This is a genomic window from Pseudomonas sp. NFACC51 (assembly GCF_900103575.1).
In the GTDB taxonomy this organism is placed as follows: domain Bacteria; phylum Pseudomonadota; class Gammaproteobacteria; order Pseudomonadales; family Pseudomonadaceae; genus Aquipseudomonas; species Aquipseudomonas fluorescens_Q.
The window spans coordinates 365,756-481,098 of the sequence record NZ_FMXH01000003.1; the positions used below are offsets into that span (position 1 = coordinate 365,756).

A 115,343-nucleotide genomic window follows, 5' to 3' on the forward strand; every position below is an offset into this window, starting at 1 on the left:
AACCCGGCGACACGGTGGATCAGGTTGATTGAGTGAGCTTGAGAGGGGGGCTGCTGCGCAGCCCAGCGGGAGCAAGCTCCCTCGCCACAAAAGCAGGCTCAACCCAGGTGGGGATCAGACGTACTGCGCGGCGGCATACCCCGAAGCCCACGCCCATTGGAAGTTGAACCCACCCAGGTGCCCGGTGACATCCAGCACTTCGCCGATGAAATACAGGCCGGGGCTTTTCAGCGACTCCATGGTCTTGGACGAGACTTCCCGGGTATCGACGCCGCCCAGGGTGACTTCTGCGGTGCGGTAGCCTTCGGTGCCAGCGGGGACGACGTTCCAGCTCGCCAGTTTTTCGGCGATGTCTGCCAGCTCCGCATGGGTGTATTGCTTCATGGGTTTGGAGACGAACCAGGTGTCCGCCAGCAGGTTGGCCATTTTCTTGGTGAACAACTCGCCCAGCAACGTCTTGAGCTCGCTATTGGGGCGTTCGCTCTGCTGCTGTTGCAGCCATTGCGGCACGTCGTGGTCCGGCAACAGGTTGATCTGCACCGTGTCCCCCGATTCCCAGAACGAGGAAATCTGCAGGATCGCCGGACCGCTCAGGCCGCGATGGGTGAACAGGATGTTCTCGCGAAAGCTCTGGTCGTTGCAGCTCACCAGGCAATCCACCGAGGTGCCTGACAACTCGGTGCACAGCGCCTTGAGCTGATCGGTGATGGTGAACGGCACCAGTCCGGCGCGGGTGGGCAGCAGTGCATGGCCAAACTGTTTTGCCACCTGATAACCGAAGCCGGTCGCCCCCAGGGTCGGGATCGACAGCCCGCCCGTGGCGATCACCAGGGACTGGCAGGCGATGGCGCCAAGGGTGGTTTGCAGCAGGTAGCCGCCGTCGGCTTTTTCGATCTGTGTAATCGAGGTGTCCAGATGCAGGCTGGCGCCGGCCTGGTCGCATTCATCCAAGAGCAGGCCGAGGATGTCGCTGGATTTGTTATCGCAGAACAACTGGCCGAGCTTTTTCTCGTGATAGGGCACGCCGTGCTTGGCCACCAGGGCAATGAAGTCCCATTGGGTGTAGCGGGCCAGGGCCGATTTGCAGAAGTGCGGGTTCTGCGAGAGGAAATTGCCTGGCTCGGTGTACATGTTGGTGAAATTGCAGCGTCCACCGCCCGACATGAGGATTTTCTTGCCGGCCTTGTTGGCGTGGTCCAGCAATAGCACCTGTCGCCCGCGCGCGGCGGCGGTCAGTGCGCACATCAACCCTGCGGCGCCAGCGCCAATGATCACGACTTCGGTAGAGCGCAAAACGGTGTCCTCTGCATATCTGGGGTCTGACAGGAGTTCGCTCTTGTGGCGAGGGAGCTTGCTCCCGCTCGAGCGCGAAGCGGTCGAAAAGCCAGCGAACTGTCTGAAGCATCGCGTTCATGGTTTTCAGGGCTGCTGCGCAGCCCAGCGGGAGCAAGCTCCCTCGCCACAGGGTGAATCAACAGCGGTCAGAGGATCCGCACCCGCAACGACCGGCCCTTGATCTTGCCATCGTTCAGGCGCTGCAGGGCCTGCTTGGCGATGCCGCGTTCCACGGCCACGTAGGCCTGGAAATCGAAGATCGCGATTTTGCCGACCTGGGCGCCAGGGATGCCGGCCTCGCCGGTCAGGGCACCGAGGATGTCGCCGGGGCGGACCTTGTCCTTGCGCCCGGCGCCGATGCACAGAGTGCTCATGGCCGGCAACAACGGGCCGCCGCCCTGGGGCTTGAGGTTGTCCAGTTGGTCCCAGCTCAGCGGTGACTTCTGCAACTGCTCGATGGCCTGGGCGCGGTGGGCTTCGGACGGCGCCACCAGGCTGATGGCGATGCCTTTCTCCCCGGCACGGCCAGTGCGGCCGACACGGTGGATATGGATTTCCGAGTCCCGGGCCAGTTCGACGTTGATCACCATGTCCAGTGCATCGATGTCCAGGCCGCGGGCCGCCACGTCGGTGGCTACCAGCACCGAGGTGCTGCGGTTGGCGAACATCGCCAGTACCTGGTCGCGGTCGCGCTGTTCCAGGTCGCCGTGCAGGCCGACGGCCGAGATGCCCTTGGACGTCAGGTGATCGACGGTTTCCTGGACCTGCTGCTTGGTGAAACAGAACGCCACGCAGGAGGCCGGGCGGAAATGCGCCAGGACCTTGACCACTGCGTCCATGCGCTCCTCGGGGGCGATCTCGTAGAAGCGCTGCTCGATCTGCGCGTCGGAGTGGAACGCCTCGGCCTTCACTTGCTGCGGGTTACGCATGAACTTGGACGACAGTTGCTTGATGCCCACCGGGTAGGTGGCGGAGAACAGCAGCGTCTGGCGGCGTTCCGGGGTCTGCTGGATGATGTCTTCGATGGCGTCGTAGAAGCCCATGTCGAGCATGCGGTCGGCTTCGTCGAGGATCAGCGTGTTGAGGCCGTCCAGGACCAGCGAACCCTTGCGCAGGTGCTGCTGGATGCGTCCTGGCGTGCCGACGATGATGTGGGCACCGTGTTCCAGGGAAGCGATCTGCGGGCCGAACGACACGCCACCGCACAGGGTCAGGACCTTGATGTTGTCTTCGGCTCGGGCCAGGCGACGGATTTCCTTGGCGACCTGGTCGGCCAGCTCACGGGTCGGGCACATCACCAGGGCCTGGCAGCCGAAGAAGCGCGGGTTGATCGGGTTCAGCAGGCCGATGCCAAAAGCCGCGGTCTTGCCGCTGCCGGTCTTGGCCTGGGCGATCAGGTCCATGCCCTTGAGAATCACCGGCAAGCTTTGCGCCTGGATCGGCGTCATCTGGGCATAACCGAGTGATTCGAGGTTAGCCAGCATGGCGGCGGACAGCGGCAAAGTATTAAAAGCGGTGGCAATGGTGGTCACGGGACTGGCCTGCAAAACAAAATGTCGCGCAGTGTAGCAGCCTCGTGCCACTTTCTTCGAAAGTTCTGGACGAGCTGTGGTGTGGCCCCTGTGACGAGGGAGCTTGCTCCCGCTCGGCTGCGCAGCAGTCGTAACCCAGGCGACGCGATATTTCAGGTACACCGTGTCGACCGATTTTGGGGGCGCTTCGCACCCCAGCGGGAGCAAGCTCCCTCGCCACAAGGGCCAGCATGTCCCCCGGTTCAGACAGCGCCCCAAGCGCCTGGCTTAGTGCTCGATATGCTCGTCGTGACGCTTCTGCCGCCGCCCATCCTGCTTGGACAACTGGGAAAAAATCGTCGCTGCCAGCATCGCCATGATCCCCACCGTTACGAAGGTCAGCTGGAACGCGCCCAGCACGGTATCGACCCCATCGTTGCCCACCTGGGCGGTAAAGCCGCCGAGCAGGGCGCCGGCGCAGGCCACGCCGAGGCTCAGGGACAGCTGCGCCACCACCGACAGCAGGCTGTTGCCGCTGCTGGCGCTGGCGTCGTCCAGGTCGATCAGGGTCACGGTGTTCATCGCGGTGAATTGCAGCGAGTTGATCGCGCCCAGCACTGCCAGTTGCGCCAGCAGCAGCCAGTATGGCGTCTGTTCGCTGACCAGGCCCATGCTCGCCAGCATCAGGCCCAGCGCCAGGGTGTTGCCGGTCAGGACGATGCGATAGCCCAGGCGTTCGATCAGCGGCCGGGCCACGGACTTGGCGACCATGGCCGCCGCCGCCAGGGGCAGCATGCTCATGCCGGCCTGGGACGGTGAATAGCCCAGGGCGACTTGCAGCAGCAACGGCACCAGGAACGGCAGGGCACCGCTGCCCAGGCGCGCGAACAGGTTGCCAAGAATGCCCACGGCGAAGGTCCGGGTCTTGAACAGCGACGGCGGGAACAGCGCATTCTCGACGTGCCCGGCCCGCAGCCAATAGGCCGCCAGGCAGGCCATGCCGCCGAACAGCAACAGCATCACCCGCAGGTGCGGCAGGTGCAGTTCACCCAGGCCTTCCATGGCGATGGTGATCAGCACCATCGCCGCACCGAACAGCAGGAACCCCAGGCCATCGAACCGGGTGCGCTCGCTGCCGCGCAGGTCGGGGATGAACTTCCACACCGCATAACAGCCGATCACGCCCACCGGCAGGTTGATGATGAAGATCCAGTGCCAGGTCAGGTACTCCACCATCCAACCGCCCATGGTCGGGCCGATCAGCGGGCCGAGCAGGCCGGGGATGGTGATGAAGCCCATGATCCGCACCAGTTCCGAGCGCGGATACGCCCGCAGCACCACCAGCCTGCCCACCGGCAGCATCAGCGCACCGCCAAGGCCCTGGATGACCCGGGCGCCGATCAGCATGCTCAACGAATTGGATAAGGCGCACAGCAACGAGCCGAAGCTGAACAGCAGGATCGCCCCGAAGAAAATCTTCTTGGTGCCGAAACGGTCGGCGATCCAGCCCGAGGCTGGGATCAGCAACGCCACGGTGAGCATGTAGGCGATGATCACGCCCTGCATGCGCAGCGGGTTTTCCGCCAGGTCGCTGGCCATGGCGGGCAGGGCGGTGTTGAGGATGGTCCCGTCCAGGGACTGCATGAAGAAGGCAATCGCCACCACCCACGGAAGCCAGCGGGCGGTGACGGCGTCGAGCGGTGCGCGGTTGGGCATGGGACCTCTTGTATGAAGTGTTGATCAGGAACAGGTATCGCTGTTGTGGCGAGGGAGCTTGCTCCCGCTGGGTTGCGAAGCAACCCTAAAACCAGGTACCGCGGTGTTTCAGATGCGTTGGGTCAGCAGGGTTTTGCGACTGCTGCGCAGTCGAGCGGGAGCAAGCTCCCTCGCCACAGGGGTACAACTCCGGTCATTACAACGTCAAGGTCAACCGCTTCACCAGCGCCCCCGGCAACAATATCGAGGCCGTGGCCCGCTGGCTGTAGGTGCTGGCCGAGAGCAGCAGTTCCCTCTCTCGGGTCAGGCCTTCGAGTTGCGAGCCGAGCAGGCTGTAGACGCTGTCGTCGAAACGCATGGTGCTGACCGGCGCTACGATCTGGCCGTTCTCGACCCAGAACGTGGCGAAGCGGGTCATGCCGGTCAGGCGGGCGGCCGGTTGGTCCGAGTAGTTCAGGTACCAGAGGTTGCTGATGTACAGCCCGGTGCCAAGTTGTTCGAGGATGTATTTGTGCTCCAGCTGTCCGCCCCGCATGTCCAGCGCCGTAGGGTATTCGTAGCTGCTGGCGCCGTTGGCGGCGAGGCCGTATTCAGCGGCGCTGCGGGAGTTGACCAACTGCGCATTGGCCGTGCCCTTGGCGATCAGCCCCAGGTCATCGCGGGGATAACCTTCGTCGGAAAACGCCGGGCTCAAGGAGCCGCTGACCTGCTCGCTCAGCCACACGTTGGGGCTCAAGCTTGCTTCGTTGGCGTAGAACTTCTGCAACGGGCTCTGCTTGCTGGCAATCGCCCGGGCCGAGAACCCACCCCAACTGAGCATGCCCATGATCTCTTCCAGGGCGGCCGGCGCCAGGTAGGCGCGGTATTCGCCGGGCGGCAACGTGCGCAACGGCAGGCCGAGAAACGCCAGTTGCTCGCGGGCCTGTTCGAAGCGCCGGGCAAATCCTTCGCTGCTCCATTCATGCCCGGCGTAACTGGCTTTCACGGCCTGGCCGTTTTCATGGAACAGGCTGAAATCGAAGTTGAAGCTGTTGGCCTGGTGCCAGCCGAACGCCCCCGCAGAACTGGCGAAACCTCGACTGATGGGCCCGGCGGCGTAGAACCCCACCAGGTCCAGGCCTTCGGCGGCGCGGCTGATTTCGGCCACGGCCTGCTCGGTGTCCGGCAACGGATGGTCCTGCACGTTATGGCTCTGCCAGTGGGCGTGGTTGAGCAGCAGGTATGGATCGCGGGGCAGCAGCGGCAAGGTTTCGCGCAGCTGTTGCAGGCCTTCGGCCAAACGTTGCAAATCCGTCTCGGCTTCGCCGGACAAGGTGATCTGCAAGTCGGCGTGGCGTCCGTCGTCGATCAGTTTGAAACTGACATTGGCTTGCTGCACCAGGCCGGCCTGGCGGACCTTGCCATGGTTGAAACGGACGAAGGCCGAGGACTCGGCGGCGTAGCCGAGGGTGAACTGTTCAGGCTCGTGCAAGGCATCGCGCAGCCACTCGACCAACGCCTTGAATGCCTCGGCCTGATTCGTGACAGTGCTCATCAGGCATCTCCCCCAAACACATCAACGTTGCTGAACACGCAGGCCGGCGAGGCATGGCCGACGCGGATGACCTGGTTTGGTTCGCCCTTGCCACAGTTCGGCGTGCCCAGGACCTGGAAGGTGCTGGCATCGCCCACGGCGCGCAGGCTCTTCCAGAATTGCGCGGAAATACCCCGGTAGTTGGGGTTCTTCACCACGCCCTTGAGCTCGCCGTTCTCGATCAACTGGCCCCATTCGCAGCCGAACTGGAATTTGTTGCGGGCGTCGTCGATGGACCAGGAACGGTTGGTGCGCATCAGCACGCCGTGCTCGGTGCCTTGGATCAGTTGTTCCAGGGATTGGTCGCCGGGTTCGATGTTCAGGTTTGCCATGCGGTCGATGGGCGGGCGATTCCAGCCGCAGGCGCGGCTGTTGGCGACACCGTCCAGGCCAGCACGGAACTGTGACAGTGCGCCGCCCAGTGGGCGCAGCAACAGGCCTTCACGAATCAGGAACTGTTTGCTGGCGGCGCTGCCATCGTCGTCATGGCTGTAGCTGGCCAATTCTTCGGGAATGTTCGGGTCGAAGGTCACGTTCAAGAGGTTGGAGCCGTATTGCAGGTGTCCGAAGTCGCTGGCCTTGACGAAGCTGGTGCCGGCGTAATTGCGCTCGTCCCCGAGGATGCGGTCCAGTTCCAGCGGATGGCCGATGGATTCGTGGATCTGCAACATCATCTGGTCAGGCATCAGCAGCAGGTCGCGGGGGCCTTGCGGGGTGTTCGGTGCCAGCAGCAGTTGCAGGGCCTGGTCGGCGATTTTCAGCCCGGCGCCGAGCAGGCCGCTGCGGCTGATCACATCGAAGCTGCCTTGCTGGCCGAAATTTTCCCGGCCCAGGGTGCGGGTCTGGCTGTCGTTGCCGTTGAAGGCGGTGACTTCCAGGGCCGGGTAGATGAAACGTTGGGCCTGGCGCAATTCAGCACCGGCACTGTTGAGGTAGATCTGCTCGACCTGGGTCAGGCCGATGCTGGCTTGCCAGTTCACCAGGCGCTCGTCCTGAGGCACTGCGGCTGACTCGTCGCCGAGCAATTGGTAGCAATCGCTCAGTGGTGGGAAGGCCTGGTCGAAATTCGGCGAGAAGTAATCGGCGCGGTCGCTGGACACCGCTTGCTCGCGCAGGTCCAGCAGGGCGTGGGGCTTGAGCCGGCGGGCCTGTTGCTCGGCTCGTTCCAGCGCCGCTTGCAGGCCGGTTTGGGACAGATCGTTGGTGGCGGCGTAGGCCTCGACACCATTGACCCGCACCGTGAGCATCGCCCCTTCATCACGGCCCAGGCTGGGCGGTTCGGCGACATTCTTGCGCACCGACAGGTGCTGGCCGGACTCGCGCACGTAACGCAGGGAAAAGAATTCAGCGCCCGTGCGCAAGGCAGCAAAACGCTGCTTGAGCTGGGGGTGGAAGTCGAACATGGAACCTCCTTGTCTGGAGCGAGGGTGCGGCGCAGTGCGGTGATTTGACGCGGCGGCTCTAGATTAGGCCTGGGGTGGGGGTGGGATCAAGGTAGAAGGGAATTTGAGGGCCTGGTCGAGCGCCATCGCGAGCAGGATGCTGCTGTAAAGATCGTTGGAGATCATTCCCACGCTCTGCGTGGGAGCGATCTTTATCCAAGCGAGCTTGAGTCTTACTGGGCCATAGGCCCGACTTCCCGCAGTGGCTTGCCGCGCACCGGCGCATCGCCGGCCACGTAGTACGGGGCAGTGCTGCGTGGCAATGGCTTGCGACCACGGATCTTGTCGGCGATTTTCTCGGCGATCATGATCGTCGGCGCGTTCAGGTTGCCGGTGGTGATGATCGGCATGATCGAGGCATCCACCACGCGCAGTCCTTGCATGCCATGCACGCGACCTTCGCCATCCACCACCGCCATGTCGTCGGTGCCCATCTTGCACGAGCAGGACGGGTGGAACGCGGTTTCGGCGTGCTCGCGGATGAACTGGTCCAGTTGCGCGTCCGTCTGCACCTCGATGCCCGGGCTGATCTCGCGGCCACGGAACGGATCGAGCGCCGGCTGTTGCATGATCTCGCGGGTCAGGCGGATGCCGTCGCGAAACTCCTGCCAGTCCTGCTCGGTCGCCATGTAGTTGAACAGGATGCTCGGGTGCTGGCGTGGGTCCTTGGACTTGGCCTGGATCCGGCCGCGGCTTGGCGAACGCATCGAGCCCATGTGCGCCTGGAAGCCGTGTTCCTTCACGCCGTTGCTGCCGTTGTAGTTAATCGCCACCGGCAGGAAGTGGTACTGGATGTTCGGCCAATCGAATTCCGGGCGGGTGCGGATGAAACCGCCGGCCTCGAACTGGTTGCTGGCGCCGATACCGGTGCCGTTGAACAGCCACTCGGCACCGATGGCCGGCTGGTTGTACCAGAGCAGCGACGGGTACAGCGAGACCGGTTGGGTGCAGGCGTATTGCAGGTACAGCTCCAAGTGGTCCTGGAGGTTTTCACCGACACCCGGCAGGTCGTGGACCACCGGAATGTCGAGGCTCTCCAGCAATTTGGCCGGACCGACCCCGGAGCGTTGCAGGATCTGTGGCGAGGCGATGGCGCCGGAGCACAGCAGCACTTCCTTGCGCGCCCGGGCTTCGACCCGCTCTTCGGCGGCGCCCACCAGGTAACGCACGCCGACCGCACGCTTGCCTTCGAACAGGATCTTGTCGGTCAGGGCGTGGGTGACGATGGTCAGGGTCGAACGCTTCTTGGCCACGTCCAGGTATCCGCGCGCGGTACTGGCACGACGGCCATTGGGGGTGACGGTACGGTCCATCGGGCCGAAGCCTTCCTGCTGGTAGCCGTTGAGGTCTTCGGTGCGCGGGTAACCGGCCTGTACGCCGGCCTCGACCATGGCGTGGAACAACGGGTTGTTGCCGGCCTTGGGGGTGGTCACGCTGACCGGACCGTCGCCGCCGTGGTAATCGTTCGGGCCGATGTCCCGGGTCTCCGCTTTCCTGAAGTAGGGCAGGCAGTCCAGGTACGTCCAGTCCTCGAGGCCAGGCAGTTTTGCCCAGTTGTCATAGTCCAGGGCGTTGCCGCGGATGTAGCACATGCCGTTGATCAGCGAAGAACCGCCCAGGCCCTTGCCTCGACCGCACTCCATGCGGCGGCCGTTCATGTGCGGCTCCGGGTCGGTCTCGTAGGCCCAGTTGTAGCGCCGGCCTTGCAGCGGGAACGCCAGGGCGGCGGGCATTTGCGTACGGAAGTCGAGGCGATAGTCCGGGCCGCCGGCTTCGAGCAGCAGGACGGTGACGCCTTCGTCTTCGGTCAGGCGGGTGGCCAGGGTGTTACCGGCCGAGCCGGCGCCGATGATGATGTAGTCGAATACGTGGGACATGAAATGCACCCTCTTTTGAATTGGGTTCAGGTCGTGGTCGCCGAGTGCCCTTGTGGCGAGGGAGCTTGCTCCCGCTCGGCTGCACAGCAGTCGCCTGTAGAGCGACCATGTTCTGTCTGGATGACCTCGGGGCCTGGTTTGGGGCCGCTTCGCAGCCCAGCGGGAGCAAGCTCCCTCGCCACAACAGCGTTCACTCAAGGCCTGGTGTCAGATCAGAACACCGACGCGTAATCGCCCAACTCGACCTGTACCGATTTGATGCGGGTGAAGTTGTTCAGCGAGCTGATGCCGTTTTCCCGGCCCACGCCCGATTGCTTGTAGCCACCCACCGGCATCTTGGCGTCGGACTCGCCCCAGGCGTTGATCCAGCAGATGCCGGCTTCGAGCTGGTGGATCACGCGGTGGGCGCGGTTCAGGTCGCGGGTGACGACGCCGGCGGCCAGGCCGAAGTCGGTGTCGTTGGCGCGGCGGATCACTTCTTCTTCGGTTTCATAAGTGAGGATGCTCATCACCGGGCCGAAGATTTCTTCACGCACGATGGTCATCTCGTCGGTGCAATCGGTGAACACGGTCGGGGCGACGAAAGCGCCCTTGGCCAATTCACCGTCGGTCAGGCGACTACCACCGCACAGCAGGCGCGCGCCTTCGGCTTTGCCTTTCTCGATGTAGCCCAGCACGCTTTCCATGTGGGCGAAGCTCACCAGCGGGCCGAAGTTGGTGTTTTCGTCCTCTGGATTACCGATGCGGATGCGCGCCACGCGCTCGGCGATCTTGGCTTCGAAGGCGGCCTTGAGGTGGCTCGGCACGAACACGCGGGTGCCGTTGGTGCAGACCTGGCCGGAGCTGTAGAAGTTGGCCATCATCGCGGTGTCGGCGGCGCGATCCAGGTCGGCGTCGTCGAAGATGATCAACGGCGACTTGCCGCCCAGTTCCATGGTCACGTCCTTGAGCGAAGAACTCGAGGCGCTGGCCATGACTTTCTTGCCAGTGTCGGTGCCGCCGGTGAAGGAGACTTTCTCGATGCGCGGGTGCTCGGTCAGCCAGGTGCCGACTTCACGGCCGCTGCCGGTCAGGACGTTGAAGACGCCTGGCGGAACGCCGGCTTCGGTATAGATCTCGGCCAGTTTCAAGGTGGTCAGCGAGGTGACTTCGCTCGGCTTGAAGATCATCGCGTTACCGGCTGCCAGGGCCGGTGCGGATTTCCACAGGGCGATCTGGATCGGGTAGTTCCACGCGCCGATACCGGCCACTACGCCCAGGGGTTCGCGACGGGTGTAGACGAAAGACGTGTCGCGCAACGGGATCTGCTCGCCTTCGATAGCGGGCACCAGGCCGGCGTAGTATTCCAGCACATCGGCACCGGTGACGATGTCGACATAGCGGGTCTCGGAGTAGGCCTTGCCGGTGTCCAGGGTTTCCAGGGCGGCCAGCTCATCGTTGCGCTCGCGCAGGATGTCCACCGCGCGACGCAGGATGCGCGAACGCTGCATGGCGGTCATGGCGGCCCAGACTTTCTGGCCCTTTTCGGCGCTGACCACGGCGCGCTCGACGTCCTCGAAAGTCGCACGCTGCACTTGGGCAAGGACCTCACCGTTGGCAGGGTTGATGGCTTCGAAAGTGGCGTCGCCGCTGGCATCGCTGTACGCGCCATCGATGTAGAGTTTTTGCAGTTCGAAACGGGCCATAAAGTCCTCGCAAGTGCATAAGTGGTTGGCTGGCCACCGGAGCGTGTCGTTTATAGCTGACTACGCGGTTCGGCGGCGGTTCAGGAGTCGAGCGGTTCTGTGTGCTCTGGTGCCCCTGCTTTGGTCAGTTGGAAATCCATGTATTCGTAAGCGATCCGGTGCGCCTGGGCGGTATCGAAAGCGTCTCCCGACAGCGCTCCGCGCAGCCACAAACCGTCAATCAACGCGGCCAGGCCCCTTGCTGCGCTGCGCGCCTGATCGACGGGCAACACGCGGCGGAACTGGCTACACAGGTTGGAATACAGGCGGTGATCGTTGATCCGCTGCAACCTGTGCAAAGACGGGTGGTGCATGCTGGTGGCCCAGAAGGCCAGCCAGGTTTTCATTGCCGGGCCGTTGACCTGGCTGGCGTCGAAGTTGCCTTCGATGATCACCTTCAGGTGAGCCCGGGGGCTTGTGTCCTCCAGCGCCTGGCGGCGCGCGGTGACGTTCTCGCTCAGGACAGTCATCAGGTACTGGGCCGTGGCCGCGATCAGGCCATTCTTGTCCTGAAAGTAGTGACTGATGATGCCGTTGGAGACACCGGCCAAACGAGCGATCAACGCAATGCTGGCGTCCCCCATGCCGACTTGATCGACCGCTTGCAGCGTGGCTTCGATCAGTTGTTGGCGGCGGATGGGTTGCATACCGACCTTGGGCATCTAGCACATCTCCTTAGGCCATCCGGCGGGCGAGAGTCGTCTGCCGGAATGAAAGCCAGTCTATTTTGTTTTGATTGAACGTTCAATCAACAAAAAACAGGTTCTATGACAAGTCGTCGCTGTCTGTCGGGATTTCCATGTGTAAAGGGCGCTTGAAGGCACATGGGAAACCCGTCGTGCGGGGCGAGGACTTTTTCGGGATGTCTTTATAACACTCGTCGGCTGGTGTGGAGGCCTAACGCCCATTGATAGCTGGAATACTGTTGTGGCGAGGGGATTTATCCCCGTTGGGCTGCACAGCAGCCCAAAAAGCGGCGACCTCATGTTGTCTGACACACCGAGACACCTGGCTTTTGGGGCTGCTTCGCAGCCCAGCGGGGATAAATCCCCTCAGTAGTCAGTAGTCAGTAGTCAGTAGTCAGTAGTCAGTAGTCAGTAGTCAGCAAATGCACAAACAAAAACGCCGCGATCATCTCGCGGCGTTTTCGTGTGCAGGCTTAGCCCAGGTTCTTGCCCAGCAGTGCGTGGTACAGCTCGCTGTCGCCCAGGATGCCGACGACTTGCTGGTTATCGTGGAGCACCAGTTTGTTGCCGGTCTGGTAGCGGATCTGCAGCGCGTCGCGCATGCCGATGTTGGAATCAACCAGGGTCGGACGCCGGCCCAGGTCTTCGACGGCTTGGCCCGGTACCCAGTTCTGCAGGTCCAGCGCCGCGCCATTCTGACGGGCGCCCTTGATGGTGTTGCCTTCGGCCAGGTCGAGCCAGGAGTCGCCGCCCGGATCCAGGCACACCGAACCGTTGATGCGCTTGCAGTTGTCCAGGGTGCGCATCAGGCTGCGACCGCACAGGACGTTGAGTGGGTTGGTGTGGGCGACGAAGGTGCGCACATAGTCGTCCGCCGGGTTGAGCACGATCTCTTCCGGCTTGCTGTACTGGATGATCTTGCCGTCTTTCATGATGGCGATCCGCGTACCCAGCTTCAGGGCTTCGTCCAGGTCATGGCTGACGAACACGATGGTCTTTTGCAGTTTGCGTTGCAGTTCCAACAGTTCGTCCTGCAAACCCTGGCGGATCAGCGGGTCGAGGGCCGAAAATGGTTCGTCCATCAGCAGGATGTCGGCGTCCATCGCCAGGGCGCGGGCCAGGCCGACCCGTTGCTGCATACCGCCGGACAGCTCGTCGGGTTTCTTGTTGCGCCACTGGGTCAGGCCCACCAGCTCCAGCTTCTCATCCACCAGCTTGCGCCGTTCCTTCTCGGGACGGCCCTGCATTTCCAGCCCGAAGCTGATGTTCTCGCGCACGGTCAGCCAAGGCATCAGGGCGAACTTCTGGAACACCATGGCGATGCGCTTGGTGCGCATCATCTTCAGTTCGGCAGGGGAGCAGGAAGCGATGTCGATCTGCCGCCCTTCATGCTCGACGAACAACTTGCCACGACTGACCGTGTTCAAGCCGTTGATGCAGCGCAGCAGGCTGGATTTACCGGAGCCGGAAAGGCCCATCAGGACGCAGATCTCACCCTTCTCGATGGACAGGCTGGCTTTTTCCACACCGACGATCAGGCCGGTCTGCTGCAGGATCTCGGGTCGCGATAGGCCCTTGTCCAGCAGGTCCAGCGCGGCCTTGGGGCGGTTGGAGAAAATAACATCGACGTCTTCGAAACGAATGATGCTCATGCGTCACCCCCTACTTTAGCGTCGGGTTGTTTGCAGATTCGGTCGAGCATGATCGCCAGCAATACGATCGCCAGGCCGGCTTCGAAGCCCAGGGCGATATCGGCGGTGTTCAGTGCGTTGACCACGGGTTTGCCCAGGCCATCGGCGCCCACCAGTGCGGCGATCACCACCATCGACAACGACAGCATGATGCACTGGGTGATACCGGCCGCGATGCTGGGCATCGCATGGGGCAGTTCAATGCGCGACAGGAGCTGGCGACGGGAGCAGCCGAAGGCTTTGCCGGCGTCCATCAGTTCGTCCGGTACGTCGCGGATGCCCAGGTAGGTCAGGCGGATGGGCGCGGCAATCGCGAACACCACCGTGGAGATCAAGCCTGGGACCACACCCAGCCCGAAGAGGGTCAGGGTAGGAATGAGGTAAACGAAGGTCGGTACGGTCTGCATCAGATCGAGTACCGGACGCATCATTGTGTAGAACATCGGCTTGTGCGCGGCAACAATGCCCAGCGGCACGCCGATCAGTACGCAAACCAGGGTCGCGAACAACACCTGGGCGAGGGTTTCCATGGTTTCTTGCCAGTAACCCAGGTTGAGGATCAGCAGGAAGGACGCGATGACGAATACGGTCAGGCCCCATTTGCGCTGGATGAAGTGCGCCAATAGCGCAATGAGGCCGATCAGGGCCAGGGGGTTGAACCAGGTCAGCGCGAACGTCACGCCGTGAATCATCGTTTCCAGGAACAGCGCGATTGCGTCGAATGTGTTGGCGCCGTTTTGCGTCAACCATTCGACAAAGCCCGCGATGTACTGGCCCAAAGGTATTTTCTGATCAATAAGCATGGTAGTGAACGTCCGCATGCAAGGGAATAAACAGCCCGGGCGAGCGAACTCGCCCGGCATAACATCAGCAGTTATTGCGCAAGTTTGGCTTTCACGGCTTCCAGGCCAGGTTTACCGTCAATGGTGGTCACGCCAGCGAGCCAGGTATCGAGTACCTGTGGGTTTTTCTTCAACCAAGCCTTGGCGGCGGCCTCAGGTTTCATCTTGTCATCGAGCACGTTGCCCATCAGCTGGCTTTCCATGTCGACGGTGAACTCCAGGTTTTTCAACAGTTGGCCAACGTTGCTGCATTCCTGGCTGTAGCCCTTGCGGGTGTTGGTCGCCACGGTAGCGGCACCGAAGTCGGGGCCGAAGAAGTCGTCGCCGCCGGTCAGGTACTGGATCTTGAAACGGGTGTTCATCGGATGTGGTGCCCAGCCGAGGAACACCACATCGGTGCCGCGCTTGGCGGCACGGTCGACCTGCGAGAGCATGCCCGCTTCACTCGACTCGACGACTTTGAAACCGGCGTCCTTCAGGCCGAAGGCGTTCTTTTCGATCATGCTCTGGATCAGGCGGTTGCCGTCGTTGCCGGGTTCGATGCCGTAGATCTTGCCGTCCAGCTCTTTCTTGAATTTGGGGATATCGGCGAAGTCGTGCAGGCCTTTGTCATACAAAGCCTGAGGCACGGCGAGGGTGTACTTGGCGCCCTTGAGGTTGGTGCGCACGGTTTCCACGGTGCCGGCTTCGCGGTAGGCCTTGATGTCGTTTTCCATGGTCGGCATCCAGTTGCCGAGGAATACATCCATGTTCTTGCCATCGGCCAGGGACTTGTAGGTCACCGGCACGGAAATCATGGTGGTCTTGGTCTTGTAGCCGAGGGCGTCGAGCACCACGCTGGTGGTAGCGGTGGTCACGGTGATGTCGGTCCAGCCGACATCGGAGAAATTGACGGTGCTGCACTGTTCGGGTTCAGCAGCGTTGGCCAGCATCGGAAGACTCAGCATGGCGGCCAACAACAACGATGTGGAACCTTTCATGGGTGGACTCCTGGTGTTTTATCGGCGGTGTCCGGTCAGGACAACCGCGCTTATTGGATGTTGCGGTTGGTGGCGCGTGGGCACTCTCTGACACGCGGCCTTGCAAACGAGCCGTAACCGATCATGTACCAGTGCAAATCTGACGCCTACAGGGTGGGTCGTATCCAGTACAGGGAGGGTCGCATCCAGTGTCGGTGACGTCGTTTACAGATTTTTTCCGCCCCTGGCGGGCCTCTGATACGCAGAAAAACGGCGCAAAACCGGGGCCAGGACGGGACGGCGTTGCTGGGCATGATTGCGTCGGTGTCAGACGTCGGACCCCAAGGCAAAAACCGGATGATGCGGCCATCCCGGCGTTGAGCGTAGCAGCTCCGTCACCGGACGCTTCTGCGCCCGGATGTGCCTGTTCTGGAGGTTTTCGGCAATGGCAATCAGCGTTTTCGACTTGTTCAAAATCGGTATCGGCCCGTCCAGTTCCCACACCGTGGGCCCCATGCGTGCCGCGGCGCTGTTCGTTGAAGCGCTGAAGGCAAAGGCCCTGCTCAATGATGTGCGCCGGGTCGAGGTGCAATTGTTCGGTTCGCTGTCGGCCACCGGCATTGGCCACGGCAGCGACAACGCCGTGATCATGGGCCTGATGGGGGAGTGGCCGGACGCAATCGACCCGTCGCAGATCGGCCCGCGTATCGAGCTGCTGCGTGAAACCCAGACCCTGCTGCTCGACGGTCGCCTGCCGGTGCCGTTCGTATGGTCCCGGGACATGCGCCTGATCGACGAGAACCTGCCGTTCCATCCCAATGCGATGACGCTGGTGGCCGAGGGCGCCGACGGCGAGCTGCACCGTGACACTTATTACTCGGTCGGCGGTGGCTTTGTCGTCGATCAGGCCCAGGCCTCCAGTGGCGTGGTGGATCTGGACAGCACTGAGCTGCCTTACGATTTCTCCAGCGCCGAAGAATTGCTTGAGCTGTGCCGTACCCACAACTTGCGAGTAGCCGAGTTGATGCTGGCCAACGAAAAGGTCTGGCGGTCCGAAGAAGAGATCCGCAGTGGCCTGATGAAACTGTGGCGGGCCATGCAGGATTGCGTCGAGCAGGGCCTCAAGCACGAAGGCATCCTGCCGGGCGGTTTGAATGTGCGTCGGCGGGCGGCCAAGTTGCATCGCAGCCTGCAAGAGCTGAACAAACCCAATGTCATCGGCTCGACCCTCAGCGCCATGGAGTGGGTTAACCTGTTCGCCCTGGCGGTCAATGAAGAGAATGCCGCCGGCGGACGCATGGTCACGGCGCCGACAAATGGCGCGGCGGGGATCATTCCGGCGGTGCTGCATTACTTCATGAAGTTCAGCGAAGCGGTCACCGACGCCAACGTCGTGGATTATTTCCTCGGTGCGGCGGCGGTCGGGATCCTGTGCAAGAAGAACGCATCGATTTCTGGCGCCGAAGTCGGTTGCCAAGGTGAAGTGGGATCGGCCTGCGCCATGGCGGCGGCGGGCCTGGCGGAAATCCTCGGTGCCACGCCGGAGCAATTGTGCAACGCGGCGGAAATCGGCCTGGAACACAACCTCGGCCTGACGTGCGACCCAGTGGGCGGCCTGGTGCAGGTGCCGTGCATCGAGCGCAATGCGATTGCCGCGGTGAAAGCCATCAATGCCGCGCAAATGGCGCTGCGGGGTGACGGCCAGCACTTCATCTCCCTGGACCGGGTGATCCGCACCATGCGTGATACCGGTGCCGACATGCATGACAAATATAAAGAGACCTCGCGCGGCGGCTTGGCGGTCAGTGCGGTGGAGTGCTGATCCACTGTGGCGAGGGAGCTTGCTCCCGCTGGGTTGCGAAGCAACCCCAAGGCCTGATCTCGCAGTGCTTCAGAAAGACCGCGTAGACAGGATTTGCGACCGCTTCGCGGTCGAGCGGGAGCAAGCTCCCTCGCCACAGGTGAATTTAAAACCGCTCGTAAAATGCACACCCACCTCGAAACACGCCACCTTTTAGCGCGTCGCAAACAGACAAGAGACGAACGGTCGGCCCCACCGTCGGGTGCCACGCGACCGTCCGTCGCCGCACTTGTGGTGATACCTGTTGCGCAAGCCCCGCAGCCCAGTTCCCACAAGTGCTACCGATCTGCTCACGGTGCCGCGTGACGGGGGCCAGACACCCGCCAAAGTCCTGATAACCGTCCCTCGAAATACGCCTTGAATAGACAGGCCGCGATGTCGTTTTCAGGATTTATTGAACGCGCATTCAATTTAGGCATGACAATTGCTGTAACACTGTAAAGCCCGTCTCCCTTGTGGAGAGCAATGGCAAATAACCCAATAAAAAGAGCCTCCGCCTGAGGCCATCACCCGCTTTGTGTGAGGAGATACCGCGATGACGACGTCCAACTCCGGGGCCCAACCCCAGAACCGTGCGCCTCAATCCATCGGCTTTTTGCTGCTGGACAATTTCACGCTGATTTCCCTGGCGTCCGCGGTAGAACCGCTACGCATGGCCAACCAACTGTCCGGTCGCGAGCTATATCGCTGGACGACCCTTACAGTCGATGGCGGCCAGGTCTGGGCCAGCGACGGCTTGCAGATCACCCCCGATGCCTCGATGCACAAGGCGCCGGCCCTGGATACTGTCATCGTCTGTGGCGGCATCGGTATCCAGCGCACCGTGACCCGCGAACACGTGTCGTGGCTGCAGAGCCAGGCCCGTCAATCCCGTCGCCTCGGCGCGGTTTGTACCGGCAGTTGGGCCCTGGCCTGCGCCGGTCTGCTGGACGGCTTCGATTGCAGCGTGCACTGGGAATGCCTGGCGGCAATGCAGGAAGCTTTCCCACGGGTATCGATGAGTACCCGCTTGTTCACCCTCGACCGTAACCGCTTCACCAGCTCCGGCGGCACCGCGCCGTTGGACATGATGCTGCACCTGATCAGCCGTGATCATGGCCGTGAACTGTCGGCAGCGATCTCGGAAATGTTCGTCTACGAGCGTATCCGCAACGAACAGGATCACCAGCGTGTGCCGCTCAAGCACATGCTCGGCACCAACCAGCCGAAGTTGCAGGAAATCGTTGCGCTGATGGAAGCCAACCTCGAAGAGCCGATCGACCTGGACGAACTGGCGGTGTACGTCGCCGTGTCCCGGCGTCAGCTGGAGCGGTTGTTCCAGAAATACCTGCACTGCTCGCCGTCGCGCTATTACCTCAAGCTGCGGTTGATTCGTGCACGGCAACTGCTCAAGCAGACGCCGATGTCGATCATCGAAGTGGCCTCGGTGTGCGGCTTCGTCTCCACCCCGCACTTCTCCAAGTGCTACCGCGAATACTTCGGCATTCCGCCGCGTGACGAACGCGTCGGTTCCAACACCACGCAGCAGGTGGCGATGATGCCGTTGCCGCAGGCGTTGGTGCTGTCGCCATTGTCCGGCCCGCTGTCGGCGCTGAGCCAGGCGCGTAATGAGTCGACGTTTGCCAGTGTGAGGCTCTAGCAGCTTTCTGTGGTGAGGGAGCTTGCTCCCGCTGGCCTGCGAAGCAGTCCCAAAACCGGCCTATGCGGTGTATCAGTCAAATGGCATTCGCTGGTTTTACGACCGCTTTGCGGCCGAGCGGGAGCAAGCGCCCTCGCCACAGGGTCAGGCGCTATGGTTCTGCTGGTATTGCATCAACGCCGGCAACAGCTGCTTATCAATCGCCTGGCGCACGGCCGGCAGGATAGTGGCGCTGCTGGTGTACATCTCCTTGACCATCCGCCGCAAATCATTGGCCCGGACGGTGTCCAGCCCCCGCACGGCGCACTCGCACGCCTGCTCGGCGGTGGAGCCGCTGGGTATTTGCAGGCCCAGGGCCTTGAGATGGCCCAGCAGGTCTTCCTGGTCGATCAAATCGGCGTACATCATGACGCTTTTCCTTGTTCAGGGATTGGGGTCGTGTCTCGATTCTGGTAGCCACCCGAAGCGGCGGCAAGGGCAAATGGTCGCAATGTCATGAATGACTATGGAGGCGTCGTTTTCGGCTAACTTGCACGGAGCTGGACTGGGCACACTGACCTCAAGCTGAATCACGATGGTCTGGTCACCCTCGCGCGACAGCTCCTCCAGTAACGCAACCTGCCCCGATCCTGTCACGGCTTGATCGGGGATTTTTTTGCCTGTGAATCAGGGAAAGCTTGGGTGTCCGGCGATGAACGATGACGCGGCCTAGCGCTGCAACACCAGAATCCGCGACAACAACTCATCCCGATCCACATAGCATCCCTGGAAATGCCGGGCCCCGGAGGCCGGGTCGAAGGCATTGCGGGCGTGGAGGGTGCGGCGGTTGTCGAAGCACCAGAGCTGGCCGGGTTCGAGACGCTGTACCAGGCGAAATTGTGGCTCGCGGGTCAGGGCAATGAAGCGGCGGTAGGCGCGGTAAAGCTTGGGCATCTGCTCGACCGTGGTGTCGAACGGCCCACGCAGGAAGTTCGCCATGCGGATTTCCGAAACCTGGCCGAGGGCGTCCAGCGCGATGATTGGCGCCAGGCAGCGGTAGTCGCTGCGACGGTCCTTGTTGCGAAACTCCACGGGGATCCGGCACAGCGCGTCGAAGGCCTCGGGGTCTTCCTGGCGCAGTGCTTCAGCAATGGCAAACCCGTCGACAAAAATGCTCTCGCCACCGTCGGCGTCATTCACCAGGCAATGCAAGAATTGCAGCCCCGGCTGTAATTCCCGGGTCGGCAAATCACTGTGCAATGGCAGGTTGAAAGCGGTGTAGGCGTTGCTGTCGGCATCGGCTTTGGACTGCACATTGAACAGCACACCGAAGTTGCTCTCGCGAATAAAGGAAATGCGCTGGGCAATCCGTGTCAGCGAGCCGGGTTCGGTGGGTACGCCGCGCACCTGGGTCAGGCCGATGTCGCGCACCGCCAGCAACCATTGCAACAACGCATGGGCATCGTCCATCAGTGCCGGGTAGTCGAACACTGGCAATTGCAGGTCGTGCCGCCACAGTTGGCGCCGAGGCTTGTTCGCCAGGCGCTCGGCCCGGGACTGATCATCGTAGGCGTGGGCGCGCAACCAGCCCGGGTCGAAACGGCTCTGGTGACCGTCCTGCCAGTTCACGCACAGGCAGCCTTCGTCGTCGAGGTAGGTTGCGCCGGGGGCAATGTCTTCAGGGACGTCGATGATTTCCAGCACCTGCTCGCGGGTGACGCTGTAGACGCATTGAGGGCAAGGGCAGTTGTCCCGCAGCCACGGGTGATGAAAAGGGCTTGCCCGGCCATCGGCCCACATCACTTGGATCCGGTCGGCCAAGGGTGTGACGGCGGTCAATGGGAAGATCAAGGGGTAATGGCGAAAGTCGGCAAAGGCGGCGGCGGTGTTCATGGCGATCTCCTGTTCGCGGCTTATCGGGGGAGAGGCAGGGCGATGATCCGGCCGATGTACAGCGGCGGCGGCAGGTCGGATTGTTCGTCGAGCAGGGCGCCGAGCCGGTCCAGGGTCTGTTCGGTGAAAGGCGCCGAGCGCGGGCCGGCCAGGTCGACGTGCAGTAGCATCTGTTCATTGCCGGCCAGCTCTTTATCACCGCCGACCAGATGCAGGCTGTGGTAGAGGTGCAGGCGTTTGGCGTCGTGGCCGATGATGTGCGTGTGCACCTCGACCTGGGCGTCGAGCTTCACTTCGTGCAGGTAGTTCAGGTGCAGTTCGAGGGTGAACAACGAGTGGCCGCTGGCTTCGCGGTTCTGGCTGTCCATGCCGAGCCGGTCCATCAGCGCGTCGGTGGCGTAGCTGAAGATCAGCAGGTAGAAGGCATCACGCAGGTGGCCGTTGTAATCGACCCATTCGGGGAGGATGCGGGTTTGATAGGTGGTTAGGGTGGGCATGCTGGAACTCCACAAATAGTCGCTGGTGTACACCCTTGTGGCGAGGGAACTTGCTCCCGCTCGGCCGCGAAGCGGTCGTAAAACCAGCGAATACGATTTGACTGATACACCGCATTTGCCGGTTTTGGGACTGCTTCGCAGTCCAGCGGGAGCAAGCTCCCTCGCCACAAGGGGGGTGTTTATTCGCTGAACGCCATGCCATGCTTGGCCTTGGTGGCCTTCACCGCCTCCAGCACAGCCAGCAGACAATCGTCACGATAGCGCTCCAGGGCCGAGATGCTATGGCTGCCCAATTGCGCGCTCGTGCCGTCCACCACATCGTCGATCAGCTTTTCGGTCAGCTCTGGCGCTGGCAGGTAGGTCCACGGCAGTTGCAGCGCCGGGCCGAACTGGGCCATGAAGTGCCGCATCCCGGCATCGCCGCCGGCCAGGGTGTAGGTCAGGAACGTGCCCATGAACGACCAGCGCAAGCCGGCGCCAAAGCGGATCGCATCGTCGATTTCCCCGGTGGTCGCCACCCCGTCGTTGACCAGGTGCAGGGCTTCGCGCCACAGCGCTTCGAGCAGGCGGTCGGCAATGAAACCGGGCACTTCCTTGCGCACGTGCAGCGGCCGCATGCCAAGGGATTCGTACACCTGCATCGCCGCCTGTACGGCTTCGGGCGCGGTGTTTTTGCCGCCGACCACTTCCACCAGCGGCAACAGATAGACCGGGTTGAACGGGTGCCCGACCACGCAGCGCTCCGGATGGGTGGCGCCTTCGTAGAATTCGCTCGGCAGCAGCCCCGAGGTACTGGAACCGATCAGCGCGTTCGGCTTGGCAGCGGCACTGATCTGGCCGTGCAATTCGAGCTTCAATTCCAGGCGCTCGGGGGCGCTTTCCTGGATGAAATCGGCGTCGCGCACACATTCTTCGATGGTCGCGACAAAGCGCAGCCGATCCTGCGAGGCGCCAGGGGCCAGGCCCTGTTTTTCCAGCGCGCCCCAAGCGTTGGCGACGCGTTTGCGCAATGCCGCCTCGGCACCCGGCGCCGGGTCCCAGGCGACGACGTCCAGGCCATGGGCCAGGGCCCTGCTGACCCAGCCGCTGCCGATTACACCACTGCCCAGGGCGGCGAAGGTCTTGATGTCGGTGATAAAGCTCATGGTGTTTTCCTAATGATTCGCCGATTCCCTGTGGGAGCGAGCTTGCTCGCGATGACGGATTCCAGGTGCAGCAGATGCCCTGGATGTACCGCCGCTATCGCGAGCAAGCTCGCTCCCACATTTGATCTTGGTGGTCTTGAGACCTGCAGTCACTGCAGATCCAATGTGTACGTTCGGCTCAGCCGCGCTGGGTCAGCCCCATTTTCTTGCGACCTTCAGCCGGGGTGAGCACGCGGGCGCCGAGGCGGCTGAGGATTTCGCCGGCCCGCTCCACCAACTGACCGTTGGTCGCGAGTACGCCTTTGTCCAGCCAGAGGTTGTCTTCCAGCCCGACCCGCACGTTGCCTCCCAGCAGCACGGCCTGGGCGGCCATCGGCATTTGCATGCGGCCGATGCCGAAACCCGCCCACACCGCGTCCGCCGGCAGGTTGTCGACCATGGCTTTCATGGTGGTGGTGTCGGCCGGTGCGCCCCACGGGATACCCAGGCAGAGTTGGAACAGTGGGTTGTCCAGCAGGCCTTCCTTGATCAGTTGCTTGGCGAACCACAGGTGACCGGTGTCGAAGATCTCCAGCTCGGCCTTGACCCCCAGTTCGGTGATGCGCTTGGCGCCGGCCCGCAGTTGCGCCGGAGTGGAGACGTAAATGGTGTTGCCGTCGCCGAAGTTCAGGGTGCCGCAATCCAGCGTGCAGATTTCCGGCAACAGCTCTTCGACATGAGCCAGGCGGGTCAGCGGGCCCACCAGGTCGGTGTTGGGGCCGAATTCCATTGGCTGTTCGCCCGCACCGATCTCCAGGTCGCCGCCCATGCCGGCGGTGAGGTTGACGATGATGTCCACGTCCGCTTCACGGATGCGCTCCATCACTTCGCGGTACAGCGCCACGTCGCGGCTGAACTTGCCGGTCTGCGGGTCGCGGACGTGGCAATGGACCACCGTGGCCCCGGCCTTCGCCGCCTCGATGGCGGCTGCGGCGATCTGTTTCGGGGTGACCGGTACGTGAGGGCTCTTGGCGGTCGTGTCGCCAGCACCGGTGAGTGCGCAGGTGATGATGACGTCGTGGTTCATGGTGCGGATTCCTTCAGGCGTGGTAAGTCACTGCGCAGCCCTTTGGTGCTGCGCAGATGGATAGCGGTTGTTCAGTTACTGGTCAGTTTCAGGTTGTCGGCGGCGGGCTTGCCGTCGAAGGTGGTGACGCCTTCGAGCCAACGCTGCTTGTCTTGCGGATGATCCTTGAGCCATTGCCGGGCCGATTCGAGCGGGTCCTTGTGATCGAGCAACGGCTGCATCATCCGGCTTTCATCTTCGGCGCTGAACGTCAGGTTGCTCAGCAGGCGACCGACGTTCGGGCATTGTTGGGTGTAGTCCGGCGCGGTGACGGTCCACACGGTGGCCATGCCTTCGTTCGGGCCGAGGGCGTCGTCGCTGCCGGTGAGGTAGGTCATTTGCACGTTGACGTTCATCGGGTGCGGCGCCCAGCCAAAGAACACCACGGCTTCCTTGCGCCGCACGGCGCGGTCCACGGCGGCGAGCATGCCGGCCTCGCTGGACTCGACCAGTTGGAATTTGCCCAGGCCGAACTGGTTCTTGGCGATCATCGCCTTGATCTGGGTATTGGCGCCGGAGCCCGGCTCGATGCCGTAGATCTTGCCGCCCAGCTCTTTTTCGAATTTGGCGATGTCGGCGAAGGTTTTCAGGCCCTTGTCGGCCAGGTAGGTCGGTACCGCCAGGGTGGCGCGGGCGTCCTTGAGGCTGGGCTGCTCTAGCACTTTGACCTGCTTGGCCTCGACGAACGGGGTGATGGTCTGGGTCATCAGCGGGTTCCAGTAACCCAGGAACAAGTCCAGGCGCTGGTCGCGGATGCCGGCGAAGATGATTTGCTGGGAGGCGCTGGTTTGCTTGGTCTTGTAGCCGAGGCCGTCGAGCATCACTTGGGTCAGGGCGCTGGTGGCGATGACGTCGGTCCAGTTGACCACGCCCAGGCGCACGTTCTGGCACGCGGCGGGCTCGGCAGCCATGGCGGCGCCATTGAGGAAAGTGGTGCCGCAAAGTGTAAGTACACAGGAGCTGATCAGTCGTTTCATGTCGGGTTCCTCGGCAGCTTATTGTTATGGGGTCCGGTGTCTGTGCGCCGGTGATGCCAAGTTACGCAGCCCGGCACTTGGCGAAACGCACAGCGGCGACGTGCTCTTGCACTGCAGCGACTCTTGAATGGGCCTTGCAACTGGCGTATCAAGGTCCGCACGCTACCCGCCAACCGAGTGCGCTCCATGTCCCAGGATTTCTACTTTTTGTTGATGCCGGGTTTTTCGGCCATCGGTTTCATTTCGGCCATCGAGCCGTTGCGGGTCGCCAATCGGTTTCGTGGCGAGCTGTACCGCTGGCATGTGCTGAGTATCGATGGCGGGCCGGTGCTGGCGAGCAATGGCATGTCGGTCAACGCCGATGCCGCGCTGGAGCCGCTGAAGAAGGGCGCGACCCTCTGGGTGGTGGCCGGGTTCGAACCGCTCAAATTCGCCACCCCGACGCTGGAGCGCTGGCTGCATCGGCTGGACAACGAAGGTGTGACCCTGGGCGGCATCGACACCGGCAGCGTGGTGTTGGCCGAGGCGGGGCTATTGGAAGGGCACCGCGTGACCTTGCACTGGGAAGCGATCGAGGCGTTCAAGGAGTCTTATCCGCAACTCAGCGTGACCCAGGAACTGTTCGAGATCGACCGTCGCCGCATCACTTGCGCCGGTGGCACCGCGTCCATCGACCTGATGCTCGACCTGATCGGCCAGGCCCACGGTTCGGAACTGGCGATCCAGGTCAGCGAGCAGTTCGTGCTCGGCCGCATCCGTCCGCGCAAAGATCACCAGCGCATGGAAATCGCCAACCGCTATGGCATTCGCAACAAGAAGCTGGTGCACGTCATCGGCGAGATGGAAACCCACAGCGAACCGCCCCTGAGCACCTTGGCACTGGCCGAATCCATTGGCGTCACCCGGCGCCAACTCGAACGCCTGTTCCGCCTGCACCTGAACGACACCCCGAGCAACTTCTACCTGAGGCTGCGCCTGGAGAAGGCCCGGCAGTTGCTGCGCCAGACCGACATGAGTGTGCTGGAAGTGAGCATCGCCTGCGGCTTTGAGTCGCCGTCGTACTTCACCCGCAGCTATCGGGCACGGTTCGAGCGATGCCCGCGGGAGGATCGGCGACGGCAGTTGGTTTGAAAACAAACTTCAAGAGCTCGCTCGCCGACAATAAATCTTTAAATTTTTTGATTTAAATTACTTCTGGCGATTCCCTTGGCTTTTTTAAAGACTGTTCGCTGTTAGTCCTGACGAACGGATAGGGATGTCTGTCCATTCAAAAATATATTTTAACTCGGGCTGAACAGGTGCCAAGGGAGGTACTGTGCATGAAGGGAAAGGGTTGGCTTTTTTTTGTATTGCTGTTGGTCAGTCGGTTGGCACAAGCAGATTTTTCCCATCCCGGAATTCTGGTGGACTTCAAGCAATTACGATACGTGAAGGAAAATATATACCGAGAACCCTGGAAGAGCGCCTATGAAAAGACTTTGCAAGACTCCTTGGCCGATAGAGATTACGAGCCTAGGCCTTGGGCGACTGTAGAGTGTGGTTCGTATTCCAATCCAAATAATGGCTGTTCGGACGAGACCCGGGACGCCCGGGCAGCCTACACCCAGGCTTTATTATGGCGGTTGAGTGGTGATCCGCGTTATGCGGAAAACGTACGAAAAATTCTTAATGCATGGGCCGATACGCTGACCGGTGGTCACACCAATAGTAATGGTCCCTTGCAAGCCGCATGGACGGCAGGGCTGTTTACGCGGGCCGCTGAAATTGTCAAATATTCCTACGATGGTTGGCCCCAGTCGGAAAAAGACAAGGTGAGCAGGTTATTTGCAAGGCAATACTATCCTGATGTGCTGCGTGCTTTTTCCGGAAGCTATACTTGCTATAACAAGAACTGGCATGCGAGTGCCATCGAGGCGATGTTTAATATTGCCGTGTTCAATAAGAATCAGGCATGGTTGGATGATGCTGTTTCGAAGTGGCGTGGCCTTGTTCCGTCGTATATTTATCTTGCCTCTGATGGCGCACGTCCGAAGGATGCTCCGTGGTGTCGGCGTAGCAATGCGCAAATCAATGTGCATTGGGGCAGCCCGGAAGCCTACTTGGAAGGCTTGTCGCAAGAAAGTTGTCGGGACTTCGAACACGCAGCTTATGGTTTGGCGGCAATCATCAATGTGGCGGAGAGCGCTCGTTTACAGAAGATTGATTTATATGAGGATCAAGCCAGCCAGGCAGCGTTGCGCATTGCGGCGGCGATGGAGTTGCACAGTGCCTATCAAAATGGTGATCAAGCAAAATTATGCAAGGCCTATGATGGGCTCAAGAACGATACGGTCGGTACGTTCGAGATAGGATTCAATCACTACGCGCTGCGTCAAGGCGTCTCCCTGCCGCAGACGTCGCTTTTTCTGCAAAAGCATCGCCCCGTCAAAGGAAAGTTTCATTACCTTTGGGAAACGCTGACCCACGGAGCCACGGGGACCATTCCATAGAACCAGTCGTATCTGGTTTGAGAGGACCCGGCAGCGATTGGAGGGTGGGCGGGAGCTGGTTTGACAGGCTTTTATACTCAATTATGCCCGGGACTATAAATTATACCTGTCGCCATAATTGGGTATAAAAGCTTGATACCGCCAGTCATCGGTCATTCATCTGTGGCGAGGGAGCTTGCTCCCGCTGGACTGCGTAGCAGGCCCCAAAAGCAGGGCCGCTGCGCGCCCCAGCGGGAGCAAGCTCCCTCGCCACGGGGGTGTTTCGTCTGAGAGATTGGCTTACTTCTTCACCAACGCCGAACACGCCGCCTTGTACGCCTCATGCTGATATTTGTTCAGCGTCGCCGGCAAGACGAAGTCATGTTTCTTGCTCTGCGCATTGATGGTCTGCGGCGACAGCAGCGTCACCTCGCAACCGTCCAGCAACTGGAAAACCCCTTCGATCTTGAACGTCGTCGGCCCACCGGCGAACTCGCCTTTCTTGCTGCGCTTCTTTATGGCGATGCGTTCGATGCCATGCTCAGCCACGAAAGTCCGTACCTGGGCGGCAAACGCCTTGACGTTGGCGGCTTCGTCATCGTCGTCCAGGGTGATTTTCTTGGTGTTCAGGGCGACGTGGGCCAGTGTCTGCTGTTCCAGCGAGACAACGGCGATGATCGCTTCGCTGCCTTTGATTTCGATGCCGCAGGTTTTCATGGGAATCTCTTTGCTCGGTGGTGACGTGCAGCTTACAGCTCTAACTGATCAGCATGGATACCAAAGGCAGCGGCAATTTTCTCTCGGGTAGCCCGGCGAGGCTTTGCGACCGATTCTTGCTGGGCAAATGCCGGTTGAGAAATCCCTAGGCGCCTGGCAACTTCATCCTGAGTCAGGTTCAGGTGTTCGCGCCAGGCGCGGATAGGCGTGGGGCCAACACATGAAAGGTGTCTGGATATTGCTCCGTGGATAACCTTCAATCCTGCCCAATCGACTCCAAAAACTCCGACCGATCATCGCTCACCTGGGCCATGCAGTCGTTCTCGGCGATCTTGTAGGCTTCGCTGCCGGGTTTGGCCGGGAAGGCGGCGATGGCGCAGTCGGCGTCGCGCTGCTTTTGCCACAGTTGTTGGGCGATCTTGACCTTGGCGGTGATGTCGTTGAGTTGCGCCTTGTCGCTGGCGTAGCGGGTTTGCAGGCGCTCAAAGAGGCTTTGCAGGTTTTCATTGAGCAACTGTTCAGCGGCGGTCTTGCCGTAGGCCGAGCAGGCCAGGGTCTGGACGTCGTTTTCAACTTCGTCGCAGGGGTTGGGTTCGGTGTCTTCGGTCGCATGTGCGACGGTGCTGATCAGTGCCAAAGCCAGGAAGAGTGATTTCATTGCGTTGCCGCTCGAGTCCAGTGAAAACCAGTGATGCGGCGGATTCTGGCGCAAGCGTCGGGTAAAGAACAGACGGGTAGGATGGGCCTGTTGTAGTCCATTGTCGTGGATTGACGCTTTCGGCAATTCCCCTGTCGTTTTTGCACCGGGTCGCCACGGCCCTCAGGCATATGCTGGCCCCAAAGCGCCGGCAGACGATTCGGCGCATGAAATCCGATAAAAGGGGACTGCCTGATGAGCCCAGCCGAATTGCACGCCGACAGCATCGTTATCGACGGGCTGATCATTGCCAAATGGAACCGCGAACTGTTCGAAGACATGCGCAAGGGCGGCCTGACCGCAGCCAACTGCACCGTGTCGGTATGGGAAGGCTTCCAGGCCACCATCAACAACATCGCAGCCAGCCAGAAACTGATCCGCGAAAACAGCGACCTGGTGATCCCGGTGAAAACCACCGCCGACATCCGTCTCGCCAAGGAGCAGGGCAAGACCGGCATCATCTTCGGTTTCCAGAACGCCCATGCCTTCGAAGACCAGCTCGGCTACGTCGAGATCTTCAAGCAGCTCGGCGTCGGTGTGGTGCAGATGTGCTACAACACCCAGAACCTGGTGGGCACCGGTTGCTACGAGCGCGACGGCGGCCTGTCGGGCTTCGGTCGTGAGATCGTCGCCGAGATGAACCGGGTCGGCATCATGTGCGACCTGTCCCACGTTGGTTCCAAGACCTCCGAAGAGGTCATCCTCGAGTCGAAGAAGCCGGTGTGCTATTCCCACTGCCTGCCGTCCGGCCTGAAAGAGCACCCGCGCAACAAGTCCGATGAAGAACTGAAGTTCATTGCCGATCACGGTGGCTTTGTCGGCGTGACCATGTTCGCGCCGTTCCTGGCCAAAGGTATCGATTCGACCATCGACGACTACGCCGAGGCCATCGAATACACCATGAACCTCGTCGGTGAAGACGCCATCGGTATCGGCACCGACTTCACCCAGGGCCACGACCAGGCGTTCTTCGAGATGCTGACCCACGACAAGGGCTACGCCCGTCGTCTGACCAGCTTCGGCAAGATCATCAACCCCCTGGGCATCCGTACCGTGGGCGAGTTCCCGAACCTCACCGAGACGCTGCTCAAGCGCGGTCACCCTGAGCGGGTGGTGCGCAAGATCATGGGTGAGAACTGGGTCAACGTCCTCAAAGACGTCTGGGGCGAATAACCGCCGCCGCACCGCTGAATCCTTTACCTGCGGCCTTGTGCGCCGCAGGCAATACCACGCATTTCCGGAGTCAAGTTTTCATGGCCAAAATCGCCCCCCAACTGCCTATCGAAGTCGACAGCGAAACCGGTATCTGGACCTCCGATGCCCTGCCGATGCTCTACGTGCCGCGTCACTTCTTCGTCAATAACCACATGGGCATTGAAGAGGTGCTGGGCGCCGACGCCTACGCCGAGATTCTCTACAAGGCCGGCTACAAATCCGCCTGGCACTGGTGTGAAAAAGAAGCCGAATGCCACGGCCTGGAAGGCGTCGCGGTGTTCGAACACTACATGAAGCGCCTGTCGCAGCGTGGCTGGGGCCTGTTCAAGATCCAGGACATCGACCTGGACAAAGGCACCGCCAGCGTCAAGCTCGAACACTCGGCGTTCGTCTACGTGTACGGCAAGGTCGGGCGCAAGGTCGACTACATGTTCACCGGCTGGTTCGCCGGCGCCATGGACCAGATCCTCGCCGCTCGCGGCAGCAAGATCCGCACCGTGGCCGAGCAGGTCTACGGCGGTTCCGAAGAAGGCCACGACGACGGCCTGTTCATCGTCAAGCCGTTGTAAGTCGAGGATCGCACCATGGCTTTTGAAGCAATGTTCCAGCCGATCCAGATCGGCAAGCTGACCATCCGCAACCGCGTGCTCAGCACCGCGCACGCCGAGGTCTATGCCACCGACGGCGGCATGACCACCGACCGGTACGTGAAATATTACGAAGAGAAGGCCAAGGGCGGCATCGGCCTGGCGATCTGCGGTGGCTCCTCGGTGGTCGCCATCGACAGCCCGCAGGAGTGGTGGAGTTCGGTGAACCTGTCCACCGACCGCATCATCCCGCACTTCCAGAACCTGGCCGACGCCATGCACAAGCATGGCGCCAAGATCATGATCCAGATTACCCACATGGGCCGTCGCTCGCGTTGGGACGGTTTCAACTGGCCGACCCTGATGTCGCCGTCCGGTGTGCGTGAGCCGGTGCACCGCGCCACCTGCAAGACCATCGAGCCGGAAGAAATCTGGCGGGTGATCGGCAACTACGCCCAGGCGGCGCGCCGGGCCAAGGCCGGTGGCCTGGACGGTGTCGAACTGTCCGCCGTGCACCAGCACATGATCGACCAGTTCTGGAGCCCGCGGGTCAACAAGCGTACCGACGAATGGGGCGGCAGCTTCGAAGGCCGCATGAAGTTCGGCCTGGAAGTGCTGAAAGCCGTACGCGCCGAGGTGGGTGACGACTTCTGCGTGGGCATGCGCATCTGCGGTGACGAATTCCACCCGGACGGCTTGTCCCACGAGGACATGAAGCAGATCGCCAAGTACTACGACGATACCGGCATGCTGGATTTCATCGGCGTGGTGGGTTCGGGTTGCGATACCCACAACACCCTGGCCAACGTCATCCCGAACATGAGTTATCCACCGGAGCCGTTCCTGCACTTGGCTGCCGGTATCAAGGAAGTGGTCAAGGTCCCGGTGCTGCACGCGCAGAACATCAAGGACCCGAACCAGGCTACGCGGATCCTGGAGGGCGGTTACGTCGACATGGTCGGCATGACCCGCGCGCACATCGCCGACCCGCACCTGATCGCCAAGATCAAGATGGGTCAGATCGACCAGATCAAGCAGTGCGTCGGCGCCAACTACTGCATCGACCGTCAGTATCAAGGCCTGGACGTGTTGTGCATCCAGAACGCCGCGACGTCCCGTGAATACATGGGCGTGCCGCACATCATCGAGAAGTCCACCGGGCCCAAGCGCAAAGTGGTGGTCGTGGGTGCCGGCCCGGCCGGGATGGAAGCGGCGCGTGTCGCTGCCGAACGTGGGCACGACGTGACCCTGTTCGAGAAAAAAGAATTCATCGGCGGGCAGATCACCACGGCTTCGAAAGCCCCGCAACGGGACCAGATCGCCGGTATCACCCGCTGGTTCCAACTGGAGCTGGCGCGGTTGAAAGTCGACCTGCGCCTGGGCGTGGCGGCGGATGCGGCAACCATCATGGACTTGCGTCCGGACGTGGTGGTGCTGGCCGTCGGCGGCCATCCGTTCCTGGAGCAGAACGAGCACTGGGGCGCCGCCGAAGGGCTGGTGGTCAGCAGCTGGGACGTGCTGGACGGTAAGGTCGCGCCAGGCAAGAACGTGCTGGTCTACGACACCATTTGCGAGTTCACCGGCATGTCGGTGGCCGACTTCCTCGCCGACAAGGGCAGCCAGGTGGAGATCGTCACCGACGACATCAAGCCAGGCGTGGCCATTGGCGGGACGTCGTTCCCCACCTACTACCGCAGCATGTACCCCAAGGAAGTGATCATGACCGGGGACATGATGCTGGAGAAGGTCTACCGCGAAGGCGACAAGCTGGTGGCGGTGTTGGAGAACGAATACACCGGGGCCAAGGAAGAACGCGTGGTGGACCAGGTGGTGGTGGAAAACGGCGTGCGGCCGGACGAAGAAATCTACTACGCGCTCAAGGAAGGTTCGCGTAACAAGGGCCAGATCGACGTCGAAGCCCTGTTCGCGATCAAGCCCCAGCCGTGCCTGGAGCAAAGTGGCGATGGCTACCTGCTGTTCCGCATCGGCGACTGCGTGGCCCAGCGTAACACCCATGCCGCCATCTACGACGCCCTGCGGTTGTGCAAGGATTTCTAACGGATTACCACCATTACCTGTGGCGAGGGAGCTTGCTCCCGCTGGGCTGCGAAGCAGCCCCAATCATCAGTCGAGAAGCATCAGGTTTACGCCTGGGGCTGTTTTGGGAGCGCTTCGCGCTCCAGCGGGAGCAAGCTCCCTCGCCACAAGTAGGTGCGTCGCTCTCACTGGCGCGCACATGATCCTGCGTCTTTGGGAGCAACACCTATGCTGAACACCCTTCTTCCTATCCTGCTGTTCGCAGCCCTGGGCCTCGCGGTCCTCGGCGCCTTGCGGCGGGTGAATATGTGGCGCCGGGGGCGACCGTCCAAGGTCGACCTGATCGGCGGTCTCTTCGCCATGCCCAAGCGCTACATGGTGGACTTGCACCATGTGGTGGCGCGGGACAAATACATTGCCAACACCCACGTGGCCACGGCCGGCGGTGCGGTGGCGTCCGTGGTGCTGGCGATACTGGTGCATGGTTTCGGCCTGCATAACCGCTTCCTCGGCTACGCCTTGCTGTTGATGACGGCCGTCATGTTTGTCGGTGCGATCTTCGTCTATCTGCGTCGGCGCAATCCGCCGGCCCGTTTGTCCAAGGGCCCATGGATGCGCCTGCCGAAAAGCCTGTTGGCCTTCTCGGCATCGTTCTTCCTGGTGACCCTGCCGGTGGCGGAGATCCTGCCGGAGAACTTCGGCGGTTGGCTGGTGGCGGCGGTCCTGGGTGTCGGTGTGCTGTGGGGCGTGTCGGAACTGTTCTTCGGCATGACCTGGGGCGGGCCGATGAAGCACGCCTTCGCCGGTGCCTTGCACCTGGCCTGGCACCGCCGCGCCGAGCGTTTTGGCGGCGGTCGTTCCACCGGGCTCAAGCCGTTGGACCTGAACGACCCAGCGGCACCGCTGGGCGTGGAGAAACCCAAGGATTTCACCTGGAACCAACTGCTGGGTTTCGACGCCTGCGTGCAGTGCGGCAAGTGTGAAGCGGCCTGCCCGGCGTTTGCCGCGGGCCAGCCGCTGAACCCGAAAAAGCTCATCCAGGACATGGTCGTCGGCCTGGCCGGTGGCACCGATGCGAAATTCGCTGGCAGCCCATACCCGGGCAAACCCGTGGGCGAACACGGCGGCAATCCTCATCAGCCGATCGTCAATGGCCTGGTGGACGCCGAGACGCTGTGGTCCTGCACCACCTGCCGGGCCTGCGTCGAGGAATGCCCGATGATGATCGAGCACGTCGATGCCATCGTCGACATGCGTCGTCACCTGACCCTGGAAAAAGGCGCCACGCCAAACAAAGGTGCCGAGGTCCTGGAAAACCTCATCGCTACCGACAACCCAGGTGGCTTTGCCCCGGGCGGGCGGATGAACTGGGCGGCGGACCTGAACCTGAACCTGCTCAGCGAGAAGAAATCCACCGACGTGCTGTTCTGGGTCGGCGACGGTGCCTTTGACATGCGCAACCAGCGCACCCTGCGGGCGTTCGTCAAAGTGCTCAAGGCGGCGAAAGTCGACTTCGCCGTGCTCGGCCTCGAAGAACGCGACAGCGGCGACGTGGCCCGGCGCCTGGGTGATGAGGCGACGTTCCAGCTGTTGGCCAAGCGCAACATCCAGACCCTGGCCAAATACAGCTTCAACCGCATCGTTACCTGTGACCCTCACAGTTTCCACGTACTGAAAAACGAATACGGCGCCTTCGATGGCAACTACCTGGTGCAGCACCACAGCACCTATATGGCGGAAATCATCGACGCCGGCGCCCTGAACCTCGGCCAGCACAAGGGCGACAGCGTGACGTATCACGACCCGTGCTACCTGGGCCGCTACAACGGCGAATACGAGGCGCCGCGCCAGGTGCTGCGCGCGCTGGGTATCGAGGTCAAGGAGATGCAGCGTTCCGGTTTCCGTTCGCGTTGCTGCGGCGGTGGCGGCGGTGCGCCGATCACCGACATCCCGGGCAAGCAGCGGATCCCTGACATGCGCATGGAAGACATCCGCGAAACCGGCGCCGAACTGGTGGCCGTGGGTTGTCCACAGTGCACTGCGATGCTCGAAGGTGTGGTCGAGCCGCGGCCGTTGATCAAGGACATCGCCGAACTGGTGGCCGACGCGCTGCTGGAAGACGCGGCCCCGAGCAAACCGGTGATCCCGGTCAAACGTGAACCCGCGGAGGTGCATTAATGAGCGACATCATCCGCCGCGACCCTCGCGCCGAGTGGATCGCCCGCAACCGCCTGCACCCGCTGCACGCGGCCATGCAACCGGTCCAGCACAGCTGGATGGGCCCCAACGGCGTCATTCGCAAGAATGTCCATGGCATCGGTTTCATCGGTCCCAACGGCATCAAGCGCATCGACCGCAGCGGCGCCCAGCAGGGAGGCGCGAGCAAGCGTACTGCCGCTGTTGAAGTGCAACTGCCGTTGCATCAGGTGCCGCAACCGGCGTTCTACATCAGCGTGGTGCCGGACATGGTCGGGGGCCGCTTGAGCAGCCACGACCGCGATCTGTTGGGCCTGGCCCATCAGCTTGCAGGTACGGACGGTGCAGTGCTGGCGGTGGTCTTCGGCGAGCACAAGGAAAACGCCTTCGCCACGGCCGGTGTCGACCGCTTGCTGGTGCTCGATGGCGAGGAATTCAGCGGTTATGCACCGGAACAACGGGTGCAAGGCCTGCGGGCTGTGGATAACCAGTTCAGCCCACGCCATTGGCTGTTGCCTGACAGCCGCACCGGTGGCGGCGAACTCGGCCGGCGCTTGGCGGCGGCCCTGGGCGAACGCCCGGCCACGCGGGTCTGGCAGGTCAAGGGCAAAGAGTGCATCGGCCGCGCCGGTGCCGGCCTGCAAGACCTGGCCCGGCCATTGGCGCGCTTGATCCTGGCAGCGGCCGAATGCGCTGAACCGGTCAGCGAAACCCGCCACGAAGCCTTGCCGGTGGAGTTATCCACAAGCGTGGCCCGCAGCTTGTCGCGTATCGAAGACCTCGGCGCGGTGGCGGTGGACCCGGGGGCGATCCCGATGGCCGAGGCCGAATTCATTTTCTCCGGCGGCAACGGCGTCAAGGACTGGGCACTGTTCCACCAGACCGCAGCGGCCCTGGGCGCCACCGAGGGTGCTTCGCGGGTGGCGGTGGACGACGGCTTCATGGCCCGCGATCGCCAGGTCGGTGCGTCCGGCACTTGGGTTACGGCGCGGGTCTACGTGGCCGTGGGGATTTCCGGGGCAATCCAGCACCTGCAGGGCATTGGCGCCTGCGACAAGGTGGTGGCGATCAACCTCGACCCGGGCTGCGACATGATCAAACGGGCAGACCTGTCGGTGATCGGTGACAGCGCGGCGATTCTCCAGGCCTTGATCGCGGCGGTAGAGGCTTACCGCAACGAAGCCAAGCGCGATGCGGCTTAAGAAGGATAAGTTGATGAGTACCCAAGTGATCAGCCTCGTGTCCATCGGCGCCCACCCTACTTCCGGGCGCCCCCGGCGCGCTGAACAGGACGCCCGGGCCGTGGAGCTGGGCCTGCAACTGGCCGGCAGCGACCTGCAAGTGCTGCACGCCGGCGACGTGGCCGAACCGGCCCTGCGCGCCTACCTGGGCATGGGCCTGGATGAATTGCACGTACTGGAAAACCCCGTCGGCGCCGACGCCCTGCCGGCCCTGACCGATTACCTGCGTGATGCCGGCGCCCAAGTGGTGCTCACCGGTAGCCAGGCGGAAACCGGTGAAGGTTCGGGCATGCTGCCGTTCCTGCTGGCCGAGAATCTCGGTTGGCCGCTGGTGGTGGGGTTGGCCCAGGTCGAATCCATCGACGGCGGTGTGGCCCTGGTGCTGCAAGCCTTGCCTCGCGGCCAACGGCGTCGCCTGAAAGTGCGCCTGCCATTCCTGGCCACTGTGGATAACGCCGCGCCAAAACCTCGGCAAAGCGCCTACGGCCCGGCCCGGCGCGGGGCGTTGCACGCTGAAGAGGTGGAGGTGATCGACGACACCTTGCTGGCGGTGGCGACCCTGCAACCGGCCAAGCCACGCCCCAAACGCTTGAAAGTGATCAAGGCCAAGAGCGGCGCCGACCGCATGAAAGCCGCCACGGCCAAGGCCAGCGGCGGAGGCGGGCAAGTGCTCAAGGGCGTGAGCCCTGAGGCCGGGGCCGAGGCGATTCTCAAGCTGTTGATTGAGGAAGGGGTTGTTCGCTAAACCCAGGAACACCTGAGTCCCCCTGTGGGAGCAAGCTCGCTCCCACAGGGGGTCATGTGTTTGCCCGCCGTTGCTGTGCGCCTCTGTGGATAACCTGTCCGGCTCCGCCGCAAAGGCCATCCAGGCCTGCGCTCAAAACACCCGCCTGACCTGCTGCAACATCCGGCCATAAAACCACTGGCCTGGCGGGTTGCCGCGTCTCACGCCTGTGGGTAAAAAAGGTCGTTTCATCGCCAATGGAGTCCCCTCAATGGAAGTAGCAATTCGTCCGGCCTTGCCCACGGATACACGCGAGATCGCTCGTTTGTTCCGGATCTCCTCGGAGGGTGCATCGGATTACATCTGGAGCCAGCTGGCGGAGCCAGGCCAGGATCTCCTTGACGTGGGCGCCGCGCGTTATGCCCGGGAAGATGTCGATTTTTCCTACCAGAACTGTCTTGTCGCCGAGGCCAACGGCCAGGTCATTGGCATGATGCACGCTTATGTGACGCGTCATGATCCACAGGCGGCCCCCGTGACAGACCCGGTCCTGGCGCCCTACGCCGACATGGAAATCCCCGACACCCTCTATATCTCCAGCCTGGCCCTCCATGAAGGTTGGCGCAACAAGGGGTTGGGCGTGCGCTTTCTCGAGCGGGCGCAGCAGCGTGCCGATCAGTTGGAGCTCAAGGGCCTGAGCTTGATCGACTATGCCGCGAACACCGGCGCCCGGCGCTTTTACGAGCGCCATGGCTTCAGCATCGTCAAGACCTGTCAGGTTGTCCCGCACCCGATGATTCAGGTGACGGGCGCCGCCTACCTCATGCATCGGCCTTGACCGGCACGGCGCAAACCCTGGCGCGGGGCACAGGTTGGCCCGGTCCCACAGGTAAGTATGGGGTTACCCACAATCCCTGTGCGCGCCTCTGTGGATAACCTGTTCGCCCCTCGCGGTACACCACGCCAATCGGGCCCTCCAGGGCAGTGCTCAAAAAACAGACAGGCTAACCTACGGTTTTTCATGGGTTTTGTGTGTGAATAAGCTCGGGTGCATAACAACACTTGCCCCCAATCTCTGTTGGCGCTTCTGTGGATAAGATGTTCGCTCTACGCTGCAAGCCATACGAACCGGGGGCTTCCGTGGGCTGGTCATAAAATGATCAAACAGCCCTTTTTATCAGGAAAACCTCCGTGAAACCGCGATTTACAAGCCGTCAGAAGGGTTTTCCACAGAATCGTCAAAACTACCCCCAAACACTGTTGGCGCTTCTGTGGATAAGGTGTTCGCTTACCGCCACACGCCTTGCCAGGCATGGCTTACAGGTATTTGATCAAAAAACAACCGATGGGCCGGTAAAACCGTCATTGTTCATAAGTCACGGTTTTTATTCACTTTGTCGGTGGAAAAATGCCGGACATACACGTACTTGTCCCCATTTGCTGTGGGTGGTCATGTGGATAACTTGTTCGCCAAACGCTGCAAGCCACGGCGGGCATAGCGCAAATCGTGATAGATCAAATTTCATACAGTTCTAAGTCATACCCTTGACGAGGGTCTGTGGGCTGTCTTCACTCCATGGCACAAGGACATCGCTCATTTATCCACATCAGGTTCAGGGAGAACACATGATGGATAGCCAAACCCCTCGCTCGTATTCATTTTCTCCTGCGACGTGCGTCCCGACGCGTCCCACCTCGTTGCCCAAACGGCCCGCTCGCCGCGCCGTCAATCTGCGTGCGCGGCTATAGCGCCCCAGCAGGTTCCCGCGTTTCCCCGTAACACCGCTGACTGCCGCTCGAACCCGTACGGGATAGTGGCCAGGCGTTCGTGCGCCTGTCGATTTGCAGGCAACCGCAGAGTTGCCCCTTCTGCCTTGAGGACTTGAACATGACACGGATCTCGACCCCCATCAGTGATATCCAGGAGCACTACGACGTCATCGTCATCGGTTCCGGCTACGGTGGCGGCATTGCTGCCTCGCGCCTGTCCCGGGCCGGGCGCAAGGTGTGCCTGCTGGAGCGTGGCCGGGAGATCCAGCCCGGCGAATACCCCAACACCTTGCTCGCGGCCACCGAGGAACTGCAGGTCCATGACCCGGACGGGCATATCGGCTCGCGCACCGGGCTGTTCGACCTCCACGTCAACGCCCAGCAGAACGTGGTGGTCGGTTGCGGCCTGGGTGGCACGTCGTTGATCAATGCCAACGTTGCGCTGGAGCCGGAGCCTGGCGTGTTCGACGATCCGCGTTGGCCGCTGGCGATCCGTGAGCACCGCGACACGCTGCTCAAGGACGGCTACGCACGGGCCCGGGAGATGCTCAAACCCAACGCCTATCCGGCGTCGGAGCCAAACCTGCCCAAGCTCGATGCCCACAAGAAGTCCGCCGATTACCTCAAGCAAGGCGCGCATTTCTACAAGCCGCCGATCAACGTGACTTTCGACAAGTTGCCCAACAACCTCAATCACGTCGGCGTCGAACAACTGCCGTGCAATGGTTGTGGCGATTGCGTTTCGGGCTGTAACAACAAGGCCAAGAACACCACGCTGATGAACTACCTGCCGGATGCCTGGAACCACGGCGCGGAGATTTTCTGCCAGGCCGAGGTGCGGCACCTGGAGCGCGACGGCGATGGCTGGATCGTGCACTTCCAATACCTGGACAGCGGTCGCGAGATGTTCTCGGCGCCGACCCTGTTCGTGCGTGCCGACATCGTGGTGGTGTCCGCCGGCACCCTGGGTTCCACCGAAATCATGTTGCGCTCGCGGGACAAGGGCCTGTCCATGTCCGACCAACTGGGCGAGCACATGAGCGGCAACGGCGACATCCTCGGCTTCGGCCACAACTGCGACCAGACCATCAACGGTATTGGTTTCGGCGCCCATTCGGCCAAGGAACTGGAGCCGGTGGGGCCGTGCATCACCTCGGTCATCGACATGCGCACCGAGGGTGACTGGCGCAGCCGCATGGTCATCGAGGAAGGTTCGATTCCCGGCGCCCTCGGTCGGGCCATGGTGCCGAGCATGGCGGCGTTTGCCGGGATGATAGGCGTGCCCACCGACACCGGCTTCGGCGCCAGCCTCAAGTACAAGGGGCGCGAAGCCGAGAGCTTTTTGCGCGGTCCCTACTACGGTGCGCTGCATAACATGCAGACCTACTTGATCATGAGCCATGACAACGCCAAGGGCCGTATGCTGCTCGACAACAAGGACCAGTTACGCATCGACTGGCCCGGCGTCGGTGAACAGGAGAACGTCACCCTCGGCAACGAGCGGCTGCACCAGAGCACCAAGGCCCTGGGCGGGATCTGGGTCGAGAACCCGATCTGGACCAAGCTGCTCAAGCACAGCATCGTCTCGGTCCATCCTCTGGGCGGTTGCGTGATGGGCGAGGATGCGACCCAAGGCGTGGTCAACCACAAGGGCCAGGTGTTCAGTGGCGCCAGTGGCACGGATGTCTACCCGGGCCTGTACGTGACCGACGGTGCGGTGATCCCGACGTCCCTGGCGGTCAACCCGCTGCTGACCATCTCGGCCGTGAGCGAGCGCAACATGGGGTTGCTGGCGGCCGACCGTGGCTGGATCATTGACTACACGCTGCCCTCGGCCCCGCGCAAGCCGGTGGCCGCGCCGACCCTCGGCGTGCAGTTCACCGAAACCATGAAGGGCTACTTTTCCACAGCCTTCATCCAACCCCAGGGCACCGATCTGAGCCTGTACGAAGCAGCGGCCAAGCGGGGTAGGGCCGACAACTCGTCCATCGAATTCACCCTGACCATCACCGCCGCCGACCTCAACCGCCTGATCAAGGAGCCGGAACACGCCGCGACCCTGGTGGGCACTCTCGATGCACCGCTGCTCTCACCGCAACCGCTGGTGGCCAGCAATGGGGTGTTCAACCTGTTCGAGCAGTACCAGGAACAGGTTGGCGTACGGCACATGAACTACGACATGAAGCTGACCGCCGAGGACGGCAACGATTACTACTTCAGCGCCTTCAAGACCGTGCCCGAGGACAACGGCGTGCTGAACATCTGGCACGACACCAGCACCTTGTACGTCACGCTCTATCGCGGACCGGACAAGACCGGTGCGGTGATCGGCTCCGGGGTGATGCACATTCTGCCGGCCGACTTCGCCAAGCAAATGACCACCATGAAAGTGCTCAACGCCCGCAATGAACGTGAGCGCGTGGAGGCATTGGCGCGATTCGGCAAGTTCTTTGCCGGCATCTTGTGGGAGAGCTACGGCGGTGTCTTCGCCGGCGACGTCTACTTCAACCCGGACGCGCCGCCCCGGTTGAAACGGCCGTTGGATGCGCCGCCACCGATGGTGCATTTCTTCCAGACCGAAGACAACGTCGAGCTGCGCCTGACCCGTTACCAAGCCGGCACCAAAGGCCCGGTGATGTTGGTTCATGGCCTTGGCGTGGGCTCGAATATTTTCTCCACTGACACCATTCACACCAACCTGCTGGAATACCTCTGCAAGCACGAATACGACGTCTGGCTGTTGGATTTGCGGGTGAGCATCCTGCTGCCGGCCAGCAAGCACGAATGGAACGGCGACCAGGTAGCCCAGTACGATTTCAAGGCCGCCATCGAGCAGATCCAGCAAGCGACCCTGGCCCGTGACGTGCAGTGCGTGGTGCATTGCTACGGCGCGACGACGTTCTTCATGTCGATGCTGGCGGGTTTGCAGGGCGTGCGTTCGGTGGTCTGTTCGCAGATCGCCGCCGACACGGTGGTGGCCACCGCCACCGGTCTGAAAGCCGGTTTGCATTTGCCGGGGATGCTCGATGCCATCGGCATCAAGTCCCTCACGGCCTACGCCGACACCAAGGAAAGCTGGTTCAACAAACTCTACGACAAGGCCCTTAACGGCTATGCCCGGATCGAGGCCCAGGGCTATTGCACCAACCCCGTCTGCCATCGCATCACGTTCATGTATGCGTCGCTGTACCGCCACGACACCCTCAACGAAACCCTGCACGACAACCTGCACGAGTTGTTCGGCGAGTCGAACATCCAGACCTTCGAGCACCTGGCGTTGATCGTGCGCAAGGGGCACCTGGTGGACTTCAAGGGCAACGACGTCTACATGCCGCATTTCGATCGGTTGAAATTGCCGATCTGCTTCATCAGCGGCGCCGACAACCAGTGCTACCTGCCGCAGAGCACCCTCAAGACCTATGAGCGATTGTGCGAGATGCACGGCCCGCAGTTGTTCAGTCGTCACGAGGTGCCGGGCTACGGCCACATCGATTGCATGTTCGGCAAGGATGCGGTGGTGGATGTGTATCCGATCATTCTTGAGCACCTGGAGAAGACCGCCCTCGGCTAGGAGAACAACTAACCCGTGGCGAGGGAGCTTGCTCCCGCTCGGCTGCGAAGCAGTCGTCGCTTCTGAAATCTGGGGGCCGCTGCGCGACCCAGCGGGAGCAAGCTCCCTCGCCACAAAAGCTTTGCTCTGGGCCAAGAATAAGGAAAAAGGATGCCATGAACGCTTACATCCGCTGGTTCCAACGCGTCATCTGGGTGGGCATTGTGATGAACATGGTCTTCGCGATCCCGGCGCTGTTCGCGCCGGCGTTGCTGACGTCCATGCTCGGCTTGCCGCCCGTGTTGTCCGATCCTTGGCTGGAAAACACCGGCATGTTGCTGGTGGGGATCAGCTTGTTCTACATGCCCTCGGGGTTCAACGCGCCGCGTTTCGTCGTGCATTCGTGGTTGTGCGTGCTGTCGCGGTTGGTGGCGGTGGTGTTCTGGATCTACTTGATCAACACCAACAACCAGGGCCAGTTGTTCGTGCCGATGTTGATGGGCGACCTGGGCATGTTCCTGGTCCTGGGTGTGCTGCTGTACCTGGGCAGCCCGCTGGTCAATCGACCACTGGCCTTGCTCTGTGCTGGTTGGCGAGAGTGGCGCGCCGGTTGGGCGCGGCGCTGGCAGAGCCACGCTTTCAAGGTTGGCACGTTGGTGGTGGTATTGCTGCTGGGCTTCATCGGCTACCAGACCTGGTACCAGATGATCCGCGAAGTGCCGCAGCCAGACTTCGCCTCCGATGAAGACCATTACAAATACGCCGCCATCGGCCTGGGCATCGAGGCGCGGATTCCCTACTACCTGTTCGCCGTGCTGCCGCAGATGTGCCCGGAGAAACTGCCCAAGCCGGGCGGTTACGAGGTGTTCGGCTTCCTCTACGAAAACGGCAACGACCTGCCCATCGGCATGGCCAAGCGGCAGCTCGGCTACCCCACGGTGGAGCCGAACTGCGCCCTGTGTCACACCGGTTCCTACCGGGCCAACGCCAGCGACGTCGCCGTTCCGGTCGCCAGCGCACCGGCCAATACCCTGCAACTGCAAGCCTTCCAGTGGTTTGCCTACGATTGCGCCAGCGATCCGAAATTCACCCCGGATGCGGTCATGGCGGCGATCAACGGCAAGTTCCAACTGGGCTTTTTCGAGAGGCTGTACAACCGTTACCTGATCATCCCGATGGCCAAGAGTGCGCTGCTCAAGCAGAAGCAGGCCTACGCCTGGCAGAAGCTGCGTCCGGCCCAGGGGCCAGGGCGGACCGACACCTTCAACCCGACCAAAATGGTGGTGTTCGGCTTCCCGGATGACTCCACCATCGGCACCGTGGACCTGCCGCAGGTCTGGAACCAGAAACCCCGCGAATCCCTGTATCTGCACTGGGATGGCAATAACAACAACATCCATGAGCGCAATTACGCCGCGGCCATGGCCGTGGGCGCGACACCGCAATCGGTGCTGCCGCCGAGTTTCAACCGGGTGACCAATTGGTTGCTGGGGCACAAGGCGCCCACCTGGCCGTTCGCCCTGGACCAGGCGAAAGTCGCCCAGGGCAAACCGATCTGGGAGAAAAACTGCGCCGGTTGCCACGACTTCGGCCGCACCGACACGGGCCAGGTTACTACCAACATCGACCAGTTGGGCACTGATCCCCACCGACTCAATTCTTTCACCGAAGGGTTGGTGACGGCGTTCCACGGCTTCAAGAAACCGCCGTTCGACTTCAACGCCTACCGCAAGACCCAGAGCTACAGCAACACCCCCACCGACGGCATCTGGCTGCGCGCGCCGTACCTGCACAATGGTTCGGTGCCGACCCTGTGGGATTTGCTGCAACCGCCGCAGCAGCGTCCGCAGGTGTTCTACACCGGCTCCGACATCTACGACCAAGAGAAGGTCGGTTTCATCACCAGCGGCGCGCAGATGAAGGCGTCGGCGGATTTCAAATACGACACCCGTCTGGAAGGCAACCACAACGGCGGCCATCTGTATGGCACGCAGCTGTCGGATGTCGATAAACGGGCCCTGATCGAATTCATGAAGACCCTGTAGCCCAGGGCATTGCGAAGGAGCGTTCACATGTCATTACTGCACCATTGGGAGCATGAGTTCGACAAGGTCAAGGTCCGCCTGCACGGGTTGGTCACGCGGTTGGAAATGTCTTGGAAAAAACTCGTCAACGACCTGGAACCCGAGGAGTTCCAGGCCATCGTCAAGCTGCTGCAGCGAGGTCACGACCAGGCCCGGCATGTCATCGAGCATGGCGACCTGCCGGACGACGAACCGGCCGTGCCATGGGAGTTGTCCCACGGCTTGTCGATCCTCAAGATCGGCAACCCCACGCCGTTGCCGCAAAGCGAGGACGAGCTACCGACTCGGGTACTCAAGGACGGCACCTTGCTCGGCTGCCGCAAATGGGAACTGCTGGACCTGTTGTGGAGCGAGGCGCTGCTCAAGTGGATCGAGAACCTGCGCCACCACGCGCCGTTCGCCACCAACCCGGCGCTGGTGAAAATGGACAGCGATGTGGTGCTGGCCATCGCCGGCGACTGGGGCACCGGGCCGTTCGACAGTCACGCCCCGGCGGTGGCGGTGGCTAACCAGATGCAACTGGCCCTGGCCGATTTCACCATCCACCTGGGTGACGTGTATTACGCCGGCACCCATTCCCAGGAAGACGTCGACATGGTCGGCTGGCCCCAGGGCAAGCATGGCGCGTTCACCCTCAATTCCAACCATGAGATGTACAGCGGTGCCCACGGCTATTTCAAGGAATTGTCCAAGCGTTTCCCGGTGCAGCAAGGCACCAGTTACTTTGCCTTGTACAACGATGACTGGCTGGTGGTTGGCCTCGACAGCGCCTACGCCTCGGACGCCATGAACCTGTACATGGACGGTACCCTCAACACCCAGCAGATCGAATGGATGAAGACCCTGCCCAAGCGCAAGAAACTCATGGTGCTCAGTCATCACCAGGGTTTTGATATTTCCGGGCACCACAAGACGGCGCTTTACCAACCGGTATGCGATGCCTTGGGGCGCGAGCCGGATTATTGGTATTGGGGGCATTTGCACAACGGTATCTGCTACGCGCCCCAAGGCGGATTGCATGCGCGCTGCGTCGGGCACGGAGCGATCCCCTATGGCACCACCAGCGAATTGAACGGGCATGCCGGGGTGTTGTGGTCGGAGACTCAATTGGCGGGTGACGAGGCGTATCCGCAGCGGGTGTTGAACGGGTATGTGAAGGTGCGGCTGAAGGGGGAGGAGATTGTCGAGACGTTTTATGGGGAGGATGGCAGTGTGCGGTGGTCTTCTCACTGATGATCATTCCCACGCTCTGCGTGGGAATGCAGCCCAGGACGCTCTGCGTCCCGAAAGCCGAACGCGGAGCGTCCGTTGAGGCATTCCCACGCGGAGCGTGGGAACGATCTCCAACCGAAGCGCCTGGTTTTAGCCCTGGACCGGAACGCCCTTGAGGTATGGCGCTGGCTCGGCCCCGAGGTTGTTGAGCATGCGCTCGCTGTACCAATCCACGAAGTTCACCACGCCGAACTCATAAGTCTTGGAGTACGGGCCTGGTTGGTAGGCGGTGGAGTTGATGCCGCGCTGGTTTTCTTCGGCCAGGCGACGGTCCTGGTCGTTGGTGGCGTCCCAGACCTGGCGCATGCGCGCCACGTCGTAGTCCACGCCTTCGACCGCGTCCTTGTGCACCAGCCACTTGGTGGTGACCATGGTTTCCTGGGCGCTGATCGGCCACACGGTGAACACGATGATGTGGTCGCCCATGCAGTGGTTCCACGAATGCGGCAGGTGCAGGATGCGCATCGAGCCCAGGTCCGGGTTCTTGATGCGGCCCATCAGCTTGGCGCAGCCTTGCTTGCCGTCCATGGTCATCGACACGGTGCCCTTGAGCAGCGGCATGCGCACGATGCGATTGCGCAGGCCGAAACTGGCGTGGGCGTAAGGGATCTTCTCGGCTTCCCACGCGGCGGCGGAGGCGGCCACGTGGTCCTTGAACGCCTGGTCGGCGCGCGGGTCGGTGACGTCGTCCCATTCCAGCAGGGTCTTGAGCAGTTCCGGGTGCGCGCCGCCGCAGTGGTAGCACTCGCGGTTGTTTTCCAGTACCAGCTTCCAGTTGGCTTTTTCCATCAAGGTGGTTTGCACCGCCACCTTGGTGTTTTCCATGTCGTAGGGTTCCATGTAATGGGCCAGGGTCGCCAGGAAGTCATCGATGGCCGGCGGGTTCTCCGCCAGGCTGATGAAGATGTAGCCACCGGCGGTCTTCACGTTCACGGGTTTCAAGCCGTACTGCTTCATGTCGAAGTCGGCGCCCATTTCGGTGCCGGCGAACAGCAGGCGACCGTCGAGTTCGTAGGTCCACTGGTGATAATGGCAAACCAGTTTGGCGACCTTGCCCTTGTCACTGGTGCACAACCGCGAACCACGGTGACGGCAGACGTTATGGAACGCGTGCACCACACCGTCGGCGCCGCGGATCACGATGATCGGGTTCTTGCCGACTTGCAGGGTCAGGTAGTTACCCTTGGTCGGGATTTCGCAGGTCATGCCGGCGATCAACCATTCCTTCTGGAAGATTTCCTGCATGTCGATATCGAACAGGCGCTCATCGCTGTAGAACGGCTGAGGCAGCGAGAACGTGCGCTCGCGTTCCTGTAGCATCTGTGCGGTGGCCTTGCGTGCGGGTTCCAGCGGATCGCCCAGGCTCAGGGTAGTGGTGACGTCCATCGTTTTATCCTCATGGCCCTCTACGTGACCATCAAAAAGTGGCTGATCGGTTGTGCTACGCAAGGCAGAAAATTGTGTTTGTCTGTTGGAGCGAGTGTGGGGCCGCGCAGGGGCCGAACCTTATCCATGGGCGACATGGCCCAATCTGTTCCCGACGCGCAAGCCCCGGTAGTTAAGGGCTGGTCGCGATAAGTATGTGAATGTCGCAGATAGGTAAATGGCCGTTCAGGCGCCTGCGCACAATCGCCAACATGAAGGCCGGCAGTCGGCCGTGGAGATCAGCATGTCCAATAACTTCCTGAACCCGGTCACGACCCAGACCTGGGCCAATGGCCGACATATCGTACGTTGCGTCAAAGTCATCCAGGAAACCTGGGATGTGCGCACGTTCTGCTTCATGGCCGACCAGCCAATCATGTTCTTTTTCAAGCCGGGGCAGTTTGTCACCCTGGAGCTGGAAATCGAAGGCCAGCCGATCATGCGCTCCTACACCATCTCCAGTTCGCCGTCGGTGCCCTACAGTTTTTCGGTGACCATCAAGCGCGTGCCGGGGGGCAAGGTTTCCAACTGGCTGCACGACACCCTGCATGAAGGCCAGGAGCTGGCGGTGCACGGGCCGGTGGGGTTGTTCAACGCCATCGATTTCCCGAGCCCGAAAGTCCTGTACCTGAGCGGTGGCGTGGGGATCACACCGTGCATGTCCATGGCGCGCTGGTTCTACGACACCAACGCCAATGTCGACATGACCTTTATCCACAGCGCCCGCTCGCCCAAGGACATCATCTACCACCGCGAGCTGGAACACATGGCGTCGCGGATCGACAACTTCAGCTTGCACCTGATCTGCGAAAAACATGGCCTGGGCGAGCCTTGGGCCGGGTATCGCGGTTATCTGAACCACAAGATGCTGGAATTGATGGTGCCCGACTTCCTCGAGCGCGAAGTGTTCTGTTGCGGCCCGACCCCGTACATGACCGCGGTCAAGCGCCTGCTGGAAGCGGCTGGCTACGACATGAAGCGTTATCACGAGGAATCCTTCGGCGCTACACCACCGGAAGCCCGCGCCGACGCCGTGGAGCAGGCCGAACAGGCTGCCGACGCGCCGGAAGTCGATGCGGCGGACCTGCACCTGGTGGAGTTCACCTCCTCTGGCAAGAGCATTCGCGTGGGCCCGGGCGAAACCGTGCACGCTGCGGCTGCCAAGCTCGGCATGATGATCCCCAAGGCCTGCGGCATGGGCATCTGCGGCACCTGCAAGGTGTTGAAGCTGGGCGGGGAAGTGGAGATGGATCACAACGGCGGGATCACCGAGGACGACGAGGCCGAGGGCTACATCCTGTCGTGCTGCAGCGTGCCGAAGGGGGATGTGCGGATCGAGTTCTGATCCTGCAGTGAGCCCCCTGTGGCGAGGGAGCTTGCTCCCGCTCGGCTGCGTAGCAGTCGTCGCTTTTGAAATCTTGGGGCCGCTGCGCGACCCAGCGGGAGCAAGCTCCCTCGCCACCAAAAGCGTCCCAAAGCCACCCGGGCTTTGGGAGTCGCCTTAAAGGCTCATCACTTCCCGAATATCCGCCGCCAATTCCCTTACCCGCGCTTCTTCGGTATCCCACGAGCACATGAACCGCGCGCCGCCCTTGCCGATGAAGGTGTAGAAGCGCCAGCCGCGAGCGGTCAGCGCGGCGATGGCCGGTTCCGAGAGTTGCAGGAACACGCCATTGGCCTGGACCGGGAACATCAGTTCCACGCCGGGAATGTCGCTGACCAGCTCTGCCAGCAATTGGGCGCAGTGGTTGGCGTGGCGGGCGTGCTTGAGCCAGGCCTGGTTTTGCAGCAAACCGACCCAGGGCGCGGAGAGGAAACGCATCTTCGAAGCCAGTTGCCCAGCCTGTTTGCAGCGGTAGTCGAAGTCCACGGCCAGGTCGTGATTGAAGAACAGGATCGCTTCACCCACCGCCATGCCGTTTTTCGTACCGCCAAAGCACAACACGTCCACACCGGCCTTCCAGGTCAGGTCGGCCGGGGAGCAGCCGAGGAAGGCGCAGGCGTTGGAAAAGCGCGCGCCGTCCATGTGCAGGTTCAGCCCCAGTTCCTTGCAGGTGATGCTGATGGCGCGGATTTCTTCCGGGGTGTAGACACTGCCGACTTCCGTGGCCTGGGTCAGGGTCACGACCCGGGGCTTGGGGTAGTGGATGTCCTGGCGCTTGAGGGCGATCTCGCGGATCGACTCGGGGGTCAGCTTGCCGTTTTCAGTGCGCGCGACCAACAGTTTGGAACCGTTGGAGAAGAACTCTGGCGCGCCACATTCGTCGGTTTCGACGTGGGCGGTTTCCGAGCAGATCACGCTGTGGTAACTCTGGCACAGCGACGACAGCGCCAGGGAGTTGGCCGCCGTGCCGTTGAACGCGAAGAACACTTCGCAGTCGGTTTCGAACAAGGCCCGGAAATCATCCGCCGCGCGATGGGTCCACTCGTCGTCACCGTAGGCGCGCTGGTGGCCCTGGTTGGCTTCTTCCATGGCGGCCCAGGCTTCGGGGCAAATGCCGGAATAGTTGTCGCTGGCAAACTGTTGACTCTTGTCGGTCATGGCCTTGCTCCTTGAATAGAGAGTCCTGGGTAAAGAGATCCCTGGCGGAATGCCTGGATGGGGCGTTCCATGGTTCGGCGTGTTTGGGTCCACAGCGCCGTGGTCGATACTGGTGCGCACTTTACCCAAGATTAGCGGGGGAACACACCGGATGTTGCTGTCAGAAAGTCACAAGGTCTTCGGGCCGCTATACACATGAGCCGACGTGACGGCGCCCTGGACCTGCTCAAGTGGCTGGCTCTTTTGTCGATGGTCCTCGATCATCTGCGATATGTCGGTTTTTCCGTCGATTGGTTGTATGTGCCAGGACGGTTGGCGTTCCCGTGGTTCTGCCTGGCGATGGCGGCGAACCTGGGGCGCGGTGGAACCCACGTCGCTCCATGGCGTTACCTGGGCTGGTTGCTGCTATTCAGTGCCGTCAGTGAAATCCCTTACCGCTTGTTCATTCCCGACCCCACCACCCTGAATGTGATGCCAACCCTGGTGTTGGGGTTGTTGGTGGCGCGCTGCTGGCAGACGCCCACCCTGGAGGCGCGGTGCCTGGCCGCGATGGCGTTGCTATTGGCGGCGCTGTTTTCGTCGCGGCTGATGTTCGGGTTCTTCGGTGTGCTGCTGCCGCTGGCCGCGCTACTGGTGTTGCGCCGGCCCTGGTATTTCGCGGCTTTGCCAGGGGTAGTCTGCGTGGCGGCCAATCAATGGCGAGTGTTGTATGGCGCGGCGTGGCTGGGGGATGCGGTGGCGCTCTGGGGGTTGTTGGCTTGCCTGATCGCGCCAGGGCTTGGGTGGGTGGTTTTGCGACAGGCCGGTCGTTTTCATCCTCCAGCGATGCGGCGTTGGGCGTATGGCCTTTATCCGGCGCATTTTCTGGTGTTGCTCGTGGTTCGCCAGATCGCCGCGTAACCCCTTGTGGCGAGGGAGCTTGCTCCCGCTGGGCTGCGAAGCAGCCCCAAGGCCTGAGAATACGATTTGTCAGGTCCACCGCGTTTGCCGGTTTTGCGACTGCTTCGCAGTCGAGCGGGAGCAAGCTCCCTCGCCACAGGGGCGGTGTTCCATTCCATTTGAGTGCATGTCGTAAACGCACCTTTGCGTGGCGTCCATAGGCATTTGACATGCCTGCGCCAGCCATACCATCGCATCCAAAGGGCACGACCGAACGGTCCGTGCCTCACCGAGACGAAAGGCGCACCGCCGCCGCTGGGAGAGACGCGATGTTCAGCAAGCAAGACCAAATCCAAGGCTACGATGATGCACTGCTGGCGGCGATGAACGCCGAAGAGCAACGCCAGGAAGATCACATCGAACTGATCGCGTCAGAAAACTACACCAGCAAGCGCGTGATGGAGGCCCAGGGCAGCGGCCTGACCAACAAGTACGCCGAAGGCTATCCAGGCAAGCGCTACTACGGTGGCTGCGAGCACGTCGACAAAGTCGAGGCCTTGGCCATCGAGCGCGCCAAGCAGTTGTTCGGTGCCGATTACGCCAACGTCCAGCCGCACTCCGGTTCTTCGGCCAACAGCGCCGTGTACCTGGCCCTGCTGCAGGCCGGCGACACCATCCTGGGCATGAGCCTGGCCCACGGCGGTCACCTGACCCACGGTGCCAAGGTGTCGTCCTCGGGCAAGCTCTACAACGCGGTGCAATACGGCATCGACACCACCACCGGCCTGATCGACTACGACGAAGTCGAGCGCCTGGCGGTCGAGCACAAGCCGAAAATGATCGTGGCCGGTTTCTCCGCTTACTCCAAGACCCTGGACTTCCCACGTTTCCGCCAGATCGCCGATAAGGTCGGTGCTCTGTTGTTCGTCGACATGGCCCACGTGGCCGGTCTGGTTGCCGCCGGTCTGTACCCTAATCCACTGCCTTACGCCGACGTGGTCACCACCACCACCCACAAGACCCTGCGCGGTCCACGTGGCGGCCTGATCCTGGCCAAGGCCAACGAAGAGATCGAGAAGAAGCTCAACGCCGCGGTATTCCCCGGTGCCCAGGGCGGCCCGTTGATGCACGTGATCGCCGGCAAGGCGGTGTGCTTCAAGGAAGCGGCGGAGCCTGGCTTCAAGGCTTATCAGCAGCAAGTGATCGATAACGCCCAGGCCATGGCTGGCGTGTTCATCAAGCGCGGCTACGATGTAGTGTCCGGTGGTACCGATAACCACCTGTTCCTGGTCAGCCTGATCCGTCAGGGCCTGACTGGCAAGGACGCCGATGCTGCCCTGGGCCGCGCCCACATCACCGTCAACAAGAACGCCGTGCCGAACGACCCGCAATCGCCGTTCGTGACCTCGGGCCTGCGCATCGGCACCCCGGCGGTGACCACCCGTGGTTTCAAGGTGACCCAGTGCGTCACGCTGGCCGGCTGGATCTGCGACATTCTCGACAACCTCGGCGACGCCGATGTCGAGGCCAATGTCGCGCAGCAAGTAGCGGCCCTGTGCGCGGACTTCCCGGTTTATCGCTGAGTCGGTTTTGGAGTAATGACTATGCAACGCTATTCGGGCTTCGGCCTCTTCAAACACTCTCTCAGCCATCACGAAAACTGGCAGCGGATGTGGCGTACGCCGACACCGAAAAAAGTCTACGACGTGGTCATCGTCGGCGGTGGCGGGCATGGCCTGGCGACCGCCTATTACCTGGCCAAGGAACACGGCATCACCAACGTGGCCGTGGTCGAGAAGGGCTGGTTGGGCGGCGGTAACACCGCGCGCAACACCACCATCGTGCGCTCCAACTACCTGTGGGACGAATCGGCCCACCTGTACGAACACGCGATGAAATTGTGGGAAGGCCTGTCCCAGGACCTGAACTACAACGTGATGTTCTCCCAGCGTGGCGTCTACAACCTGTGCCACACCCTGCAGGACATCCGTGATTCCGAGCGCCGGGTCAGCGCCAACCGCCTCAACGGCGTAGACGGCGAGCTGCTCAACGCCAAGCAAGTGGCCGACGAGATCCCCTACCTGGATTGCTCGAAAAACACCCGCTACCCGGTGATGGGCGCCACCGTCCAGCGTCGCGGCGGCGTGGCCCGTCACGATGCCGTGGCCTGGGGCTTTGCCCGGGCGGCGGACGCGTTGGGCGTGGACCTGATCCAGCAGACCGAAGTGATCGGTTTCCGCAAGGAAAATGGCGTGTGCATCGGCGTGGAAACCAACAAGGGCTTCATCGGCGCCAAGCGCGTCGGCGTGGTGACCGCTGGTAACTCCGGGCACATGGCCAAGCTCGCCGGCTTCCGCCTGCCGATCGAGTCCCACCCGCTGCAAGCGCTGGTGTCGGAACCGATCAAGCCAATCATCGACAGCGTGATCATGTCCAACGCCGTGCACGGCTACATCAGCCAGTCCGACAAGGGCGACCTGGTGATCGGCGCCGGTATCGACGGCTACAACGGCTACGGCCAGCGTGGTTCGTACCCGGTGATCGAACACACCATCCAGGCCATCGTCGAAATGTTCCCGGTGCTCTCGCGGGTGCGCATGAACCGTCAGTGGGGTGGCATCGTCGACACCACGCCGGACGCCTGCCCGATCATTTCCAAGACCCCGGTGCCGAACATGTTCTTCAACTGCGGTTGGGGCACCGGCGGCTTCAAGGCCACCCCGGGCTCGGGCAACGTCTTCGCTGCAAGCCTGGCCAAGGGTGAAATGCACCCACTTGCCGCGCCGTTTTCCATCGACCGTTTCCACAACGGCGCACTGATCGACGAACACGGCGCTGCTGCCGTCGCCCACTAACAGGAGAAATCCCTATGTTGCACATCTTCTGTCCTCACTGCGGCGAACTGCGCTCCGAAGAGGAATTCCATGCATCCGGCCAGGCGCACATCCCGCGTCCGCTGGATCCGAACGCCTGCACCGACGAGGAGTGGGGTGACTACATGTTCTTCCGTGACAACCCACGCGGCTTGCACCATGAACTGTGGGACCACGTCGCCGGTTGCCGCCAGTACTTCAACGTGACCCGTGACACCGTGACCTACGAGATTCTCGAAACCTACAAGATCGGCCAAAAGCCGCAGTTCACCGACAAGGCTGACAGTCCGAAAGCGGCTGCACAGGCTCTGGGAGAGAAGGTATGAGCCAGATCAATCGCCTGTCCAACGGCGGACGGATCGACCGCAACAAAGTGCTGAGCTTCACCTTCAACGGCCAGACCTACAAAGGCTTCGAGGGCGATTCCCTGGCCGCTGCACTGCTGGCCAACGGCGTCGACATCATTGGCCGCAGCTTCAAGTACTCCCGCCCGCGCGGCATCTTCGCCGCCGGCGCAGAAGAGCCGAACGCGGTGCTGCAGCTCGGGGCCACCGAAGCCACGCAGATCCCGAACGTGCGCGCCACGCAACAGGCGCTGTACCAAGGTTTGGTCGCCACCAGCACCAACGGCTGGCCGAACGTGAACAACGACATGATGGGCATTCTCGGCAAGGTCGGCGGCAAGCTGATGCCACCGGGTTTCTACTACAAAACCTTCATGTACCCGCAATCGTTCTGGATGACCTACGAGAAGTACATCCGCAAGGCCGCAGGCCTGGGTCGCTCGCCGACCGAGAACGATCCGGACACCTACGACTACATGAACCGCCACTGCGACGTGCTGGTCGTCGGCGCTGGCCCTGCTGGTTTGGCCGCCGCACTGGCCGCGGCCCGCAGCGGTGCGCGCGTCATCCTGGCCGATGAGCAGGAAGAGTTCGGCGGCAGCCTGCTCGACTCCCGCGAGAGCCTGGACGGCAAGCCCGCGACCGAATGGGTAGCTTCTGTTGTCGCGGAACTCAAGTCGATGCCCGACGTGGTGTTGCTGCCTCGTGCCACGGTGAACGGTTACCACGACCATAACTTCCTGACCATCCACGAGCGCCTCACCGATCACCTCGGTGACCGCGCACCGATCGGCCAGGTTCGCCAGCGCATCAACCGCGTCCGCGCCAAGCGCGTGGTCCTGGCGACCGGTGCCTGCGAGCGTCCGCTGGTCTACGGCAACAACGACGTGCCGGGCAACATGCTGGCCGGCGCGGTGTCCACCTACGTGCGTCGCTACGGCGTGGCACCGGGCAAGAAACTGGTGCTGAGCACCAACAACGACCATGCCTATCGCGTGGCCCTGGACTGGTTCGACGCCGGCCTGCAAGTGGTGGCCGTGGCCGACGCGCGCAGCAACCCGCGTGGCGCGCTGGTGGAAGAAGCCCGCGCCAAGGGCATCCGCATCCTCACCGGCAGCGCCGTGATCGAAGCCCGTGGCAGCAAGCGCGTCACCGGCGCACGTGTTGCCGCGATCGACGTCCGCGCCCATAAAGTCACCAGCCCTGGCGAATGGCTGGACTGCGACCTGGTGGCCAGCTCCGGCGGCTACAGCCCGGTGGTCCACCTGGCTTCGCACCTGGGCGGCAAGCCGATCTGGCGTGAAGACATCCTCGGTTTCGTACCGGGCGAAGCACCGCAAAAGCGCGTATGCGTCGGCGGCGTGAACGGTGTCTACAGCCTCGGCGATACCTTGGCCGATGGCTTTGAGGGCGGCGTGCGCGCGGCCAGCGAAGCCGGCTTCAAGGCAGTGGAAGGCGTGTTGCCCAAAGCCCTGAGCCGTCATGAAGAGCCAACCCTGGCGCTGTTCCAGGTGCCTCATGAAAAATCCACCGCACGGGCGCCGAAGCAATTCGTCGACCTGCAGAACGACGTCACTGCCGCCGCCATCGAACTCGCCACCCGCGAAGGCTTCGAGTCGGTGGAACACGTCAAGCGCTACACCGCACTGGGCTTCGGTACTGACCAGGGCAAGCTGGGCAACGTCAACGGCCTGGCCATCGCGGCTCGTTCGCTGAACGTGAGCATCCCGCAGATGGGCACCACCATGTTCCGTCCGAACTACACGCCGGTGACTTTCGGCGCGGTGGCTGGCCGGCACTGTGGGCACATCTTCGAGCCGGTGCGTTTCACCGCGCTGCACGCCTGGCATGTGAAAAACGGTGCCGAATTCGAAGACGTCGGCCAGTGGAAGCGCCCTTGGTACTTCCCGAAAAACGGTGAAGACCTGCATGCCGCGGTCAAGCGCGAATGCAAGGCCGTGCGTGACAGCGTTGGCCTGCTGGACGCCTCGACCCTGGGCAAGATCGACATCCAGGGCCCGGACGCCCGTGAGTTCCTCAACCGCGTCTACACCAACGCCTGGACCAAGCTCGACGTGGGCAAGGCCCGCTACGGCCTGATGTGCAAGGAAGACGGCATGGTCTTCGACGACGGCGTAACGGCCTGTCTGGCGGACAACCACTTCCTGATGACCACCACCACGGGTGGCGCGGCGCGCGTGTTGCAATGGCTGGAGATCTATCACCAGACTGAATGGCCGGACCTGAAGGTGTACTTCACTTCCGTCACCGACCACTGGGCGACCATGACCCTGTCGGGCCCCAACAGCCGCAAGCTGCTGAGCGAAGTCACCGACATCGACCTGGACAAGGACGCGTTCCCGTTCATGACCTGGAAGGAAGGCCTGGTGGGTGGCGTGCCGGCGCGGGTGTTCCGGATCTCGTTCACCGGTGAGCTGTCGTACGAAATCAACGTGCAGGCCGACTACGCCATGGGCGTGCTCGAGCAGATCGTCGAGGCGGGCAAGAAATACAACCTGACCCCGTACGGCACCGAGACCATGCACGTACTGCGGGCCGAGAAGGGCTTCATCATCGTCGGCCAGGACACTGACAGCTCGATGACCCCGGACGACTTGAACATGGGCTGGTGTGTAGGCCGCACCAAACCGTTCTCGTGGATCGGCTGGCGCGGCATGAATCGCGAAGATTGCGTGCGTGAAGACCGCAAGCAACTGGTGGGCCTCAAGCCGATCGACCCGAATGTCTGGCTGCCGGAAGGCGCGCAACTGGTGTTCAACACCAAGCAGGCGATCCCGATGACCATGGTTGGCCACGTGACCTCCAGCTATGCCCACAACTCCCTGGGTTATTCATTTGCCATGGGTGTGGTCAGGGGCGGCCTCAAGCGGATGGGCGAGCGCGTGTTCGCGCCATTGGCCGACGGCAGCGTGATCGAGGCAGAGATTGTTTCTTCGGTGTTCTTCGATCCGAAGGGGGATCGGCAGAATATTTGATACCTGATCGTTCCCACGCCCTGCGTGGGAATGCATCCCGGGACGCTCCGCGTCCCAAAAGCGGACGCAGAGCGTCCATGGCGGCATTCCCACGCAGAGCGTGGGAACGATCAATCTACGAGACAGGTGCTCCACATGACCGCAGTCAACGTGTACCAACAACGCCCAACCACCGGGGCCAAGGCCGAGTCGTCGCTGCACCATGCCGACCTCGCCAGCCTGGTAGGCAAGGGCCGCAAGAACGCCGGTGTGACCGTGCGCGAGAAAAAACTCCTGGGCCACCTGACCCTTCGTGGCGACGGCCACGACCCGGCGTTCGCCGCCGGCGTGCACAAGGCCCTGGGCCTGGAATTGCCAGGCGCCCTGACCGTTATCGTCAAGGGTGAAACCAGCCTGCAATGGCTCGGCCCGGACGAGTGGCTGCTGGTAGTACCCACTGGTGAAGAGTTCGCCGCCGAGCAGAAACTGCGTGAAGCTTTGGGCGACCTGCACATCCAGATCGTCAACGTCAGCGGCGGCCAGCAGATCCTTGAACTGTCCGGCCCGAACGTGCGCGACGTGCTGATGAAATCCACCAGCTACGATGTTCACCCAAGCAACTTCCCGGTGGGCAAGGCTGTGGGCACGGTGTTCGCCAAGTCGCAACTGGTGATCCGCCACACCGCCGAAGACACCTGGGAACTGGTGATTCGCCGCAGCTTCTCCGATTACTGGTGGCTGTGGTTGCAGGATGCCGCGGCTGAGTATGGGTTGAGCGTGCAGGCCTGATTTAAGTCCCTGGACTGCTTTTGTGGCGAGGGAGCTTGCTCCCGCTGGGCTGCGAAGCGGCCCTCGCTTTTGGCGGTTGCTACGCAACCGAGCGGGAGCAAGCTCCCTCGCCACAGTTAATTTGAACAGGAGTCACCGCAATGAGTCGCGCCCCAGACACATGGATTCTCACCGCCGACTGCCCCAGCGTGCTCGGTACGGTGGACGCGGTGACCCGCTTTCTGTTCGAGCAGGGCTGCTACGTCACCGAGCACCACTCCTTCGACGATCGGCTCTCGGGGCGTTTTTTCATTCGCGTGGAATTTCGCCAGCCCGATGGCTTTGATGAGCAAAACTTCCGCGCCGGCCTGGCCGAGCGGGCCGAAGCCTTTGGCATGGTCTTCGAACTGACGCCGCCCAACTACCGGCCCAAAGTCGTGATCATGGTGTCCAAGGCCGATCACTGCCTCAACGATTTGCTCTACCGCCAGCGCATCGGCCAGTTGTCCATGGACGTGGTGGCCGTGGTGTCCAACCACCCCGACCTCAAGCCGTTGGCCGACTGGCACCAGATTCCCTACTACCATTTCCCCCTGGACCCGAACGACAAGCCTTCCCAGGAGCGGCAGGTGTGGCAGGTGATCGAAGACACCGGTGCCGAGCTGGTGATCCTTGCCCGCTACATGCAAGTGCTATCGCCGGAGTTGTGCCGCAAGCTCGACGGCAAGGCGATCAACATCCATCACTCGCTGCTGCCGGGCTTCAAGGGCGCCAAGCCGTATCACCAGGCCTACAACAAGGGCGTGAAACTGGTCGGCGCGACGGCGCACTACATCAACAACGACCTGGACGAAGGCCCGATCATCGCCCAGGGCGTGGAAGTGGTGGACCACAGCCACTATCCCGAGGATTTGATCGCCAAGGGCCGGGACATCGAAGGGCTGACCCTGGCCCGGGCCGTGGGGTATCACATCGAAAGAAGGGTGTTCTTGAACGCCAATCGCACTGTCGTTCTTTAGATTTTTGGGGCCGCTTCGCAGCCCATTCGCGAGCTTGCTCGCGATGAGGCCCTTACAGACAACAAAGAAACAAAGACACAAGCACTAACCCGAGCAATCAACGCGCTGCCTGCCTGGGCAACGCAGTTCCACAAAAACAACAGCGAGGTGAAAGCATGTCTGGTAATCGTGGTGTCGTGTATCTCGGCCAAGGTAAGGTTGAAGTACAGAAAATCGACTATCCAAAAATGCAGGACCCGCGCGGCAGGAAGATTGAGCACGGTGTCATCCTGCGCGTGGTCTCCACCAACATCTGCGGCTCCGACCAGCACATGGTGCGCGGCCGTACCACGGCTCAGACCGGTCTGGTCCTGGGTCACGAAATCACTGGTGAAGTGATCGAAAAAGGCAGCGATGTCGAGAACCTGAAAATCGGTGATCTGGTGTCGGTGCCGTTCAACGTGGCTTGCGGGCGCTGCCGTTCCTGCAAAGAGCAACACACGGGCGTCTGCCTGACCGTCAACCCGGCCCGTGCCGGCGGTGCCTACGGTTACGTGGACATGGGCGATTGGACCGGCGGCCAGGCCGAATACGTGCTGGTGCCGTACGCCGACTTCAACCTGCTGAAGCTGCCGGACCGTGACAAGGCCATGGAGAAAATCCGCGACCTGACCTGCCTGTCCGACATCCTGCCGACCGGCTACCACGGCGCCGTCACTGCTGGTGTTGGCCCTGGCAGCACCGTCTACATCGCCGGTGCCGGCCCGGTTGGCCTGGCGGCCGCCGCTTCCGCACGCCTGCTGGGCGCTGCGGTGGTGATCATCGGTGACGTCAACTCAGTCCGCCTGGCTCATGCCAAGGCCCAGGGCTTTGAAATCGTCGACCTGTCCACCGACACCCCGCTGCACGAGCAAATCGCCGCACTGCTGGGCGAGCCAGAAGTGGATTGCGCCGTCGACTGCGTTGGTTTCGAAGCCCGTGGTCACGGCCATGACGGCGTCAAGCACGAAGCCCCGGCCACCGTGCTCAACTCGTTGATGCAGGTGACCCGTGTCGCCGGCAAGATCGGTATTCCCGGCCTCTACGTCACCGAAGACCCAGGCGCGATCGATGCCGCCGCCAAGATCGGTGCCCTGAGCATCCGTTTTGGCCTCGGCTGGGCCAAATCCCACAGCTTCCACACCGGCCAGACCCCGGTCATGAAGTACAACCGCCAGTTGATGCAGGCGATCATGTGGGACCGCATCAACATTGCTGAAATCGTCGGTGTGCAGGTGATCAGCCTGGATGATGCGCCGAAGGGCTATGGCGAGTTCGATGCGGGTGTGCCGAAGAAGTTTGTGATTGATCCGCATAAGTTGTTTAGTGCGGCGTAAGGTTGGAAGCAAGACGGAAAAAAGGGCGACAGTTATGTCGCCCTTTTTTGTTAGTCGTTATTTTCATTGCTCGCCGCATGCATGCACCAAGGTCCGAAGCCTATTCATTGGCGGACCTGATTGACTTGAACAGTCATAGGGTTGCGCCTGAAAGAACCATGGTATTTAAATGAAATATCCTCATAGATATGAGGGCGCAAAGACTTTATCCCCTCGCTCATCCCCTCGCCTCGGTAATAGTCAATGTCGAGTGCTTTTGAAGGCATATCGGTTACGTATACTTTTAGTACGACTGTTCGTTCGCTTTTTGAGAGCAATGAACGAGCGTATTCCTCTGCAACTCCGGGATCTGTGGCTATGTAGAATCCTTCACCCAGTACCAAGTCTTCCGGTTTGCTGTTGGCCCCTGCATATCCATCCAGAACTCCGCGGTTGAGCAAATTTTGTGCGCTGCTATCCGTAGTGCCATGGTAACCCACAGCATATTGTTTGGTCGGCGAGGGGGCTTCAGCTTTATGGGGGGATTTTTTTTGGCCCAACAAGTTTCTGAGCCCTTTGATAGGGTTAAACCCTTTAGGAAAAAAGAAGTGTCCTGTTGGATCCCGCCTATTAAGCGGATCCCCGTCGCAATAGGTATATGCATTCAGCCCACCCTTACCAAACGGACTCAAACTGTCCGGACTGTTAAAGCGCATTAATACTGGGTTGAACGCCCTGTAGCCATTACCCAACAAATAATGCCCAGTCACCGGGTCCGGCCGTTCGCCGTTGAAGCCGAGCAGGCTGAGTAGACCGTTTTCTGGGACGCGGTGGCCGTAAGGTGTGTAGGCGAGGGGGGAAAGGCCCGTTGCATCGAGCGCGTGTAATACCGAGCGTTGCAGATCGGTGGTTAATAGCGCTATGTCTAAGACGCCGTTGTGTATTTTTTGTAGCGCCAGCAGATGGTCGTCGAGCTGGAAAATCGAGCGCTGTTTCGCGCCCTGAATTTCACTGGTCAACCGATCTTTCAAGTAGAAACGTTGGATGTCGGTTTGCGCCGTTTGCCTACACTCAACCAAGCGGTCCAATGGATCATATCGATAGTAGCAGAGGGAATTTCGCTGGCTTGTCGACATGAGCTAACCTCCTAAAAGCTTCGGTGAATTGTATTACTGCTTTTCCAAAGTTCGACGATTATTGCGCCTCGCGTCGTGAAGATCAGGTCGAAGGGGTTGTTTTTATTGTGGTTGTCGAATGCGCGATGCCTTTTTTTCGTTATTGATAGCCCAATCATAAGACGGCGGGGCTAGGAAAAGAACTGAGGTATCTTCAAAGGCATTTTTCGTAACCCAGTCGGCGTCTCTATTGTAGTCTTTGACGTTTGCTTCGTGGGTAGTTTTCTCGGTCCAGGCGTTACGCATTCTCTTCTGAAAGCTTCGTGAATTAAGTTTTGGGCTGCGTTTTAATTCATAAGCTAAATCTTTTTCGAGTTGGATTACTCTGTGGCTTTCTCGTGTGAGTATTGTTTCGCGTACGGGAAAAGAGTCGACGCGGGGGGTGGCAGGTAGTTCATGTTCCGGACCGATAATTTTTGTATTTTTAAATACTTCTGTGGGTTTTTCAAAAAAACCTATGTCTGGCCTGCTAGAAGATAATTTCAAAGGTACGCCGTGAAAAACGGTTTCAAATTTAGGCTTAGGTTTTCTAAGTCCTAGCATAATCAAAGGTTTTTTAAAGGGGTTGTAATGACCAGTAGGATCTACGGTATTAACAGGGTCCCCTTGACCATATGCATAAGCGTTCAAACCACCTTTTCCGAATGGGCTCGTCGAGTCCGGGCTGTTAAACCGCATCAATACCGGATTGAACGCTCGATAACCATTACCCAATAAGTAGTGCCCGGTCATTGGGTCCGACCGCTCGCCGTTGAAACCAAGCAAGCTGAGTAAGCCAGTTTCGGGGAGCTGATGGCCGTAAGGTGTGTAGACGAGGGGCCAAGGCTGCGTTGCATTGAGCGCTTGTAATACTGAGCGGTGGTGATCGGTGGCGAGAAAAGTGGTTTGGACAGTGTCTTCCTGGCGTTGTTGCTGCGCCATGAGCTGGTCCTCCAGTTGAAAAATGGAGCACTGCGCCGTCCCCCGAACTTCTGTGGTTAGACGATCCTTGAGGTAGAAACGTTGGGAGCTGACTTGGGCTGTTGGCGTGCAATCGGCCAAGCGATCCAATGGATCGTAATGATAGCGGCAGAGCAGCGTTTCACGGTTCGCTGACATGGGCTAGATCCCTAAATGGACCGGTCTCTATACCGGCGTAACTCTTGTGGCCTGCATTCCTTTTCTTGTAAGGTTGGAAACAAGACGGAAAAACGGGCGTCAGTGATGTCGCTATTTTCTAACAGACAACGATAAAGGACGACCTTGACAGCGCGTGTGAAAATGCAGTTCGCTTGAGGCCATGTTTTTTTGAATAAGGTGTCTTGAATTATCCACGAATGTTTTTAGGCTCTAAAGTATATCTGTTGATGTAATAGGTGCGTAATGCCTCCAAATCAAAAGGAATTGGTCCTAGGCCATACATTGGTAAGTTGGTTATTATATTTGAATTGACCTTTCTACCGGCGAGCGTTACTGCTCGTCGCTCCCTGTATTTTAGTCGATGCACTTCGTCGCTGAATTTAAGTGGAGCAGAGTTTTCTAACTCTTTGTCTGGGAGGTTGGCGCCGCTTTCAATCCAGTTCGGGATGTCTTCGGGATTTGTTCTGTGTGGCGTTTCGGATTTTTCGGCAATCCAGTGTTGAGTGCTTCTTTCACTGTGTTTTTTTTGAGTCTTTGGATTTTTTACATAAGAAATGCGCTCAGGTAAATCCATGTTTTTTTGTTTTATTGGGATGTTTTGGCCAGGTTCTTCAGAGCCTCCTATTATATCTGCCGGGCGACGAGTCGATGGGGTCCTGAACCTGTATTGCTTCATGAGTGGGCGCCAAACATGGCCCGTCGGGTCGTTCCGATTCACCGGATCTGCTGCGCAGTACACATACGTATTCAACCCTCCCTCTCCAAAAGGACTCAAAGTGTCGGGGCTGTTGAACCGCATCAACACCGGGTTGAATGCCCGGTAACCATTACCCAGCAAATAATGACCCGTCACCGGGTCCGACCGTTCGCCATTGAAGCCGAGCAAGTTAAGCAAACCGTTTTCCGGCGGGCGGTGGCCGTAAGGCGTGTAGGCAAGGGCATAAGGCTGCGTTGCATTGAGCGCGTGTAATACCGAGCGTTGTTGATCGGTGGTAAGCAAAGTGGTTTCGACGGCGCCGTTCTGGCGCTGTTGTTGCGCGAGGAGTTGATCGGCCTGCTGGAAAATCGAGCGCCCTATAGAACCTTGTATCTCGCAGGTCAGGCGCTTTTGCAGATAAAAGCACTGGGTACTGGCCTGGGTCGATGGTGAACAGTCGGCCAGACGATCCAATGGGTCGTAATGGTAGCGACAGAGCGGTGTTTCACGGTTAGCAGACATGGGTTGGCTCCCTGAATGGACCGATTATTCCGGCGTAACTTTAGTGGCCTGCATTCCCTTGCTTCCCTGCTCGATTTCAAAGGAGACGGTTTGCCTCTCCTTCAAGGTTTTATAGCCTTCGCCGGATATCGCCGAGTAGTGAACGAACAATTCCTCGCCACCTTTGCCACAGGAAATGAAGCCATAGCCCTTTGCATCGTTGAACCATTTAACGGTTCCCTTGATTCGGTCGTTCATTTTTATTGTCCTGCTTGCCCGAATGGATAAAGGCGTGGTTGCCCATGGCCTTGTTTTCGTTGACACGACGGGAGCTTAGGATCGGGGCAAATCGTTGCCTACTGTCAGAGTTGACAGTAGGCAATACCGAGAGGGAATAACCGATTGCAAGTGATATTCAGATGACTGTCATGAGGCGATCATGCCAGGGCTTGCGCCTGCAATCGTCGGCCGATCACGTCCAGCACGTCGCAGCCATCGCGCAACGGAATCGCCAGGAGCAGGGCGAAGTCGTGGAGGACGACGGCGTCGGAACTGATCTCCTCGCGGAAGGCGATGTTTTCCAGTAGTTGGGTGGCGGCACGGATGCGGTAGGCGGCGGTTTCGTAGAGGACGTCGAGGGGGGCTTGGGTGTCGATGAGCAGGGTGGCGGGGGTGCAGTCGACGCCGGTGATGGGGATGTATCGGTTCATTGGGTAGATCTCCCGTAGCTTGGTGGATGCCGCCACTCACTCGTCGCCAAACGAATGGGTGGCAGCTGTACGCGGGTTGGCGAACCGGATAGCTACGGACTCCGGCAGACCTCAGGTCTCCCGCGCACAACTACCATTAAGTAGTTTTTCGAGTGCAAAAGCCCGTGCCAAAAAGCAGGGCTTCTGACCGTAGTTTATCGAGTCGCCAAACCCGAGTCGCCATGTGGACGACGGGAAGAACTATAGGCATCGCCTATTGGGCTGGGCAAGGCTCGCTGTTGCGGGGGATTTCCCAAGTATTTGTGGGATTTTTGGTCGTGAGTATTCAGGCAGGAACACCGCTTCCATTGTGGTGAGGGGATTTATCCCCCCTGGGCTGCGAAGCGGCCCCCAAACCAGACAACTCGGTGCGTCAGGAAGATCGAGTTCGCGGCTTTAGGGCTGCTGCGCAGCCCAGCGGGGATAAATCCCCTCGCCACAAAGGGAGAGCAGTCCCCTGCTTTTCAGATACCAGCGGCGAGCGCTTCGCACTCGAGCGGGAGCAAGCTCCCTCGCCACCCGGTTATTGGTGTGCAGTCGCGGCCTCGACCCGGTCGCAGAATTCAGGGTAGAAACCCCGGGCGCTGGGGCCTTGGCAATAGTCTTGCGCCTGGGTCAGGGCATCGGCGCTGAAGTCCAGGCTACGGGGCATGCTGGCGAAGGTGACGTAGCCATCCTGTTGCGTCTTGATGGCGTCGAAGCCTTGCATGTCGTAGACCAGCTCCACGTCATCATCGGCCAGCAGGCGCGCCTTGACCGTCACTTGCGTGTACTGCTTACCCCCCGGTGCGCCGTTGAGCGCCGCCAGGCCATGGCCGACAACCCGCAGCAGGTCCGCAACCCAGGCGTTGCTGTCATCCGCGGCGGTGTTTGGACGGTAGCGCAACGTCAGCGTTTGCTGGTCGCGGGTCACATCGGTAAGCGTCGGGGCGGAGCGCTTGATGCGGTGTTCGATGGTCAGCCAGGTCTTTTGTTCTTCGCTGGTGCCGTCGGCCAGTTCCGGATTCAGCGGGCCACGCTGGTACTCGTTGACGCCCAGGACAATGAGCATGCCCGTCAGGATGACGGCGAGGGCCGCGCCGCCGATTTTTACGTTCATAGGCAAACTCTGCAGGAGAAAGCCGCACTGTACGGTAACGGTGCAGGCGATGGCAGGGCGCCTTGAAATGCTGTGCAGGAACAGTGACGCGTTTGCCATTCCCGATCAAAGCAACAGGTTGAAGTAGTCTGCGTCCATTAACTTGCACATTTTGGTGTCCGGGCTTTCGCAGCGATTATTCACCCACCCTGAAAAGGCCGGTTCCAATATCTGCTGATACTCCATATTCAGATTTATGTCCCCGTACCGGCACGTGACGGTCGCCGTTGTGGCTGCCTGTCTGTCCTCGTCGGCTTCATGGATAACGTACTCGGCGCCTTCGAATTGCAGCCTTGCCGGGTCGACCACGTCCACCAGGCTTTCGCTCTCCCATTCGTGGTTGTCTTGTGCCTCGACGAAAAAAACATCTTCCACCGATTCAATGTTTTTATGGATGTCAGTGACGGCAGGGCAGGTTATTTCACCGGCATGGGCGTGGCCGATGATCAGCAAAAGCAACGCCGCGCCTCCAGCCAGTATTTTTCTCATGTGCCAGGCTCCAGGGCTCAGATCAACGATTCACGGCTTTGGTCGGGCGGGCTACTGTCAATGTTGTCAGTTATTTATGTCAATTCAGAACTGTATATGGATGTTTGGTAACTTATAGCTATAAGAAAAAGCGCAGTTTTCATTGAATCAGACACTTCTGACGGGCTTGGAAGATTTTTCTGTAGTGGCTATCGGCCACTCCTGTAATACGTTTAGGAACAATCTGCATCCGCTCCAGTCCAACGCTCGCTTTACGCCGCTCTTGATGAGCGGCTTTTTCATGGTCTAGAGGATGTCCCGGATGAAGGTTTCACGTGGTTTTGCTCTGTCTTGCCTGTTGACGCTGGCTGCCAGCCCAGCCTTCGCGCAGTTCAGTCTCAGTGATGCAGCCAATGTGGTGTCGGCGATGCAGGGCAACCAAGGCGAACAGGGCGAGGGCGCCGTGGCCGCCGCGCCGAAAGCCGCCGGGTTGCTCAACACCTTGGGATCGGAACTCAAGATCACGCCGGAACAGGCCATCGGCGGTGCCGGTGCGATGCTGGGGCTGGCGAAGAACCAACTCAGCGAGCCGCAGTTTTCCGAGTTGAGCAAAAGTGTTCCGGGCCTGGATCAGATCGCTGGGAACAGCGCCATCGGCGGGCTCAATGGCCTGGGCGGTTTGCTCGGGGGCGGATCGGAGAAGCATGCACTGCTCGACGGCTTGCTGGGCAACGTCAAGGACACCGGCGACCTGAACAATGCCTTCAGTGCGCTGGGCATGGACAGCGGCATGATCGGCCAGTTTGCCCCGATTATCTTGCAGTACCTCGGCCAACAGGGCGTGGCAGGTTCGTTGCTGCAGAATCTGGGGGGGATCTGGGGTACGGGGGCGGGTGTTTGATGAAGGTGGCGACATCGAAAATCCGCCACGGAACCATCAAAACCTCAAGCTGAAATAGTCGGCGTTCACCGGCTTGCAGGAGTAGGTGTCCCGACTGGCGCAATGGTTGGCCGACCAGGGCAAGGACGCCGGCTCCTGGACGTCAAGATAATCCAGCGTGAGGTTGTTCTCGCCGTAATTGCAGCTAATGATCACTCTCCTCGGCACCTGTTCATCTTCGTCGGGTTCATGGACCGCGAACTCAGCACCGTTGAATTGCTGCACCGCCGGATTGGCCTCCTGTCCAAGGTCTTGGCTCTGCCATTCGCGATCATCCTGAATTTCTACTGTTTCAGTGGTGCCATGGATGAGTGTTGTAGCCGGACAGGTGACTTCTGCGGCATGAACATGGCCGATTATCAGTAAGCAAATTCCTGCGCCGCCATCAGTCATTAAGTTTCTCATGGGCTTGCCTCCACAATGTGTCCCGGCGACATGTTTGCGGCTGTGCTTGGTGAGGGCTACTGTCAATGCTGACAGTTGTTTATGTTGATTTGGAATTAGTTGGTTCTTGACTGTTAACCTTTGGCGATAATTAACTCAAACTTCATGAAAAGCGGAAACGTCTGAAGGATTAACAGATGGGGCGGTTTTTTCAGGGTTCCGATGACGTTCGGGATGAAGGTTTCACGCGGTTTTGCTCTGTCTTGCCTGCTGACGCTGGCCGTCAGCCCGGCCTTCGCGCTGTTCAGTCTCAGTGATGTGGCCAATGTGTGTCGGCGATGCAGGGCAATCAAGGCGGGCAGGGCGAAGGCGCCATTGCCGCCGCGCCGAAAGCCGCCGGGCTGCTCAACACCCTGGGCTCGGAACTCAAGATCACGCCGGAACAGGCCGTGGGCGGGGCCGGTGCGATGCTCGGTCTGGCGAAAAACCAGCTCAGCGCGCCGCAGTTTTCCGAGTTGGGCAAAAGCGTGCCGGGTCTTGATCAGATTGCTGGTAACAGTGCCATCGGCGGGCTCAATGGCCTGGGCGGTTTGCTCGGTGGCGGGTCGGACAAAAACGCGTTACTCGACGGGTTGCTGGTAACGTCAAGGACACCAATGATTTGAACAACGCCTTCAGCGCGCTGGGCATGGACAGCGACATGATCGGGCAGTTTGCTCCGATTATTCTGCAGTACCTTGGTCAGCAGGGTGTTGCCGGTTCGCTGTTGCAGAACTTGGGGGTATTTGCGGGAGCGGTGCGGGGGGGTGATGAGGGTAGCGACTTCGAAAACCCGCCACAGGGGGTACCAGAATCTGTCAGGGATGACAGTTTTTATGTTGATTTGGAATTAGATGTACGAAAGGTAATGTCAAACACCGCATGGCACAAGCCAGTGAAACCAGATTGTTTGGTCCCGGAAAGTCAAGTGCCATGCTTGCGGGATGCAGTCTTCAAGCCTTGTATATTATTTCGTGACATAGCTTGGCTTATGATCGCCTTAATACTTGTCCTCGCATCCGCAGCTCTTCAGTTCTCTCTCTTGTTCTTGGAGCTCTTGCCTGCTGTGCGGCATCCAGTGCTTCCTCATAGTTTGGTAAACCAGTAGTTGCTAACCCGAAAGAAGGAGGATCGCGTTGGAGGCCTGCGTCAGGGTTGTGGCTGGAGGTCGAAGATGCAGCATCCATTTGGTTCCCATGCGCCACCGCTTCCGGTCTATTTCGCAGCTCAACTACTGCAGTGTCATTTGGGTCATAGATAACGCCGAAACGGCGTCGACGCCCACTGCCACTATTCTCGCGCGTGGACGAGATTGCGGAGGCGCGGCGTGGAGAGATAGGTGAAGAAGTTGGTGATATGGCCTCTCTCGTATCTATTGAACTTATTGAGGATGATGAACTATGCCGTGATATGGAGTCCGTTACATATCTTTCTTCGGTGTTCCAACCGAACGTAGGGTTCCCTGGGCTCTTTGTGGCTCGAAGTGCTACACGTGCTCGGGCGTTGCGCATCCAAATCAGCGTTTTATTAATGATCGATTGCGCTAAATGCCCATTAGGGTCGCTTTTGTTTACCGGATCCCCTGCGCAATACGCATACGCATTCACCCCACCCTCCCCAAACGGACTCAAACTGTCCGGGCTATTAAACCGCATCAACACCGGATTGAACGCCCGATACCCATGCCCCAACAAATAATGCCCCGTCACCGGATCCGGCCGTTCGCCGTTAAACCCAAGCAAACTGAGCAAGCCGTTTTCCGCCGGGCGGTGGCCGTAAGGCGTATAGGCGAGAGGATGCGGTCGGGTCGCATCGAGGGCGTTCAATACCGAACGCTGTTGATCGGTCGCCAGCAGCGTGGTGTCGCCCCTTGCATCCTCGCGCCGTAGTTGCGCCAACAGTTGGTCGTCGTGTTGAAAGACGCTGTGTTGCACCGCTCCCTGTATTTCGGTCGCCAATCGGCTCTTGCAATAAAAACGCTGGGTGCGGGCCTCGGCGGAGGGCGCACAATCGGTCAGGCGATCGAGCGGGTCGTAGTGGTACCGGCACAATACGATTTCGCGAGGGGCAGTAGGCATGCACCGGGCTCCATGCAAGGGTCCAAAAATCCGGACCTCCAGCATCGAAGGTTTTCCCGCCGCTGCCTACTATCAGAACTGTTAGGAATCCATTGTTTCGCTACGCAACGCCGCAATCCGCCGATCCTTTTCAGTCCACAGCTGGTTAACCCAATCCTGCACATGCTGGCGAAACACCGGGTCGTTCTCGTAATCCCCCTGCCACAGCGCTGGGTCCAGCTCGCGGGTCTGGATGTCGATGATGACCCGGGGCACCGCGCCGCTGATCAAATCCCAGAACCCGGGAATCCGTTCCTGCGGGTACACCACTGTCACGTCCAGTACGGCATCGAGTTGTTCACCCATGGCCGCCAACACGAATGCCACGCCCCCGGCCTTGGGTTTGAGCAGGTGGGTGAAGGGTGACTGTTGCTGTTGGCTTTTGGCGGCGGTGAAGCGCGTGCCTTCGAGGTAGTTGACCACGGTGACCGGCTGGCGCTTGAACAGCTCGCAGGCGGCCTTGGTGATTTCCAGGTCCTTGCCGGCCAGTTCCGGGTTCTTGGCCAGGAAGGCCTTGGTGTAGCGTTTCATGAAGGGGTAGTCCAACGCCCACCAGGCCAGCCCCAGGAACGGCACCCAGATCAGTTCCTTCTTGAGGAAGAACTTGAAGAATGGCGTGCGCCGGTTGAGGGTCTGGACCAGGGCGGGGATGTCGACCCAGGATTGGTGATTGCTGATCACCAGGTAAGAGGTGTCGCGACGCAAGTTACCGCCGCCGCGGATGTCCCAGCGGGTGGGGATGCACAGGGCGAAGATCAGTTTGTCGATTTCGGCCCAGGTCTCGGCGATCCACATCACCGCCCACGAGGCGTAGTCGCGAAAGCGCCCGGGCAGGATCAGTTTGAGCAGGGCGAACACCATCAGCGGCCCGAACAGCACCAGGGTGTTGAGCAATAACAGCAGCGTGACGAAACAGCCGGTGAGCAGGCGGCGCATACATGACTCTTGCAAGCGGGTGGGCGGGCCATGATAAGCAGCTTCCGGCGGCAGGCCAAATCGGCGTGGACAAATGTTTCACTTGGGCTTGGCTAAACTGGATGGGCTTTTGTGGCGAGGGAGCTTGCTCTCGCTGGGCTGCGAAGCGGCCCCCAATTGGCGGCGATGGCCAGACCGATTTGCGACTGCTGCGCAGCCGAGCGGGAGCAAGCTCCCTCGCCACAGGGATGTTTAACCGAACGAATTCATCAGCAACGGTCTAAAACCCCACTCCCACAATGGAAGCCCTGACTACATGAAATCAGTTCTAGCCCTGCTTACCCTGGTGGCCCTTCCAGTGCTGGCCGCCGAGCCGACCCTGTACGGGCGCTACGAATACATCGCGCTGCCGGAAATCGGTGGTGAAGTGCTCAAGGCCAAGATGGACACTGGCGCGTTGACCGCCTCGCTGTCGGCCAAGGACATCGAAACGTTCACCCGCGACGGTGATGACTGGGTGCGCTTCCGCCTGGCGACCAAAGGTGCGAGCAATAAACTCTACGAGCACAAGATCGCGCGCATCAGCAAGATCAAGACCCGCTCTGAAGAAGACGAGGACGACGACGAAAAAATTGCGCCGACCAAGCGCCCGGTGGTGGATCTGGAGCTGTGCCTGGGTAACGTCAAGCGCACCGTGGAGGTCAACCTGACCGACCGCAGCAGTTTCAACTACCCGTTGTTGATTGGTGCCAAGGCATTGCGCGAGTTTGGCGCGGCGGTGAATCCGGCGCGGCGGTTTACGGCGGATAAGCCGGACTGCTGATTTCCCTGATTGACGTGCCCCAAGCCTTGGGGCACCGTTCCGGCAACTTTATTGCCGGGCTCGCAAGCCATGCCTCATATCCTGATTGTCGAAGACGAAGCCGCCATCGCCGATACGCTGGTGTTTGCCCTGCAAGGGGAGGGGTTCGACACCACGTGGCTGAGCCTTGGCGCCGCCGCCCTCGATCACCAGAAGAACACCCCGGCCGACCTGATCATCCTCGATGTGGGCCTGCCGGATATCAGCGGATTCGAGACGTGTAAAAATCTCAGACGTTTCAGCGACGTTCCGGTCATCTTTCTGACAGCCCGGGATGGCGAGATCGACCGGGTCGTGGGCCTGGAGATCGGTGCCGACGATTATGTGGTCAAGCCCTTCAGCCCCCGCGAAGTGGCGGCCCGGGTTCGGGCGATTCTCAAGCGCGTGGCGCCGCGACCGGCGGCGGACTCAAGCACAGCGTTGTTCCAGGTGGACAGCGACCGGGTGCAGATCAACTATCGCGGCAAACCGCTGAACCTCACGCGTCACGAATTTCGCCTGCTGAACTGTCTGTTGGAACAGCCCGAACGGGTCTTCAGCCGCGAACAATTGCTCGACGCCCTGGGCGTGGCCAGTGATGCCGGCTATGAGCGCAGCATCGACAGCCATATCAAGAGCGTGCGCGCCAAGTTGCGCCTGGTGAGGGCCGAAGCCGAACCGATCCAGACCCACCGAGGCCTGGGCTACAGCTACAGTCCGGGGCACAGCTGATGTCGCTGGGGATCCGGATTTTCCTGGTCTATGTGCTGTTTATCGGTTTGACCGGGTATTTCGTGCTCAATACGGTCATGGAAGAAATCCGCCCCGGCGTGCGCCAGTCCACCGAAGAAACCTTGGTGGACACGGCCAACCTGATGGCCGAGATCCTGCGGGACGATTTCAAGGCCGGCACCCTCAACCAGAATCGCTGGCCGCAGTTGCTCAAGGCCTACGGCGAGCGCCAGCCGGCGGCGACGATCTGGGGCTTGCCGAAAAACCAGGTCAGCCATCGCATCTACGTCACGGATGCCAAGGGTATCGTGGTGCTCGATTCCAGTGGCGTGGCGGTGGGCCAGGATTATTCGCGCTGGAACGACGTTTACCTGACCCTGCGCGGCCACTACGGCGCCCGTTCGACCCGCAGCGTTGCCGATGATCCAACGTCTTCGGTGATGCACGTCGGTGCGCCGATCCGCGACAGCGGCCGGATCATCGGTGTCGTCACCGTGGCCAAGCCCAACAGTTCGCTGCAGCCCTATGTCGACCGCACGGAGCGGCGCCTGCTGGCCTACGGCGCCGGGCTGATCGTGCTCGGTCTGCTGCTGGGGGCTTTGTTGTCATGGTGGCTCAGCGCAGCATTGCGGCGTTTGACGAGCTACGCCCAGGCGGTCAGCCAGGGACGCCGGGTGGAAGTGCCGCATTATCGCGGCGGCGAGTTCGAGCAACTGGCGGGGGCGGTGGAGCACATGCGCACCCAACTCGAAGGCAAGGCCTACGTCGAGCGTTACGTGCACACCCTGACCCACGAGCTCAAGAGCCCGCTGGCGGCGATCCGCGGCGCTGCCGAACTGCTGCAAAGTGATATGCCGGCGGCCCAGCACCAGCGTTTCGTCAGCAACATCGAGAGTGAAAGCGTGCGCATGCAGCAGTTGATCGAACGCTTGCTCAACCTGGCCCAGATCGAGCAACGACAGGGGTTGGAGGACGTGGTCGCTGTGCCGCTGGTGGCTTTGCTGGATGAGTTGCTGGAAGCGCGCGGTGGTTGGATCGAAAGTCGTCAGCTAAAGGTCGAGCAACGTATTGCCGCCGACCTGACCCTAACGGGTGAGACATTTCTGTTGCGCCAGGCCCTGGGTAATCTGCTGGAAAACGCCCTGGACTTTACTCCCGCCCATGGATTGCTGCGCATCAGCGCCGAACGAATCGACAACCACGTCGAGATCCGCTTGTTCAATCAGGCCGAACCGATTCCCGACTACGCCCTGCCACGCCTGAGCGAGCGTTTCTACTCCTTGCCGCGCCCGGACAGCGGTCGCAAGAGCACTGGCCTGGGGCTCAACTTCGTGGAGGAAGTGGTGCAGTTGCATGGCGGTGAATTCAGGATTGGCAACGTCGAGGGTGGGGTGGAGGTGGTGCTGCGCTTGCCTTGAGAAAAATTTGGTTAATTTTGTTATTGGTTAATTTACATAATCATTTTTTAGGTTTAGTTTTCGCTTAGCACTGACGAACAATAACTAGACCTGTCAGCACGCCCTGCCTTACGGCGAGATGGCTTTCGGTTCGTTGGTCCTATTCGTGGCTACACAACCGGGAGCATGAGCATGGTAAGCCTCTGGCAAAAATTGCAGGCCAAGTTGCTGCGCGCCTTCGCCAAGCGAATGAAGGCGAAGTTCACCTATGACCCCGCGCGGTTTCCGTTGCGCGCCGTGGCCGAACAAACCATTGCAACCCCATGGGGACCCGCGCGGGCGTTGTTCTACTGGCCCCATTCCCAGGTATCGACGACGCTGCCGGTGTATCTGAATTTCCACGGGGGTGGTTTTGTCGCCGGAACGCCCGAACATGACGATAGCTATTGCCGTCGACTGGCCCACAACCTGAATTGCCTGGTGGTCAACCTGGACTATGCGCTGGCGCCAGAGCAGGTCTTTCCCGCAGCGCCGCGGCAATGCTTTGCGGTACTGGAGTGGTTGGCGGGCCAGGCCGAAGCGTTGGGTATCGATCCCCAGCGGATCGCCGTCGGTGGTCATAGCGCCGGCGGTAATCTGGCCGCGGTGGTGGCGGGCCTGGCGCGGGGGCATCGAAGACTGAAGGTGGTGCATCAATTGATCGATTATGCGGCGCTGGACCTGGCCCAAGACCCAGCGCTGAAGACCTCCACCGTTGCCCGTCCCTTGCTCGGTGTCGGCCTGATGCGCTTCTTCATGCGCTGTTACCTGAGCGATCCGGCGCAGGCGCTCGATCCGTTGGCGTCGCCCTTGCTGTCGCCGGTCGATTCGCTGGTGGGGATGCCGGCGGCCACGGTGATCACCGCGCAGTACGATATCTTGCGTGGCGAGGGCGAGGCCTACGCCGAAAAGTTGCGTCAGGCCGGCGTGCCAGTGCGGTTGCGAATGTTTGAAGGCTGCGACCACATGTTCACCCACCTGGGGCCGGACGAGTCGGCCGAGGAGGCCTGGCAACTGATGGAGGATTCCCTGCGCGAAGCTTTCCAGGTCGTGGATGTGGCGGAGGCCGGCGTTCGCGCCCAGCACGACGATGGCAGTCTCCACACAATCTCCACAATCGCTCCATAAGCCCAGCACACAGCCACTCCAGACTCTCCCTCATTCGAACAGGGAGAGCCCCACATGAACCGCAGTCTCGCCATAAAACTGGGCATGATCGCCCTATTGATTCTCTTGTTGATGGTCCCGTTGTTGATGATCAACGGGCTCATTGATGAGCGCCAGGAACTGCGTGACGGTGTGCTGCAGGACATCGCCCGCAGCTCCAGCTACAACCAGCAACTGATCGGGCCGATGATCGTGGTGCCGTTTCGCAAGAGCGTGAAGGTCTGGAATACCAACGAGAAGACCGGCGTGCGTTTCCTGGAAACCGTCGAGCGAGCAGGTGAGTTGTATTTTTTACCGGAGCAGTTTGAACTCGACGGCCAGGTCCGCACCGAAACCCGTGCCCGGGGCATCTACGAAGCGCGTTTATTCCATGCCGATAACCGGATCGATGGCCGCTTCAAGGTGCCTGAGCGCTACGGTGTCGCTGCCAAGGACTTTGCCGACTACCGCTTCGACGAGCCATACCTGAGCGTCGGCATCAGCGATATTCGCGGCATCGAGAATGCGCTGACGCTGACGCTGAACCAACAGACCGTCGACTTCCTGCCTGGCTCGCGGCTCGGCTGGCTGGGGCAGGGTGTGCATGTGCCGCTGCCAATGATCACCGCCCAGGGCGGCCCTGAGCTGACCTTCGGTTTTGACCTGCGCCTGCAAGGCACCGGCGAGTTCCAGATTCTGCCAGTGGGCAAATCCACCAAGGTGCACCTGTCGGCCGACTGGCCACATCCCAGCTTCATTGGCAACTACCTGCCCACCAATCGCGAGATCAATGAGCAGGGTTTCAGTGCCGACTGGCAGACGTCGTTTTTCTCCACCAACCTTCTGGAAACACTGCAAGCCTGCGAACCAAGCGACAGTTGTGAAGCGTTCCGCAGCCGGGCCTTCGGTGTGAGTTTCATCGACCCGGTGGACCAGTACCTCAAGAGCGACCGGGCGATCAAATATGCGTTGCTGTTCGTCGCCCTGACCTTCGCCGGCTTCTTCCTTTTCGAAGTGCTCAAGAGCCTGGCGGTGCATCCGGTGCAGTACGCCTTGGTGGGTGTGGCGCTGGCGTTCTTTTACCTGTTGCTGCTGTCATTGTCGGAGCACATTGGCTTCGCCTTGGCCTACCTGGCGTCGGCCAGTGCCTGTGTATTGCTGATCGGCTTCTATGTCTGCCATGTGCTGCGCAGCGTCAGCCATGGCCTGGGATTTTCGGCGGGGCTGGCGGGCTTGTACGGTTTGCTCTACGGCTTGTTGAGCGCAGAGGACTACGCGTTGTTGATGGGTTCGCTGTTGCTGTTCGGCCTGCTGGGGGTGTTCATGGTGCTGACCCGCAAGCTGGACTGGTACGGGGTTGGCGCGAAGCCGGCGGCGGCGATGAGCTTTGATCTGGGAGAGGTGAAATGAGCCGGTCGCTCGGGTTGCGTGAGGATCAGCGAGTGCGCGAAGTGTTGGTGATGCGCATTGCCGGGTTGTTCCCGCTGGATCCGGTGCGCTGCCATCGCGAGCAGGCTCGTTCCCACAAGGTGCAACACGATTCTATGTGGGAGCGAGCCTGCTCGCGATGAGGCCGGCACAGCTTGTGCAGCGTTAGACCCGGGGCACTGTTTCAAGCATTGATGGCCGCAAACTGACCTCGGCAAACCACGCCGCCAGTTGTGGATGGGCCCTACGCCATTCAAGGTCGGGATGGCGCAGGTCCAGGTAGCCCAAGGCACACGCCACGCTGATGGAGGCCACGTCGAAGTGGCAGGCCAGTTCGGCAATCGCCTCGGCTTCGAGCATGCCCAAGGCGCGGCGAATCTTGTCCCGCTGCGCCTCGAGCCAGTCGTCCCAGTGCTTTTCCGCCGGGCGTAGCGCGGTTTCGTAACGGATCATCACCGCCGCATCCATGATCCCGTCGGCCAGGGAGGCCAGGGTCAGGCGCCGCCAGCGGGCCGCGCCATCGCGGGGGATCAGCGGGTTGCCGACGTGCTGGTGGTCGAGGTAATCGAGAATGACCCGGCTGTCGTGGATGACACTGCCGTTGGCCAGGCGCAGGGCCGGGATCTTGCTCAACGGGTTGTCATCGATGAGCGCCCGATCCGGCTTGACCGGCGTGAGCTGGCTGAGCTGCAATGCCACGCGATCCTGCTGACCGGTTTCGTGCAGCAGCACCAGGACCTTGCGAACGAAAGGCGAAGCGGGGTTGTGGAACAGCGTCATGCTGGGGGTGGACATGCAAAGTCTCCTCGATTGGCGGGCAGGACTTAGCCTAGACAGTTCCGGTGCGGCTGGCGAGTGGCCGCGTCCGGCTGAGCTTATCCGCGCTTGAGCAATCCCCAGGTCCCCAGCACCGTCGGAACCCCCAGGCCCACCCAGGCCACTGCATCCCACATCCCATCGCCCAGCAGCGCCGAAAACAACCCTGCTGCGCTCAGTACGCCAATCACCACGGGAATACCAAACACCTTCCAGAAACTCGACTGCCGAGGCCTCACGAGACGACCTCCGTGCCGACGGCTGCGCGCTTGGCCGCTTTACGCCGCACCAGCCACAGGTAGACGCCGCTGCCGAGGACGATGATGGTGAGCACGTCGAGGGTGGCCCAGAAGATCTGCATCGGCCGGCCACCGTAGTCGCCGAAGTGCAGTGGCAGGGACAGGCTCATGACATCCATGTACCACGGCCGCTCGGCCACGGCGGTGACCTCCAGGGTGCTGGCGTCGATCAATACCGGCGTCAGCAAATGCGAGGTCAGGTGGGTGCCGCCTTTCATGAACACGCCGTAGTGGTGTTGGCTGGAAAACAATGTGCCGGGGAAGGCAATGAAGCTCGGTTCCATGCCCGGCGCGACGTCCTTGGCGATGTCGAGCAAGCGGGTAGCCGGAGCCAATTGCGTCAGTGGCGGGGCGTTGCGATAGGGTTCGACCATGGCGCTGAGGCTGTCGTTGCGCCAGGCGGCGATGATCAGGTCGGCGCACGCGGCAATCACGCCGGTGACGCCAACGGTGAGCGCCCAGACCAGCGTGACCACGCCGATCAGGTTGTGCAGGTCGAGCCAGCGCAGGCGCGTGGATTTGTCCTGGCGCACCGTGGCGAACTTCAACCGGCGCATGAACGGCAGGTACAGGACCACCCCGGAAACGATGGCGATCACGAACAACAGCCCCATGAACGCCAGCAGCAACTTGCCCGGCAAACCCGCGAACATATCCACGTGCAGGCGCAACATGACCATCATGAAACCGCCGTTGGCCGAGGGCATTTCCAGGGCCTCGCCGGTGCGCGCATCGAGCATGAAGGTATGGGAGGAGTTGGGCTCGGTGTCCGGTGTCGGCGCCATGATGGTGAAGATGCCGTTGGGCTCGTCTTCGTCCCAGCCAAAATACTGGACCACTTCACCCGGACGATGGGCCTTGGCCTTTTCCACCAATTGCTGGAGGTCCAGGTGTGGCGTGTCGGCAGGCATCTCCCGGAACTCGGGGGCGTCGCCCAGCAGATGTTCGATTTCATGATGGAAAATCAGCGGCAGCCCGGTGATCGCCAGCATCAGCAGGAACACCGTGCAGATCAGGCTGGTCCAGGTGTGGACGAAGGACCAGCGGCGGATGGTTTTGCTTTTCATGATGGTTCCAAATGCAAAAAGGCCGTTTGCGGCGAGCACACTATTGACTCAAGGCGCCAATCCATTGTGGCGAGGGAGCTTGCTCCCGCTGGGCTGCGCAGCAGCCCCTCTTGTATGAGCGCTGCGCACTCAAGCGGGAGCAAGCTCCCTCGCCACGGATCCATTCACTTCGACGAGTAACATTGCACTCAGCGGCGTGCCCTCAAAAGGTTTTGCAAATGCTAACCGTTTACCATTTGTAATTCACGCTGGCGACGACGTTGCGTTGGTCGCCGTAGTAGCAGTAGGAACCGTCACAAGTGGACAGGTAGTCCTTGTTGAAGACGTTTTTTGCGTCCACCGCCACCGATACCCCTTTGAGCGAGTTGTTCAGGCGCCCCAGGTCGTAATGGGCCGACGCGTCATACACGGTATAGGAGCCGACGTGGCCCCAATCGGTGTTGGTGGTGTTGCCATAGGTGTCGCCGACATAACGCACACCCGCGCCGACACCGAAACCGTCCAGCGGGCCGTTGTGCCAGGTGTAATCGGCCCAGGCTGTGGCCTGGTGACGCGGCACCTGGGTCATGCGCTTGCCTTCTTCAGCCACGGTGCCTTTGGTGATTTCGCTGTCGTTGTAGGTGTATGAGCCGATCAGCTTGAGGCTGTCGGTCACGTCACCGGACGCCTCCAGTTCCAGGCCGCGTACTCGTACTTCACCCACTTGGCGGGTGATGTTGTTTTCAGTGACGGAGTTGTTCTGCTGGGTCAGGTCGAACACCGCCGCCGTCAGCAAGGTTTTGGTGCCGGGCGGCTGGTACTTGATGCCCACCTCGTACTGTTCGCCTTCGGTCGGCTTGAACGCGTCGGTGCTGTTGACGGTTGAACCCGCCGCCGCCTGGAACGACTGGGCAAAGGAAATGTACGGCGTCACCCCATTATCGAAGACGTAACTCAGCGCCGCGTTGCCGCTGAATTTCTTGTCGCGCTGGGTGTTGGTCGCACCGGCCTGGTTGTGGAACTCGGTGCCGGTGTGGATCCAGTCCTCACGACCACCGAGGGTCAGGCGCCAGTTGTCCAGGGCGATCTGGTCCTGGACGTAGAGACCGGTTTGCTGGGTCTTCTGGTTGTAGTCGTACATGGTGAAATACTGAACGTTGGAAAAGTCCTGTCCGTAGATCGGGTTATGGATATTGCTGTCGGGAACACCAGTGGAACCCCACAGCCAACGCGAATTGCTGTTGGAGCGCTGGTGATCCAGGCCTAGCAGCAAGGTGTGGCTCAGGCTTGCCGTTTGGAAGTCGGCCTGGAAGTTGTTGTCGACGGCGAACTGGCTGATGTCTTCGTCAACAATCCCGGCGCTGCGCTTGACTGTACCGTCGGGGCTTACTGCTTGATCAGGAGGAAATGTTCCCGCGGTGATGCCTTGGGACTCCAGATCACTCTTGGTATAACGCAAATTCTGGCGGAACTGCCAGGTGTCGTTCAGGCGATGTTCGAAGTTGTAGCCCAGGGCGTAGTAGGTACGGTCGTAGAATTCCCAATCCGGATCGCCGAGGTTCTTGTGGTGGGAAATCTTGCCCGCCGGCGAAGACAGCTTGGTGCCTTGCAGCGGCAAGAACTGCCCGGTGATGCCGGTGTCGTCGCGGGTGTACTGGGACAGGAAGGTCAGGCGGGTGTCGTCGTTGATGTTCCAGGTCAGGCTCGGCGCGAGGTTGTAGCGCTTGTCCGGGATGTGATCGACCTGGGAATTGCTGTCACGTACGGTGCCGCTGAGCCGATAGAGGAACTGACCTTCGTCATCGACCTTGCCGGTGCTGTCGAAATTGATCTGCTTGTGTTCGTAGCTGCCGGCCTGCAATTCGACTTCATGGCTGCTCTCGGCTTGCGGGCGACGGCTGACCATGTCCAGCATGCCGCCAGGTGGCGTCTGGCCGTAGACCGAAGACGCCGGGCCGCGCAGCACGGCGATGCGCTCCAGGTTCCAGGGCTCGATTTTCGGCGTGATGTAGTTGCCCTTGGGCAGCGGCAGGCCATCGAGGAATTGGGTCGGGATGAAGCCACGGACCAACAGCCAGTCGTTGCGCGAATCCGAGCCGTAGCCGCTGCTCTGCACACCGGCGGTGTAGCGCAGGGCGTCATTGAGGTTGAGGACCGAACGGTCTTCCATCTGCTGGCGCGTGACCACGGAAACTGAGCGCGGCAGTTCGACAATCGGCGTATCCGTCTTGGTGCCGGCGGCAGTGCGGGTGGCGACGTAGCCCTCGGTCGGGCCCCACGCGGTTTCGCTGACGCCGGCGCCGATCACGCTGGTTTCCGGCAGGGCCATGACGCCTTCAGGTACAGCCACCAGGCTGTAGGTGCCGGCGCCGCTTTGTTCCAGTTGCAGGCCGGTGCCGCGCAAGGCCTGGCGCAATGCGCCGGTGGCGTCGAACTGGCCCTGGACCGGGGCCGAGGTCTTGCCCGAGGCCAAAGACGGATTCAGGCTCAGGGCGAGGCCAGCCTGGCTGGCGATCTGGTTCAAGGTGCTGGCCAGTGGCGCGGCAGGCAGGTTGTAGGTGCGCACGCTCGAGGCCTGTTCGGCGGCCAGTAGCGGGCCGCTGGCGAAGGGAGTGGCGAAGGCAATGGCGATTGCCAACAGGCTGGGGCGCAACAGGGTGTCTAGCGGGCGGGACATACGGCGGCTCCTGAATGGAAATATTTCTCAATTGCCTGGGTGCCGGATGAAAATTGAAAAGTGATAGGGCTGGATGAAAATAATTTAGATTCAGTTTTTAGATCGGCCTGGGTTTTGTGGTGTGTGGGGTGGCCGCTTCGCGAGCAGGCTCGCTCCCACATTTTTGACCGGGTCGCCCGCAATATTGTGTGCGCCGCCATCCCCTTGTGGGAGCGGGCTTGCCCGCGAAGGCGGCCTGCCTGACACAACATCCCTCAGGGCTTGGCCCCGTTCCTCGGTTCCACGACCACCCACCACTTCGTGTGATATCCGACCTGCACCGGCAAGGTCGGCAGCAGGGCGGTCAAGGCCAGGTCGGTGTCGTGCAGCGGGAAACTGCCGGTGATGCGCAAATCCGCCACTTGCGGCTCCACACCCAGGTAGCCGCGACGATAGCGCCCCAGCTCATGGACCAAATCTTCAAGACGGGCGTTATCCACCACCAGCATGCCGCGGGTCCAGGCATCGGCGCCGGGGTTCAAGGCGAGGGTCGGCCCGAGGCCGTCGCGGCGCATCAGCACTTGTTGGCCTTCGCGCAGGATCTGTTCCTGGTCCGTGGCCTGGGGATGCGCCGCCACAGCGGATTTCAACACGCTCAGGCGCGTGCCTTCGTCTTCACGCTTGACCAGGAATCGTGTGCCCAAGGCGCGCAGGCGGCCTTCACGGGTCTCGACGATGAACGGACGCGGGTCGTCGTGACCGGTTTCAACCAGGATCTCGCCTTCCTGCAGGACGATGCGGCGCTGCTTGTCATCGAAACGCACGTCCAGGGCACTGTGGGTGTTGAGGTTGATCAGCGTGCCGTCGTCCAGGCGCAGGGTGCGCTGTTCGCCTGTCGCGGTGCGCTGATCGGCCAGCCAGTAATCCAGCGGCAGGTAACGATCGCCGGCAAACAGCGCCAGGCCGATGGCCGCGATAACGCTGGCCAGGCCGCTGCCGACCTTGCGTATCCGGCGACGAATGCTCACCCGCGATTGCAGCAACGCGGCGCGCGCCGGCCCGTTGGCCACACTGAAGCGTTGCTCAAGCATGCCCAGCTGTCGCCAGGCCCGGGCGTGTTCTTCGTCGGCGGCATGCCATTGGGCGAAGGCTTCACGTTCCTGGGCGCTGCTCGAGTCCAGGGACAGCTGCCAGGCAATGGCGGCATCCAGCACGCTGGCCGAGACCGGTTTGGCATGGGCCTGACTCATGTCGGCTCACCATAAAGTGCGATGTAGCACTGGCGGATGCCTTGGGCGAGATACTGCCGTACGCGCGGCACCGAAACCCCCAGGCGCTCGGCGATTTCGGCGTGGCCGAGGCCGTCGAGGCGGTTATAGAGGAAGGCTGCGCGGGCCTTGCTCGACAGTTTGCCAAGCAGGCGATCGATGGCCTTGAGGTCTTCGAGAATGATTTGCTGTTCTTCCACCGAGGGCTGCTCGGCCTCGGGAATCAGCATCAGTTCGGTGAGGTAGGCCTGCTCCAGTGCCGCTCGACGGAAATAATCGAACAACAGGCCCTTGGCGATGGCCACCAGAAACGCCCGCGGTTCGCGGGGCGCCTTCAGCTCTTCGCGACCCAGCAAGCGCACAAAGGTGTCCTGGCTCAGGTCCTCGGCCCGTTGCGAACACGCCACGTTGCGTCGCAGCCAGGCCAATAGCCAACCACGATGGTCACGGTATAACGCACCAACCAGATCACTGTGGGGGCTAGGGACTGACGACACGGAGCATCACCGATGTTTTAAGTAACGAGAATTGTTCGCGATTGTGTCAGAGGCGGGGGCGGGAAAGCAATTGGCGCCGGTCGGGCGGCGTGGGATAAGGAAATTGAGGCCGGGTTCTGCGTGGGAGCGAGCTTGCTCCCACAGGGTAGTGTGTTCATCTTCAAGGTGAGTCAAAGCGAAGGCGCTTGCTGCCGCCGTTTCCATTGGCTCAGCCGTTGTTGCAGGTCAAGCGGGCTCAGGATCTGTTGCTGGCGGGCGCGGCTGAACAGGATCAGCGCCAGTTCTGCCGTGGCCAGGGCGTCGGCACTGGCGTTATGGCGGTCGAAGACTTGCAGCTTGAACCAGTCGATCCACTCGTCCAGGCCCGATTTGCGCAGGTTGGCCTGGGGACAAAGCATCGGGGCCAGGTCCGCCACGTCGAGGAATGAATGCTGCAGGCGATAGCCCAAGTAGTCTTTCAAGGCGCGCCCGAGCATGTGGGAATCGAACGGCGCGTGAAAGGCCAGCAGCGGACTGTCGCCGACGAACTCCATGAACGCCAGCAGCGCCTCGGCCGGGTCGCTGCCGGCGGCAATGGCGCTGGGCGCCAGGCCATGGATCAGCACACTGGGTCCGAGTTTCTGTTTATCGCATTGCAAGGTGCGTTCGAACTGCTGGCTGAAGTCGATGGCGCCGTCTTCGATGACCACCGCGCCGATGGACAGCACCTGGTCCTTGTTCAGGTTCAATCCGGTGGTTTCCAGGTCCAGCACGACCCAGCGTTGTTCCCGCAGATCGCATTCACCCAAGGCTGAAGCCGCCGGCAGGCGTTCCAGGCGCCTCTGCATTTCTTCGGACAACATTGGTTGGGCTGGGCGCAACCAGGAAAAAATGCTCACAACTGATACCTCAGCGTCAGGCTGCTTTGCAGGCGTTGGGCCTGGCGCAGGGATTCGCGCAGGATACGTCGGTCCAGATGGTTGAGGCTGTCGGGGTCGACGCGGTTGGAGTAGGGCAGGTTCTCGCGGGTTTGCAATTGATGTTGCTGCATGCGGGTCTGTTGAATGAAGTGATAGGCCTCTTCGTAGGCTGCGCCATCGAGCGGTTCGATCACTTGCTTGTCGACCAATTGCCGCAAGCGCTCCAGGGTATTGTTGGCTTCGATGCCGTTGGCCAGCGCCAGCAGACGGGCGCCGTCGACGAAGGGCGTCAGGCCTTGCACTTTCAAATCGAGGGTGGCTTTTTCGCCGTTCTTGCGACTCAGCACGAAATCCCGGAAGCGGCCCACGGGCGGGCGGTGGCGCAGGGCGTTTTCGGCCATCATGCGTTGGAACAAACGGTTATCGGCCACTTGATCGAGGATCTGCCGGCGCAACTGCTCGCAGCCTTGCTCATCGCCCCAGACCACCCGCAGGTCGAAATAGATGCTCGAGCCCAGCAGGTTTTCCGGGGTTGCTTCGCGAATGAATGCCGAAAAACGCCGGGCCCATTCAGCTCGGGACAGGCACAGCTCGGGGTTGCCGGCCATGATGTTGCCCTTGCACAAGGTGAAGCCGCACAAGGCCAGGCTCTGGTTGATCTGCTGGGCGATGGGCAGTAGCAGGCCGCGAATCTGCGCGGCATGGGCGGCGTCCCGGGCCTCGAACAAAATGCCGTTGTCCTGGTCGGTGTGCAGGGTTTGTTCGCGCCGGCCTTCACTGCCGAAGCACAGCCAACTGAACGGCACGCCTGGGTCACCTTTGTCGATCAGGGTCAGCTCGATGACCCGGCATACGGTGTGATCGTTGAGCAGGGTGATGATGTGGGTGATCTGGGTCGATGACGCGCCGTGGGCTAGCATGCGTTCCACCAGTTGGCCGATCTCGCCGCGCAGGGCCACGAGGTTTTCCACCTTGGGCGCGTTGCGAATGGTCCGGGCCAGGTGCACCAGGTCGACGCGCTGCAAGGAAAACAGATCGCGCTCCGACACCACGCCACACAGGCGTTGGTCCTTGACCAGGCAGACGTGGGCGATGTGCCGTTCGGTCATGGCGATGGCCGCATCGAAGGCGCTGTGGTCCGGCGAGAGGAAAAACGGTGCCTGAGTCATGTGTCCTACGATGGCTTGGGAAAAATCCCCGGCCCCATCGGCCACCACCTGCCGCAGGTCGCGCAAGGTGAAGATTCCCACCGGAGCTTTCTGTTCATTAACCACCACGATGCTGCCGACCTGCTGGTCGTGCATCAGCTTCACGGCTTCGCGCAGCGGCGTGTCCGGGCTGCAACTGACTGGATGGCGCATCGCCAGTTCGCCCAGTCGCGTGTTGAGGGAATACTGGGTGCCCAGGGTTTGCGCAGACTTTTGCTGGACCTGTTGATTGACCTGGTCGAGCAGGCTGCTGACCCCGCGCAGGGCGAAGTCGCGAAACGGGCCGGACAGGGCGAACAGCTTGATGAAGGCCAGTTTGTTCAACTGCAGGCAGAACGTGTCTTCGCCGGCCCGGTGTTCGGTGCGCGTGGCCCGTTCGCCCAGCAGCGCGGCGAGGGGGAAACATTCGCCGGTGGTGATTTCGAAGGTCGTCTCGGTTCCACCCTTGGCCGTATGCGGACGTTCACCTACCACCCGGCCTTGCTTGACGATGTAAAAGTGCTCCACCGGGCCGTCGGCTGGTTTGATGATGGTTTCGCCCGGGGCATAAAAACGCAGCAGGCATTGCTCCACCAGATAGGCCAGGTGAGCGTTTTCCATCTGGTTGAACGGTGGGAAACGCTGGAGAAACTGCAGTGTTCCCTGGATGTTTTGCAACACCGCGGTTTTCCCTGCCTGGGTGAAGGCGTCCGCTTTTTTCATAACCATTACGCAGTCTTTTTTGAATTGTTGTGGTCGATCTGTTCTCCCATGGTCGGCCCCTCAGAGCGGGGTGCCCATTGGACGTAAGTCTAGGTCGCGGCCTAGGGGTGAACTTACGGAAAAAACCTACGCCAAGCGTCAGAAAAATCTTCATTAAATGTTCTTGGAAAAAAATCCGACGAAGTGCACATTGAAGCGCCGCAGAACGATGTCTGACCACTGTGCCAGGGGATCGATTTAAAGAACGTAGAGAGCACCATGTCCGACCACGATATTTTGAGTGACGCCGAGCGCGAGGCGCTGAGTGCCGTCATGCTGGAACCCGACCTGCCGCCGCAGCGCGTCTTGATCGTCGATGACGACAAGGACGCTCGTGAGCTGCTGTCGGAGATCCTGGCGTTGGACGGGATTCACTGCATGACCGCCGCCAGTGGTGAAACGGCACTCAAGATGCTGGAAACCAAGCCATCGATCGGCCTGTTGATCACCGACCTGCGGATGGGCAATGTTGATGGGCTGGAACTTATTCGCCTGGTGCGCGAGTCTCCGCGGGCGGCGCTGCCGATCATCATCGTATCGGGCGATGCCGACGTGAAGGACGCCATCGAAGCCATGCACCTGAGCGTGGTGGACTTTCTGCTCAAGCCGATCGATACCGACAAGTTGCTGGGGTTGGTCAAGCATGAGTTGGGGATGGATCTCTAGCCTGTCGTGAGAATGGCGCTATCGGGTGCTTTTGTGGCGAGGGAGCTTGCTCCCGCTCGGTTGCGCAGCGACCGCAGTGCAGGTCAATAAGATTCCGAACGCTGGAAAAGGGTCTGCTTCGCAGCCCAGCGGGAGCAAGCTCCCTCGCCACAAAAGCGCTCATGTATTTGCAAATGAAAAAGCCCTGATCTTTCGATCAGGGCTTTTTTCGTTGTCACGGCTGCTCAATCACAACCCATTGGCTGCCTTGAACTCACGACGACGACGGTGCAACACCGGCTCGGTGTAGCCGTTAGGCTGCTTCGTGCCTTCGATCACCAGCTCGACCGCCGCCTGGAAGGCGATGTTGCGGTCGAAGTCTGGTGCCAGCGGACGGTACAGCGGGTCGCTGGCGTTCTGGCGGTCGACCACCGGCGCCATGCGCTTGAGGCTTTCCATCACCTGGTCTTGGGTAACGATGCCGTGGCGCAGCCAGTTGGCGATGTGCTGGCTGGAGATACGCAGCGTCGCACGGTCTTCCATCAGGCCGATGTCGTTGATGTCCGGCACTTTGGAGCAGCCCACGCCCTGGTCGATCCAGCGCACCACGTAGCCAAGGATGCCCTGGGCATTGTTGTCCAGTTCGTTCTTGATCTGCTCCGGCGTCCAGTTCGGGTTGACGGCCAGCGGGATGGTCAGGATGTCGTCCACCGATGCTCGCGCGCGCTTGGCCAGCTCGGCCTGGCGGGCGAACACGTCGACCTTGTGGTAATGCAGCGCGTGCAGGGCCGCGGCGGTCGGCGAGGGAACCCATGCGGTGTTGGCGCCGGCCAGCGGATGAGCGATTTTCTGTTCGAGCATCGCCGCCATCAGGTCCGGCATCGCCCACATGCCCTTGCCGATTTGCGCACGGCCTTGCAGGCCGGTGCTCAAGCCGATGTCGACGTTCCAGTTCTCATACGCGCCGATCCACTTCTCGGCTTTCATGTCGGCCTTGCGCACCATCGGGCCGGCTTCCATGGAGGTGTGGATCTCGTCGCCGGTACGGTCGAGGAAGCCGGTGTTGATGAACACCACGCGCTCGCTGGCGGCCTTGATGCAGGCCTTGAGGTTGACCGTGGTACGGCGTTCCTCGTCCATGATCCCGACCTTGAGGGTATTGCGCGGCAGGTTCAGTACGTCTTCGACACGGCCGAACAGCTCGTTGGTGAACGCAGCTTCTTCCGGACCGTGCATCTTCGGCTTGACGATGTACACCGAGCCGGTGCGGCTGTTGCGACGGCTGGTGTTGCCGTTGAGGCTGTGGATCGCTGCCAGGCTGGTGATCAGGCCGTCGAGAATACCTTCCGGCACTTCGTTGCCGTGCTGGTCCAGGATCGCGTCGATGGTCATCAGGTGGCCGACGTTACGCACGAACAACAGCGAGCGGCCGTGCAGGGTCACGCTCGAACCGTCGACGGCGGTGTAGACACGGTCGGGGTTCATGGTGCGGGTGAACGTCTGGCCGCCTTTGGCGACTTCTTCAGCCAGGTCGCCTTTCATCAGGCCGAGCCAGTTGCGGTAGATCACCACTTTGTCATCGGCATCGACGGCGGCGACCGAGTCTTCGCAGTCCATGATGGTGGTCAGCGCGGCTTCCATCAGGATGTCTTTGACGCCAGCGGCGTCAGTCTGGCCGACCGGGGTGCTGGCATCGATCTGGATTTCGAAGTGCAGGCCGTTGTGTTTCAACAGCACGGTGGTCGGTGCCGAGGCATCGCCCTGGAAGCCGATCAACTGGGCATCGTCACGCAGGCCGCTGTTGCTGCCGCCCTTGAGGGTGACCACCAGTTTGCCGTCGACGATTTTGTAAGCAATGGAGTCGACATGGGAGCCGGCCGCCAGGGGCGCGGCTTCGTCGAGGAAGGCACGGGCGAAGGCGATGACCTTGTCGCCGCGGACCTTGTTGTAGCCTTTGCCTTTTTCCGCGCCATCGGCTTCGCTGATGGCATCGGTGCCGTACAGCGCGTCATACAGCGAACCCCAGCGGGCGTTCGATGCGTTGAGGGCGAAGCGGGCGTTCATCACCGGCACCACCAGCTGCGGGCCGGCCATGCGGGCGATTTCGTCATCGACGTTTTGGGTCGTAGCCTGGAAATCCGCCGCTTCTGGCAGCAGGTATCCAATGTCTTGCAGGAAGGCTTTGTAAGCCACGGCGTCGTGGGCCTGGTCAGCACGGGCCTGGTGCCAGGCATCGATCCGCGCCTGGAAATCATCGCGTTTGGCGAGTAGGGCTTTGTTCTTCGGCGCCAGGTCGTGGATGACCTTGTCGGCACCGGCCCAGAACGCGTCGGCGGTGAGGCCGGTTCCGGGAATGGCTTCGTTATTCACGAAGTCGAACAGGACTTTGGCGACCTGCAGGCCACCGACTTGAACGTGTTCAGTCATTGCTTGCCTCACTCTGCTCAGCTATTTCGCTTTTCAGCTCTTCGATTTTGACAATGAAGCCTCGGGACATTTAAAGCACAAACCCCGGAACCAGTACATGCCATCGCTGGCGGCTGGGTGGTAAGCCTTGCTGACGGGGCTTTTCAGGGATGCGACTGCGCCTTAAGCAGACATCGGTACAACGTTATGTAGTGCTCGCTGCGGCATACTACATGATCAATTGCGGTTGTGAAAATTAGACTAATTGCGTCGTTCCGCGACCGACTAAAGCAGTACAGTCACGGCGCGGTATAGGATGTTCTCAAAAAAGCGGATCATTGTTCCAGATAAATCTAATTAATGTACACATTGTCCCGTGGCGAGGGAGCTTGCTCCCGCTGGAGTGCGAAGCGCTCCCCTGTTTAGGGGGGGCTACTGCGTAGCCCAGCGGGAGCAAGCTCCCTCGCCACGAAAGCAGGGCGGTGCCGATTCATGGCTTGCCTATACTGTCCCTTCCCCAACAAGAGGACTGCGCCATGGACCACCTCGTCATCACTGTTTTCGCCCCGGACAAGCCCGGGCAGGTCGAGCGCATTGCCGATTGCATCGCCGACCACGGCGGTAACTGGCTGGAAAGCCGCATGTCGCGCCTGGCTGGGCAGTTTGCCGGGATCTTGCGAATCGGCGCTCCCGCCGAGGCCCATGAGGAACTGATCGAAGCCTTGCAGGGGCTATCGACTTACGACATCCGCGTGTTGATCGCTGAAAGCGCCCTTGAGGAGTCCTGCACCTGGAAACCCATCACCATGGAGCTGGTGGGCAACGACCGTCCCGGCATAGTGAGGGACATCACCCGGCTGTTGAGCGAGCAGGGCGTCAATGTCGAGCGTCTGGTGACTTACGTCCGGCCGGCGCCGATGAGCAGCGAGCTGCTGTTCCACGCCGAAGCGATCCTGGGGGTGCCCTTGACCCTGTCGCTGGAGACGTTGCAGGAACGCCTGGAGACCCTGGCCGATGAGTTGATGGTGGAGCTCAAGCTCAGCGACGAAGCGTGACGAAGGTTATCCAAGGAAAAACTGCGTCTGCCTGTGGATAACCTGTAGAGACCCGGCTCCAGCCCAAGCCCGCCGGGCCTCGGCGAGGAATGCTCAAAAAATCATCAGTTTTCAAGGGCTTGTGCACAAACGGCGGGGATCACGTTGTGGATAACCTTGGGAAGGATGAGCGCAGGCCACGCCAGACGTGGCCTGTAGAGGTTTGTGCGTTTTTTGATCAGCTGCGCCGACGCATGCTGATCACCGCATCGACGCTGTACACCGCCAGCCCGGCCCAGATAAACAGGAACGCCACCAGTGTGCTGGACGACAGGTGCTCACCAAACAGCATCACGGCGAGCAGCAGCACCAGCGTCGGCGCGATGTACTGGAGAAAACCGATGGTAGTGTAGGGCAAATGCCGTGTTGCGGCGTTGAAGCACACCAACGGCACCAGCGTCACGGGGCCTGCCGCCACCAGCCACCAGGCTTCGGAGGTGGTCCAGAATGCCGCCTGGGCACTGGTGGCCGTGGGATTGAACAGTAACCAGGCGATGGCGATCGGCACCAGCATCCAGGTTTCTACCACCAGCCCCGGCAATGCCTTGACCGGTGCCTGCTTGCGGATCAACCCGTAGAAGCCGAAGGTCAGCGCCAGCACCAGTGACACCCAGGGCAGGCTGCCCACTTGCCAGACCTGCTGCGCCACACCGACCGCCGCCAAACCCACCGCCAACCACTGCATGCGGCGCAGGCGCTCGCCGAGGATCAACATGCCCAGCAATACGTTCACCAGCGGGTTGATGTAGTAACCCAGGCTGGCTTCGAGCATGCGCTCGTTGTTCACCGCCCAGACGTAGGTCAGCCAGTTGGCTGCGATCAGCGTCCCGCTCAGGGCGAGGATAGCCAGGCGCTGTGGGTTGTCCCGCAGTTCGCGCCACCAGCCCGGGTGTTTCCAGACCAGCAGCAACGCCGCGCCGAACAGGGCCGACCACAGCACCCGATGGATGATGATCTCCACCGACGGCACGCTGGCGATGGCCTTGAAGTAGATCGGGAACAGACCCCAGATGATGTAGGCACTCAGGCCCAGGATATACCCGCGACGCGGGTTGGCGGCTTGCATGCAGAATCCTTGCTTAGGCAGCTAACAAAGGCGTGATTGTAAGGAGATTTGTCGGGTCGTGCTGTGAACCTTTGTGAGCGTTTCACTGCAATTCCTTGCGGGAGCGAGCTTGCTCGCGATAGCGGTGGATCAGTCGACAAGGGCGTCGAATGTTCGATCGCAATCGCGAGCAAGCTCGCTCCCAGAGGGGATCCGCAGTGGTCGTCAGAACAGCTTCAACGGCTCTTCATTGAGCGCCGCCAGTTGCTCGCGCAACGCCAATACCTGGTCGCCCCAGTAACGTTCGCTGCCGAACCACGGGAAGCTGCGGGGGAAGGCCGGGTCGTCCCAGCGCCGCGCCAGCCAGGCGCTGTAGTGCATCAGGCGCAGTGCCCGCAGTGGCTCGATCAGTGCCAGTTCTCGCGGGTCGAAGTCGTGGAACTCTCGGTAGCCGTCCATCAGTTCCGACAGTTGGCCCAGGCATTCCTGGCGATCGCCGGCGAGCATCATCCACAAATCCTGCACCGCCGGGCCCATGCGGCAGTCGTCCAGGTCGACGATGTGGAACACCTCGTCGCGGCACATCATGTTGCCGGGGTGGCAATCGCCGTGCATGCGGATGCTCTTGTGGGGCGTGGCGGCGTAGACCTCTTCGACACGCTTGAGCAGATCCCTGGCCACCGACTCGTAGGCCGGCAGCAGGCTACGAGGGACGAAGCCGCTTGCCAGCACAGTGGCCAGTGAATCGTGGCCGAAGTTTTTCACGGCCAAGGCTTCACGATGCTCGAACGGACGGGTCGCCCCGACTGCGTGCAGGCGCCCGAGCAATTGCCCCAGGCGATAGAGCTGGTCGAGGTTGCCCGGCTCCGGTGCACGACCGCCGCGACGGGGAAACAGGGTGAAACGAAACCCGGCGTGTTCGTGCAGGCTGGTGCCGTTGTGGATCAGTGGCGCGACCACGGGCACTTCGTATTCGGCCAGCTCGAAGGTGAAGCTGTGCTCTTCCAGGATCGCTTCGTTGGTCCAGCGCTGAGGGCGATAGAACTTGGCGATCAGCGGCTCGGAATCTTCGATGCCGACCTGATAGACGCGGTTCTCGTAGCTGTTGAGGGCCAACACGCGGGCGTCGCTGAGGAAACCGATGCTTTCAACGGCATCGAGTACCAGGTCGGGCGTGAGGGTTTCAAACGGATGGGACATGCTGACTCCTGCGCAGCGGCAGGGCTGCCGCGTCCGGCCCAGCATGGTAGCGCAAAGCAGCCTGGATTGATCGGTGAGACTTGCACCGTTGTGGCGAGGGAGCTTGCTCCCGCTTGGGTGCGAAGCGCCCAAAGAAGAAGGGCGCGCTGCGCAACCCAGCGGGAGCAAGCTCCCTCGCCACGAAGTGTTATGTCCCCGGTCCAGACAAGGGTCAGGCGCCGATGACCCCGCCGTCTTCGCGGGTAATCACCATCACCGACGATCGCGGCTTACCGTTGGGCAGGTGCTCGGGGAAGGTTGAGCCGCCGCTGGGATGCTGGATACCGACAAACATAGCCTTGTAGTCCGGCGAGAAGCTGATCCCGGTCACTTCGCAGCCCACCGGCCCGACCATGAAACGACGGATTTCACCGCTGTTGGGATCGGCGCAGAGCATCTGGTTATTGCCCATGCCGGCGAAGTCCCCGGCGTTGCTCGAGTCGCCGTCGGTCTGGATCCACAGGCGTCCGCCTTTGTCGAAGCCCAGGCCATCGGGGCTGTTGAACATGTTCTGGGGGGTGATGTTGGAGGAACCGCCCTTTGGCGTGCCGGCATGTACCGCCGGGTTGCCGGCGACCACGAACAGGTCCCAGGCGAAGGTCTTGGCGGCGTGATCGTCGCGGTCGGTGCGCCAGCGCAGGATCTGCCCGTAGACGTTCTTGGCTCGAGGGTTAGGCCCGTCCACCGGTTGGCCGGCGTCGCCGCGTTTGGAGTTGTTGGTCAGGGTGCAATAGACCTGGCCGTCTTTCGGGCTGACCACGATCCACTCCGGGCGGTCCATGCGGGTGGCGCCAACGGCGCTGGCGGCCAGGCGTGCATGGATGAGAACTTCGGCCTGGTCGGCGAAACCGCTGCTGGCGTCGAGGCCGTTCTTGCCATGGGTCAGCTCGATCCACTGGCCTTGGCCTTTGGGATGGTCCGGGTTGCCGTCGCCGGCATCGAAGCGCGCGACATACAAGGTGCCATGGTCCAGCAGGTTGCGATTGGCCTTGGCGTTCTTGTGATTGATGCGCTCGCGGCTGACGAACTTGTAGATGAATTCGCCACGCTCATCATCGCCCATGTACACCACGGCGCGACCGTCATTGGTTTGCGCCAGGGCGGCGTTTTCGTGTTTGAAGCGGCCCAGGGCGGTGCGTTTTACCGGGGTGGATTGCGGATCGAACGGGTCGATTTCCACTACCCAGCCGTGGCGATTGAGTTCGTTGGGGTTCTTCGCCAGGTCAAAGCGCGGGTCGTGCAAGTGCCAGTTGATTTCACTGCTGGTGACTGTGGCGCCATAGCGTTTCTGGGCCGCGTCGAACTGCAGGTCCGACTTGCTGCTGCCGAAGCAGTCAGTGAAGTTCTCTTCACAGGTCAGGTAGGTGCCCCAAGGCGTCATGCCGTTGGCGCAGTTCTGAAAGGTGCCCAGCACTTTCTTGCCGCTCTTGTCTGCGCTGGTTTTCAGCAGGTCGTGCCCGGCGGCTGGGCCACGCAGGCGAATCGGTGTGTTGCCGTGGATCCTGCGGTTGTAGCGCGATTCCTGGACGAATTGCCATTGGCCGCGCCGACGCTGGATTTCGATCACCGAGACGCCTTCGCTGGCCTGGGCCTTGCGCACGTCTTCGGCCGACTGTGGCTGGCCGCCGTGAGGGAACAGGTATTGGTAGTTGGTGTATTCGTTGTTGATCGCCATCAGCGCCCGGTTGTTGTCGCCGGGGAACGGGAACAGGCTCATGCCGTCGTTGTTGTCGCCGAACTGCACTTCTTGTGCGCGGGCGGTGCCGTTGCCACTGGGGTCGAACGCCGGTGCATTTTTCTGCAGGGGTTGGCCCCAACTGATCAGCACCGAGGCTTTGTAGCCCTGCGGCAAGGTGATGGTGTCAGTCGTGGCGGCGGCGATGCTGTTGAAGCCCAGCAGCCGGCTGTTGCCTTCGCTCACGGCGGCGGCCAGCACGCTGCGGCTCAGCAGGTTGCCGCCCAGGAACATCGCCGCGCCGCATAGGGCGCCGGCGCTGATGAAACTGCGCCGGCTCAGGCCGACGATCTTTTCCAGGTCGGTGGATTGGTTTTCTTCTAATAGGCTCATCTCAGGCTCCCTGCTGGTTTTGGCAGTCACCTTAAAGCGGGTCGATGAAACTATTGTTGCAACACGCTACAGCGGTGTGCCGAGCAGCACATTTGTCGCTGAAAACGTCACTTGCACCGGTGAGCCGCCTTCCAAATGCTGCTTTTGTAGCTCAAGCGGGTCGGCCAGGGCGCACAGCGTCTGGCCGTTGGGCAGGCTGATGCGCACTTCGCTGGGGCCGTCTTCGGCGGCGTCGACCTGTTCGATCATGCCGCGCAGCGTATTGATCCGCGTTTTTTCCACTTGCTCGACAGGGTGTAATTCCAGCCAGCCGGCCTTGATCAGCGCCACCACGTTGGTGCCGACATCCAGCTCCAGGCGCAGCGTGCTGTCGTGGGTAATCTGGGCTTCGATGACCAGGCCCCGGGCCAGCTCCAGGCGTACCCGGTCGTTGTGCCCCTGGGCCTCGATGCCCAGGACCTTGCCATACAATTGATTACGGGCGCTGGTGCGCAGCATCAGGCGACTGAGCAGGCCCAGGTCGTCGGCATCCTCGCTCGCTTCCAATAGTTGTGTTTGCAGCGCTTGCAGGCGCAGATACAGGCGCAGCACGCGTTGGCCTTCCTCCGACAGCCTGGCGCCGCCACCGCCCTTGCCGCCAACACTGCGCTCCACCAACGGTTGGTCGGCGAGGTTGTTCAACTCATCGATGGCATCCCACGCCGCCTTGTAGCTCAGGCCCGCGCTCTTGGCGGCGCGGGTGATCGAACCTTGTTCGGCGATGTGCTGCAACAGGGCGATGCGTTGTGGTCGCCGAGCGATGTGCTGGGTCAGAAGCGTGGGCAAGGACATGACGGAAAACTGCGTGCAAAGGTCGATGAGCGGACGTTGGCGCCTTGGGCGTGGCGCGTCAAGCCGACTCTCCGGGTTTCGGCGTGCGAGCGAGGCAGTACACATCGACCCGCGCAGCGCCGGCATCGAGCAGCAGGGCGGCCAGCGCCTGGGCGGTGGCGCCCGTGGTGAGCACGTCGTCGACCAACGCCAAGTGACGGTTGTGCAACGCAGCCTGGGGTGCCAGGGCAAAGGCCTGACGCAGGTTTCGCCGCCGAGCCCTGGCATCGAGTGCCTGTTGGGCGGGGGTGTCCTGGGTGCGTCGCAGCAGGTGTTCTTCGCAAGGGATCGCCAACGGCCCACTGAGCCAGCGGGCCAGCAGCGCTGCCTGGTTGAAACCGCGCTGGCGCAAACGCCGGGTCGCCAGTGGCACCGGGACCAGTGCGTCGGGTCGTTCCAGCCCTTCGTCGAAATGATGTTGCAACGACTGCGCGAGCAGGTCGCCCAGCAGTCGGCCCAGGGGCCATTTCGCCTGATGCTTGAAACGGGTGATCAGGCTGTCCACCGGGAAGTCGTAGGCCCAAGGCGCCAGGACCCGTTCGAAGGCCGGCGGCTGCGCGGCGCATTGTCCGCAACGCAGCCCGGCCATGGGCAGCGGCAAGGCACAGACGCAGCATTGATCGCCGAGCCAGGGCAGCTCGCTTTCACAAGGGGTGCAGATAGGCTGCGGCGTATCGGTGCTTTCGCCGCACAGCAGGCAAGATTGTTTGTTTTTTAACCAGATGTAAACCTGTCCTTTGTATCGTGGTTGACAGCGCATGACTCTTCCTTAAATATGCCGAACATCCGTGTCGCGCCTGTGGGTATTCCATGTCCCCAGGCGCCAGCCAAGCATAATCAAGGAAATGCCCATGAGCGCCAGCACCACTGCCAACCTGCGTCATGACTGGTCTTTGGCCGAAGTCAAAGCACTCTTCGTCCAGCCATTCAATGACCTGCTGTTCCAGGCGCAGACCGTGCACCGCGCGCACTTCGACGCCAATCGCGTCCAGGTTTCCACGCTGCTGTCGATCAAGACCGGCGCCTGCCCTGAAGATTGCAAATATTGTCCGCAGTCCGGTCACTACAACACCGGCCTGGATAAAGAGAAATTGCTCGAAGTGCAGAAGGTCCTCGAAGAGGCTGCACGGGCCAAGGCCATCGGTTCGACCCGTTTCTGCATGGGCGCGGCCTGGAAACATCCGTCGGCCAAGGACATGCCGTATGTGCTGGAAATGGTCAAAGGCGTGAAGGCCATGGGCCTGGAAACCTGCATGACCCTGGGCCGTCTCGACCAGGAACAGACCGAAGCGCTGGCCCAGGCCGGCCTGGACTATTACAACCATAACCTCGACACCTCGCCGGAGTTCTACGGCAGCATCATCACCACCCGCACCTACAGCGAGCGCCTGCAAACCCTGGCCTATGTGCGTGATTCGGGGATGAAGATCTGCTCGGGCGGCATCCTCGGCATGGGCGAGTCCCTGGACGACCGCGCCAACCTGCTGATCCAACTGGCGAACCTGCCGGAGCACCCGGAATCGGTGCCGATCAACATGTTGGTCAAAGTCGCCGGCACGCCGCTGGAGAATGCCGAGGACGTCGATCCGTTCGATTTCATCCGCATGCTCGCCGTGGCGCGGATCATGATGCCCCAGTCCCATGTGCGGCTGTCCGCCGGCCGTGAAGCGATGAACGAGCAGATGCAGTCCCTGGCGTTCCTGGCCGGTGCCAACTCGATTTTTTACGGCGACAAGCTGTTGACCACCGCCAACCCGCAAGCCGACAAGGACATGCAGTTGTTCGCACGCCTGGGCATCCAGCCCGAAGCCCGCGAAGAACATGCCGACGAAGTGCACCAGGCAGCGATTGAACAGGCGCTGGTGGAGCAGAAGAGCAGCGAGCAGTTTTATAACGCCGCTGTCTGACCACTCACCGATACCCGGATTGGAATGCAAGACCCTGTGGGGGCGAGCCTGCTCGCGATGGCGATGGAACATTCGCATTGATGTCGACTGACACACCGCTATCGCGAGCAAGCTCGCTCCCACAAGGGGCTTTGGCCAGTCTTTAAACAGTTGAGGCCTGCATGCCCTTCGATCTCGCCGCACGCCTGGCTGCCCGTCGTGCCGACAACCTCTATCGCCAGCGCCCGCTGCTCGAAAGCCCGCAGGGCCCGGAAGTGGTGGTGGACGGCCAGCCGTTGCTGGCGTTCTGCAACAACGATTACCTGGGCCTGGCCAATCACCCGCAAGTGATCGAAGCCTGGCGCGCCGGGGCGCTCCGTTGGGGTGTCGGGGGGGGCGCCTCCCATTTGGTGATCGGCCACAGCGGCCCTCACCACGCCTTGGAAGAAGCCTTGGCCGACCTGACCGGCCGCCCGCGGGCGTTGCTGTTCACCACCGGTTACATGGCCAACCTCGGTGCGGTCACCGCGCTGGTGGGGCAGGGCGACACGGTACTGGAAGACCGCCTCAATCATGCCTCGCTGCTCGACGCCGGCCTGTTGTCCGGTGCGCGTTTCAACCGTTACCTGCACAACGATGCCCAGAGTTTGGCCAGCCGCCTGGAAAAAGCCACCGGCAATACCCTGGTGGTTACCGATGGCGTGTTCAGCATGGACGGCGACATCGCCGACCTGCCGGCCCTGGCCCGTGAAGCCAAGGCCAAGGGCGCCTGGCTGATGGTCGACGATGCACACGGTTTCGGCCCGTTGGGAGCCAATGGTGGCGGTATCGTCGAGCATTTTGGCTTGAGCCAGGATGACGTACCGGTATTGGTGGGCACCCTGGGCAAGGCCTTTGGCACCGCCGGGGCTTTTGTCGCCGGCAGTGAAGAACTGATCGAAAGCCTGATCCAGTTCGCTCGCCCCTACATCTACACCACCAGCCAACCGCCGGCCCTGGCTTGCGCCACGCTCAAGAGCCTTGAGCTGCTGCGCAGCGAGCATTGGCGGCGCGAGCACTTGCAGGTGCTGATTCGTCAGTTCCGCCAGGGTGCCGAGCAGATCGGCCTGCAATTGATGGACAGCTTCACGCCGATCCAGCCGATCCTGATTGGCGATGCGGGACGGGCCATGCGTTTGTCGCAAATGCTGCGTGAGCGCGGGCTGATGGTTACGGCGATCCGCCCACCCACCGTACCGGCTGGCAGCGCCCGTTTGCGCGTGACCCTGACCGCCGCCCACAGCGAGGCCCAGGTGCAGCTATTGTTGAATGCACTGGCCGAGTGTTTTGCCCTGTTGGGACCGGAGCCAAGCGATGCGTGACCGACTGATATTGCTGCCGGGCTGGGGCTTGGGCGTTTCACCGCTGGAGCCGCTGGCGGCAGCGTTGCACGGGCTCGACGAACACTTGCGAGTGGAAATCGAACCGTTGCCGGCGTTGCTATCGAACGATCCGGATGAATGGCTCGAAGAATTGGACGCCACCGTGCCCCAGGATGCCTGGCTGGGCGGTTGGTCCCTGGGCGGTATGCTGGCCTCGGCGCTGGCGGCGCGTCGGGGGGAGCGCTGCTGCGGCCTGCTGACCCTGGCGAGCAATCCGTCCTTTGTTGCCCATGAGCAATGGCCGAGTGCGATGGATGGAGCAACCTTCGATGGTTTTCTCGCCGGCTGTGCGGCCGATCCACGCCAGACCCTCAAGCGTTTCAGTCTGCTGTGTGCCCAGGGCTGCAGCGACCCACGCGGGTTGTCGCGGTTGTTATTGGCTGGGGCGCCGGGCACATCGCCCGAGGTCTTGATGGCCGGGCTCGAACTGTTGGCGCAATTGGACACTCGCGCCGCATTGCAGCGCTTTCGTGGCCCGCAACTGCATCTGTTTGCCGGGCTCGATGCCCTGGTGCCGGCCGAAGCCGCGGGTGAGTTGCTGGTCTTGCTGCCGGATGTCGAAATCGGCCTGATCGAACAGGCCGGCCACGGATTCCTTCTGGAGGACCCGCACGGTGTCGCGGGGGCGATCCAGGCTTTTTTGCATGAGTCCGGCGATGACTGATCTGTCTCTTCCCAAATTGCCCGGTGCCTTGCCCGACAAGCGCCAGGTGGCGGCGTCGTTTTCCCGGGCGGCAACCAGCTATGACAGCGTGGCCGAACTGCAGCGCGACGTGGGCCAACAGTTGCTCGGGCGCTTGCCGTCTTCGTTTATCCCACAACGTTGGCTGGACCTGGGCTGCGGCACTGGCTATTTCACCCGGGCCCTGGGCGCGCGTTATGGCGTGGATTCCGGCCTGGCGTTGGACATCGCCGAAGGCATGCTCAACCATGCTCGTCCCCAAGGTGGCGCTGCGCATTTTGTCGCGGGTGATGCTGAGCGGTTGCCTTTGCAAGCGGCGAGCTGTGACCTGGTGTTCTCCAGCCTGGCGGTGCAATGGTGTGCGGATTTTGCCGCGGTGCTGAGCGAGGCCCATCGTGTGTTGAAACCGGGTGGGGTGTTTGCCTTCACCAGCCTTTGTGTAGGCACTTTGTACGAATTGCGCGACAGTTGGCGTCAGGTGGATGGCTTGGTGCACGTCAATCGTTTCCGTGGGTTCGAGACGTATCAACACCTTTGCGCGGACAGCGGGCTGAATGTCGTCAGTCTGGAAAACCGTCCCCATGTGCTGCATTACCCCGACGTGCGCAGCCTGACGCATGAATTGAAAGCCTTGGGCGCCCACAATCTGAACCCTGGCCGCCCCGGCGGCTTGACCGGCAGGGCGCGGATCCTGGCGCTGGTTGAAGCTTATGAGCAGTTTCGTCAGGCGCTGGGACTGCCGGCGACTTACCAGGTGGTCTACGCCGTTTTGGAGAAACCGCTATGAGCCAGGCCTACTTCATTACCGGCACTGACACCGACGTGGGCAAGACCACCGTCGCGGCAGGCCTGCTGCATGCTGCGCGACAGGCTGGCATGAGCACGGCTGCCGGAAAACCCGTGGCCTCTGGCTGCGACGTGACGCCCAAGGGCCTGCGCAACGCCGATGCCTTGGCCTTGCTGGCCGAATGCTCGATACCGTTGACGTATGCACAGGTCAATCCGGTGGCGTTCGAACCGGCAATAGCGCCGCACTTGGCCGCTCGGGAAGCGGGCGTTGCGTTGACGGTGCAGTCGCTACTCGGCCCGATGCGCGAAGTGCTGGCGCTGGGCGCCGACTTCACCTTGATCGAAGGCGCGGGTGGTTGGCGCGTGCCGCTGGCCGGCCAGGACAATCTTTCCGATCTGGCGATCGCGCTGGGCTTGCCGGTGATTCTGGTGGTGGGCGTACGCCTGGGTTGCATCAGCCACGCGTTGTTGACCGCCGAGGCTATCGCCCGTGATGGCTTGCAGCTTGCCGGTTGGGTCGCGAACATCGTCGACCCGGCCACCTCGCGCCTGGAAGAAAACCTGGCAACCTTGGCCGAGCGACTTCCGGCGCCGTGCCTGGGCAGGGTGGCGCGGATTCAGAGCGTGACGGCCGAAGCCGTGGCCGGACACCTGCAACTGGATCTGCTGGACTGAGTCCCGCCAAGGTTTTGCCTATGACGCGGCACTGTGCCATTAGTGTTTTTGTCGGGCCTTTTCCCGGGGCTTCTGATTCAATTGCCACTGTCGACCCTTCAAGAAGACGAGTTCTGCCATGGAAATCTCAGGAAACACCGCGTTCTATGCCGGTCTGAGCACGATTCAGACAGGGCAGAACCGCGTCGATCAGGCCTCCAGCCAGATCGCCAACAATACGATCGAGCGTTCGGTCACCAGCCAGTCCTCGGAAGTCCAGGTTGATCGCTTGCGTTCGGTGGATCGTAGCCAGCAGTCGGACCAGGCCGCCAACATGGTCGAAATGGCCCAGGGCAAGTTCCAGCTGCAACTGGGCGTTAATGTCGCCAAGGCATCCGACGAAATGCTCGGTACGTTAATCGATACGTTTGCCTGAACGTCGTTAGGCAAATGCACTCAACGCTTCATGCCGATTTGAGTGCATACTATCCCGCCTCATGAGCTTCCGATGTATCCCCAGATCGTTGGGGTAATTGCGCTACCAACTCCAGAGCTGCCTGCAATAACAACCCGCCCCAAGGGTTGGACTGTCACATCTGCACAGTCGCCGGGGCTTTGCGCCAAAAAGAAGCCCTCTAACTGTCCGCTCTGAGTCACGCGCTCGTACTGCCTCAGGTTTACACCTGCCGAGACGGCGGTACCTACCACCACGATTCTGCCGTCCAGTTGCAGAGTCATCGAGTTGTGGCTCAGTTTGTTTAAAGTGCGAGAAATCAGTAGCGGTTCACCGTTATTGAAACTTCCATCCATTTCACCGTTCGCTTCCAATCTGACAAGTAAGCCGCTTTGCAGGTCGTCTGGAGCGTTGGCGTAGCCGGCGACGAGAATCTTGTCGTCATTCTGGACCAGCACGCGGGTAACGATCTCCGGCTTAAAGCGCTCTGCAGGCAGCAATTGCGCGGCCTCTCCTTCAACAACGATATCGGCGAAACCGTTATTACCAAAGCTAAGGTCCAATTCGCCTGTCGGCATGTAGCGAGCAACGGTTCGCGTCCTCAGGGTTTCGTCCAGGCGTCGCCAACTGCCAGCCACAATGATCTTGCTATCCCTTTGTACCTGCACATTACAGGCGAAGCTTGCGTGGTCATGGAATCGGATATCGATGAAGCCGCGGCCTGCGCCGAAGCCAGTATCAAGTTCCCCGTTGGGTTGCAGGCAAAACAGGCGACTAAGCGATGCTTCTGGTTTTTCTTCGTCAGGAAAAAGGAAGTAAGTGGCGCAGATCAATATTTTTTGATTTTTTTGCAGGCATCCATCTACGAGTTTGTCATTCCATATCGACCCATGGTTTGCATTGACGGGGCCAGGGAGGCTCCTACGACCGAACACGATGTCATGACCGCCATTTGCAAGAAAACGCACCGCCGCCGGGTTCCACTCGCTGTTTTTTGACGAAGCTCCGATGAGCAGGATTTTCTCATCCTCTTGCAGCAATACGCGTGTCGGCCAGCTCTTGTCGCCATCCCGGAAATTCCAACCAATTTCCTGGAACGCCTCGTCCCTGGTCCCGTTAGGCAGGTAGCGCGTCAGTGCAAAATGATCCTGGAGTTGCAAGGCAAAGACCAATTTGGCTTCCCTGTCGTGAGCAATCGTGGTGGCGCTACCTCGTTCATTGAATTGAATATAGCCATCTGTACCAAATTTCCGGTCCAGTTCGCCTGGTATGCGATTCGAACTGTCTCCTGCGGATTGAGTGGCCATGTGCTTTCCTCCATTGGGAACTAGTCTGGACCGAAACGGCGCTGTTCTGTGCCTCGGAGTCAGTACACCAGTTTTCTCGCAAAGCCGAACCTGTAAAGGTTGACAGTCGTGGCGTTGGTCCGCGCCAAGCGCGATCAATTTCAAGACGAGGGACGAGTGGTAACGGATCGGTGCTTGACAAGATTTCGGCGTAAACGTATGTTTCAAACAACTGTTTGATCGCTACAACAAATCCACGCGGTCGTTCATTCCCGGTTACATCAGCAGAGGTTTATCGCTATGCCTGACTACAAGGCCCCCTTGCGTGATATTCGCTTCGTTCGTGACGAACTGCTTGGCTATGAAGCGCATTATCAGAGCCTTCCGGCTTGCCAGGACGCAACGCCGGACATGGTTGACGCCATTCTCGAAGAAGGCGCCAAGTTTTGTGAGCAGGTGCTGGCGCCGCTGAACCGCGTGGGCGACCTCGAAGGCTGCACCTGGAGCGAGTCCGGTGTGAAAACCCCGACCGGGTTCAAGGAAGCCTACAAGCAATTCGTCGAAGGCGGCTGGCCAAGCCTGGCCCATGATGTCGCGCATGGCGGTCAAGGCCTGCCGGAATCCCTCGGCCTGGCAGTCAGCGAGATGGTCGGTGAAGCCAACTGGTCGTGGGGCATGTACCCGGGCCTGTCCCATGGCGCGATGAACACCATTTCCGAGCACGGTACGCCTGAGCAACAAGAGGCTTACCTGACCAAGCTGGTGTCCGGTGAATGGACCGGCACCATGTGCCTGACCGAACCACACTGCGGCACTGACCTGGGCATGCTGCGCACCAAGGCCGAGCCTCAGGCCGATGGTTCCTACAAGGTTTCCGGCACCAAGATCTTCATTTCGGCCGGCGAACACGACATGGCCGACAACATCGTTCACATCGTGCTGGCGCGCCTGCCGGACGCACCGGCTGGTACCAAGGGCATTTCGCTGTTCATCGTTCCCAAGTTCCTGCCTAACGCCGACGGCTCCATCGGCCAGCGCAACGCGGTGAGCTGCGGTTCCTTGGAACACAAGATGGGCATCCACGGCAACGCCACTTGCGTGATGAACTTCGACGCGGCCACCGGTTACCTGATCGGCCCGGCGAACAAAGGCCTGAACTGCATGTTCACCTTCATGAACACCGCACGCCTGGGCACCGCGCTGCAAGGCCTGGCCCACGCCGAAATCGGTTTCCAGGGCGGCCTGAAATACGCTCGCGACCGCCTGCAAATGCGTTCCCTGACCGGCCCGAAAGCGCCAGACAAGGCCGCTGATCCGATCATCGTCCACCCTGACGTGCGTCGCATGCTGCTGACCATGAAGGCCTTCGCCGAAGGTAACCGGGCGATGGTCTACTTCACCGCCAAGCAGGTCGACATCGTCAAGTACGGCGTGGATGAAGAAGAGAAGAAAAAGGCCGATGCACTGCTGGCGTTCATGACGCCGATCGCCAAGGCCTTCATGACCGAAGTCGGTTTCGAATCGGCCAACCACGGCGTGCAGATCTATGGCGGCCACGGCTTCATCGCCGAGTGGGGCATGGAGCAGAACGTTCGCGACAGCCGTATCTCGATGCTGTACGAAGGGACCACCGGCATACAGGCACTCGACTTGCTGGGCCGTAAAGTGCTGATGACCCAGGGCGAGGCACTCAAGGGCTTCACCAAGATCGTCCACAAGTTCTGCCAGGGCAACGAAGGCAACGAAGCGGTCAAGGAATTCGTAGAACCCCTGGCTGCGCTGAACAAGGAATGGGGCGAGCTGACCATGAAGGTCGGCATGGCGGCCATGAAGGATCGCGAAGAAGTCGGCGCCGCGTCGGTGGACTACCTGATGTACTCCGGTTACGCCTGCCTGGCCTATTTCTGGGCCGACATGGCGCGCCTGGCGGCGGAAAAACTCGCAGCCGGCACCACTGAAGAAGCCTTCTACACCGCCAAGCTGCAGACCGCGCGCTTCTACTTCCAGCGCATCCTGCCGCGTACCCGTACCCACGTGGCAACCATGCTGTCGGGCGCCAACAACCTGATGGACATGAAGGAAGAGGACTTCGCGCTGGGCTACTAAGCCTCACGCGCTTCTTCCAAAAGCCGCTGCTTCTTCGGGAGCAGCGGCTTTTTCATGCCTGCCACAAATTTGTATTCACCGCAGGCCCTTGTGGGAACGAGCTCGCACACAGGGGCAACCAGGATCCTGAAACAATATTCATCCAACTCGACCCTAAGAAAACCGTCACCTCTGCCGTTACAGCGATGGCAGTGTGACATCTGTCACATCTCGCGTGCCTTACTGCTCCAGTTGCAGGCACAATGCCATCTTTGATCAGCCGGGTTGGAGCTTTACCCTTGCCGCGTTCTTCCGCTGTACGTTTCAGCCATTTCCTGCCGTCATTGCTGCTGTTGCTGGCGGGGCTTGCGGCTGCCTACGTCAAGGATCTCAACGTTTTCTTCACCTCGCTGTTCAACGTGCTCCCGACACTGGTGTTGTTGCTGGGTGGGGCGTATTGCGCGGTCTACCGACGTCAACGTGAGCTGTTTCTGATGGTCACGGTGTACATCGCCTATTTCCTGCTGGACACCCAGACTGACTTCTATCGCGATAACGGCAAGGTGCGCGAAGACGCGGCGGTGGTGTTCCATCTCGTTTGCCTGTTGTTGCCGCTGTTGTTCGGGCTGTTCGCCGCGTGGCAGGAGCGCACCCATCTGTTCCAGGACATGGTGGCGCGGTTCGCGGTGTTGCTGGTCTTTGGCAGCGTGGCGCTGGCCCTGGAGCAAAGTTACCCCCAGGCCTTGCTGTTGTGGCTTTCGGAGATCCGCTGGCCGGCGTTGCACGGTGCCTGGATGAGCCTGATCCAATTGTCTTACCCGATGTTCGCCGCCGCGTTCCTGCTGCTGGCCTGGCAATATTGGCGCAACCCCCGGCCACTGCATGCTGCGCAATTGGTGGGGGTGCTGGGGTTGTTCTGGATGTTGCCGAAAACCTTCATCCTGCCGTTCACCTTGAACATCATGTGCAGCCAGGTGATGTTGATGATCGCGGCAGCGGTCGCCCATGAGGCCTATCAAATGGCCTTCCGTGATGAACTCACCGGCCTGCCGGGCCGTCGGGCGCTGAACGAACGCATGCAGCGCCTGGGCCGCAATTATGTGCTGGCGATGAGTGACGTGGACCACTTCAAGAAATTCAACGACACCCACGGCCACGATGTGGGTGACCAGGTCCTGCGCCTGGTGGCCAGCAAATTGTCGAAAATCGGCGGTGGCGGTAGGGCGTATCGCTACGGCGGTGAGGAATTTGCCCTGGTGTTCGCAGGCAAGACCATCGACGAGTGCATGCCCCATCTGGAAGTCATTCGCCAGTCCATCGAGACGTACGCCATCCAACTGCGCAACCCTGACAGTCGTCCCCAGGACGACCAGCAAGGCCGCCAGCGTCGCTCCGGTGCCGGTGCGTCCAGCGTCTCGGTGACGGTCAGCATCGGTGTCGCGGAACGCCTCGAGCAACGCACGCCTGAAGAAGTGCTCAAGTCCGCCGACCAGGCGCTCTATAACGCCAAGGGCGCGGGGCGTAACTGTGTGATTGCCTTCGGGCAGAACCGCCGCGGTGCGGTGCGCATGGAGGCTGCCGCGGGTTGAGTGATGACGGCGCATTCAGCGTCTGGACTGTGATTGTGGGCCTGGGTGGCCGGCAGTAGGTTGAAACGATCTGCTACCGGAGAAAACCACCATGCCCGAGTACAAAGCCCCACTGCGCGACATGCGCTTTCTGATCGATCACGTCTTCGATTTCCATGGTCGCTATGCCGAGCTGGGCGCCAGCGACGCAAGCCCGGACATGGTCAGCGCGATCCTCGAGGAAGGTGCCAGGTTCTGTGAGAACGTGCTGGCGCCGCTCAATCGCTCCGGTGATGAAGAGGGTTGCCATTTCGACAACGGTGTAGTCACGACGCCGACAGGTTTCAAGCAGGCTTTCGCACAGTATGTGGAGGGCGGCTGGCATGGGCTGGCGGCGGACCCGGCGTATGGCGGCCAGGGCTTGCCTAGCTCCCTGGGCCTGGTCATCAGCGAGATGATCGGCTCCAGCAACACATCTTGGGGCATGTACCCGGGCCTGACTCATGGCGCCATGTCGGCGATTCATGCCCACGGCACGGCAGAACAGAAACAGACCTACCTGAGCAAACTCACCGCCGGCCAGTGGACTGGCACCATGTGCCTGACCGAAGCCCACTGCGGCACCGACCTGGGCATCATCAAGACCCGCGCCGTGCCCCAGGCCGACGGTAGCCATGCGATCTCCGGCAGCAAGATCTTCATTTCCGCCGGCGAACACGACATGAGCGATAACATCATCCACCTGGTGCTGGCCAAGTTGCCGGACGCTCCCGCCGGGACCAAGGGCATCTCGCTGTTCATCGTGCCCAAGTTCCTGCCCGACGCCAGGGGTGAGGCAGGGGCGCGCAATAGCGTGTCCTGTGGTTCGATTGAACACAAGATGGGCATCAAGGCATCGGCCACCTGTGTGCTGAATTTCGATGAGGCCAAGGGGTTCCTCATCGGCGAGCCGAACAAGGGCCTCAATTGCATGTTCACCATGATGAACCACGCCCGGCTCGGCACTGGCATGCAGGGCCTGTGCCTGGGCGAGGCGAGCTTCCAGGGCGCCATCAGGTACGCCAACGACCGTTTGCAGATGCGCGCGCTGACCGGCCCCAAGGCGCCGGAAAAAGTCGCCGACCCGATCATCGTCCATCCCGATGTGCGCAGGATGCTGCTGACCATGAAAGCCTTCAACGAAGGCAATCGGGCGCTGACGTATTTCACCGCGCAATTGCTCGATACCGCGCACCTGAGCCCGGACGAAACCGCCCGCCAGGAGGCCGAGGACCTGCTGGCGTTCCTCACGCCGATCTGCAAGGCGTTCATGACCGACACCGGGCTGGAGGTGACCAACCACGGCATGCAAGTGTTTGGCGGTCACGGCTTCATTCGTGAGTGGGGCATGGAGCAGTTGGTGCGAGATTGCCGCATCGCGCCGATCTACGAGGGCACTAATGGAATCCAGGCCCTGGATCTGCTGGGACGCAAGGTGCTGGGCAGCCAGGGCAAATTGTTGCGAGGTTTCACCAAAATCGTCCATAAATTCTGCGTGGCCAATGCCGAACACCCGCAGCTCAAGGCGTACGTCGCGCAACTCGACGGGCTCAACCAGCAGTGGGGCGAGCTGACCACTCGGGTTGGAATGGCCGCCATGAAGAATCCAGATGAAGTCGGCGCCGCCTCCGTGGATTATTTGATGTACAGCGGTTACGTCATCCTGGCCTACCTGTGGTTGCGCATGGCATTGGTGGCTCAGTCGCAACTCGACAGCGGCAACGGTGACGGCGATTTCTGCCAGGCCAAACTGGCGACCTGCGAGTTCTACTTCAAGCGCCTGCTGCCGCGTACGACCGCCCATCGGGCTGCGGTCGAGGCCGGGAGCGACTGCCTGATGAAGCTACCGGCAGAGTTGTTTGCCCTCTGACTGAACCCGTGGCGAGTGAGCTTGCTCCCGCTGGGCTGCGTAGCAGCCCTTTTTGTGAGTGCTGCGCACTCAAGCGGGAGCAAGCTCCCTCGCCACCATCAACATTCAAGCCTGTATATTGACTAAAAATAACAAAACAGTCATAGGTCGACCCTATGTGTCTCAAAAGTTGTTGGGGTACACTCAAGCCACTGCAAAAGCGTTTTCTTTCGAACCAACTGTTTAGATCCTGCGAGGTTTGCCATGGCTGACTACAAAGCGCCCCTGCGCGATATGCGCTTCGTCCTCAATGAAGTGTTCGAGGTCGCGAAACTCTGGGCCCAATTGCCGGCGTTGGCCGATGCCGTGGATGCCGAAACGGTCGAAGCGATCCTTGAAGAAGCCGGCAAAGTCACCAGCAAAAGCATCGCGCCCCTCAGCCGCGCCGCTGACGAAGAAGGTTGCCACTGGGCCGACGGCGCCGTCACCACGCCGGCAGGTTTCCCACAGGCCTACAAGACTTACGCTGAAGGCGGTTGGGTCGGTGTCGGCGGTGACCCGGTGTACGGCGGCATGGGCATGCCCAAGGCCGTTTCGGCCCAGGTCGAGGAAATGGTCAACTCCGCCAGCCTGTCCTTCGGCCTGTACCCGATGCTGACCGCCGGCGCCTGCCTGTCGATCAATGCCCACGCCAGTGAAGAACTGAAAGCGGCGTACCTGCCGAACATGTACGCCGGCGTCTGGGCCGGTTCCATGTGCCTGACCGAGCCTCATGCCGGTACGGACCTGGGGATCATCCGCACCAAGGCCGAACCCCAGGCCGACGGTTCCTACAAGGTCAGCGGCACGAAAATTTTCATCACTGGCGGCGAACACGACCTCACCGAGAACATCATTCACCTGGTGCTGGCGAAACTGCCGGACGCGCCGGCAGGCCCCAAGGGCATCTCGCTGTTCCTGGTGCCCAAGTTCATGGTCAATGCCGACGGCAGCCTGGGCGCGCGCAACGCGGCCAACTGCGGCTCGATCGAACACAAGATGGGCATCCAGGCATCCGCCACCTGCGTGATGAACTTCGACGAAGCCGTGGGTTATCTGGTAGGCGAGCCGAACAAGGGCCTGGCGGCGATGTTCACCATGATGAACTACGAACGTCTGGGCGTCGGCATCCAAGGCCTGGCCTCCGGTGAGCGTTCCTACCAGAACGCCATCGAATATGCCCGTGACCGCCTGCAAAGTCGTTCGCCAACCGGTGCGCAGAACAAGGACAAGGTCGCCGACCCGATCATCGTCCACCCCGACGTGCGTCGGATGCTGCTGACCATGAAAGCCTCGAACGAAGGCGGTCGGGCATTTTCCACCTACGTGGCGATGCAACTGGACACCGCCAAGTTCAGCGAAGATCCAGTCACGCGCAAGCGCGCCGAAGACCTGGTGGCGTTGCTGACACCGGTGGCGAAGGCCTTCCTGACCGACCTGGGCCTGGAAACCACAGTCCATGGTCAACAGGTGTTCGGCGGCCACGGTTACATTCGTGAATGGGGCCAGGAGCAACTGGTGCGCGATGTGCGTATCACCCAGATCTACGAAGGCACCAACGGTATCCAGGCGCTGGACCTGGTGGGGCGCAAGATCGTCGGCAGCGGCGGTGCGTTCTACAAGTTGTTTGCCGATGAAATCCGGCACTTCACTGCCACCGCGAACAGCGACCTGGCGGAGTTCACCAAGCCGCTGAACGATGCGGTCGGTACGCTGGATGAGCTGACCGAATGGTTGCTGGACCGGGCGAAAAGCAACCCGAACGAAATCGGCGCGGCGTCGGTGGAGTATCTCCAGGCGTTTGGCTACACCGCATATGCCTACATGTGGGCTCTGATGGCCAGGGCGGCCTTGGGCAAAGAAAGCCAGGATGATTTCTACGCGAGCAAATTGGGCACGGCGCGGTTTTATTTCGCCCGCCTGCTGCCGCGTATTCACTCCTTGAGTGCTTCGGTGAAGGCAGGGAGCGAGTCGCTGTTCTTGCTGGAGCCCGGACAGTTCTAAAAACTGACATTGTGTAAGCAAACGCTTACACAATGTGCTGGCGTTTTCCCTCTATCGGCAGGTTGGATCCAAGGCTAATCTACTTCACATGGACGCCGCGCAGGATGCGCAAAAGTAACAACACGGACACGTAGGATTCTGCCAGGAAGGCGGAGTGAAATGGATGTCAGGGAAACAGTCTGCAAAGCCCCGCTTCGGCGGGGTTTTCTTTTGCCTGCGTTTTTTGTTCCTGGCAGGCGTCCTCCATCGGGGCTGCTTCTGGTTGCGTTTCACTGAACCCTGGCGAGCGGCCTGGGGTCAATGAGCTATATGGCAATTTGGCCATCGTCGATCAGGGAGTTATCCATGGATTTCATTCGTATCATTATCGCCATCCTGCTGCCGCCATTGGGGGTGTTTCTGCAGGTGGGTTTTGGCGGGGCTTTCTGGCTGAATATCCTGCTGACGCTGCTGGGTTATATCCCTGGCATCGTGCATGCGGTGTACATCATCGCCAAGCGCTGAGGCCATGAGGGATTTATCTGTGGCGAGGGAGCTTGCTCCCGCTGGAGCGCGCAGCGGTCCCAATGTTTTTGCGATTGCTGCGCAATCGAGCGGGAGCAAGCTCCCTCGCCACAATGAGCGCCGTTGTCATAGACCGCAATCGATCACCCTGCGATAAAACAACCACTCATGCTCCAGCGCATGAGCCTGGTTCGCCGCCTTGCGAAAACCATGGCGTTCATCGTGATAGTAGTGCGCCTCGACCGCCACGCCGTTGGCCTGTAAAGCGTTGACCATGACGCGGGTTTGCTGCGGCACGACCACGGCGTCCAGTTCACCCTGGAAAAAGATCACCGGCACGCGAATGTTCCCGGCGTGCAGCAGCGGGGTACGGGCGCGGTAACGCTCGACGTCTTGTTGCGGATCGCCGATCAGCCAGTCCAGGTAATCACCTTCGAACTTGTGCGTAGCACGGGCCAGGGCGACAGGATCGCTCACGCCATAGAGGCTGGCGCCGGCGCGGAATACATCATGGAATGCCAGGGCGCAGAGCGTCGTGTAGCCACCGGCACTGCCGCCTCGAATGAACGCGCGTCGGCCATCGATCAGGCCTTGTTCGTCCAGATACGCGACCACCGCGCAGGCGTCCTCGACATCCACCACGCCCCAATTCAAATGCAACGCCTGCCGATAGGCCCGGCCATAGCCGCTGCTGCCGCGGTAGTTGAGATCGGCGACGGCAAAGCCACGCTGGGTCCAATACTGGATACGCGGGTCGAACAGGGGATAACAGGCCGAGGTGGGTCCGCCATGAATGAACACCACCAATGGTGGCTTTGCGGGTGCGTTCATGGCCGGGTAGAAGAACCCGTGGGCCTCGCCTGACGCGGATGGATAGCGCAGGGTTCGAGGACGGCTGATCTGTTCGATAGGCAAGGGCGTGACGCCGCCGGCCAGCACGGCCACTTCGTGGCTGTGCCGCTCAATGGCAATGACCGCCGATGGCCGGGTCGGCGAGGCTGCAACGGCGTAGATGAACCGTTCATCCAGCACCAGGCTGCGAAAGCGGGTGTAGGGGCCGGTGAAGTCTTCTTCGACATCGTCACCGTGGCATAGACCCAGGCGCCCGAAACCCGCTTCGGTCCAGCTGGCCAGGTACGTGTGTTCGCCCAGCGGCAGCCAGGTGCAACCACCCAGTTGCCACGGCGCTGGGGCGTGATCGGCTTGGGCGGCAGGCAGCGGTTCCAGGCCCTGGGCCGACTCCACCCAAGGCTGCCAGTAACCCCCGCGATCAGTCAGGCAATAAAGACGACTGGCCGCATCGAAGCGCGGTTGCTGGATGGACTCTTCTTCACCGTTGCCCGCGACACAGCGCGGCGCACCCCAACCCGCGGTGTTGCGCTCGGCCAGCATCAAGCGCGTTGCGGTCCAGGGTTGATGCGGGCGGCTCCATTCAATCCAGGCGAGCCGCTGGCCGTCCGGGCTCACGGTGGGTGACGCGTAGAAATCCGCACCTTCGGCCAGCAGGTGTCGCTGATGATCCACCAGCCCGATCGACACCAGGCGATGCTGGTTGGCCCGTTCTTCCACCGCCAGTACCTGGCCGTCGGCGAAGCTCAGATCCCCATAACGGCAGTCACCCGAGGTCAGCGCTATGGGGCGTTCGTCGTTCAGGGATTGGTGGTACAGCTGCTGGTCGGCCTCATTGACGAACAGCACACCGTAATGGCTCAGGCAGAATGATCCACCGCCGTATTCATAGACCCGGCTGCGCGCGCTGAACCCGTCCGGTGTCAGGCAGCGGGGCATGGCGTCTTGCCAATGCCAGATCCGGCAGGCACCGTCTGCGGGGCGGTATTCATTCCAGAACAGGCCCAAAGGCCCGAGCTGCAGTTCGGCGAAGTCGGTGCCGGCGGCAACGGCCTGGGCGGCGCTGAAAGGCTCAGCCTTTGGCGATGAGGCGCGAGTTTCGTTCATTGCGAAAGGCCAATTGTTCGATGGTTTGCGTGGCGTGCTCGGCGTCTTCACGCGCCTGCAGGATCACCCCGTGATGTTCGGATTTGCTGCACACCGGGTCGGCGTTGCTGGCGTCGCCGGTGAGCATGAACGCCTGGCAGCGGCAGCCGCCGAAGTCCTTTTCTTTTTCATCGCAGGAGCGGCACGGTTCGGGCATCCAGTCATAACCGCGGAAGCGGTTGAAGCCGAATGAGTCGTACCAGATGTGCTGCATGCTGTGGTCGCGCACGTTGGGAAATTGCACCGGCAACTGGCGGGCACCGTGACAGGGCAATGCCGTGCCGTCCGGCGTGACGGTGAGGAAAATGCTGCCCCAGCCGTTCATGCAGCCCTTGGGGCGTTCTTCGTAGTAGTCCGGCGTGACGAAGATCAGCTTGCACGGATTGCCTTGCGCTTCCAGCTTGGCGCGGTATTCGTTGGTGACACGCTCGGCACGCACCAGTTGTTCCCGAGTGGGCAGCAGGCCGACGCGGTTGAGCTGCGCCCAGCCATAGAACTGGCACGTGGCAAGCTCGACGAAGTCGGCCTCCAGAGCGATGCACAGCTCGATGATGCGATCGATCTTGTCGATGTTGTGCCGATGGGTCACGAAGTTCAGCACCATCGGGTAGCCGTGGGCTTTCACCGCCCGGGCCATTTCCAGTTTTTGCGCGAAGGCTTTCTTCGAGCCGGCCAGGAGGTTATTCACCTGCTCGTCGCTGGCCTGGAAACTGATCTGGATATGGTCGAGGCCGGCCTTCTTGAAGTCGCTGATTTTCTGCTCGGTCAGGCCGATGCCGGAAGTGATCAGGTTGGTATAGAAACCCAGCCGGCGCGCCTCGCCGATCAACTCGGCCAGGTCCTGGCGCACCAACGGCTCGCCGCCGGAAAAGCCCAGCTGCGCGGCGCCCATCTCGCGGGCTTCGCGAAAGACCTTGAACCACTGCTCGGTGCTCAGCTCCTGGCCCTGTTCGGCGAAGTCCAGCGGGTTGGAGCAATATGGGCATTGCAGCGGGCAACGGTAGGTCAGCTCGGCCAGCAGCCACAGCGGCAGGCCGACTTCAGGCTTGGGCGGCAGCCCGTTGGTCTCAGACAAGTTCGATCCAGTGCTGTGCACGGGCGACCTCCATGAATTGCTCGATGTCGTCACCGAGTTCCGGCACGTCGGGAAACTGCTTCGCCAACTCGCCGACGATGGCCGCGACATCCCGTTCACCGTCGATCAGCCCGCCGATCAGCGCAGCGCTGTCGTTCAGCTTGATCATGCCTTCAGGATAGAGCAGCACATGGCCTTTCTGTGCCGGTTCGTACTGGAAGCGATAGCCAGGGCGCCAGCGTGGGGTTTGGCTGCGGTTAAAACTCATAAGGTAATTCCTTTGTGCCAAACCCGTTGGTCGGTCACGCTGTGGTAGGGCGGGCGGTTCAATTCGTAGGCCATGCTCATGGCGTCGAGCATGCTCCAGAGGATGTCCAGCTTGAACTGGAGAATCTCCAGCATTCGCTCTTGCCCTGCGCGGGTGGTGTAGTGCTGCAAGGTGATCGCCAGGCCATGCTCCACGTCACGCCGGGCCTGGCCCAGGCGGGTGCGGAAGTATTGATAGCCGGCTGGGTCGATCCACGGGTAATGCTGCGGCCAGCTGTCCAGGCGCGACTGGTGGATCTGCGGGGCGAACAGTTCGGTCAGCGAGCTGCTGGCGGCTTCCTGCCAGCAGGCCCGCCGGGCGAAGTTGACGTAGGCGTCCACGGCGAAACGCACACCTGGCAGCACCAATTCCTGGGAGCGCAGTTGATCGGGGTCCAGGCCCACCGCCTGGCCCAGCCGCAGCCAGGCTTCGATACCGCCGTCTTCGCCGGGGGCTCCGTCATGGTCGAGCAGGCGCTGGATCCACTCGCGGCGGATTTCCCGGTCCGGGCAATTGGCCAGGATTGCGGCATCCTTGAGCGGGATGTTGACCTGATAGTAAAAACGGTTCGCGACCCAGCCCTGGATCTGCTCGCGAGTCGCGCGGCCCTCATACATCGCCACGTGATAGGGGTGATGGATGTGGTAATACGCGCCCTTGGCACGCAGGGCGGCTTCGAACTCGGCGGGGGACAGGGGGGTGTCAGTCATTTCCGTTGCTCCTACAGTTCAATACTCATGCCGTCGTAAGACACTTCGACATTGCGCCGCACCAGCTCGGCCCGTTCGACGGAGTCTTCATCGAGGATCGGGTTGGTGTTGTTGATATGAATAAGGATCTTGCGCTGATTGGGCAGTCGCTCCAGCACTTCCAGCATCCCGCCGGGCCCATTCTGTGCCAGGTGGCCCATTTCCCGGCCAGTGCGGGTGCCGACGCCACGGCGCTGCATTTCATCGTCGTCCCACATCGTACCGTCCACCAGCAGACAATCGCTGCCGGCCATGATCTCCAGCAACGACTCGTCGACCTTGCCCAGGCCCGGGGCATAGAACAGTTTGCCTCCCGTGCGAAGGTCTTCGACGATCAGCCCGATATTGTCGCCCGGGTGCGGGTCGAAGCGGTGCGGTGAATAGGGCGGTGCGGCGCTGCGCAGGGGCAGCGGGGTGAAGCGCAGGTTCGGGCAGGCCGGGATGGTGAACGATTGGTCGAGTTCGATACGGTTCCAGCTCAACCCGCCGTTCCAGTGGGTCAGCATGTTGAACAGCGGAAAGCCTGTGCTCAGGTCTTCATGGACCATGTCGGTGCACCAGACCTGGTGCGGGCACCCTTCGCGCAGGCTGAGCAGGCCGGTGGTGTGGTCGATCTGGCTGTCCATCAGGATGATCGCGCCAATGCCGGTGTCGCGCAGGGCCCGGCCCGGCTGCATCGGGGCGAACGCCTGGAGCTGGGCGCGAATGTCCGGGGAGGCGTTGCACAGCACCCAGTTCACACCGTCATCGGACAGGGCGATGGACGATTGGGTGCGCGCCTGGGCCCGCAGGCTGCCGTCGCGAAAACCTGCGCAATTGGCGCAGTTGCAGTTCCACTGGGGGAAACCGCCACCGGCGGCAGAACCTAGAATCTGGACGAACATGGCTGCTCCATCTGCAAACCGAAATAAAAACGCCTCGGCTGGCCGAGGCGTAGTGCTGCGTGCTTAACCGCCTGCAGCATTCAACGGCTGGCGAAGTACATGGTGACTTCGAAACCGATACGCAGGTCGATATATGCGGGTTTGGACCAGGACATGGGAATACTCCTTTGGTTGGGATGCTTTCGTTAGTTGGAACGGTTGAGACCTATACATATAGTCCACCTCCGCGCGGAGATGTTCAGATGCTTAGGCGGCTATGTTACTAAATCTGACAGATCGTTCGCCGCGATTCTCGAAGAAAGCTCATTACGGCCGCTGCAATGATCACTGCGGCGCTTGCCAGCGCTCTCCCGGACAGGCTCCGTTGCTCAGGCAATACCATCCCCCTTCAGCCTCGATCAGACGTTGGGCGGCTCTTTGTAGCTGCGTGCGATCCAGGTACACGATGGCAGCGGAGAGTTGTTCAAGATAATCCGACGGGTGGCCGGCCAGCTTGCCCTGCCAGAGCAGCTCGGCGGCCTGGGCGCAGGGCAGGGCGGTGCTCTGGAGTTGGGCGGCAAGCGCCTGCTGCTGGCCGGTCAGGGAAACATCATCGAGTTGCTGGAGCAACGTCGGTAACCCGGCCAGGAACTGTTCGATGTGGGCGCTCAGTTGCGTCGCCGAAAGGCTGGGCGATTGGACGCCGAACAATATCCCGGTTTGCCCGTCGATCTGCTTCAACCCACTGAACACCGCATAGCCCAACTGCAACTCGACGCGCAGGCGCTGATAGAACGGCGTCTGACACAGCTGTGCCAGCAATCGCCAGGCGGCTTCGTCGGCCAGCGTCGGGGTGGCTGTCGGGCAAAACAGCAACACGGCCGGTTCTTCGCCGTGAGTCTGGAGCGTATGCCAGAGGCGTTGCCCGCGAGGTGCCGGCGCCAGGCTGGCTTCATCGCCGGCAATGCCCGGCACTCGGGCCAGCGCAGGGCCCAACGGCCCTTGGGTGGCCGCCGACAGGCCGATGCACAGCCCGTCCCATCGGGCCGTTGTCCACACGCTTTGGTCGCTGTCGGGCATTGGCAACGCTGACGCTTGGCGGTTGGGGTGGCAGTGATCTGGCAGCGCCTTCAACAGATGCCGAATCGGCATCGGCGGGGGTTCCTGACTGGCCAGGGCCATTGGCAGCGGTTGCGCAAGCTTCGTCAGAACGTGTTCGAGCACCAACGGTATCGGCGCCTGTAAGCCAACCAGTTTCAGTAGCCATTGATTACCGGAGGACTGGAAGCTGACATCCACGCCG

The 115,343-nt window shown here is 61.1% G+C and carries 96 protein-coding genes and 2 pseudogenes (1 of these 98 cut by a window edge); 44 read left to right on the plus strand and 54 right to left on the minus strand.

Features of this window, described 5'->3' with window-relative positions; translation table 11 throughout:
• Positions 1-114: 114 nt before the first annotated feature.
• The 11 genes from BLT00_RS08625 to BLT00_RS08680 all read right to left on the minus strand — a co-directional run bounded on the left by BLT00_RS08625 (position 115) and on the right by BLT00_RS08680 (position 15,377).
• Positions 115-1,293 carry a BaiN/RdsA family NAD(P)/FAD-dependent oxidoreductase gene (locus BLT00_RS08625; RefSeq protein ID WP_092146268.1) on the minus strand — a complete coding sequence of 393 codons (1,179 nt, stop codon included), beginning with the start codon at positions 1,291-1,293 and terminating at the stop codon, positions 115-117.
• 188 nt (positions 1,294-1,481) lie between these two features.
• Complete coding sequence (dbpA, locus tag BLT00_RS08630) at positions 1,482-2,819, minus strand: ATP-dependent RNA helicase DbpA (protein WP_256572627.1); 1,338 nt, start codon at positions 2,817-2,819, stop codon at positions 1,482-1,484.
• Between the two features lie 315 nt (positions 2,820-3,134).
• A complete protein-coding gene (gene mdtD / locus BLT00_RS08635) occupies positions 3,135-4,562 on the minus strand; it encodes a multidrug transporter subunit MdtD (protein ID WP_092146270.1) in 1,428 nt (475 codons plus the stop codon).
• Between the two features lie 196 nt (positions 4,563-4,758).
• On the minus strand, positions 4,759-6,096 hold the full coding sequence (locus BLT00_RS08640) for a TldD/PmbA family protein (protein ID WP_092146272.1): 1,338 nt from the start codon (positions 6,094-6,096) through the stop codon (positions 4,759-4,761).
• Entirely contained in the window at positions 6,096-7,538 is a 1,443-nt protein-coding gene (locus BLT00_RS08645; RefSeq protein WP_092146274.1) for a TldD/PmbA family protein, read from the minus strand. Before BLT00_RS08645 ends, BLT00_RS08640 begins: the two co-directional genes overlap by 1 nt.
• Before the next feature lie 212 nt (positions 7,539-7,750).
• Entirely contained in the window at positions 7,751-9,454 is a 1,704-nt protein-coding gene (gene betA, locus BLT00_RS08650; RefSeq protein WP_063324021.1) for a choline dehydrogenase, read from the minus strand.
• 212 nt (positions 9,455-9,666) lie between these two features.
• The gene (gene betB, locus BLT00_RS08660; RefSeq protein ID WP_092146278.1) at positions 9,667-11,139 is read right to left on the minus strand and encodes a betaine-aldehyde dehydrogenase; all 1,473 of its coding nucleotides are present in this window, start codon (positions 11,137-11,139) and stop codon (positions 9,667-9,669) included.
• 80 nt (positions 11,140-11,219) lie between these two features.
• On the minus strand, positions 11,220-11,840 hold the full coding sequence (betI, locus tag BLT00_RS08665) for a transcriptional regulator BetI (protein WP_063324023.1): 621 nt from the start codon (positions 11,838-11,840) through the stop codon (positions 11,220-11,222).
• Between the two features lie 497 nt (positions 11,841-12,337).
• Positions 12,338-13,516 carry a choline ABC transporter ATP-binding protein gene (gene choV / locus BLT00_RS08670; protein ID WP_063324024.1) on the minus strand — a complete coding sequence of 393 codons (1,179 nt, stop codon included), beginning with the start codon at positions 13,514-13,516 and terminating at the stop codon, positions 12,338-12,340.
• On the minus strand, positions 13,513-14,358 hold the full coding sequence (choW, locus tag BLT00_RS08675; protein ID WP_014340605.1) for a choline ABC transporter permease subunit: 846 nt from the start codon (positions 14,356-14,358) through the stop codon (positions 13,513-13,515). Before choW ends, choV begins: the two co-directional genes overlap by 4 nt.
• Before the next feature lie 71 nt (positions 14,359-14,429).
• On the minus strand, positions 14,430-15,377 hold the full coding sequence (locus BLT00_RS08680) for a choline ABC transporter substrate-binding protein (RefSeq protein WP_063324026.1): 948 nt from the start codon (positions 15,375-15,377) through the stop codon (positions 14,430-14,432).
• A 424-nt stretch (positions 15,378-15,801) separates the two neighbouring features.
• Here BLT00_RS08680 and BLT00_RS08685 point away from each other — a divergent pair, with 424 nt between their 5' ends.
• Both BLT00_RS08685 and BLT00_RS08690 read left to right on the plus strand, forming a co-directional pair.
• Complete coding sequence (locus BLT00_RS08685; RefSeq protein ID WP_092146280.1) at positions 15,802-17,178, plus strand: L-serine ammonia-lyase; 1,377 nt, start codon at positions 15,802-15,804, stop codon at positions 17,176-17,178.
• A gap of 574 nt (positions 17,179-17,752) precedes the next feature.
• Positions 17,753-18,856 carry a choline metabolism transcriptional regulator GbdR gene (locus BLT00_RS08690; RefSeq protein WP_003177576.1) on the plus strand — a complete coding sequence of 368 codons (1,104 nt, stop codon included), beginning with the start codon at positions 17,753-17,755 and terminating at the stop codon, positions 18,854-18,856.
• Positions 18,857-19,000: 144 nt separating this feature from the next.
• Here BLT00_RS08690 and BLT00_RS08695 read toward each other — a convergent pair whose 3' ends face one another.
• From BLT00_RS08695 to BLT00_RS08725, 6 genes are all read right to left on the minus strand, one after another.
• Entirely contained in the window at positions 19,001-19,264 is a 264-nt protein-coding gene (locus BLT00_RS08695) for a hypothetical protein (protein WP_018612353.1), read from the minus strand.
• 300 nt (positions 19,265-19,564) lie between these two features.
• Positions 19,565-20,728 (minus strand): gamma-butyrobetaine dioxygenase, encoded by a 1,164-nt coding sequence (locus BLT00_RS08705; RefSeq protein WP_063324029.1) that lies wholly within the window; start codon positions 20,726-20,728, stop codon positions 19,565-19,567.
• A gap of 20 nt (positions 20,729-20,748) precedes the next feature.
• Complete coding sequence (locus BLT00_RS08710) at positions 20,749-21,225, minus strand: thioesterase family protein (RefSeq protein WP_092146282.1); 477 nt, start codon at positions 21,223-21,225, stop codon at positions 20,749-20,751.
• A gap of 179 nt (positions 21,226-21,404) precedes the next feature.
• Positions 21,405-22,370, minus strand: coding sequence for an L-carnitine dehydrogenase (locus BLT00_RS08715; protein WP_092146283.1), 966 nt, complete (start codon positions 22,368-22,370; stop codon positions 21,405-21,407).
• Between the two features lie 178 nt (positions 22,371-22,548).
• A complete protein-coding gene (locus tag BLT00_RS08720; RefSeq protein ID WP_092146285.1) occupies positions 22,549-23,436 on the minus strand; it encodes a 3-dehydrocarnitine:acetyl-CoA trimethylamine transferase CdhC in 888 nt (295 codons plus the stop codon).
• Positions 23,437-23,507: 71 nt separating this feature from the next.
• Positions 23,508-24,452, minus strand: coding sequence for a choline ABC transporter substrate-binding protein (locus BLT00_RS08725; protein ID WP_092146287.1), 945 nt, complete (start codon positions 24,450-24,452; stop codon positions 23,508-23,510).
• Positions 24,453-24,638: 186 nt separating this feature from the next.
• Between BLT00_RS08725 and BLT00_RS08730 the strand changes: the two genes are divergently transcribed.
• On the plus strand, positions 24,639-25,583 hold the full coding sequence (locus tag BLT00_RS08730; RefSeq protein WP_092146289.1) for a GlxA family transcriptional regulator: 945 nt from the start codon (positions 24,639-24,641) through the stop codon (positions 25,581-25,583).
• Between the two features lie 188 nt (positions 25,584-25,771).
• On the plus strand, positions 25,772-26,941 hold the full coding sequence (locus tag BLT00_RS08735) for an alginate lyase family protein (protein WP_092146291.1): 1,170 nt from the start codon (positions 25,772-25,774) through the stop codon (positions 26,939-26,941).
• Between the two features lie 279 nt (positions 26,942-27,220).
• On the opposite strand, the gene BLT00_RS08740 is transcribed toward BLT00_RS08735, so the two are convergent.
• From BLT00_RS08740 to BLT00_RS08750, 3 genes and pseudogenes are all read right to left on the minus strand, one after another.
• Positions 27,221-27,637: a DUF3010 family protein gene (locus tag BLT00_RS08740; protein WP_092146293.1), complete on the minus strand. Its 417-nt coding sequence runs from the start codon at positions 27,635-27,637 to the stop codon at positions 27,221-27,223.
• A 32-nt stretch (positions 27,638-27,669) separates the two neighbouring features.
• Positions 27,670-27,852, minus strand: a pseudogene (locus BLT00_RS08745) (helix-turn-helix domain-containing protein); the annotation flags it as partial.
• 41 nt (positions 27,853-27,893) lie between these two features.
• Positions 27,894-28,295 carry a lysozyme inhibitor LprI family protein gene (locus BLT00_RS08750; RefSeq protein ID WP_092146295.1) on the minus strand — a complete coding sequence of 134 codons (402 nt, stop codon included), beginning with the start codon at positions 28,293-28,295 and terminating at the stop codon, positions 27,894-27,896.
• 234 nt (positions 28,296-28,529) lie between these two features.
• On the opposite strand from BLT00_RS08750, the gene BLT00_RS08760 reads away from it, so the two are divergent.
• The 10 genes from BLT00_RS08760 (at position 28,530) to BLT00_RS08805 (ending at position 44,971) form a co-directional block, all read left to right on the plus strand.
• The gene (locus BLT00_RS08760) at positions 28,530-29,507 is read left to right on the plus strand and encodes a dipeptidase (protein WP_063324039.1); all 978 of its coding nucleotides are present in this window, start codon (positions 28,530-28,532) and stop codon (positions 29,505-29,507) included.
• Positions 29,508-29,587: 80 nt separating this feature from the next.
• Positions 29,588-30,118, plus strand: a complete 531-nt coding sequence (locus BLT00_RS08765) for a 4-vinyl reductase (protein WP_092146299.1) — start codon at positions 29,588-29,590, stop codon at positions 30,116-30,118.
• Positions 30,119-30,133: 15 nt separating this feature from the next.
• A complete protein-coding gene (gene dgcA, locus BLT00_RS08770; protein WP_047230382.1) occupies positions 30,134-32,194 on the plus strand; it encodes a dimethylglycine demethylation protein DgcA in 2,061 nt (686 codons plus the stop codon).
• A 207-nt stretch (positions 32,195-32,401) separates the two neighbouring features.
• Positions 32,402-34,351 carry a dimethylglycine demethylation protein DgcB gene (dgcB, locus tag BLT00_RS08775; protein ID WP_092146301.1) on the plus strand — a complete coding sequence of 650 codons (1,950 nt, stop codon included), beginning with the start codon at positions 32,402-32,404 and terminating at the stop codon, positions 34,349-34,351.
• Entirely contained in the window at positions 34,351-35,571 is a 1,221-nt protein-coding gene (locus BLT00_RS08780) for an electron transfer flavoprotein subunit alpha (RefSeq protein ID WP_092146303.1), read from the plus strand. The genes dgcB and BLT00_RS08780 overlap by 1 nt, the downstream gene beginning before the upstream one ends.
• Positions 35,572-35,584: 13 nt before the next feature.
• Positions 35,585-36,355 (plus strand): electron transfer flavoprotein subunit beta, encoded by a 771-nt coding sequence (locus BLT00_RS08785; RefSeq protein ID WP_092146305.1) that lies wholly within the window; start codon positions 35,585-35,587, stop codon positions 36,353-36,355.
• A gap of 250 nt (positions 36,356-36,605) precedes the next feature.
• Complete coding sequence (locus BLT00_RS08790; protein WP_072342263.1) at positions 36,606-37,172, plus strand: GNAT family N-acetyltransferase; 567 nt, start codon at positions 36,606-36,608, stop codon at positions 37,170-37,172.
• Between the two features lie 1,050 nt (positions 37,173-38,222).
• Positions 38,223-41,675, plus strand: coding sequence for a GMC oxidoreductase (locus tag BLT00_RS08795; RefSeq protein ID WP_092146307.1), 3,453 nt, complete (start codon positions 38,223-38,225; stop codon positions 41,673-41,675).
• A 155-nt stretch (positions 41,676-41,830) separates the two neighbouring features.
• Positions 41,831-43,699 carry a c-type cytochrome gene (locus BLT00_RS08800; protein WP_092146309.1) on the plus strand — a complete coding sequence of 623 codons (1,869 nt, stop codon included), beginning with the start codon at positions 41,831-41,833 and terminating at the stop codon, positions 43,697-43,699.
• Between the two features lie 27 nt (positions 43,700-43,726).
• On the plus strand, positions 43,727-44,971 hold the full coding sequence (locus tag BLT00_RS08805) for a metallophosphoesterase (RefSeq protein WP_072342273.1): 1,245 nt from the start codon (positions 43,727-43,729) through the stop codon (positions 44,969-44,971).
• A 129-nt stretch (positions 44,972-45,100) separates the two neighbouring features.
• Here the strand turns inward: BLT00_RS08805 and gbcA are convergent, their stop codons facing one another.
• Entirely contained in the window at positions 45,101-46,396 is a 1,296-nt protein-coding gene (gene gbcA / locus BLT00_RS08810) for a glycine-betaine demethylase subunit GbcA (RefSeq protein WP_092146311.1), read from the minus strand.
• A 283-nt stretch (positions 46,397-46,679) separates the two neighbouring features.
• On the opposite strand from gbcA, the gene gbcB reads away from it, so the two are divergent.
• Complete coding sequence (gene gbcB / locus BLT00_RS08820; RefSeq protein ID WP_060743118.1) at positions 46,680-47,780, plus strand: glycine-betaine demethylase subunit GbcB; 1,101 nt, start codon at positions 46,680-46,682, stop codon at positions 47,778-47,780.
• 156 nt (positions 47,781-47,936) lie between these two features.
• On the opposite strand, the gene BLT00_RS08825 is transcribed toward gbcB, so the two are convergent.
• Positions 47,937-48,977, minus strand: coding sequence for a threonine aldolase family protein (locus BLT00_RS08825; RefSeq protein WP_063324048.1), 1,041 nt, complete (start codon positions 48,975-48,977; stop codon positions 47,937-47,939).
• 195 nt (positions 48,978-49,172) lie between these two features.
• On the opposite strand from BLT00_RS08825, the gene BLT00_RS08830 reads away from it, so the two are divergent.
• The 8 genes from BLT00_RS08830 (at position 49,173) to fdhA (ending at position 59,190) form a co-directional block, all read left to right on the plus strand.
• Positions 49,173-49,877, plus strand: coding sequence for a TraX family protein (locus BLT00_RS08830; RefSeq protein WP_092146313.1), 705 nt, complete (start codon positions 49,173-49,175; stop codon positions 49,875-49,877).
• A gap of 308 nt (positions 49,878-50,185) precedes the next feature.
• The gene (gene glyA / locus BLT00_RS08835) at positions 50,186-51,439 is read left to right on the plus strand and encodes a serine hydroxymethyltransferase (protein WP_003206308.1); all 1,254 of its coding nucleotides are present in this window, start codon (positions 50,186-50,188) and stop codon (positions 51,437-51,439) included.
• A 21-nt stretch (positions 51,440-51,460) separates the two neighbouring features.
• A complete protein-coding gene (locus BLT00_RS08840) occupies positions 51,461-52,711 on the plus strand; it encodes a sarcosine oxidase subunit beta (RefSeq protein ID WP_003206307.1) in 1,251 nt (416 codons plus the stop codon).
• 14 nt (positions 52,712-52,725) lie between these two features.
• Positions 52,726-53,055, plus strand: a complete 330-nt coding sequence (locus BLT00_RS08845) for a sarcosine oxidase subunit delta (protein WP_014340581.1) — start codon at positions 52,726-52,728, stop codon at positions 53,053-53,055.
• Complete coding sequence (locus BLT00_RS08850) at positions 53,052-56,069, plus strand: sarcosine oxidase subunit alpha (protein ID WP_092146315.1); 3,018 nt, start codon at positions 53,052-53,054, stop codon at positions 56,067-56,069. The genes BLT00_RS08845 and BLT00_RS08850 overlap by 4 nt, the downstream gene beginning before the upstream one ends.
• A 135-nt stretch (positions 56,070-56,204) precedes the next feature.
• On the plus strand, positions 56,205-56,837 hold the full coding sequence (locus BLT00_RS08855) for a sarcosine oxidase subunit gamma (RefSeq protein ID WP_072342289.1): 633 nt from the start codon (positions 56,205-56,207) through the stop codon (positions 56,835-56,837).
• Between the two features lie 140 nt (positions 56,838-56,977).
• A complete protein-coding gene (purU, locus tag BLT00_RS08860) occupies positions 56,978-57,835 on the plus strand; it encodes a formyltetrahydrofolate deformylase (protein ID WP_092146317.1) in 858 nt (285 codons plus the stop codon).
• A gap of 155 nt (positions 57,836-57,990) precedes the next feature.
• Positions 57,991-59,190 (plus strand): formaldehyde dehydrogenase, glutathione-independent, encoded by a 1,200-nt coding sequence (fdhA, locus tag BLT00_RS08865; RefSeq protein ID WP_063324052.1) that lies wholly within the window; start codon positions 57,991-57,993, stop codon positions 59,188-59,190.
• 104 nt (positions 59,191-59,294) lie between these two features.
• On the opposite strand, the gene BLT00_RS08870 is transcribed toward fdhA, so the two are convergent.
• The 7 genes from BLT00_RS08870 to BLT00_RS08900 all read right to left on the minus strand — a co-directional run bounded on the left by BLT00_RS08870 (position 59,295) and on the right by BLT00_RS08900 (position 65,037).
• Positions 59,295-60,305: an RHS repeat-associated core domain-containing protein gene (locus BLT00_RS08870; protein WP_092146319.1), complete on the minus strand. Its 1,011-nt coding sequence runs from the start codon at positions 60,303-60,305 to the stop codon at positions 59,295-59,297.
• A gap of 102 nt (positions 60,306-60,407) precedes the next feature.
• Positions 60,408-61,442 (minus strand): RHS repeat-associated core domain-containing protein, encoded by a 1,035-nt coding sequence (locus BLT00_RS08875; RefSeq protein WP_092146321.1) that lies wholly within the window; start codon positions 61,440-61,442, stop codon positions 60,408-60,410.
• A gap of 208 nt (positions 61,443-61,650) precedes the next feature.
• Positions 61,651-62,682: an RHS repeat-associated core domain-containing protein gene (locus tag BLT00_RS08880; protein ID WP_092146323.1), complete on the minus strand. Its 1,032-nt coding sequence runs from the start codon at positions 62,680-62,682 to the stop codon at positions 61,651-61,653.
• A 24-nt stretch (positions 62,683-62,706) separates the two neighbouring features.
• Complete coding sequence (locus BLT00_RS08885; RefSeq protein WP_063324053.1) at positions 62,707-62,919, minus strand: cold-shock protein; 213 nt, start codon at positions 62,917-62,919, stop codon at positions 62,707-62,709.
• Between the two features lie 179 nt (positions 62,920-63,098).
• Entirely contained in the window at positions 63,099-63,371 is a 273-nt protein-coding gene (locus BLT00_RS08890; RefSeq protein ID WP_092146325.1) for a hypothetical protein, read from the minus strand.
• A gap of 562 nt (positions 63,372-63,933) precedes the next feature.
• Positions 63,934-64,509, minus strand: a complete 576-nt coding sequence (locus BLT00_RS08895; protein ID WP_170867264.1) for a hypothetical protein — start codon at positions 64,507-64,509, stop codon at positions 63,934-63,936.
• Positions 64,510-64,614: 105 nt separating this feature from the next.
• Complete coding sequence (locus tag BLT00_RS08900) at positions 64,615-65,037, minus strand: DUF3757 domain-containing protein (RefSeq protein WP_092146328.1); 423 nt, start codon at positions 65,035-65,037, stop codon at positions 64,615-64,617.
• 301 nt (positions 65,038-65,338) lie between these two features.
• Between BLT00_RS08900 and BLT00_RS08905 the strand changes: the two genes are divergently transcribed.
• Positions 65,339-65,917 (plus strand): DUF2780 domain-containing protein, encoded by a 579-nt coding sequence (locus tag BLT00_RS08905; protein ID WP_092146331.1) that lies wholly within the window; start codon positions 65,339-65,341, stop codon positions 65,915-65,917.
• A gap of 36 nt (positions 65,918-65,953) precedes the next feature.
• On the opposite strand, the gene BLT00_RS08910 is transcribed toward BLT00_RS08905, so the two are convergent.
• Complete coding sequence (locus BLT00_RS08910; RefSeq protein WP_139197655.1) at positions 65,954-66,349, minus strand: DUF3757 domain-containing protein; 396 nt, start codon at positions 66,347-66,349, stop codon at positions 65,954-65,956.
• 225 nt (positions 66,350-66,574) lie between these two features.
• Here BLT00_RS08910 and BLT00_RS08915 point away from each other — a divergent pair.
• Positions 66,575-67,145: pseudogene (locus BLT00_RS08915) on the plus strand (DUF2780 domain-containing protein); the annotation flags it as partial.
• A gap of 223 nt (positions 67,146-67,368) precedes the next feature.
• On the opposite strand, the gene BLT00_RS32115 reads toward BLT00_RS08915, so the two are convergent.
• Positions 67,369-68,457: an RHS repeat-associated core domain-containing protein gene (locus BLT00_RS32115; RefSeq protein ID WP_256572764.1), complete on the minus strand. Its 1,089-nt coding sequence runs from the start codon at positions 68,455-68,457 to the stop codon at positions 67,369-67,371.
• Positions 68,458-68,538: 81 nt separating this feature from the next.
• Positions 68,539-69,432 carry an acyltransferase gene (locus BLT00_RS08925; protein ID WP_092146333.1) on the minus strand — a complete coding sequence of 298 codons (894 nt, stop codon included), beginning with the start codon at positions 69,430-69,432 and terminating at the stop codon, positions 68,539-68,541.
• A 295-nt stretch (positions 69,433-69,727) separates the two neighbouring features.
• Here BLT00_RS08925 and BLT00_RS08930 point away from each other — a divergent pair, with 295 nt between their 5' ends.
• The 6 genes from BLT00_RS08930 to BLT00_RS31825 all read left to right on the plus strand — a co-directional run bounded on the left by BLT00_RS08930 (position 69,728) and on the right by BLT00_RS31825 (position 75,137).
• Positions 69,728-70,234 (plus strand): retropepsin-like aspartic peptidase RloA2, encoded by a 507-nt coding sequence (locus BLT00_RS08930; protein ID WP_092146335.1) that lies wholly within the window; start codon positions 69,728-69,730, stop codon positions 70,232-70,234.
• Between the two features lie 69 nt (positions 70,235-70,303).
• Complete coding sequence (gene creB / locus BLT00_RS08935; RefSeq protein ID WP_063324059.1) at positions 70,304-70,984, plus strand: two-component system response regulator CreB; 681 nt, start codon at positions 70,304-70,306, stop codon at positions 70,982-70,984.
• Positions 70,984-72,402 (plus strand): two-component system sensor histidine kinase CreC, encoded by a 1,419-nt coding sequence (creC, locus tag BLT00_RS08940; RefSeq protein WP_092146337.1) that lies wholly within the window; start codon positions 70,984-70,986, stop codon positions 72,400-72,402. The genes creB and creC overlap by 1 nt, the downstream gene beginning before the upstream one ends.
• 171 nt (positions 72,403-72,573) lie before the next feature.
• On the plus strand, positions 72,574-73,548 hold the full coding sequence (locus BLT00_RS08945; protein WP_092146339.1) for an alpha/beta hydrolase: 975 nt from the start codon (positions 72,574-72,576) through the stop codon (positions 73,546-73,548).
• A gap of 54 nt (positions 73,549-73,602) precedes the next feature.
• Positions 73,603-74,976, plus strand: a complete 1,374-nt coding sequence (creD, locus tag BLT00_RS08950) for a cell envelope integrity protein CreD (RefSeq protein ID WP_092146341.1) — start codon at positions 73,603-73,605, stop codon at positions 74,974-74,976.
• The gene (locus BLT00_RS31825; protein WP_170862082.1) at positions 74,973-75,137 is read left to right on the plus strand and encodes a hypothetical protein; all 165 of its coding nucleotides are present in this window, start codon (positions 74,973-74,975) and stop codon (positions 75,135-75,137) included. The genes creD and BLT00_RS31825 overlap by 4 nt, the downstream gene beginning before the upstream one ends.
• Positions 75,138-75,159: 22 nt before the next feature.
• Here the strand turns inward: BLT00_RS31825 and BLT00_RS08955 are convergent, their stop codons facing one another.
• From BLT00_RS08955 to BLT00_RS08990, 8 genes are all read right to left on the minus strand, one after another.
• Entirely contained in the window at positions 75,160-75,789 is a 630-nt protein-coding gene (locus tag BLT00_RS08955; protein ID WP_092146343.1) for a glutathione S-transferase, read from the minus strand.
• Between the two features lie 80 nt (positions 75,790-75,869).
• Positions 75,870-76,049, minus strand: coding sequence for a hypothetical protein (locus BLT00_RS08960; protein WP_063324064.1), 180 nt, complete (start codon positions 76,047-76,049; stop codon positions 75,870-75,872).
• The gene (locus BLT00_RS08965; protein WP_092146345.1) at positions 76,046-77,176 is read right to left on the minus strand and encodes a PepSY-associated TM helix domain-containing protein; all 1,131 of its coding nucleotides are present in this window, start codon (positions 77,174-77,176) and stop codon (positions 76,046-76,048) included. Before BLT00_RS08965 ends, BLT00_RS08960 begins: the two co-directional genes overlap by 4 nt.
• Positions 77,177-77,405: 229 nt before the next feature.
• Positions 77,406-79,832 carry a TonB-dependent siderophore receptor gene (locus tag BLT00_RS08970; protein WP_092146347.1) on the minus strand — a complete coding sequence of 809 codons (2,427 nt, stop codon included), beginning with the start codon at positions 79,830-79,832 and terminating at the stop codon, positions 77,406-77,408.
• Positions 79,833-80,086: 254 nt separating this feature from the next.
• Positions 80,087-81,061, minus strand: coding sequence for a FecR domain-containing protein (locus tag BLT00_RS08975; RefSeq protein ID WP_092146349.1), 975 nt, complete (start codon positions 81,059-81,061; stop codon positions 80,087-80,089).
• Positions 81,058-81,576, minus strand: coding sequence for an RNA polymerase sigma factor (locus tag BLT00_RS08980; RefSeq protein ID WP_046064522.1), 519 nt, complete (start codon positions 81,574-81,576; stop codon positions 81,058-81,060). The genes BLT00_RS08975 and BLT00_RS08980 overlap by 4 nt, the downstream gene beginning before the upstream one ends.
• 170 nt (positions 81,577-81,746) lie before the next feature.
• Entirely contained in the window at positions 81,747-82,454 is a 708-nt protein-coding gene (locus BLT00_RS08985; RefSeq protein ID WP_092146351.1) for a 3'-5' exonuclease, read from the minus strand.
• Positions 82,451-84,385, minus strand: a complete 1,935-nt coding sequence (locus BLT00_RS08990; protein WP_305882106.1) for a putative nucleotidyltransferase substrate binding domain-containing protein — start codon at positions 84,383-84,385, stop codon at positions 82,451-82,453. The genes BLT00_RS08985 and BLT00_RS08990 overlap by 4 nt, the downstream gene beginning before the upstream one ends.
• A gap of 258 nt (positions 84,386-84,643) precedes the next feature.
• Between BLT00_RS08990 and BLT00_RS08995 the strand changes: the two genes are divergently transcribed.
• Positions 84,644-85,090: a response regulator gene (locus BLT00_RS08995; protein ID WP_003206256.1), complete on the plus strand. Its 447-nt coding sequence runs from the start codon at positions 84,644-84,646 to the stop codon at positions 85,088-85,090.
• Between the two features lie 228 nt (positions 85,091-85,318).
• On the opposite strand, the gene BLT00_RS09000 is transcribed toward BLT00_RS08995, so the two are convergent.
• Positions 85,319-87,496, minus strand: coding sequence for a malate synthase G (locus BLT00_RS09000; RefSeq protein ID WP_092146355.1), 2,178 nt, complete (start codon positions 87,494-87,496; stop codon positions 85,319-85,321).
• A 515-nt stretch (positions 87,497-88,011) separates the two neighbouring features.
• On the opposite strand from BLT00_RS09000, the gene BLT00_RS09005 reads away from it, so the two are divergent.
• Entirely contained in the window at positions 88,012-88,530 is a 519-nt protein-coding gene (locus tag BLT00_RS09005) for a glycine cleavage system transcriptional repressor (protein ID WP_072342365.1), read from the plus strand.
• Between the two features lie 217 nt (positions 88,531-88,747).
• On the opposite strand, the gene rarD is transcribed toward BLT00_RS09005, so the two are convergent.
• The 5 genes from rarD to BLT00_RS09030 all read right to left on the minus strand — a co-directional run bounded on the left by rarD (position 88,748) and on the right by BLT00_RS09030 (position 94,551).
• Positions 88,748-89,635, minus strand: a complete 888-nt coding sequence (gene rarD, locus BLT00_RS09010) for an EamA family transporter RarD (RefSeq protein ID WP_063324072.1) — start codon at positions 89,633-89,635, stop codon at positions 88,748-88,750.
• Positions 89,636-89,839: 204 nt separating this feature from the next.
• Complete coding sequence (locus BLT00_RS09015; RefSeq protein WP_092146357.1) at positions 89,840-90,814, minus strand: serine/threonine protein kinase; 975 nt, start codon at positions 90,812-90,814, stop codon at positions 89,840-89,842.
• A 211-nt stretch (positions 90,815-91,025) separates the two neighbouring features.
• Positions 91,026-92,921 carry a PhoX family protein gene (locus BLT00_RS09020; RefSeq protein WP_092146359.1) on the minus strand — a complete coding sequence of 632 codons (1,896 nt, stop codon included), beginning with the start codon at positions 92,919-92,921 and terminating at the stop codon, positions 91,026-91,028.
• A 66-nt stretch (positions 92,922-92,987) separates the two neighbouring features.
• Positions 92,988-93,752 carry a TOBE domain-containing protein gene (locus BLT00_RS09025; RefSeq protein WP_092146361.1) on the minus strand — a complete coding sequence of 255 codons (765 nt, stop codon included), beginning with the start codon at positions 93,750-93,752 and terminating at the stop codon, positions 92,988-92,990.
• Between the two features lie 58 nt (positions 93,753-93,810).
• Positions 93,811-94,551, minus strand: a complete 741-nt coding sequence (locus tag BLT00_RS09030; protein WP_092146363.1) for a ComF family protein — start codon at positions 94,549-94,551, stop codon at positions 93,811-93,813.
• Positions 94,552-94,642: 91 nt separating this feature from the next.
• Here BLT00_RS09030 and bioB point away from each other — a divergent pair, with 91 nt between their 5' ends.
• The 6 genes from bioB (at position 94,643) to BLT00_RS09060 (ending at position 99,659) form a co-directional block, all read left to right on the plus strand.
• Positions 94,643-95,698, plus strand: a complete 1,056-nt coding sequence (gene bioB / locus BLT00_RS09035) for a biotin synthase BioB (protein ID WP_063324077.1) — start codon at positions 94,643-94,645, stop codon at positions 95,696-95,698.
• Between the two features lie 161 nt (positions 95,699-95,859).
• Positions 95,860-97,038 (plus strand): 8-amino-7-oxononanoate synthase, encoded by a 1,179-nt coding sequence (gene bioF / locus BLT00_RS09040; RefSeq protein ID WP_092146365.1) that lies wholly within the window; start codon positions 95,860-95,862, stop codon positions 97,036-97,038.
• Positions 97,031-97,762, plus strand: coding sequence for an alpha/beta fold hydrolase (locus tag BLT00_RS09045; protein WP_092146367.1), 732 nt, complete (start codon positions 97,031-97,033; stop codon positions 97,760-97,762). The genes bioF and BLT00_RS09045 overlap by 8 nt, the downstream gene beginning before the upstream one ends.
• A complete protein-coding gene (gene bioC / locus BLT00_RS09050; RefSeq protein ID WP_063324080.1) occupies positions 97,755-98,567 on the plus strand; it encodes a malonyl-ACP O-methyltransferase BioC in 813 nt (270 codons plus the stop codon). The genes BLT00_RS09045 and bioC overlap by 8 nt, the downstream gene beginning before the upstream one ends.
• Positions 98,564-99,244, plus strand: coding sequence for a dethiobiotin synthase (gene bioD / locus BLT00_RS09055; RefSeq protein ID WP_063324081.1), 681 nt, complete (start codon positions 98,564-98,566; stop codon positions 99,242-99,244). Before bioC ends, bioD begins: the two co-directional genes overlap by 4 nt.
• 118 nt (positions 99,245-99,362) lie before the next feature.
• The gene (locus BLT00_RS09060; protein ID WP_092146369.1) at positions 99,363-99,659 is read left to right on the plus strand and encodes a pyrroloquinoline quinone biosynthesis protein PqqE; all 297 of its coding nucleotides are present in this window, start codon (positions 99,363-99,365) and stop codon (positions 99,657-99,659) included.
• 59 nt (positions 99,660-99,718) lie between these two features.
• Here BLT00_RS09060 and BLT00_RS09065 read toward each other — a convergent pair whose 3' ends face one another.
• Positions 99,719-100,984, minus strand: coding sequence for an NHL repeat-containing protein (locus tag BLT00_RS09065; RefSeq protein WP_092146371.1), 1,266 nt, complete (start codon positions 100,982-100,984; stop codon positions 99,719-99,721).
• A 279-nt stretch (positions 100,985-101,263) separates the two neighbouring features.
• Between BLT00_RS09065 and BLT00_RS09070 the strand changes: the two genes are divergently transcribed.
• The 5 genes from BLT00_RS09070 to BLT00_RS09095 all read left to right on the plus strand — a co-directional run bounded on the left by BLT00_RS09070 (position 101,264) and on the right by BLT00_RS09095 (position 109,051).
• A complete protein-coding gene (locus BLT00_RS09070; protein WP_092146373.1) occupies positions 101,264-103,069 on the plus strand; it encodes a phenylacyl-CoA dehydrogenase in 1,806 nt (601 codons plus the stop codon).
• Positions 103,070-103,347: 278 nt separating this feature from the next.
• Entirely contained in the window at positions 103,348-104,637 is a 1,290-nt protein-coding gene (locus tag BLT00_RS09080) for a GGDEF domain-containing protein (RefSeq protein WP_072342400.1), read from the plus strand.
• Positions 104,638-104,728: 91 nt separating this feature from the next.
• Positions 104,729-106,525: an acyl-CoA dehydrogenase C-terminal domain-containing protein gene (locus tag BLT00_RS09085; protein WP_092146377.1), complete on the plus strand. Its 1,797-nt coding sequence runs from the start codon at positions 104,729-104,731 to the stop codon at positions 106,523-106,525.
• Positions 106,526-106,768: 243 nt separating this feature from the next.
• Positions 106,769-108,547: an acyl-CoA dehydrogenase C-terminal domain-containing protein gene (locus BLT00_RS09090; protein WP_092146379.1), complete on the plus strand. Its 1,779-nt coding sequence runs from the start codon at positions 106,769-106,771 to the stop codon at positions 108,545-108,547.
• A 345-nt stretch (positions 108,548-108,892) separates the two neighbouring features.
• A complete protein-coding gene (locus BLT00_RS09095; protein ID WP_003177654.1) occupies positions 108,893-109,051 on the plus strand; it encodes a YqaE/Pmp3 family membrane protein in 159 nt (52 codons plus the stop codon).
• A 126-nt stretch (positions 109,052-109,177) separates the two neighbouring features.
• Here BLT00_RS09095 and BLT00_RS09100 read toward each other — a convergent pair whose 3' ends face one another.
• From BLT00_RS09100 to pqqF, 7 genes are all read right to left on the minus strand, one after another.
• On the minus strand, positions 109,178-111,007 hold the full coding sequence (locus BLT00_RS09100; RefSeq protein WP_092146381.1) for a S9 family peptidase: 1,830 nt from the start codon (positions 111,005-111,007) through the stop codon (positions 109,178-109,180).
• Positions 110,973-112,142, minus strand: a complete 1,170-nt coding sequence (pqqE, locus tag BLT00_RS09105) for a pyrroloquinoline quinone biosynthesis protein PqqE (RefSeq protein ID WP_092146383.1) — start codon at positions 112,140-112,142, stop codon at positions 110,973-110,975. The genes BLT00_RS09100 and pqqE overlap by 35 nt, the downstream gene beginning before the upstream one ends.
• Complete coding sequence (pqqD, locus tag BLT00_RS09110) at positions 112,114-112,389, minus strand: pyrroloquinoline quinone biosynthesis peptide chaperone PqqD (protein ID WP_063324089.1); 276 nt, start codon at positions 112,387-112,389, stop codon at positions 112,114-112,116. Before pqqD ends, pqqE begins: the two co-directional genes overlap by 29 nt.
• Positions 112,386-113,138, minus strand: coding sequence for a pyrroloquinoline-quinone synthase PqqC (gene pqqC, locus BLT00_RS09115; protein ID WP_092146385.1), 753 nt, complete (start codon positions 113,136-113,138; stop codon positions 112,386-112,388). Before pqqC ends, pqqD begins: the two co-directional genes overlap by 4 nt.
• Before the next feature lie 11 nt (positions 113,139-113,149).
• On the minus strand, positions 113,150-114,061 hold the full coding sequence (gene pqqB, locus BLT00_RS09120) for a pyrroloquinoline quinone biosynthesis protein PqqB (RefSeq protein WP_092146387.1): 912 nt from the start codon (positions 114,059-114,061) through the stop codon (positions 113,150-113,152).
• Between the two features lie 80 nt (positions 114,062-114,141).
• Positions 114,142-114,216 carry a pyrroloquinoline quinone precursor peptide PqqA gene (gene pqqA, locus BLT00_RS09125; protein ID WP_003177660.1) on the minus strand — a complete coding sequence of 25 codons (75 nt, stop codon included), beginning with the start codon at positions 114,214-114,216 and terminating at the stop codon, positions 114,142-114,144.
• Positions 114,217-114,385: 169 nt separating this feature from the next.
• Positions 114,386-115,343, minus strand: the 3' portion of a protein-coding gene (gene pqqF / locus BLT00_RS09130; RefSeq protein WP_092146389.1) for a pyrroloquinoline quinone biosynthesis protein PqqF. Its footprint extends 1,484 nt past the window's final position; only the last 958 of its 2,442 coding nucleotides appear in the window; the start codon falls outside the window, past its right edge; the stop codon is at positions 114,386-114,388.

What these genes read in the sequence shown, in the direction of transcription:
- BLT00_RS09100 (WP_092146381.1), bottom strand. Translation starts at nt 111,007, where the DNA reads ATGAACGAAACTCGCGCCTCATCGCCAAAGGCTGAGCCTTTCAGCGCC.
- gbcB (WP_060743118.1), top strand. Translation starts at nt 46,680, where the DNA reads ATGTCCAATAACTTCCTGAACCCGGTCACGACCCAGACCTGGGCCAAT.
- pqqB (WP_092146387.1), bottom strand. Translation starts at nt 114,061, where the DNA reads ATGTTCGTCCAGATTCTAGGTTCTGCCGCCGGTGGCGGTTTCCCCCAG.
- dgcA (WP_047230382.1), top strand. Translation starts at nt 30,134, where the DNA reads ATGGCTTTTGAAGCAATGTTCCAGCCGATCCAGATCGGCAAGCTGACC.
- BLT00_RS08995 (WP_003206256.1), top strand. Translation starts at nt 84,644, where the DNA reads ATGTCCGACCACGATATTTTGAGTGACGCCGAGCGCGAGGCGCTGAGT.
- bioD (WP_063324081.1), top strand. Translation starts at nt 98,564, where the DNA reads ATGAGCCAGGCCTACTTCATTACCGGCACTGACACCGACGTGGGCAAG.
- BLT00_RS08840 (WP_003206307.1), top strand. Translation starts at nt 51,461, where the DNA reads ATGCAACGCTATTCGGGCTTCGGCCTCTTCAAACACTCTCTCAGCCAT.
- BLT00_RS08870 (WP_092146319.1), bottom strand. Translation starts at nt 60,305, where the DNA reads ATGTCGACAAGCCAGCGAAATTCCCTCTGCTACTATCGATATGATCCA.
- BLT00_RS08790 (WP_072342263.1), top strand. Translation starts at nt 36,606, where the DNA reads ATGGAAGTAGCAATTCGTCCGGCCTTGCCCACGGATACACGCGAGATC.
- BLT00_RS08640 (WP_092146272.1), bottom strand. Translation starts at nt 6,096, where the DNA reads ATGAGCACTGTCACGAATCAGGCCGAGGCATTCAAGGCGTTGGTCGAG.
- BLT00_RS08645 (WP_092146274.1), bottom strand. Translation starts at nt 7,538, where the DNA reads ATGTTCGACTTCCACCCCCAGCTCAAGCAGCGTTTTGCTGCCTTGCGC.
- gbcA (WP_092146311.1), bottom strand. Translation starts at nt 46,396, where the DNA reads ATGGACGTCACCACTACCCTGAGCCTGGGCGATCCGCTGGAACCCGCA.
- creC (WP_092146337.1), top strand. Translation starts at nt 70,984, where the DNA reads ATGTCGCTGGGGATCCGGATTTTCCTGGTCTATGTGCTGTTTATCGGT.
- betI (WP_063324023.1), bottom strand. Translation starts at nt 11,840, where the DNA reads ATGCCCAAGGTCGGTATGCAACCCATCCGCCGCCAACAACTGATCGAA.
- BLT00_RS08850 (WP_092146315.1), top strand. Translation starts at nt 53,052, where the DNA reads ATGAGCCAGATCAATCGCCTGTCCAACGGCGGACGGATCGACCGCAAC.
- BLT00_RS09090 (WP_092146379.1), top strand. Translation starts at nt 106,769, where the DNA reads ATGGCTGACTACAAAGCGCCCCTGCGCGATATGCGCTTCGTCCTCAAT.
- creB (WP_063324059.1), top strand. Translation starts at nt 70,304, where the DNA reads ATGCCTCATATCCTGATTGTCGAAGACGAAGCCGCCATCGCCGATACG.
- BLT00_RS31825 (WP_170862082.1), top strand. Translation starts at nt 74,973, where the DNA reads ATGAGCCGGTCGCTCGGGTTGCGTGAGGATCAGCGAGTGCGCGAAGTG.
- BLT00_RS08875 (WP_092146321.1), bottom strand. Translation starts at nt 61,442, where the DNA reads ATGTCAGCGAACCGTGAAACGCTGCTCTGCCGCTATCATTACGATCCA.
- BLT00_RS09065 (WP_092146371.1), bottom strand. Translation starts at nt 100,984, where the DNA reads ATGGCCACTCAATCCGCAGGAGACAGTTCGAATCGCATACCAGGCGAA.
- BLT00_RS09020 (WP_092146359.1), bottom strand. Translation starts at nt 92,921, where the DNA reads ATGAGCCTATTAGAAGAAAACCAATCCACCGACCTGGAAAAGATCGTC.
- BLT00_RS08855 (WP_072342289.1), top strand. Translation starts at nt 56,205, where the DNA reads ATGACCGCAGTCAACGTGTACCAACAACGCCCAACCACCGGGGCCAAG.
- pqqC (WP_092146385.1), bottom strand. Translation starts at nt 113,138, where the DNA reads ATGACTGACACCCCCCTGTCCCCCGCCGAGTTCGAAGCCGCCCTGCGT.
- BLT00_RS08805 (WP_072342273.1), top strand. Translation starts at nt 43,727, where the DNA reads ATGTCATTACTGCACCATTGGGAGCATGAGTTCGACAAGGTCAAGGTC.
- bioC (WP_063324080.1), top strand. Translation starts at nt 97,755, where the DNA reads ATGACTGATCTGTCTCTTCCCAAATTGCCCGGTGCCTTGCCCGACAAG.
- BLT00_RS08795 (WP_092146307.1), top strand. Translation starts at nt 38,223, where the DNA reads ATGACACGGATCTCGACCCCCATCAGTGATATCCAGGAGCACTACGAC.
- BLT00_RS09095 (WP_003177654.1), top strand. Translation starts at nt 108,893, where the DNA reads ATGGATTTCATTCGTATCATTATCGCCATCCTGCTGCCGCCATTGGGG.
- BLT00_RS08900 (WP_092146328.1), bottom strand. Translation starts at nt 65,037, where the DNA reads ATGAGAAAAATACTGGCTGGAGGCGCGGCGTTGCTTTTGCTGATCATC.
- BLT00_RS08730 (WP_092146289.1), top strand. Translation starts at nt 24,639, where the DNA reads ATGTCCCAGGATTTCTACTTTTTGTTGATGCCGGGTTTTTCGGCCATC.
- BLT00_RS08930 (WP_092146335.1), top strand. Translation starts at nt 69,728, where the DNA reads ATGAAATCAGTTCTAGCCCTGCTTACCCTGGTGGCCCTTCCAGTGCTG.
- BLT00_RS09060 (WP_092146369.1), top strand. Translation starts at nt 99,363, where the DNA reads ATGGAAATCTCAGGAAACACCGCGTTCTATGCCGGTCTGAGCACGATT.
- BLT00_RS08750 (WP_092146295.1), bottom strand. Translation starts at nt 28,295, where the DNA reads ATGAAATCACTCTTCCTGGCTTTGGCACTGATCAGCACCGTCGCACAT.
- mdtD (WP_092146270.1), bottom strand. Translation starts at nt 4,562, where the DNA reads ATGCCCAACCGCGCACCGCTCGACGCCGTCACCGCCCGCTGGCTTCCG.
- BLT00_RS08975 (WP_092146349.1), bottom strand. Translation starts at nt 81,061, where the DNA reads ATGAGTCAGGCCCATGCCAAACCGGTCTCGGCCAGCGTGCTGGATGCC.
- fdhA (WP_063324052.1), top strand. Translation starts at nt 57,991, where the DNA reads ATGTCTGGTAATCGTGGTGTCGTGTATCTCGGCCAAGGTAAGGTTGAA.
- BLT00_RS08720 (WP_092146285.1), bottom strand. Translation starts at nt 23,436, where the DNA reads ATGAACCACGACGTCATCATCACCTGCGCACTCACCGGTGCTGGCGAC.
- choW (WP_014340605.1), bottom strand. Translation starts at nt 14,358, where the DNA reads ATGCTTATTGATCAGAAAATACCTTTGGGCCAGTACATCGCGGGCTTT.
- betA (WP_063324021.1), bottom strand. Translation starts at nt 9,454, where the DNA reads ATGTCCCACGTATTCGACTACATCATCATCGGCGCCGGCTCGGCCGGT.
- BLT00_RS08740 (WP_092146293.1), bottom strand. Translation starts at nt 27,637, where the DNA reads ATGAAAACCTGCGGCATCGAAATCAAAGGCAGCGAAGCGATCATCGCC.
- BLT00_RS08715 (WP_092146283.1), bottom strand. Translation starts at nt 22,370, where the DNA reads ATGAGCTTTATCACCGACATCAAGACCTTCGCCGCCCTGGGCAGTGGT.
- purU (WP_092146317.1), top strand. Translation starts at nt 56,978, where the DNA reads ATGAGTCGCGCCCCAGACACATGGATTCTCACCGCCGACTGCCCCAGC.
- BLT00_RS08690 (WP_003177576.1), top strand. Translation starts at nt 17,753, where the DNA reads ATGACGACGTCCAACTCCGGGGCCCAACCCCAGAACCGTGCGCCTCAA.
- BLT00_RS08760 (WP_063324039.1), top strand. Translation starts at nt 28,530, where the DNA reads ATGAGCCCAGCCGAATTGCACGCCGACAGCATCGTTATCGACGGGCTG.
- BLT00_RS08965 (WP_092146345.1), bottom strand. Translation starts at nt 77,176, where the DNA reads ATGAAAAGCAAAACCATCCGCCGCTGGTCCTTCGTCCACACCTGGACC.
- BLT00_RS08845 (WP_014340581.1), top strand. Translation starts at nt 52,726, where the DNA reads ATGTTGCACATCTTCTGTCCTCACTGCGGCGAACTGCGCTCCGAAGAG.
- creD (WP_092146341.1), top strand. Translation starts at nt 73,603, where the DNA reads ATGAACCGCAGTCTCGCCATAAAACTGGGCATGATCGCCCTATTGATT.
- BLT00_RS09085 (WP_092146377.1), top strand. Translation starts at nt 104,729, where the DNA reads ATGCCCGAGTACAAAGCCCCACTGCGCGACATGCGCTTTCTGATCGAT.
- betB (WP_092146278.1), bottom strand. Translation starts at nt 11,139, where the DNA reads ATGGCCCGTTTCGAACTGCAAAAACTCTACATCGATGGCGCGTACAGC.
- BLT00_RS09005 (WP_072342365.1), top strand. Translation starts at nt 88,012, where the DNA reads ATGGACCACCTCGTCATCACTGTTTTCGCCCCGGACAAGCCCGGGCAG.
- choV (WP_063324024.1), bottom strand. Translation starts at nt 13,516, where the DNA reads ATGAGCATCATTCGTTTCGAAGACGTCGATGTTATTTTCTCCAACCGC.
- rarD (WP_063324072.1), bottom strand. Translation starts at nt 89,635, where the DNA reads ATGCAAGCCGCCAACCCGCGTCGCGGGTATATCCTGGGCCTGAGTGCC.
- BLT00_RS08880 (WP_092146323.1), bottom strand. Translation starts at nt 62,682, where the DNA reads ATGTCTGCTAACCGTGAAACACCGCTCTGTCGCTACCATTACGACCCA.
- BLT00_RS08765 (WP_092146299.1), top strand. Translation starts at nt 29,588, where the DNA reads ATGGCCAAAATCGCCCCCCAACTGCCTATCGAAGTCGACAGCGAAACC.
- BLT00_RS08725 (WP_092146287.1), bottom strand. Translation starts at nt 24,452, where the DNA reads ATGAAACGACTGATCAGCTCCTGTGTACTTACACTTTGCGGCACCACT.
- BLT00_RS08970 (WP_092146347.1), bottom strand. Translation starts at nt 79,832, where the DNA reads ATGTCCCGCCCGCTAGACACCCTGTTGCGCCCCAGCCTGTTGGCAATC.
- BLT00_RS08830 (WP_092146313.1), top strand. Translation starts at nt 49,173, where the DNA reads ATGAGCCGACGTGACGGCGCCCTGGACCTGCTCAAGTGGCTGGCTCTT.
- BLT00_RS08825 (WP_063324048.1), bottom strand. Translation starts at nt 48,977, where the DNA reads ATGACCGACAAGAGTCAACAGTTTGCCAGCGACAACTATTCCGGCATT.
- BLT00_RS09025 (WP_092146361.1), bottom strand. Translation starts at nt 93,752, where the DNA reads ATGTCCTTGCCCACGCTTCTGACCCAGCACATCGCTCGGCGACCACAA.
- bioB (WP_063324077.1), top strand. Translation starts at nt 94,643, where the DNA reads ATGAGCGCCAGCACCACTGCCAACCTGCGTCATGACTGGTCTTTGGCC.
- BLT00_RS32115 (WP_256572764.1), bottom strand. Translation starts at nt 68,457, where the DNA reads ATGCCTACTGCCCCTCGCGAAATCGTATTGTGCCGGTACCACTACGAC.
- BLT00_RS08990 (WP_305882106.1), bottom strand. Translation starts at nt 84,385, where the DNA reads ATGAAAAAAGCGGACGCCTTCACCCAGGCAGGGAAAACCGCGGTGTTG.
- BLT00_RS08895 (WP_170867264.1), bottom strand. Translation starts at nt 64,509, where the DNA reads ATGAACGTAAAAATCGGCGGCGCGGCCCTCGCCGTCATCCTGACGGGC.
- BLT00_RS08945 (WP_092146339.1), top strand. Translation starts at nt 72,574, where the DNA reads ATGGTAAGCCTCTGGCAAAAATTGCAGGCCAAGTTGCTGCGCGCCTTC.
- BLT00_RS08890 (WP_092146325.1), bottom strand. Translation starts at nt 63,371, where the DNA reads ATGAACCGATACATCCCCATCACCGGCGTCGACTGCACCCCCGCCACC.
- BLT00_RS08735 (WP_092146291.1), top strand. Translation starts at nt 25,772, where the DNA reads ATGAAGGGAAAGGGTTGGCTTTTTTTTGTATTGCTGTTGGTCAGTCGG.
- BLT00_RS08925 (WP_092146333.1), bottom strand. Translation starts at nt 69,432, where the DNA reads ATGCGCCGCCTGCTCACCGGCTGTTTCGTCACGCTGCTGTTATTGCTC.
- BLT00_RS09030 (WP_092146363.1), bottom strand. Translation starts at nt 94,551, where the DNA reads ATGCGCTGTCAACCACGATACAAAGGACAGGTTTACATCTGGTTAAAA.
- BLT00_RS08695 (WP_018612353.1), bottom strand. Translation starts at nt 19,264, where the DNA reads ATGATGTACGCCGATTTGATCGACCAGGAAGACCTGCTGGGCCATCTC.
- BLT00_RS08905 (WP_092146331.1), top strand. Translation starts at nt 65,339, where the DNA reads ATGAAGGTTTCACGTGGTTTTGCTCTGTCTTGCCTGTTGACGCTGGCT.
- BLT00_RS08910 (WP_139197655.1), bottom strand. Translation starts at nt 66,349, where the DNA reads ATGACTGATGGCGGCGCAGGAATTTGCTTACTGATAATCGGCCATGTT.
- dgcB (WP_092146301.1), top strand. Translation starts at nt 32,402, where the DNA reads ATGCTGAACACCCTTCTTCCTATCCTGCTGTTCGCAGCCCTGGGCCTC.
- BLT00_RS08685 (WP_092146280.1), top strand. Translation starts at nt 15,802, where the DNA reads ATGGCAATCAGCGTTTTCGACTTGTTCAAAATCGGTATCGGCCCGTCC.
- BLT00_RS08955 (WP_092146343.1), bottom strand. Translation starts at nt 75,789, where the DNA reads ATGTCCACCCCCAGCATGACGCTGTTCCACAACCCCGCTTCGCCTTTC.
- BLT00_RS08710 (WP_092146282.1), bottom strand. Translation starts at nt 21,225, where the DNA reads ATGCCCACCCTAACCACCTATCAAACCCGCATCCTCCCCGAATGGGTC.
- glyA (WP_003206308.1), top strand. Translation starts at nt 50,186, where the DNA reads ATGTTCAGCAAGCAAGACCAAATCCAAGGCTACGATGATGCACTGCTG.
- BLT00_RS08885 (WP_063324053.1), bottom strand. Translation starts at nt 62,919, where the DNA reads ATGAACGACCGAATCAAGGGAACCGTTAAATGGTTCAACGATGCAAAG.
- BLT00_RS08785 (WP_092146305.1), top strand. Translation starts at nt 35,585, where the DNA reads ATGAGTACCCAAGTGATCAGCCTCGTGTCCATCGGCGCCCACCCTACT.
- BLT00_RS09045 (WP_092146367.1), top strand. Translation starts at nt 97,031, where the DNA reads ATGCGTGACCGACTGATATTGCTGCCGGGCTGGGGCTTGGGCGTTTCA.
- dbpA (WP_256572627.1), bottom strand. Translation starts at nt 2,819, where the DNA reads ATGCTGGCTAACCTCGAATCACTCGGTTATGCCCAGATGACGCCGATC.
- BLT00_RS08705 (WP_063324029.1), bottom strand. Translation starts at nt 20,728, where the DNA reads ATGAACACCGCCGCCGCCTTTGCCGACTTTCGCCATTACCCCTTGATC.
- BLT00_RS08680 (WP_063324026.1), bottom strand. Translation starts at nt 15,377, where the DNA reads ATGAAAGGTTCCACATCGTTGTTGTTGGCCGCCATGCTGAGTCTTCCG.
- BLT00_RS09015 (WP_092146357.1), bottom strand. Translation starts at nt 90,814, where the DNA reads ATGTCCCATCCGTTTGAAACCCTCACGCCCGACCTGGTACTCGATGCC.
- pqqD (WP_063324089.1), bottom strand. Translation starts at nt 112,389, where the DNA reads ATGAGTTTTAACCGCAGCCAAACCCCACGCTGGCGCCCTGGCTATCGC.
- BLT00_RS08800 (WP_092146309.1), top strand. Translation starts at nt 41,831, where the DNA reads ATGAACGCTTACATCCGCTGGTTCCAACGCGTCATCTGGGTGGGCATT.
- BLT00_RS09000 (WP_092146355.1), bottom strand. Translation starts at nt 87,496, where the DNA reads ATGACTGAACACGTTCAAGTCGGTGGCCTGCAGGTCGCCAAAGTCCTG.
- BLT00_RS08780 (WP_092146303.1), top strand. Translation starts at nt 34,351, where the DNA reads ATGAGCGACATCATCCGCCGCGACCCTCGCGCCGAGTGGATCGCCCGC.
- BLT00_RS09070 (WP_092146373.1), top strand. Translation starts at nt 101,264, where the DNA reads ATGCCTGACTACAAGGCCCCCTTGCGTGATATTCGCTTCGTTCGTGAC.
- bioF (WP_092146365.1), top strand. Translation starts at nt 95,860, where the DNA reads ATGCCCTTCGATCTCGCCGCACGCCTGGCTGCCCGTCGTGCCGACAAC.